This window comes from Mesorhizobium sp. 01N446 (assembly GCF_056399285.1).
On the sequence record NZ_JBFTRA010000002.1, the window covers coordinates 894,494 to 1,006,621 of the forward strand.

109 protein-coding genes (2 of these 109 only partly in view) are annotated in these 112,128 nt (G+C 64.6%); 55 read left to right on the forward strand and 54 right to left on the reverse strand.

Annotated features, from left to right (window positions below; genetic code table 11):
* The 3 genes in view from AC1DPX_RS12660 to AC1DPX_RS12670 are tightly spaced (at most 29 nt apart) and all read left to right on the forward strand, a layout consistent with a single transcriptional unit that may run on beyond the window.
* Positions 1-2,081: the 3' portion of a Pls/PosA family non-ribosomal peptide synthetase gene (locus AC1DPX_RS12660; RefSeq protein WP_477237001.1), read on the forward strand. It extends 2,077 nt beyond the left edge of the window; 2,081 of the gene's 4,158 nt are visible here — the last part of the coding sequence; the start codon falls outside the window, past its left edge; its stop codon occupies positions 2,079-2,081.
* Positions 2,078-2,539, forward strand: coding sequence for a GNAT family N-acetyltransferase (locus AC1DPX_RS12665; RefSeq protein WP_477237003.1), 462 nt, complete (start codon positions 2,078-2,080; stop codon positions 2,537-2,539). The genes AC1DPX_RS12660 and AC1DPX_RS12665 overlap by 4 nt, the downstream gene beginning before the upstream one ends.
* A 29-nt stretch (positions 2,540-2,568) precedes the next feature.
* Positions 2,569-3,174, forward strand: a complete 606-nt coding sequence (locus AC1DPX_RS12670) for a 4'-phosphopantetheinyl transferase family protein (RefSeq protein WP_477237005.1) — start codon at positions 2,569-2,571, stop codon at positions 3,172-3,174.
* Between the two features lie 9 nt (positions 3,175-3,183).
* Here AC1DPX_RS12670 and AC1DPX_RS12675 read toward each other — a convergent pair whose 3' ends face one another.
* From AC1DPX_RS12675 to AC1DPX_RS12685, 3 genes are all read right to left on the reverse strand, one after another.
* Positions 3,184-4,278, reverse strand: coding sequence for a KamA family radical SAM protein (locus tag AC1DPX_RS12675; protein WP_477237007.1), 1,095 nt, complete (start codon positions 4,276-4,278; stop codon positions 3,184-3,186).
* Between the two features lie 142 nt (positions 4,279-4,420).
* Positions 4,421-5,311 (reverse strand): NmrA family NAD(P)-binding protein, encoded by an 891-nt coding sequence (locus tag AC1DPX_RS12680; protein WP_477237009.1) that lies wholly within the window; start codon positions 5,309-5,311, stop codon positions 4,421-4,423.
* Complete coding sequence (locus tag AC1DPX_RS12685) at positions 5,308-5,490, reverse strand: DUF1127 domain-containing protein (RefSeq protein ID WP_477237011.1); 183 nt, start codon at positions 5,488-5,490, stop codon at positions 5,308-5,310. Before AC1DPX_RS12685 ends, AC1DPX_RS12680 begins: the two co-directional genes overlap by 4 nt.
* A 212-nt stretch (positions 5,491-5,702) precedes the next feature.
* On the opposite strand from AC1DPX_RS12685, the gene gcvA reads away from it, so the two are divergent.
* Positions 5,703-6,614 carry a transcriptional regulator GcvA gene (gcvA, locus tag AC1DPX_RS12690; RefSeq protein WP_477237013.1) on the forward strand — a complete coding sequence of 304 codons (912 nt, stop codon included), beginning with the start codon at positions 5,703-5,705 and terminating at the stop codon, positions 6,612-6,614.
* A gap of 228 nt (positions 6,615-6,842) precedes the next feature.
* Here the strand turns inward: gcvA and AC1DPX_RS12695 are convergent, their stop codons facing one another.
* The 3 genes from AC1DPX_RS12695 to AC1DPX_RS12705 are packed head-to-tail and all read right to left on the reverse strand — an operon-like array spanning position 6,843 to position 8,740.
* On the reverse strand, positions 6,843-7,055 hold the full coding sequence (locus tag AC1DPX_RS12695) for a tautomerase family protein (protein WP_477237015.1): 213 nt from the start codon (positions 7,053-7,055) through the stop codon (positions 6,843-6,845).
* A gap of 30 nt (positions 7,056-7,085) precedes the next feature.
* Positions 7,086-7,982, reverse strand: a complete 897-nt coding sequence (locus AC1DPX_RS12700) for an SDR family oxidoreductase (RefSeq protein ID WP_477237017.1) — start codon at positions 7,980-7,982, stop codon at positions 7,086-7,088.
* Between the two features lie 8 nt (positions 7,983-7,990).
* Positions 7,991-8,740 (reverse strand): SDR family oxidoreductase, encoded by a 750-nt coding sequence (locus tag AC1DPX_RS12705; protein WP_477237019.1) that lies wholly within the window; start codon positions 8,738-8,740, stop codon positions 7,991-7,993.
* A gap of 103 nt (positions 8,741-8,843) precedes the next feature.
* Between AC1DPX_RS12705 and AC1DPX_RS12710 the strand changes: the two genes are divergently transcribed.
* The 3 genes from AC1DPX_RS12710 (at position 8,844) to AC1DPX_RS12720 (ending at position 11,832) form a co-directional block, all read left to right on the forward strand.
* Positions 8,844-9,737 carry a LysR family transcriptional regulator gene (locus tag AC1DPX_RS12710; protein WP_477237021.1) on the forward strand — a complete coding sequence of 298 codons (894 nt, stop codon included), beginning with the start codon at positions 8,844-8,846 and terminating at the stop codon, positions 9,735-9,737.
* 187 nt (positions 9,738-9,924) lie between these two features.
* Positions 9,925-10,860, forward strand: coding sequence for a hypothetical protein (locus AC1DPX_RS12715; protein WP_477237023.1), 936 nt, complete (start codon positions 9,925-9,927; stop codon positions 10,858-10,860).
* Between the two features lie 12 nt (positions 10,861-10,872).
* The gene (locus tag AC1DPX_RS12720) at positions 10,873-11,832 is read left to right on the forward strand and encodes a DMT family transporter (protein WP_477237025.1); all 960 of its coding nucleotides are present in this window, start codon (positions 10,873-10,875) and stop codon (positions 11,830-11,832) included.
* 61 nt (positions 11,833-11,893) lie between these two features.
* Here AC1DPX_RS12720 and AC1DPX_RS12725 read toward each other — a convergent pair whose 3' ends face one another.
* Positions 11,894-13,450 (reverse strand): serine hydrolase, encoded by a 1,557-nt coding sequence (locus tag AC1DPX_RS12725; RefSeq protein ID WP_477237027.1) that lies wholly within the window; start codon positions 13,448-13,450, stop codon positions 11,894-11,896.
* Between the two features lie 165 nt (positions 13,451-13,615).
* Here AC1DPX_RS12725 and AC1DPX_RS12730 point away from each other — a divergent pair, with 165 nt between their 5' ends.
* Positions 13,616-15,262, forward strand: coding sequence for an acyl-CoA synthetase (locus AC1DPX_RS12730; RefSeq protein WP_477237029.1), 1,647 nt, complete (start codon positions 13,616-13,618; stop codon positions 15,260-15,262).
* A gap of 66 nt (positions 15,263-15,328) precedes the next feature.
* On the opposite strand, the gene AC1DPX_RS12735 is transcribed toward AC1DPX_RS12730, so the two are convergent.
* Both AC1DPX_RS12735 and AC1DPX_RS12740 read right to left on the reverse strand, forming a co-directional pair.
* Positions 15,329-16,102 (reverse strand): hypothetical protein, encoded by a 774-nt coding sequence (locus AC1DPX_RS12735; protein ID WP_477237031.1) that lies wholly within the window; start codon positions 16,100-16,102, stop codon positions 15,329-15,331.
* 34 nt (positions 16,103-16,136) lie between these two features.
* Entirely contained in the window at positions 16,137-17,288 is a 1,152-nt protein-coding gene (locus AC1DPX_RS12740; protein ID WP_477237033.1) for a hypothetical protein, read from the reverse strand.
* A 446-nt stretch (positions 17,289-17,734) separates the two neighbouring features.
* Here AC1DPX_RS12740 and AC1DPX_RS12745 point away from each other — a divergent pair, with 446 nt between their 5' ends.
* Together AC1DPX_RS12745 and AC1DPX_RS12750 are read left to right on the forward strand one after the other, a co-directional pair.
* Positions 17,735-18,709 (forward strand): nucleoside hydrolase, encoded by a 975-nt coding sequence (locus AC1DPX_RS12745; protein WP_202358717.1) that lies wholly within the window; start codon positions 17,735-17,737, stop codon positions 18,707-18,709.
* A 55-nt stretch (positions 18,710-18,764) separates the two neighbouring features.
* Positions 18,765-20,807 (forward strand): YgiQ family radical SAM protein, encoded by a 2,043-nt coding sequence (locus tag AC1DPX_RS12750; RefSeq protein WP_477237035.1) that lies wholly within the window; start codon positions 18,765-18,767, stop codon positions 20,805-20,807.
* Here the strand turns inward: AC1DPX_RS12750 and AC1DPX_RS12755 are convergent.
* From AC1DPX_RS12755 to AC1DPX_RS12765, 3 genes are all read right to left on the reverse strand, one after another.
* The gene (locus AC1DPX_RS12755; protein ID WP_477237037.1) at positions 20,804-22,096 is read right to left on the reverse strand and encodes an RsmB/NOP family class I SAM-dependent RNA methyltransferase; all 1,293 of its coding nucleotides are present in this window, start codon (positions 22,094-22,096) and stop codon (positions 20,804-20,806) included. The two genes, AC1DPX_RS12750 and AC1DPX_RS12755, sit on opposite strands and share 4 nt — an antisense overlap.
* Before the next feature lie 120 nt (positions 22,097-22,216).
* Positions 22,217-22,495 carry a hypothetical protein gene (locus AC1DPX_RS12760; RefSeq protein ID WP_202358714.1) on the reverse strand — a complete coding sequence of 93 codons (279 nt, stop codon included), beginning with the start codon at positions 22,493-22,495 and terminating at the stop codon, positions 22,217-22,219.
* Positions 22,496-22,725: 230 nt separating this feature from the next.
* On the reverse strand, positions 22,726-23,577 hold the full coding sequence (locus AC1DPX_RS12765) for an MEDS domain-containing protein (protein ID WP_477237039.1): 852 nt from the start codon (positions 23,575-23,577) through the stop codon (positions 22,726-22,728).
* A gap of 184 nt (positions 23,578-23,761) precedes the next feature.
* Between AC1DPX_RS12765 and AC1DPX_RS12770 the strand changes: the two genes are divergently transcribed.
* The 4 genes from AC1DPX_RS12770 to AC1DPX_RS12785 all read left to right on the forward strand — a co-directional run bounded on the left by AC1DPX_RS12770 (position 23,762) and on the right by AC1DPX_RS12785 (position 27,467).
* Positions 23,762-25,480 carry a putative bifunctional diguanylate cyclase/phosphodiesterase gene (locus AC1DPX_RS12770; protein ID WP_477237041.1) on the forward strand — a complete coding sequence of 573 codons (1,719 nt, stop codon included), beginning with the start codon at positions 23,762-23,764 and terminating at the stop codon, positions 25,478-25,480.
* 247 nt (positions 25,481-25,727) lie between these two features.
* Complete coding sequence (locus tag AC1DPX_RS12775) at positions 25,728-26,192, forward strand: Hsp20 family protein (protein WP_202358711.1); 465 nt, start codon at positions 25,728-25,730, stop codon at positions 26,190-26,192.
* 74 nt (positions 26,193-26,266) lie between these two features.
* Positions 26,267-26,746 (forward strand): hypothetical protein, encoded by a 480-nt coding sequence (locus AC1DPX_RS12780; protein WP_477237043.1) that lies wholly within the window; start codon positions 26,267-26,269, stop codon positions 26,744-26,746.
* A 418-nt stretch (positions 26,747-27,164) separates the two neighbouring features.
* Complete coding sequence (locus AC1DPX_RS12785) at positions 27,165-27,467, forward strand: hypothetical protein (RefSeq protein WP_477237045.1); 303 nt, start codon at positions 27,165-27,167, stop codon at positions 27,465-27,467.
* 181 nt (positions 27,468-27,648) lie between these two features.
* Here AC1DPX_RS12785 and AC1DPX_RS12790 read toward each other — a convergent pair whose 3' ends face one another.
* Entirely contained in the window at positions 27,649-27,930 is a 282-nt protein-coding gene (locus tag AC1DPX_RS12790) for a hypothetical protein (RefSeq protein ID WP_244730801.1), read from the reverse strand.
* 357 nt (positions 27,931-28,287) lie between these two features.
* On the opposite strand from AC1DPX_RS12790, the gene AC1DPX_RS12795 reads away from it, so the two are divergent.
* From AC1DPX_RS12795 to AC1DPX_RS12825, 7 genes are all read left to right on the forward strand, one after another.
* Entirely contained in the window at positions 28,288-29,151 is an 864-nt protein-coding gene (locus AC1DPX_RS12795; RefSeq protein ID WP_477237047.1) for a hypothetical protein, read from the forward strand.
* Positions 29,152-29,179: 28 nt separating this feature from the next.
* Positions 29,180-29,470 (forward strand): hypothetical protein, encoded by a 291-nt coding sequence (locus tag AC1DPX_RS12800; protein WP_477237049.1) that lies wholly within the window; start codon positions 29,180-29,182, stop codon positions 29,468-29,470.
* A gap of 215 nt (positions 29,471-29,685) precedes the next feature.
* On the forward strand, positions 29,686-31,572 hold the full coding sequence (gene htpG / locus AC1DPX_RS12805; protein ID WP_477237051.1) for a molecular chaperone HtpG: 1,887 nt from the start codon (positions 29,686-29,688) through the stop codon (positions 31,570-31,572).
* A 180-nt stretch (positions 31,573-31,752) separates the two neighbouring features.
* On the forward strand, positions 31,753-32,631 hold the full coding sequence (locus AC1DPX_RS12810; RefSeq protein WP_202358705.1) for an ABC transporter permease: 879 nt from the start codon (positions 31,753-31,755) through the stop codon (positions 32,629-32,631).
* On the forward strand, positions 32,628-33,467 hold the full coding sequence (locus tag AC1DPX_RS12815) for an ABC transporter permease (protein ID WP_477237053.1): 840 nt from the start codon (positions 32,628-32,630) through the stop codon (positions 33,465-33,467). Before AC1DPX_RS12810 ends, AC1DPX_RS12815 begins: the two co-directional genes overlap by 4 nt.
* Positions 33,464-34,606 (forward strand): ABC transporter substrate-binding protein, encoded by a 1,143-nt coding sequence (locus AC1DPX_RS12820; RefSeq protein ID WP_477237055.1) that lies wholly within the window; start codon positions 33,464-33,466, stop codon positions 34,604-34,606. Before AC1DPX_RS12815 ends, AC1DPX_RS12820 begins: the two co-directional genes overlap by 4 nt.
* Complete coding sequence (locus AC1DPX_RS12825) at positions 34,599-35,768, forward strand: ABC transporter ATP-binding protein (protein ID WP_202358702.1); 1,170 nt, start codon at positions 34,599-34,601, stop codon at positions 35,766-35,768. The genes AC1DPX_RS12820 and AC1DPX_RS12825 overlap by 8 nt, the downstream gene beginning before the upstream one ends.
* Before the next feature lie 62 nt (positions 35,769-35,830).
* On the opposite strand, the gene AC1DPX_RS12830 is transcribed toward AC1DPX_RS12825, so the two are convergent.
* A complete protein-coding gene (locus tag AC1DPX_RS12830) occupies positions 35,831-36,811 on the reverse strand; it encodes a GlxA family transcriptional regulator (protein WP_477237057.1) in 981 nt (326 codons plus the stop codon).
* A gap of 161 nt (positions 36,812-36,972) precedes the next feature.
* Between AC1DPX_RS12830 and AC1DPX_RS12835 the strand changes: the two genes are divergently transcribed.
* Positions 36,973-39,576: a bifunctional diguanylate cyclase/phosphodiesterase gene (locus AC1DPX_RS12835; RefSeq protein WP_477237059.1), complete on the forward strand. Its 2,604-nt coding sequence runs from the start codon at positions 36,973-36,975 to the stop codon at positions 39,574-39,576.
* 86 nt (positions 39,577-39,662) lie between these two features.
* Here AC1DPX_RS12835 and AC1DPX_RS12840 read toward each other — a convergent pair whose 3' ends face one another.
* Positions 39,663-40,223, reverse strand: a complete 561-nt coding sequence (locus tag AC1DPX_RS12840) for a hypothetical protein (protein WP_477237060.1) — start codon at positions 40,221-40,223, stop codon at positions 39,663-39,665.
* A 98-nt stretch (positions 40,224-40,321) separates the two neighbouring features.
* Positions 40,322-40,969: a glycerol-3-phosphate 1-O-acyltransferase PlsY gene (gene plsY / locus AC1DPX_RS12845; protein WP_477237062.1), complete on the reverse strand. Its 648-nt coding sequence runs from the start codon at positions 40,967-40,969 to the stop codon at positions 40,322-40,324.
* Positions 40,970-41,201: 232 nt separating this feature from the next.
* Between plsY and AC1DPX_RS12850 the strand changes: the two genes are divergently transcribed.
* From AC1DPX_RS12850 to AC1DPX_RS12860, 3 genes are all read left to right on the forward strand, one after another.
* Entirely contained in the window at positions 41,202-42,773 is a 1,572-nt protein-coding gene (locus tag AC1DPX_RS12850; RefSeq protein WP_477237064.1) for an FAD-dependent monooxygenase, read from the forward strand.
* A 68-nt stretch (positions 42,774-42,841) separates the two neighbouring features.
* Entirely contained in the window at positions 42,842-43,558 is a 717-nt protein-coding gene (locus AC1DPX_RS12855; RefSeq protein ID WP_477237066.1) for a hypothetical protein, read from the forward strand.
* Between the two features lie 138 nt (positions 43,559-43,696).
* Positions 43,697-44,338 carry a glutathione S-transferase family protein gene (locus tag AC1DPX_RS12860; RefSeq protein WP_477237068.1) on the forward strand — a complete coding sequence of 214 codons (642 nt, stop codon included), beginning with the start codon at positions 43,697-43,699 and terminating at the stop codon, positions 44,336-44,338.
* Between the two features lie 81 nt (positions 44,339-44,419).
* On the opposite strand, the gene AC1DPX_RS12865 is transcribed toward AC1DPX_RS12860, so the two are convergent.
* Both AC1DPX_RS12865 and AC1DPX_RS12870 read right to left on the reverse strand, forming a co-directional pair.
* Positions 44,420-44,590, reverse strand: coding sequence for a hypothetical protein (locus tag AC1DPX_RS12865; RefSeq protein WP_202358695.1), 171 nt, complete (start codon positions 44,588-44,590; stop codon positions 44,420-44,422).
* A gap of 111 nt (positions 44,591-44,701) precedes the next feature.
* Positions 44,702-45,064 carry a hypothetical protein gene (locus AC1DPX_RS12870; RefSeq protein ID WP_477237509.1) on the reverse strand — a complete coding sequence of 121 codons (363 nt, stop codon included), beginning with the start codon at positions 45,062-45,064 and terminating at the stop codon, positions 44,702-44,704.
* Positions 45,065-45,334: 270 nt separating this feature from the next.
* Here AC1DPX_RS12870 and AC1DPX_RS12875 point away from each other — a divergent pair, with 270 nt between their 5' ends.
* From AC1DPX_RS12875 to AC1DPX_RS12885, 3 genes are all read left to right on the forward strand, one after another.
* Complete coding sequence (locus tag AC1DPX_RS12875) at positions 45,335-45,775, forward strand: lipid-binding SYLF domain-containing protein (RefSeq protein WP_202358693.1); 441 nt, start codon at positions 45,335-45,337, stop codon at positions 45,773-45,775.
* Between the two features lie 129 nt (positions 45,776-45,904).
* Complete coding sequence (locus tag AC1DPX_RS12880) at positions 45,905-46,342, forward strand: VOC family protein (RefSeq protein ID WP_477237070.1); 438 nt, start codon at positions 45,905-45,907, stop codon at positions 46,340-46,342.
* Between the two features lie 248 nt (positions 46,343-46,590).
* Positions 46,591-47,418: a class II aldolase/adducin family protein gene (locus AC1DPX_RS12885; RefSeq protein ID WP_477237072.1), complete on the forward strand. Its 828-nt coding sequence runs from the start codon at positions 46,591-46,593 to the stop codon at positions 47,416-47,418.
* A 94-nt stretch (positions 47,419-47,512) separates the two neighbouring features.
* Here the strand turns inward: AC1DPX_RS12885 and AC1DPX_RS12890 are convergent, their stop codons facing one another.
* Positions 47,513-48,151, reverse strand: coding sequence for a TetR/AcrR family transcriptional regulator (locus AC1DPX_RS12890; protein ID WP_477237074.1), 639 nt, complete (start codon positions 48,149-48,151; stop codon positions 47,513-47,515).
* Positions 48,152-48,288: 137 nt separating this feature from the next.
* On the opposite strand from AC1DPX_RS12890, the gene AC1DPX_RS12895 reads away from it, so the two are divergent.
* Both AC1DPX_RS12895 and AC1DPX_RS12900 read left to right on the forward strand, forming a co-directional pair.
* Positions 48,289-49,422, forward strand: coding sequence for an alpha-hydroxy acid oxidase (locus AC1DPX_RS12895; protein WP_477237511.1), 1,134 nt, complete (start codon positions 48,289-48,291; stop codon positions 49,420-49,422).
* A 335-nt stretch (positions 49,423-49,757) separates the two neighbouring features.
* Positions 49,758-51,296, forward strand: a complete 1,539-nt coding sequence (locus tag AC1DPX_RS12900; RefSeq protein WP_477237076.1) for a winged helix-turn-helix domain-containing tetratricopeptide repeat protein — start codon at positions 49,758-49,760, stop codon at positions 51,294-51,296.
* Between the two features lie 39 nt (positions 51,297-51,335).
* On the opposite strand, the gene AC1DPX_RS12905 is transcribed toward AC1DPX_RS12900, so the two are convergent.
* Positions 51,336-52,958, reverse strand: a complete 1,623-nt coding sequence (locus tag AC1DPX_RS12905; RefSeq protein WP_477237078.1) for an ABC-F family ATP-binding cassette domain-containing protein — start codon at positions 52,956-52,958, stop codon at positions 51,336-51,338.
* Positions 52,959-53,315: 357 nt separating this feature from the next.
* On the opposite strand from AC1DPX_RS12905, the gene AC1DPX_RS12910 reads away from it, so the two are divergent.
* Both AC1DPX_RS12910 and AC1DPX_RS12915 read left to right on the forward strand, forming a co-directional pair.
* Complete coding sequence (locus AC1DPX_RS12910; protein ID WP_202358686.1) at positions 53,316-53,627, forward strand: hypothetical protein; 312 nt, start codon at positions 53,316-53,318, stop codon at positions 53,625-53,627.
* 26 nt (positions 53,628-53,653) lie between these two features.
* On the forward strand, positions 53,654-54,007 hold the full coding sequence (locus tag AC1DPX_RS12915; protein ID WP_477237080.1) for a hypothetical protein: 354 nt from the start codon (positions 53,654-53,656) through the stop codon (positions 54,005-54,007).
* A gap of 159 nt (positions 54,008-54,166) precedes the next feature.
* On the opposite strand, the gene AC1DPX_RS12920 is transcribed toward AC1DPX_RS12915, so the two are convergent.
* Positions 54,167-54,796, reverse strand: coding sequence for an NADPH-dependent F420 reductase (locus AC1DPX_RS12920; protein ID WP_477237082.1), 630 nt, complete (start codon positions 54,794-54,796; stop codon positions 54,167-54,169).
* 17 nt (positions 54,797-54,813) lie between these two features.
* Entirely contained in the window at positions 54,814-55,512 is a 699-nt protein-coding gene (locus tag AC1DPX_RS12925; RefSeq protein ID WP_477237083.1) for an SDR family oxidoreductase, read from the reverse strand.
* Between the two features lie 233 nt (positions 55,513-55,745).
* Here AC1DPX_RS12925 and AC1DPX_RS12930 point away from each other — a divergent pair, with 233 nt between their 5' ends.
* The gene (locus AC1DPX_RS12930; RefSeq protein ID WP_202358682.1) at positions 55,746-56,234 is read left to right on the forward strand and encodes an RrF2 family transcriptional regulator; all 489 of its coding nucleotides are present in this window, start codon (positions 55,746-55,748) and stop codon (positions 56,232-56,234) included.
* Positions 56,235-56,336: 102 nt separating this feature from the next.
* Here AC1DPX_RS12930 and AC1DPX_RS12935 read toward each other — a convergent pair whose 3' ends face one another.
* Genes AC1DPX_RS12935 through AC1DPX_RS12945 form a run of 3 tightly spaced genes read right to left on the reverse strand, consistent with a single transcriptional unit; the run spans position 56,337 to position 58,105 of the window.
* The gene (locus AC1DPX_RS12935; RefSeq protein ID WP_477237085.1) at positions 56,337-56,756 is read right to left on the reverse strand and encodes a cupin domain-containing protein; all 420 of its coding nucleotides are present in this window, start codon (positions 56,754-56,756) and stop codon (positions 56,337-56,339) included.
* Between the two features lie 56 nt (positions 56,757-56,812).
* Complete coding sequence (locus AC1DPX_RS12940) at positions 56,813-57,565, reverse strand: SDR family oxidoreductase (protein ID WP_477237087.1); 753 nt, start codon at positions 57,563-57,565, stop codon at positions 56,813-56,815.
* A gap of 60 nt (positions 57,566-57,625) precedes the next feature.
* The gene (locus tag AC1DPX_RS12945) at positions 57,626-58,105 is read right to left on the reverse strand and encodes a carboxymuconolactone decarboxylase family protein (protein WP_096448274.1); all 480 of its coding nucleotides are present in this window, start codon (positions 58,103-58,105) and stop codon (positions 57,626-57,628) included.
* A gap of 126 nt (positions 58,106-58,231) precedes the next feature.
* Here AC1DPX_RS12945 and AC1DPX_RS12950 point away from each other — a divergent pair, with 126 nt between their 5' ends.
* Entirely contained in the window at positions 58,232-59,203 is a 972-nt protein-coding gene (locus tag AC1DPX_RS12950; protein ID WP_477237089.1) for a LysR family transcriptional regulator, read from the forward strand.
* On the opposite strand, the gene AC1DPX_RS12955 is transcribed toward AC1DPX_RS12950, so the two are convergent.
* Positions 59,182-59,781, reverse strand: coding sequence for a YdeI/OmpD-associated family protein (locus tag AC1DPX_RS12955; protein ID WP_202358677.1), 600 nt, complete (start codon positions 59,779-59,781; stop codon positions 59,182-59,184). The genes AC1DPX_RS12950 and AC1DPX_RS12955 overlap by 22 nt on opposite strands.
* Before the next feature lie 234 nt (positions 59,782-60,015).
* On the reverse strand, positions 60,016-60,489 hold the full coding sequence (locus tag AC1DPX_RS12960) for a cupin domain-containing protein (protein WP_202358676.1): 474 nt from the start codon (positions 60,487-60,489) through the stop codon (positions 60,016-60,018).
* Between the two features lie 65 nt (positions 60,490-60,554).
* Between AC1DPX_RS12960 and AC1DPX_RS12965 the strand changes: the two genes are divergently transcribed.
* Complete coding sequence (locus AC1DPX_RS12965; RefSeq protein WP_202358675.1) at positions 60,555-61,010, forward strand: MarR family winged helix-turn-helix transcriptional regulator; 456 nt, start codon at positions 60,555-60,557, stop codon at positions 61,008-61,010.
* Between the two features lie 127 nt (positions 61,011-61,137).
* On the forward strand, positions 61,138-61,866 hold the full coding sequence (locus AC1DPX_RS12970; protein WP_202358674.1) for an SDR family oxidoreductase: 729 nt from the start codon (positions 61,138-61,140) through the stop codon (positions 61,864-61,866).
* Here AC1DPX_RS12970 and AC1DPX_RS12975 read toward each other — a convergent pair.
* Positions 61,863-62,849, reverse strand: a complete 987-nt coding sequence (locus AC1DPX_RS12975) for a LysR family transcriptional regulator (RefSeq protein ID WP_202358673.1) — start codon at positions 62,847-62,849, stop codon at positions 61,863-61,865. The genes AC1DPX_RS12970 and AC1DPX_RS12975 overlap by 4 nt on opposite strands.
* A gap of 19 nt (positions 62,850-62,868) precedes the next feature.
* Complete coding sequence (locus tag AC1DPX_RS12980) at positions 62,869-63,774, reverse strand: S1C family serine protease (RefSeq protein ID WP_202358672.1); 906 nt, start codon at positions 63,772-63,774, stop codon at positions 62,869-62,871.
* 308 nt (positions 63,775-64,082) lie between these two features.
* Here AC1DPX_RS12980 and yghU point away from each other — a divergent pair, with 308 nt between their 5' ends.
* Positions 64,083-64,949: a glutathione-dependent disulfide-bond oxidoreductase gene (gene yghU / locus AC1DPX_RS12985; RefSeq protein WP_477237090.1), complete on the forward strand. Its 867-nt coding sequence runs from the start codon at positions 64,083-64,085 to the stop codon at positions 64,947-64,949.
* 84 nt (positions 64,950-65,033) lie between these two features.
* On the opposite strand, the gene AC1DPX_RS12990 is transcribed toward yghU, so the two are convergent.
* The 3 genes from AC1DPX_RS12990 to AC1DPX_RS13000 form a co-directional block, all read right to left on the reverse strand.
* Complete coding sequence (locus tag AC1DPX_RS12990) at positions 65,034-65,264, reverse strand: hypothetical protein (RefSeq protein WP_477237091.1); 231 nt, start codon at positions 65,262-65,264, stop codon at positions 65,034-65,036.
* Positions 65,265-65,376: 112 nt separating this feature from the next.
* Positions 65,377-65,676, reverse strand: a complete 300-nt coding sequence (locus AC1DPX_RS12995; protein ID WP_202358670.1) for a DUF1236 domain-containing protein — start codon at positions 65,674-65,676, stop codon at positions 65,377-65,379.
* Between the two features lie 628 nt (positions 65,677-66,304).
* Positions 66,305-66,523, reverse strand: a complete 219-nt coding sequence (locus AC1DPX_RS13000) for an exopolysaccharide production repressor protein (RefSeq protein WP_477237093.1) — start codon at positions 66,521-66,523, stop codon at positions 66,305-66,307.
* 164 nt (positions 66,524-66,687) lie between these two features.
* Here AC1DPX_RS13000 and AC1DPX_RS13005 point away from each other — a divergent pair, with 164 nt between their 5' ends.
* The 3 genes from AC1DPX_RS13005 (at position 66,688) to AC1DPX_RS13015 (ending at position 68,552) form a co-directional block, all read left to right on the forward strand.
* Complete coding sequence (locus tag AC1DPX_RS13005; protein ID WP_477237095.1) at positions 66,688-66,867, forward strand: sulfotransferase; 180 nt, start codon at positions 66,688-66,690, stop codon at positions 66,865-66,867.
* 195 nt (positions 66,868-67,062) lie between these two features.
* Entirely contained in the window at positions 67,063-68,055 is a 993-nt protein-coding gene (locus tag AC1DPX_RS13010) for a DUF535 family protein (RefSeq protein ID WP_477237097.1), read from the forward strand.
* 290 nt (positions 68,056-68,345) lie between these two features.
* Entirely contained in the window at positions 68,346-68,552 is a 207-nt protein-coding gene (locus AC1DPX_RS13015; RefSeq protein ID WP_202358667.1) for a hypothetical protein, read from the forward strand.
* Between the two features lie 43 nt (positions 68,553-68,595).
* Here the strand turns inward: AC1DPX_RS13015 and AC1DPX_RS13020 are convergent, their stop codons facing one another.
* The 3 genes from AC1DPX_RS13020 to AC1DPX_RS13030 form a co-directional block, all read right to left on the reverse strand.
* Positions 68,596-69,846: an amidohydrolase family protein gene (locus AC1DPX_RS13020; RefSeq protein ID WP_477237099.1), complete on the reverse strand. Its 1,251-nt coding sequence runs from the start codon at positions 69,844-69,846 to the stop codon at positions 68,596-68,598.
* Between the two features lie 325 nt (positions 69,847-70,171).
* Entirely contained in the window at positions 70,172-70,723 is a 552-nt protein-coding gene (locus AC1DPX_RS13025; protein WP_477237101.1) for an isochorismatase family protein, read from the reverse strand.
* Between the two features lie 151 nt (positions 70,724-70,874).
* A complete protein-coding gene (locus AC1DPX_RS13030; protein WP_477237103.1) occupies positions 70,875-72,464 on the reverse strand; it encodes a WD40 repeat domain-containing protein in 1,590 nt (529 codons plus the stop codon).
* Positions 72,465-72,681: 217 nt separating this feature from the next.
* On the opposite strand from AC1DPX_RS13030, the gene AC1DPX_RS13035 reads away from it, so the two are divergent.
* Positions 72,682-73,239, forward strand: coding sequence for a GNAT family N-acetyltransferase (locus tag AC1DPX_RS13035; protein WP_477237105.1), 558 nt, complete (start codon positions 72,682-72,684; stop codon positions 73,237-73,239).
* A gap of 35 nt (positions 73,240-73,274) precedes the next feature.
* Here AC1DPX_RS13035 and xth read toward each other — a convergent pair whose 3' ends face one another.
* The 7 genes from xth to AC1DPX_RS13070 all read right to left on the reverse strand — a co-directional run bounded on the left by xth (position 73,275) and on the right by AC1DPX_RS13070 (position 80,518).
* Positions 73,275-74,045 (reverse strand): exodeoxyribonuclease III, encoded by a 771-nt coding sequence (xth, locus tag AC1DPX_RS13040; RefSeq protein ID WP_202358662.1) that lies wholly within the window; start codon positions 74,043-74,045, stop codon positions 73,275-73,277.
* A 297-nt stretch (positions 74,046-74,342) separates the two neighbouring features.
* Positions 74,343-74,984 (reverse strand): alpha/beta hydrolase family protein, encoded by a 642-nt coding sequence (locus AC1DPX_RS13045; RefSeq protein ID WP_477237107.1) that lies wholly within the window; start codon positions 74,982-74,984, stop codon positions 74,343-74,345.
* Positions 74,974-75,336, reverse strand: a complete 363-nt coding sequence (locus AC1DPX_RS13050) for a hypothetical protein (RefSeq protein ID WP_477237109.1) — start codon at positions 75,334-75,336, stop codon at positions 74,974-74,976. The genes AC1DPX_RS13045 and AC1DPX_RS13050 overlap by 11 nt, the downstream gene beginning before the upstream one ends.
* An 86-nt stretch (positions 75,337-75,422) precedes the next feature.
* Positions 75,423-76,550, reverse strand: coding sequence for a tetratricopeptide repeat protein (locus tag AC1DPX_RS13055; protein ID WP_477237111.1), 1,128 nt, complete (start codon positions 76,548-76,550; stop codon positions 75,423-75,425).
* A complete protein-coding gene (ku, locus tag AC1DPX_RS13060) occupies positions 76,547-77,455 on the reverse strand; it encodes a non-homologous end joining protein Ku (protein WP_096448322.1) in 909 nt (302 codons plus the stop codon). The genes AC1DPX_RS13055 and ku overlap by 4 nt, the downstream gene beginning before the upstream one ends.
* A 266-nt stretch (positions 77,456-77,721) precedes the next feature.
* Positions 77,722-80,223 carry a DNA ligase D gene (gene ligD / locus AC1DPX_RS13065; protein WP_477237113.1) on the reverse strand — a complete coding sequence of 834 codons (2,502 nt, stop codon included), beginning with the start codon at positions 80,221-80,223 and terminating at the stop codon, positions 77,722-77,724.
* A gap of 70 nt (positions 80,224-80,293) precedes the next feature.
* Positions 80,294-80,518, reverse strand: coding sequence for a hypothetical protein (locus AC1DPX_RS13070; protein ID WP_202358657.1), 225 nt, complete (start codon positions 80,516-80,518; stop codon positions 80,294-80,296).
* 412 nt (positions 80,519-80,930) lie between these two features.
* Between AC1DPX_RS13070 and AC1DPX_RS13075 the strand changes: the two genes are divergently transcribed.
* Entirely contained in the window at positions 80,931-81,245 is a 315-nt protein-coding gene (locus AC1DPX_RS13075; RefSeq protein ID WP_477237115.1) for an EthD family reductase, read from the forward strand.
* An 85-nt stretch (positions 81,246-81,330) separates the two neighbouring features.
* Here AC1DPX_RS13075 and AC1DPX_RS13080 read toward each other — a convergent pair whose 3' ends face one another.
* Genes AC1DPX_RS13080 through AC1DPX_RS13095 form a run of 4 tightly spaced genes read right to left on the reverse strand, consistent with a single transcriptional unit; the run spans position 81,331 to position 86,301 of the window.
* Positions 81,331-82,554, reverse strand: a complete 1,224-nt coding sequence (locus AC1DPX_RS13080) for a GNAT family N-acetyltransferase (protein ID WP_477237117.1) — start codon at positions 82,552-82,554, stop codon at positions 81,331-81,333.
* A 28-nt stretch (positions 82,555-82,582) separates the two neighbouring features.
* Complete coding sequence (locus tag AC1DPX_RS13085) at positions 82,583-83,818, reverse strand: GNAT family N-acetyltransferase (protein WP_477237119.1); 1,236 nt, start codon at positions 83,816-83,818, stop codon at positions 82,583-82,585.
* A 3-nt stretch (positions 83,819-83,821) separates the two neighbouring features.
* Positions 83,822-85,123, reverse strand: coding sequence for an MATE family efflux transporter (locus AC1DPX_RS13090; RefSeq protein ID WP_477237121.1), 1,302 nt, complete (start codon positions 85,121-85,123; stop codon positions 83,822-83,824).
* On the reverse strand, positions 85,120-86,301 hold the full coding sequence (locus AC1DPX_RS13095; protein WP_477237123.1) for a glycosyltransferase family 4 protein: 1,182 nt from the start codon (positions 86,299-86,301) through the stop codon (positions 85,120-85,122). Before AC1DPX_RS13095 ends, AC1DPX_RS13090 begins: the two co-directional genes overlap by 4 nt.
* 427 nt (positions 86,302-86,728) lie before the next feature.
* Here AC1DPX_RS13095 and AC1DPX_RS13100 point away from each other — a divergent pair, with 427 nt between their 5' ends.
* Together AC1DPX_RS13100 and AC1DPX_RS13105 are read left to right on the forward strand one after the other, a co-directional pair.
* Positions 86,729-87,901: a DUF1972 domain-containing protein gene (locus tag AC1DPX_RS13100; RefSeq protein WP_477237125.1), complete on the forward strand. Its 1,173-nt coding sequence runs from the start codon at positions 86,729-86,731 to the stop codon at positions 87,899-87,901.
* Complete coding sequence (locus AC1DPX_RS13105; protein WP_477237127.1) at positions 87,898-89,163, forward strand: glycoside hydrolase family 5 protein; 1,266 nt, start codon at positions 87,898-87,900, stop codon at positions 89,161-89,163. The genes AC1DPX_RS13100 and AC1DPX_RS13105 overlap by 4 nt, the downstream gene beginning before the upstream one ends.
* A 16-nt stretch (positions 89,164-89,179) precedes the next feature.
* Here the strand turns inward: AC1DPX_RS13105 and AC1DPX_RS13110 are convergent, their stop codons facing one another.
* From AC1DPX_RS13110 to AC1DPX_RS13120, 3 genes are all read right to left on the reverse strand, one after another.
* On the reverse strand, positions 89,180-92,434 hold the full coding sequence (locus AC1DPX_RS13110) for an autotransporter domain-containing protein (protein ID WP_477237129.1): 3,255 nt from the start codon (positions 92,432-92,434) through the stop codon (positions 89,180-89,182).
* 343 nt (positions 92,435-92,777) lie between these two features.
* Positions 92,778-94,106, reverse strand: coding sequence for a VpsF family polysaccharide biosynthesis protein (locus AC1DPX_RS13115; RefSeq protein ID WP_477237131.1), 1,329 nt, complete (start codon positions 94,104-94,106; stop codon positions 92,778-92,780).
* A 1-nt stretch (position 94,107) separates the two neighbouring features.
* Complete coding sequence (locus tag AC1DPX_RS13120; protein WP_477237133.1) at positions 94,108-96,240, reverse strand: GumC family protein; 2,133 nt, start codon at positions 96,238-96,240, stop codon at positions 94,108-94,110.
* A 305-nt stretch (positions 96,241-96,545) separates the two neighbouring features.
* Here AC1DPX_RS13120 and AC1DPX_RS13125 point away from each other — a divergent pair, with 305 nt between their 5' ends.
* Together AC1DPX_RS13125 and AC1DPX_RS13130 are read left to right on the forward strand one after the other, a co-directional pair.
* Entirely contained in the window at positions 96,546-98,045 is a 1,500-nt protein-coding gene (locus AC1DPX_RS13125) for a glucosamine inositolphosphorylceramide transferase family protein (RefSeq protein WP_477237135.1), read from the forward strand.
* Positions 98,046-98,140: 95 nt separating this feature from the next.
* Complete coding sequence (locus tag AC1DPX_RS13130; RefSeq protein ID WP_202358647.1) at positions 98,141-99,349, forward strand: FAD-dependent oxidoreductase; 1,209 nt, start codon at positions 98,141-98,143, stop codon at positions 99,347-99,349.
* A gap of 318 nt (positions 99,350-99,667) precedes the next feature.
* On the opposite strand, the gene AC1DPX_RS13135 is transcribed toward AC1DPX_RS13130, so the two are convergent.
* Positions 99,668-100,723, reverse strand: coding sequence for a LacI family DNA-binding transcriptional regulator (locus tag AC1DPX_RS13135; protein WP_477237137.1), 1,056 nt, complete (start codon positions 100,721-100,723; stop codon positions 99,668-99,670).
* A gap of 199 nt (positions 100,724-100,922) precedes the next feature.
* On the opposite strand from AC1DPX_RS13135, the gene AC1DPX_RS13140 reads away from it, so the two are divergent.
* The 3 genes from AC1DPX_RS13140 to katE all read left to right on the forward strand — a co-directional run bounded on the left by AC1DPX_RS13140 (position 100,923) and on the right by katE (position 104,655).
* Positions 100,923-101,954 (forward strand): hydroxyacid dehydrogenase, encoded by a 1,032-nt coding sequence (locus tag AC1DPX_RS13140; protein ID WP_477237513.1) that lies wholly within the window; start codon positions 100,923-100,925, stop codon positions 101,952-101,954.
* Positions 101,955-102,181: 227 nt separating this feature from the next.
* Complete coding sequence (locus AC1DPX_RS13145; protein WP_019859538.1) at positions 102,182-102,397, forward strand: CsbD family protein; 216 nt, start codon at positions 102,182-102,184, stop codon at positions 102,395-102,397.
* Positions 102,398-102,546: 149 nt separating this feature from the next.
* A complete protein-coding gene (katE, locus tag AC1DPX_RS13150; protein ID WP_477237139.1) occupies positions 102,547-104,655 on the forward strand; it encodes a catalase in 2,109 nt (702 codons plus the stop codon).
* Between the two features lie 97 nt (positions 104,656-104,752).
* Here katE and AC1DPX_RS13155 read toward each other — a convergent pair whose 3' ends face one another.
* Positions 104,753-105,046 carry a hypothetical protein gene (locus AC1DPX_RS13155; protein ID WP_477237141.1) on the reverse strand — a complete coding sequence of 98 codons (294 nt, stop codon included), beginning with the start codon at positions 105,044-105,046 and terminating at the stop codon, positions 104,753-104,755.
* A 271-nt stretch (positions 105,047-105,317) separates the two neighbouring features.
* On the opposite strand from AC1DPX_RS13155, the gene AC1DPX_RS13160 reads away from it, so the two are divergent.
* The 3 genes from AC1DPX_RS13160 to AC1DPX_RS13170 all read left to right on the forward strand — a co-directional run bounded on the left by AC1DPX_RS13160 (position 105,318) and on the right by AC1DPX_RS13170 (position 107,042).
* Complete coding sequence (locus tag AC1DPX_RS13160) at positions 105,318-105,563, forward strand: hypothetical protein (protein ID WP_202358643.1); 246 nt, start codon at positions 105,318-105,320, stop codon at positions 105,561-105,563.
* A gap of 454 nt (positions 105,564-106,017) precedes the next feature.
* Positions 106,018-106,413, forward strand: a complete 396-nt coding sequence (locus AC1DPX_RS13165) for a hypothetical protein (protein ID WP_477237143.1) — start codon at positions 106,018-106,020, stop codon at positions 106,411-106,413.
* Between the two features lie 437 nt (positions 106,414-106,850).
* Positions 106,851-107,042, forward strand: a complete 192-nt coding sequence (locus AC1DPX_RS13170) for a hypothetical protein (protein ID WP_244730794.1) — start codon at positions 106,851-106,853, stop codon at positions 107,040-107,042.
* On the opposite strand, the gene AC1DPX_RS13175 is transcribed toward AC1DPX_RS13170, so the two are convergent.
* Complete coding sequence (locus tag AC1DPX_RS13175) at positions 107,029-107,211, reverse strand: hypothetical protein (RefSeq protein ID WP_477237145.1); 183 nt, start codon at positions 107,209-107,211, stop codon at positions 107,029-107,031. The genes AC1DPX_RS13170 and AC1DPX_RS13175 overlap by 14 nt on opposite strands.
* 201 nt (positions 107,212-107,412) lie before the next feature.
* On the opposite strand from AC1DPX_RS13175, the gene AC1DPX_RS13180 reads away from it, so the two are divergent.
* Positions 107,413-108,171 (forward strand): helix-turn-helix domain-containing protein, encoded by a 759-nt coding sequence (locus AC1DPX_RS13180; RefSeq protein ID WP_477237147.1) that lies wholly within the window; start codon positions 107,413-107,415, stop codon positions 108,169-108,171.
* A 157-nt stretch (positions 108,172-108,328) separates the two neighbouring features.
* Entirely contained in the window at positions 108,329-108,991 is a 663-nt protein-coding gene (locus AC1DPX_RS13185) for a GntR family transcriptional regulator (RefSeq protein ID WP_477237149.1), read from the forward strand.
* Positions 108,992-109,072: 81 nt separating this feature from the next.
* Here AC1DPX_RS13185 and AC1DPX_RS13190 read toward each other — a convergent pair whose 3' ends face one another.
* Together AC1DPX_RS13190 and AC1DPX_RS13195 are read right to left on the reverse strand one after the other, a co-directional pair.
* Positions 109,073-110,320 carry an NAD(P)/FAD-dependent oxidoreductase gene (locus tag AC1DPX_RS13190; RefSeq protein WP_477237150.1) on the reverse strand — a complete coding sequence of 416 codons (1,248 nt, stop codon included), beginning with the start codon at positions 110,318-110,320 and terminating at the stop codon, positions 109,073-109,075.
* Positions 110,321-110,381: 61 nt separating this feature from the next.
* A complete protein-coding gene (locus AC1DPX_RS13195; protein WP_477237152.1) occupies positions 110,382-111,770 on the reverse strand; it encodes an aminotransferase-like domain-containing protein in 1,389 nt (462 codons plus the stop codon).
* Positions 111,771-112,057: 287 nt separating this feature from the next.
* Between AC1DPX_RS13195 and AC1DPX_RS13200 the strand changes: the two genes are divergently transcribed.
* Positions 112,058-112,128: the start of an ABC transporter ATP-binding protein gene (locus AC1DPX_RS13200; protein WP_477237154.1), read on the forward strand. Its footprint extends 1,063 nt past the window's final position; the window shows 71 of its 1,134 coding nt (coding positions 1-71); the start codon lies at positions 112,058-112,060; the stop codon falls past the right edge of the window.

Consider the following 112,128-nt stretch of genomic DNA (forward strand, 5'->3'; position numbering starts at 1 on the left):
CGGGCCTGTGGGCGATCAACATCGGCCTCAACTGGATGTATGAGGCGCTCGACGATCCGCTGCAGCTCTATGTCAGATGCGTGGCGCTCTCGGCCGGCGTGTTCTTCGGCATGACGGGCTTTGCCGTCCTGGCGAAATGGGTTCTCATCGGCCGATGGAAGGCCGAAGCCTTCCCCATCTGGGGCCTGCGCTACTACCGCTTCTGGGTGGTCAAGACCTTGATCCGCACCGCCCCCGTCGTGCTGTTCCGCGGAAGCCCGCTCTACAGCTTCTATCTGCAGCTTCTCGGCACCAAACTCGGGCACAATGCCGTCATCGAATCCAAGTCCGTGCCCGTCTGCACGGACCTCATCTCGATCGGCGACAACACCATCCTGCGCAAGGAATCGATGATCCTCGGCTATCGGGCGCAGTCAGGCTATATCCACACCGGGCCGCTGACCATCGGCCGCGATGCCTTCATCGGTGTGGGCTCCACGCTCGACATCGACACCTCGATTGGCGACGGCGGCCAGCTCGGCCATTCGTCCTCGCTGCAGCGCGGGCAAAGCATCCCGGATGGCGAACACTGGCATGGGTCGCCGGCCGTGCCGACCACGGCGGACTATTGCAAGGTGCGTAATGTAAATCCTTACCAGGTCCGGCGCTTCCTCTATGAGGCCGTTCAGCTGGTGGGGCTGTTTTTCATCGTCACCCCGTTGCCATTCCTGTTCCAGAGCTATTGGGAGAACGTCGGCGACGACTACCAGGAGACGATCGGCCTGGTCGCGGTCGGCACCACGGTCACGCTTTTCGGCTATATCGCCGTGGCCTTTCTCGTGGCGACGCTGGTGCCCCGCTTGACAAATCTGGTTCTGAAGCCCGGCCGCACCTACACGCTTTACGGCTTCCGCTACTGGCTGCAGACCGTCGCCGAATTCACCAGCAACTCCCGCGTGCTGGGGCTGCTGTTCGGCGACAGCTCGGCGATCGTGCACTACATGCGGGCCATCGGCTGGAACCTCAACAAGGTGGTGCAGACCGGCTCCAACTTCGGCTCCAACCAGCAGCACGAAAACCCGCTTTTGTGTGAGATTGGCACCGAGACCATGGTGTCGGACGGCCTGTTCATGATCAACATGCACAAATCCGCCTCCGCATTCCGGCTCGAGCGGACGCGCATTGGCGAGCGCAACTATCTCGGCAACAACATCTACTATCCGCCGGATGGACGCACGGGCGACAACGTCCTGCTCGGCACCAAGGTGATGATCCCCATCGACGGGCCGGTGCGCGAGAATGTCGGGCTCCTGGGCTCGCCGGCCTTTGAAATCCCGCGCATGGTCAACCGCGACAAGGAACTCATCGCCGGCGTCGACGAGGCCGACCGACGCCAGCGCATCCCGCACAAGAACCGCCACAATCTGGTGACCATCCTTCTGTTCTTGGCAACGCAATGGGTCATGTTGTTCGCCACGATCGCGATCTGGGACCGGGCGCTGAACTACTACACCGAATGGGCTGAGGTCGCGCTGTTCGTCGCCGTGCTCCTGACCTCGGCGATCACCATTCCGTTCTACATCTTTGTCGAGCGGGCAAGCCTTGGTTTTCGCAGGCTGAAGCCGCGGATCACGACGATCTACGACGTCGACTTCTGGCGTCACGAACGGCACTGGAAGCTGGCGGATTCGCCGATCGTGCGCCTGTTCGCCGGCACGCCGTTCCGGCCGATGATCCTGCGCCTGCTGGGCGTCAAGGTCGGCAGCAGAGTCTATGATGGCGGCGCCAACCTCACCGAGCGATCGCTGGTCGAGATCGGCGACGACGTGACGCTCAACGAAGGCTGCGTCATCCAGGCTCACTCGCTGGAGGAAGGCGCGTTCAAGTCCGACTACATCCGCATCGGCAAGGGCTGCACGCTCGGACCGTCCGCCTTTGTCCATTACGGCGTCGTGATGGGCGAAGGATCGGTGGCCGACACCGATTCCTTCGTGATGAAGGGTGAGGAGCTGGAGCCCTACTCCATCTGGCGCGGCAATCCGGCCAAGCTGCATCGCTTCGTGACTCCGGTCACGGACGACGGCGCCAAGGCGCCGGCTTGACGGCCACAGAAATCCGTCTCGCCCCGGTGACCAGGGTCAATCGGGCCCTGGTCACGGCGCTGGAACTGGCGCCGGAGCAGATGGATTTCGTCGCTGGCAACGCTGCGTCGCTGGAGGAGGCGCAATCCGACGAGGATGCGCGGCCGCGTGTCATCATGGCCGGCGATCGCATCGTCGGCTTCCTCATGTACGACGCGCCGCTGGATGACGAAGAGGCGCGCATCTACCGTTTCATGATCGACCGCGCCAGCCAGGGCAAAGGCTATGGCAAGGCCGCGTTGCGCGAGGTGCTGCGCGAGATCGGCGGGCTCGGCCACATCAGGCACGTCTCCATTTGCTACGAGCCGGAGAATGAAGCGGCGCGCCAGCTCTATCGCAGCGCCGGTTTCGTGGAAGAAGGGCTCGACGAGGATGGCGAAATGATCGCCGACCTCGTCCTGCCGAGGCATGACCCTTGACGCTTCCACCCTCCCCTGAAGCCGCGTTGATGGAAGCGATGGCGGCAATCGCGCCTGCGAGCGTGCGGACCGGATGCCGGGCAATCAGCGACACGGACGAGGCCCATCTGCTGCCCGAGGAAGCGCGTTCCATCTCCGCGCGCCAGCCGGCCATGCGGCGCGCCAGCGGGGCTGCCCGCTGGATCGCGCACCGGCTGCTGGCCGATATCGGCGTCAAGGACGTCGCCATCCCGCGCGCGCCATCCGGGGCCCCGCTCTGGCCGGACAGGACAATTGGCTCGCTTGCCCATGACGACGACATGGCCGTGGCGGCGGTCGCGCCTGTAGGCAGTATCGTCTCTCTTGGCATTGACGTCGAGCCCGCCCAGCCTCTGCCAGACGACATCTTCGCGATCGTTGCAACCGGCGCGGATCGCACAGGCGCCGCGGACCAGCGGCTTGCCGGCCGCATCCTCTTTGCCGCCAAGGAAGCGGTCTACAAGGCAGCCTATCCGCTCGATCGCGAGGTGCTGGGCTACGAGGATATCGCCGTCGACCTCGACGCGGGCCGCGCGACGACGAAGACCGGCCGCAAGGTCAGCCTCGCCTACTGCGTCGCCCCGCGCGTGGTGGTGTTGGCGTTTGCCGGGAAATAGCGCACCGCCCTATTCCCCAACGATCTCCCGATAGTCCCTCACCGCGCCATCCAGCCCGCGTATCCGCCAGTTATCCCCATCGTGGGCCTCGACAGGACACGGCCCGAGCGGCACCTTGCCGCCGCCTTCCGGCAGGTCGAGCACATAGACGGGATTGCAGATGCCCGACAGGCGTGCCCTCAGCGCTTCCACCAGCGCCTGACCCTGCGCGATCGTGGTGCGCCGGTGCGCCATGCCGCGCGCGAGGTCGCCATGGTGCAGGTAATAGGGTTTTGCCCCGAGCCGGTACATCAGCTCGCGGCAGAGCTCTTCCAGCACCTCGACGGTATCGTTGACACCTTTCAGCAGAACGCTCTGATTGAGCAGCACGAAGCCCGCCTGCCGCATCGTCCGGCATGCCGCTTCCGCCGCGTCGGTGATCTCGCGGGGATGGTTGAAGTGGGTGACGACGGTGACCATCAGCCGCCCCTGCAGCGCTTCGACCAGCCCGGATGTGATGCGCGACGGCAGCACGACAGGCACGCGCGTGTGGATGCGTAAGAGCCGCACATGCGCAATGGCCTCGATGCGCGCGCGGATTTCGGCCAGTGCTGTGTCCGGCAGCGACAGGGGATCGCCACCGGTGAGGATCACTTCGCGGATTTCGGGATGATCCGCGATATAGGTCAGCGCCGGCTCCAGCGCCTCGCGCGTGTAGCCGCGGCCGATCGAGGTCAGCGATTCCTTGCGGAAGCAGAACCGGCAATAGACCGCGCATTGATAGGTCGGGAACAACAGCACCCGGTCGGCATGGCGATGCGTCAGTCGCGGCACCGGACTGAACTCATGGTCGGCGATCGGATCGCCAAGCTCGCCCTCCACCTCGTCCAGTTCGCCCAGTGACGGGATCACCTGCGCGCGGATCGGATCGGCCGGGTCGGTCCAGTCGATCAGGTCGAGATAGGCTTTTGGCGCGCGCACCTTGTGGAGGGCCGCGGCAGCTTGAGCGGCCGCGCGCTCGGCAGGCGACAGCGGCAGCCGGTCGAGATCGCGCACATGGCGCACGCCCTGGCGGACATCGTCCTGCCAGTCGGGGGCGCGCGTTGCATCTTTGAGGTCGGTCATAACAGGTCTCGGAGTTGTCGCGCGGACCTATCGGCCGGATGAGCAGCGCGGTCAACCGTCACTGGAAGCCAACGACGCAAGCCGCACTCTACGGCGCCCCCAGTACAGAGGGGGGCGTCGTATGGCACTAGCCTTCCCCAGGTCAGCGCCCACCCCTCTCGGCCATCGCCACAAAAGCACTCTCAATCGTCTCAAACTTCAACTCCGGATAAAGCACACTCGCCTCCGGCGTGTCCGTCTCCTGCGCGGTCTCGCCACGGATCCAGAACGCCCGCAGCAATCCAAGGCCGGGGACTGCCGCGATCAACCCTTCCAGTTGCTCCGCACTCATATTCACGACACGCGGCGAGCGGCCGCTGACCCGGCGCCAGAGATCGATCATCGCGCCCTGCGTGATCCTGTTCTGCGCGATCCTGATTTCGCGGCGGACGGCATTGGGATCCTCCAGCGCGCGCATGGTGACGGCGGCGATGTCCTTCTCGCTGACGAAGGTCGCCGGCACATTGCCCTGGCCATAGAGCGTCACCTCGTCCGGCGGCAGCACGGCCGAGCCGAAGCGCGTCAGGTCGCCCAGCGTTGCCACCCAGGTCGAGAAGAAACCGTTGGTGTAGATCAACGTATAGGGCAGGTCGGCCTCCCTCACCGCATCGAACACGGCCCTCTTGATGTCGAGCGGCGCGATCGTGCCGGGTGCGGCGGCGGCAAAGTCGAGCCCGAAGCCGGCGGACGGCACGAAGTGGGAGACGCCGACATCTTTCACGGCGCGCACCAGTTCCATCTCGCTGGCCGAACCGACATGCACCGAGCTGACGACGCGATCGGCCTTGCCGACGGCGCGCACGAGGCTGTCATAGTCGTCGAGGTCGCCGACATGAACCGTGGCGCCCAATTCCTTGAGCGGACGCATCCGCTCTTCATTGGCCGACGTTGCCGGTCGAACCAGGACGTGGACGCTGTCGCCCTTGCGCGCGCTGGCCTTCGCCATTTCGCTGCCCAGAAGCCCCGTCGCGCCGATGATCAAGGTGCTGGTCATATCGCCCTCCCATTGTGCAGGATGGAACCGTCCCAGTCGCGCTCCAGGCCGATGTCCTGCAAACGACGGTCGGAGAGCCGGGAAATCCGGCGCAGCACGCGGCGGCGCTCGAATGCTGCGGTGCTGCGCACGGCAAGGCCGGTCATCGCGGCACCGATAGGTCCAAGGGTCAAAGTCATGTCAGTCTCCTGTTCGCTGGGCGCAAGCCGGCCGGTGCCGCCCCAACGGGGCGAGCATGACGATCGCTCACACTATGTCTGGTCATCAGGCGCTTCGACGGAAGGAAACTTGATGTCTGTGCGCCGGTACACCCTGATATTGGGCATTTCCGGGCTGGACGACAAACGACTCTTTGTTCAGGATTTGTGAGCAACGCTCACAGGTCGAGATCATGCCGCGCAGACTGCCGCCACTCACCGCCTTGCCCGCCTTCGACGCCGCCGCCAGGCATCTGAGCTTCTCCAGGGCGGCGGAGGAGCTCAACCTCACCCATGGCGCGGTCAGCCGGGCCATCCGCAACATCGAGGACAGGCTCGGCATCCAGCTCTTCGACCGGGGAACGCGATCCGTGCGCCTGACCGCCGTCGGTGCGGCCTACGCGGTGGAGGTCGGCAAGGCGCTGGACCAGATCGCCGCCGCCACCATCGCCGCCACGCCCGACCGCTCGACGCGCATCCTGAACGTCTCCACATCGGATGGTTTCGCCGGCCGCTGGCTGGTGCCGAGGCTGCATCGCTTCCACCGCGCCAATGCCGATATCGACGTGCGGCTGGCGACCTCGGGCGTGCTGGCCGATTTCGTTAGCGACGGCATCGACATCGCCATCCGCTACGGCAAGGGCGGCTATACCGGCGTGACGGCGGAATTTCTCGCCGACGAGGAGGTCTTCCCGGTCTGCAGCCCGGAGCTGCTGGCCGGCGAACATCCGCTGCGCGTGCCCGGGGACCTCAGGCACCACAAATTGATCCACGATGCCTTTCGCATCGACTGGGCGACATGGCTGCGAGAGGCCGGCGTCGAGGGCATCGACCCCAAACGCGGCGTGCGCTTCGATTCCGCCACCTTCGCCGTCGAGGCTGCCGTGCATGGTGAAGGCGTGCTGCTCGGCCGCAGCGCGCTGGTCTCGGCCGACCTGGCATCGGGGCGGCTGGTGCGTCCCTTCGAGCTGGCGCTGAGATCGGCGGCCAGCTACCACCTCGTCTATCCCGACGGCGCGCTGCGCCAGAAGAAGGTCCGGGCCTTCCGCGACTGGCTGTTTGCCGAGGTCGCGGCTGACTGGGTGGGGATGGCCAGGAGGGAGTGAGCAGCGCCGCGCTGCCCCCCACCCCGCTGCTGCGCAGCGACCCTCCCCACAAGGGGGAGGGTGAGGAAGTGCCCACCCGTCCGCACTAATAGAGACGTGGAAAGGCAGGCTCCCTACCTCCCCCTTGTGGGGAGGTCGGACCGAAGGTCCGGGTGGGGGTCCTGGCGCAGACCTATCTGGATCTGGGTTCCTCGCTCCCCGTCGCCCGCGTCAAGGGATCGCTCCCACCTACCCCTTCGCGCGATAGGCTTCAGGTATGACGAACACCTCGTCGGCCCGGCCATAGCCGCCGTCGGCGATCTCCTCCACCAGCACCATTGTGGTGGGCCGCACGCCTTCGCCGAAAAAGTCGACGAACATGGCTGTGGTCCGATGGATGAGGTCTTCCTTCTGCGCCTTGGAGAGAGCGGCCTGCGGCAGCTTGATGTTGGCGAATGGCATGATCGTTTCCTTTTCTGTTGAGGTTGGGTTTCAGGCTTTGGGATGGAGCAGGTCGGCAAGGCCGATCCGTTCCAGGAGTTGTGCGCGCACGCGGTCGGCAACGCCGTTGACGATTGCAGCACCATCGTCAGAGGGGTCGATATGGACACGCAGCGGACGGCTGCCGTGCGGCATCGCCACGAGCTCGACGATGGCCTCGGCGACCGCGGCGGGATCGGCATCCGCCGGCTCCAGGGACGCAAGCCCCTTCAGCGCCTGCTGGTCGGCACCGGCATAGGGGCCGGACCAATAGGCGCCGGCGCGCCCGGCATCGGCGGGCGCCGCCGCGTGGTGGAAATGCTCTGTGCCCTTGGTGAAGGCGCCCGGCACGACGATGGTCGTTTCGATGCCGAAGCGGGCGAGTTCCAGCGCATAGCTCTGCGCCAGCGCATCCATGCCGGCCTTGGCGGCGAAATAGGGCGCGAGGAAGGGAGGCGTGCCGCCGCGCGTGCTGCTCGAACCGACCCAGATCATCTGGCCTCGGCCGAGGGAGCGCATATGCGGCAGGGCCGCGCGGTTGACGCGCTGTGGGCCGACGACATTGACGTCATAGAGCTGCGCCAGCTGCTCTGGCGAGAACGCCTCGGCCGGCCCGAACCCCATATGCCCGGCATTGTGGATGAGCACGTCGAGCCGGCCGGCTTCGCCGAGGATCTGCTGGATCGCCGCTTCGGCAGAGGCGTCCGAGGTGACGTCGAGCGCGATCGGCCTGAGCGCAACGTTCTCGTCCCGCGCAAGCGTCTCCATCTCGGCCGCAGCCACGCCGCCACGCGCCGAGGGGTCGCGCATCGAGGCATAGACCGTGTGGCCAGCTCTCGCCAGCGCCCGCGCCGTCATGGCGCCAAAGCCGCTGGAGGCGCCGGTGATCAGGATTGTCTGCTTCATCATTGCCTCCCTCAGATCACGCCGCCATTGGCGCGGATGATCTGTCCGTTGACCCAGCCGCTGTCCGGCCCGGCCAGGAACGCGACCACGCCGGCAATGTCGTCGGGCTGGCCGAGCCGGCCGAGCGGGATCATCTTGGCCGTAGCCTCGATCTGCGCCGCGCTCTTGCCGTCCATGAACAGCGCGGTCTCGACCGGGCCAGGCGCCACAGCGTTGACGGTGATCCGGCGCGCGCCAAGCTCCTTGGCCAGGATATGCGTCATCGCCTCGACAGCCCCCTTGGTGGCGGCATAGACGCCGTAACCCGGCTGGTAGAGGCCGACGACGCTCGAGGAGAAATTGACGATGCGGCCACCGTCGCGAAGCCGTTTTGCGCCTTCGCGCATGCCCCGGAACACGCCGCCGAGATTGACCGCGATCTGCGTGTCGAACGAAGCATCATCGGTCTGCGCGATCGGCGACAGCTTCATGATGCCGGCATTGTTGACCAATATGTCGACGCCGCCGAGCGCCTTCTCGCCGGCATCGAACAGTGTGGCGATGCCTGCGGGGTCGGCGATGTCGGCCTGCACGGCGATCGCCTTGCCGCCTTCGGCCTCGATCGCGCCGACCACCGCCTCGGCCTCGGCCTGGCCCCGCGCATAGTTGACGACGACGGCGATGCCGTCGCGGGCAAGCCGCTGCGCGATCGCAGCACCGATGCCCTTGGAGGCGCCGGTCACGATCGCGGTTCTGGTTGGGTCTGTCTGCCGGTCTGTCATGGAAGTCGCTCCGTTTTGCTGGTGACACGGATATAGATGCAGCCATCCGCCGGATAATCGGCCGCCTCTTGACATCACTATTCGGAAACTGCGAACAAAGAGCATGGATCGCCTGGATACGATGCGGCTCTTCGTTCGCGTGCTGGAGCGGCGCAGTTTCACCGCTGCCGCCGCCGATCTCGGCCTTCCCAGGTCAACCGCAACGGAAGCGATCCGCCGGCTCGAAGAACATCTCGGCGCGCGGCTTTTGGAGCGCACGACGCGGCAGGTGAACGCCACGCAGGACGGCGAGGCCTATTACCGGCGCTGCCTGTCGATCCTGGCCGAGATCGAGGATGCCGAGGCCGCCTTCCGCAACGCCGAGCCCTTCGGCCTGCTGCGCATCGACGCCAGCACGCTGCTCACCCGCACCTTCCTGCTGCCGCGCCTGCCGGAATTCCTCGCCCGCTTTCCCCGCATTGACCTGCAGATCGGCCAGAGCGACCGGCTGGTCGACCTGGTGCGCGAGGGCGTCGATTGCGTCATCCGCGTCGGCGAGCCGCCCGACAGCGGCATGATCATGCGCCGGCTGGGGATGATCCGCGAGATGACATGCGCCAGCCCTGCCTATCTCTCTGGCCACGGCATACCAGCCTCCCCCGACGCGCTTGACGGCCACCAAGCGGTCGGCTTCGTCTCGTCGCGCACCGGCGAGGTGCTGCCCTTCGAATTCACCGTCGGCGGCAAGACCCGCGAGATCAGGCTGCCGGCCCGCGTCGCCGCCAACAATTCCGACACCGCCGCGGACCTCGCCCGGCTCGGCCTCGGCCTCATCCAGGCGCCGCGCTATCGCTTCGAGAAGGACCTTGCTCAGGGTACGCTGGTCGAGGTGCTGGCCGGCTATCCGCCCTCGCCGACACCTTTGTCGGCGCTCTACCCGCAGAATCGCCAGCTCTCGCCGCGCCTGCGCGTCTTCCTCGACTGGGCCGCGCGCATCTTCGCCGAGGCGAACCTTTAGAGCAATTCCAGGAAAAGCGTGAAACGGTTTTCCGTCCGGAATTGCGTCAAACAAAGAGAGGGATGCGGCCATCGATCCGTTGCTCACAATGGGCACCTCGCCGCCATCGACCCCATCAGCAACGAAACCGTAGGTATTGAAGCAAAATGGCTCTATTCTGCGCAGTCTGGGGTCTTGGGATACGCGGATGGATTTCAGCACGGGCCACGGCTACCTCCTCATCGGCGGCCTCATCCTGGTCGGCGCCGGGCTGCTCATCCTGTCGCTGATCGTTAATCTTCGCGTCGCCCACAGCGTGCGCACCGACGTGCGCCATCGCGAAAAGCTGCTCGAATATTATCGCAACATCTTTTCACAGCTGGGCGTGATCCTGATCGGCATCGGCGTGTCGCTGTTCATCTTCTTCTTCCAGCAGAACTATCAGGACCAGCGCAGGCGCGAGACGGAGCTGCAGCAGGTCCTGGCCAAGCTCGCCGCGCGCATCGCCCGCGGCGCGCCTATAATGCAGTCGCTGGAAGAATTCGACGAGCTCTTGGATGAAGGCGGGCCCTATCTTGATCCCCATCTCGGCGGCAAGAACACCGCCGTCAGCCTCCAGGGAACAGAGCTCGGCAAACAGGCGGCCAGGATCCTGCTGGTCGAGCGCGACGTCGATCTCGCGGACTTCGAGGTGCTGAACTTGTCGCGCGATTTCGAATCCTCTTTCGTCGTCAACGAGCTCGATTCCAGGCTGTGGTTCGACATCGTGCGCGACGAGAGCGAGATCAAATACGCCACGACCCAGCTCGCCCTCGACTACAAGGACCTGCGCGACACGATCGGCGGCGATCCGGCGGAGACAGCGGTCGCCGCCCCTGAAAAGGAGCGCCGGGTCAAGCAGGAGGTGCTCGACATCTTCTACGATGCCGACCTGCTGCGCCAGYGCTCCAGGCGGCATCTGGCCCGCGCCTGCTGGCTGTTCAGCCAAGGCCGCGGCTTCGTCGGCGCGGCCCCGGTCACTGCGATCGAGGCCGATGCCAGGTCGCAGCAGGAATGGATCGAGCGGTCGAAACCGGTGTTGTCGCAGGCGAAGTCGGGCAGCGGCGACTGCTTCAAGCTGCTCCAGTTCAACCCCGCGTCCTGAGGAGGACATGACATGCAGGCAGTGCCGATAGCGCATGAAGCCGCGCAACCCGCAGTCGGCCCCGTATCCTCCGTGACCGGCTATCCCGCCGCCGTCCTGTGCTGGCTGCTTTCGGCTGGTGTCTATATCGCGGCCAAATGGGTGGCGCCTGAAATGCCGCCCTGGGGCCTCTGCTTTTGGCGGCTGACGCTTGCTTGCGCCATCCTGCTGCCGATTGTGCACCGCCATCACGACGCGATGATCGGGCTTTTGCGAACGCGCGCCGTGGAGGTCGTCGCCGTGGGGGCGATCGGCCTCACACTATGCCAGGGTATGATCTACCATGGCCTCAACGACACCGACGCCACCACGGCCGGCATCATCATGGCGCTGTCGCCGGTCATGACGATGGTGCTCGCCCGTCTCGTGCTTGGCGAACCGCTCGGGCTGTGGAAGTCGCTTGGCGCGCTGGTTGCGCTCGCCGGGATGATTTTCATCGTTGCCCACGGGAACCTGACGGCCCTGCTGCAACTCAAGTTCAACGCCGGCGAGCTCTGGATTGTCGGCAGCGCGTTCTGCTGGGGCCTCTACACCGTGCTTTTGCGCCGTGCCAAATTCGGCATCGAACTCCTGCCGATGGTCGTGCTGCTGCTCGGCGCCGGTGCGCTGGTCGCCTTGCCTTTCCATATGTGGGAATTGTTCAACGACGAACGCTCCGCCATGAACGTCCACAGCATTCTCGCGCTCACCTATCTGGCAGGTCCGGGCGGTGCCTTGATGTACTATCTCTACAACAAGAGCGTGGAAACGCTCGGCGCGAGCCGGGCGAGCATGCTGCTCTACCTGCAGACGGTGTTCGTCGCCATGCTCGCCTATCTGCTGCTCGGCGAGGACTTGCACGATTACGATCTGGTCGGTGCGGCCTTCATTGTCGTCGGCATCATACTCGCCACCGTGGTCAAACCCAGATCAGCTCAACCACGCGTGGCGTAGAAATCTTGCAAGTGCGGCACAAGACGTGCGGCCGGCCGCCGCTTGTTGCCCCCGTCAGCCCCTAGTCACCCACCCGCCGCAGCGTGCCGAGATGATTGTCGTCGAGGAAGCCTATGGTCATGGCCGATGCCTTGCCGTCGGGGCCGACGACGAAGCTCACGCCGGTTGGCCTGTCCGGTGTCTCGGCATCGGGGAAGGTCAGGAAAAGGTCGCCGTCGAAATGCGCCAGGGAATAGGACCGGGCGCCGGTCGGGCCGACCTTGAGCACAAGCCCCTCTCCCGCATTCGCCACGGTAGCATTGCCGAAGAAGTCGTTGGTGTAGCGGCCGGCATAGGCGTTTGCCGGACGGGCCGGCCTTGCCGGAGATGGCGGCGCGGCATAGGTGGCCTTGGCCGCGTCGACCGCCGGGCCGAACATTCCGGCATAGATGCCGTTCCATGCCTTGACCCAGTCTTTCTGGACCGTCCCCTCGAAAACGAGGTCGGCAAAACTGTCGGACAGCCCTTCCGGCACGCCTGTCGGGAAGGCGTTGGCGATGATGACGATGCCAAGCTTCTCCCGCGGGAAGATCGTCACCAGCGTGCGTGCGCCGACGCTGAAGGCGCCGGCATGGCCCCAGCTCAGCCCATGCCTGCCGAATTCGACATTCCAGCCGAGGCCGTAGAAGGATTCGCCGCCGGAGACAGGGTTCTTGCCGCGTGTCATCAGCGGCACATGCGTCTGATCCAACGCATCGGCTGATATCAGCGTCCTGCCGGCATAGACCCCGTTGCCGAGGATGAGGCGCACCCATTGCGAGAGATCGCGCGCGGTGGAGCTGACGCCGCCGGCGGGCGCCTGCGCGTCCGGATTGCGCTCTATCCTGGCGGCCCAGGCGCCATCGACCATGATGTGCAGCGCGGCACGATCGGCGCGCTTGACGAAGTCCGAATGACGCGAACTGGTCGAGGCCATGCCAAGCGGACGGTAGAGCTTCTCCTCGGCGACCTCCTCCCAGGGCTTGCCAGTCGGCATGGCGGCCGCGACGGCGCCCTCGGTCAGTCCGAAATTGCTGTAGGAGTAGCCGGCACGGAAGCTCGACGATGGCTGCACGAAGCGCAGGCGATGCAGGATCTCGGCGCGGTCGTAGCCTATGTCCTCGAGGTCGTCTCCGGCGGTGCCGGGCAGTCCGCTGCGGTGCGAAAACAGGTCGCGGATGGTGAGTTGGCTGGTCGGATAGGGGTCGGCCAGCCGGAAGGCCGGATCGAGGTCGGCGATCTTCGAATCCCAGGACACGATCCCGTCGCTGACCAGCGCCGCCACGACGGTGGCGGAGACCGGCTTGGAAAGCGAGGCGATCTGGAACACCGTGTCGGCGTCGACCGCCTCCGGCTTGCCGGCCTCGCGATGGCCGAAACCTCTGAGGAAGACCACGTCATCGCCATGCACCACCGCGATGGCGAGACCGGGAACGCCACCGTCCTTGACCACGGCTTCGGCGAGCGCTTCGAGCTTCGGCAGGGCAGCGGCGATGCGCTCGGGCGTGATGGTGTCGGCAGGCGCCGCCTGCGGCCAAAGCGCCAGGACGGCGATGAAGGTCCAGAGTCGCCAATGGCAGAGGTTCCGATCCAGCCGCATGCCCGAGCCTCCTGTCCTGCATTCACCCGGCCATGATACAGGCCGGTGCGGACGAGGCCAATGCCTGCCCCCACCTTCGTCGCAATCGACCATCACAACGATTTCAGGCAATCTGACGGATGATGGCGCTCCATGGGGAGATGGGCGCCGCCAGGGAGGACTGACATGACCGGCTTGCCGCGCTATGAGGACGCCGTTGCGGCCTTTCGCATCGAGGATGAGATCGCCAGGCTCGACGGCGACCCGGCGACCGGCATCAACGCCTATGTCGAATGCTGCGGCCGTTACACCGGTCAGAACCGGCTGGCGCTGCGCGCGATCTCCGCCGGCGGCGCGTTACGCGAATTCAGCTTCGACGACCTGGCTGATATGTCGGGCCGCGTCGCCAACCTGCTCAGGGATGTTGGCGTCGGCCCCGGCGATGTCGTCGCCGGCATGCTGCCGCGCATTCCCGAGCTCATAGCGCTTATCCTCGGCACATGGCGCATCGGCGCCGTCTACCAGCCGCTGTTCACCGCCTTCGGCCCGAAGGCGATCGAACACCGCCTCGGCTACAGCGGCGCCAGGCTGGTGGTGACCAATCCGGCCAATCGCGGCAAGCTCGACGAGATCGAGAACTGCCCGCGCGTGGCGACTATTCTCGGCCCCGGCGATGCCTTGCCCCAAGGCGACATCGACTTCCGCGCCGCCCTTGCCTCTGCCTCGCCCGATTGCGAACCCGTCATGCGCAAGGGCGACGACCTGTTCATGATGATGTCGACATCGGGCACGACGGGCCTGCCCAAAGGCGTGCCGGTGCCGCTCAGCGCGCTGCTCGCCTTCGGCGCCTATATGCGTGACGCCATCGGGCTGCGCCCCGACGACGTCTTCTGGAACATCGCCGATCCCGGCTGGGCCTACGGCCTCTATTACGCCATCACGGGGCCCCTGATGCTCGGCATCGCCACCACCTTCAACGAGGGTGCCTTCACGGCGAGAAGCACCTACGAAATCATCGAGCGGCTCGGCGTCACCAGCCTTGCCGGCTCGCCCACCGCCTTCCGCCTGCTGCTCGCCGAAGGGCCCGAGGCCGCCGCCCGCATCAAGGGCCGGCTGCGTGTTGTGAGCAGCGCCGGCGAGCCGCTCAACCCGGAAGTCATCCGCTGGTTCGACGCTCACCTCAATGCGCCCATCCACGATCATTACGGCCAGACCGAAAACGGCATGATGGTCAACAACCATCATGGGCTTTCACATACTGTGCGCGCGGGCTCCGCCGGCTTTGCCATGCCGGGCTACCGCATGGTGGTGCTGGACGACGAAGGCAACGAACTCGGCCCCAACCAGCCCGGCATCCTTGCCGTCGACATCGCCAATTCACCGCTGCGCTGGTTCGACGGCTATCACCAGGCCGAGACGCCGGCGATCGCGGGCGGCTATTACCGCACCGGCGACACGGTGGAATACGAGCCCGACGGCTCGGTCTCCTTCATCGGCCGCGCCGACGATGTCATCACCTCGTCCGGCTACCGCATCGGCCCGTTCGATGTCGAAAGCGCGCTCATCGAACACCCCGCGGTCAACGAGGCGGCCGTGGTCGGCGTGCCCGACCCGCAGCGCACCGAAATCGTCAAGGCCTTCGTCATCCTGGGCTCCGCCTACCAGGGCAGCCCGGAACTCGCCGAGGAGTTGGCGCAGCACGTCCGCAAACGGCTCTCCGCCCACGCCTATCCGCGCGAGATCGATTTCGTCGCCGAATTGCCGAAGACGCCGAGCGGCAAGATCCAGCGGTTCCTGCTGAGGAAGGCGGAGGTGGAGAAGCGCAAGGGGTAGCGGTCGGCTCATACCGGACCGGCTCGGGCAGCGGTGGAGCGCCGTGCGGCCTGTTGCAGGTTCCTACTATATGACCGCAATGACCCTGCCCGCCGCATTAAGCCGGCAGCCGACTTGCGCTTGCCGGACCTCGACGCCGCTGCGTCCTGCATAGTCTATTCGCACCTTGATCGGGGCCGTCAGCGCACCTCCGCGTTGACGCAGGACGCCCGCGCTGACCGCGCGGACACGGACGGCGCCAAGCGGCTTGGCAGCGGATAGGATCGCCGCGCGGCAGGCTTGCACGACCGCGGGCGGCGTACCGGGTTTCGCTTTCAGTGCTTCCAGGGGTGCAAAAGGATATCCCCTGGTGAGGTCGCCCTGACCGGCTTTGGAGGGCCTGAGGACGGCCGGGAGGACAATCGATTGCCTGGCGGTCCTGGCAGAGGCGGTTGCTGCCGGGGCAGCGGCTGTCGTTGCGGAGCCAGTGCCTGTCGTGGCAGAACCACTGGCTGCCGTGGCGGCCGAACCACCAGGAGCGGCAGCCGATCCGGTTTCGGCGGACGGGTCGGCGCCCAGGCCGACACCTGTCGAAAGGCCTCCGCCCGTGGTGCCGACGTTGCCGCCGGCACTGACGCCCGCGCTGACTGATCCATTGCCCGCGCCGACCGAAGCGCCGACATTGGCGCCGCCGACACCGCCGACGCTCGCGCCCACGCCCACGGATGCGCCTTGCGAACCGGCGCTCACTCCAGCACCGAGCCCGAGACCGCCGACCTTGCCGCCTACATCGAGAGCCGAGGCAGGCCCGATCGCGATACCGATCGTCAACGCGGCAGCGACATATTTTTTCACCGTCATCCTCCGTGCGCCATGCCTTTCGCTCACCTGTCTTTCACTGCGAAAGTGGTCGGACCGGCAGCAATGCGGGGGGAAGAGTGATGGTTGCCAGCATGACTGGTTGCGGCGACTTTGGACCCTTCACCTTCCGTTTTTTCGGCAAGCCCGGGTTTTGGGCTGCGGCCGAACGCGGCAGCGAACGCGCGAGTGCGCTCCTGGGGCCTTTGGATGGGCGAACCACGGCCGCGGTCCGACGTTTTTCCCTGGCGCTGTATATCTGTTCGCGAGCGGCACTGAGGCTGCGTGCCAGGCCGTTGGCTCTTTCACGCTCCTGGTCCAGCGCCGCGCTCAAATCCATCGAGCTCCGCTTCAAGGCGTCGCTTTCCCTACGAGCACTGTCGAGGTCACGCATGGCTGAATCGGCTCGTCGGCGTTCCAGTTCGAGCGCATTGCGAGCCTGGTTCGAAACGGCGTCGGCCGCTTGCCGGTCCTTCATCGTCTTGGCCTGCTCCGCTGCGGCCAGATTTGCGCCTGTCTTTAGCACATCGATCGCCTGACGGGCCGTGGCGAGTTCCTGTTCCAGGAGTTCGACCTTATGGCGCTCCTCATCAAGCGCCTGCGTCGAAGCGGCGTCGGCCGCTTGCCGGTCCCTCACGGCCTTGGCCTGCTCCGCGATAGCCAGATTTGCGCCTGTCTTGAGCGTATCGATCGTCTGGCGGGCCGTGGCGAGTTCCCGTTCCAGGCGCTCCACCTTATGGCGCTCCTCATCCAGTGCCTGCGTCGCCGCAGGCTGGGATGCATCCGTGGCGGGAGGCGCTTCAGGCATCGTGCCTTTGCTGTCCAGGAGGCTGGCTTCCGCCCTGAAATTTTCGATGGCGCGCTGCGCCGTCTCCAGATTGAGCGTGAGCGCTTCGTCCGTCTGCTGCTGCTCTTTCAAGGCCTGCGCCTGCCTGGCCAACTCGGCCCGTGCCGCGGCCAATTCGCGGCGCAAGGCCTGCTCATCCTCGCCGGGCGCCGGATTGGAAGTGCCGGATCCGGCCGCGCCTGGCTGCATCTTGTCCGGTTCTTTCGCGAGATCGGCGCGCTCCGAAACTGCGATCGGCGAATGGCCATTGGCCGCGGCAGTCGCGGTCGCGTCCGGCGCCAGCTGGCTATTTGCTGGAAATGCCGACAGCAGGATGAGGATTGACGAAACGGCCGGCAGCATGGCGTTTCGCCCGCCGCCAGGTGTCCCCTGAAGAAAAAGCGAAGGCCGTCGCTTGGTAAAGGTGAAGTCAAGGCGCGGACATTTGGACCTGGTACCCTGCAAATGATTCATCACCTGACCTCACCTGGCGCGACCCTCACCGCGATCGTATTCTCCACTTAGTTCGAGCCACGGCGCTGGATGCCGCGTCACCCGGACGCTACCTCCTATTTCCCTGCTTGTTGTCATTCGAACGAACGAATGAAGCTTCCCCTGCTTGATACGGCAAGGACGGCTCGGTTTGAATCGGCAACGGTCGGCATCATCAAGCGGTCTCCACGCAAGACATCCTGCCCCGGCGCAGGGAGCAGGTTCGCCCCTGGAGTGGTCGAGCACCAAAACCTTGACTGCTCGGGCGCGCCAGCCTCTTGTGCCAGGAGGTTCGGCCGGCAAGGGAGGTGCCCAACATGGAAAAGATCATCCTGGACTGCGACCCAGGGCATGATGACGCCATCGCCATCCTGCTCGCGGCCGGCAACCCGAAGATCGATCTCCTCGGCATCACGACGGTTTCGGGCAACCACAATGTCGAGAACACCACGCGCAATGCGTTGTCCGTCTGCACCGCCTATGGCATCAAGGTGCCGGTGGCCAAGGGCTCTCCCGGGCCGCTGATCATCGATCAGGTGCTGGCCGTCGAGATCCACGGCGAAACAGGGCTCGACGGCCCCGTTCTGCCGCCAGCCTCGTTCGAGCTCGACGGGCGGCATGCCGTCGACTTCATCATCGACACCGTCATGGCGCATGAGCCGAAGACGGTGACGCTTGTGCCGGTCGGCCCTTACACCAACATCGCGCTTGCCGTGCGCAAGGACCCGCGCATCGTCGGGCGGGTGAAGAAGGTCGTCGCCATGGGTGGTGCCTACACGCGCGGCAACATCACGCCGGCGGCGGAGTTCAATATCTATGGCGACCCGGAAGCCGCCGACGTGGTGTTCCGCGCCAATTGGGACGTCACCATGGTGGGGCTCGACCTCACCCACCAGGCGCTGGCCACCCCCGACCTGCAGGACAGGGTGCGCGCCGTCGGCGGCCCGATGGCCAAGTTCATCCTCGATATCTGGGAATTCATCGCCACCACCCATGGCGGCCTGCTGCAGATCGAATATCCGGCCATCCATGACGCATGCTGCGTCGCCGCGATGATCGATCCAACCGTCTTCACCACGGAAAAGGCCGACATCCGCGTCGAAATCGCCGGCCGCTGGACCAAGGGCATGACCGTCTGCAATTTCGAGAAAATGGGCGGCATGCGCCATTTCGGCGGCACGGCGAGCGAGCAGACCGATTTCCGCCACACCGTGGCGATGAAGCTCGATCATGCGAAGTTCTGCGATCTGATCGTGGACGCATTGGAGCGGCTAACGCGCGGGTTGGGGTGAAGAGCCCTGGTCAAGGTTCATTGAATTCGAGCTGGCGGCGGCCTATACGTCGCCAATGGAAACCATAGCCAGCGCCCAAAGAGACATCATTCCGCTATCCGTCCACCGGCCCCATGCCGGACGGACGGCGCCGTTCCTGCCGATGAGCCGCGCCGAGATGACGGCGCTCGGTTGGGACGAATGCGATATCGTGCTGGTCACGGGCGACGCCTATGTCGATCATCCGAGCTTCGGCATGGCGATCATCGGCCGCCTGCTCGAATCCCAGGGTTTTCGCGTCGGCATCATCTCGCAGCCCGACTGGCAGTCGGCGGAGCCGTTCAAGGCGCTGGGCAGGCCGAGGCTGTTCTTCGGCATCACCGGGGGCAACCTCGATTCCATGGTCAACCGCTACACCTCGGACCGCAAGCTGCGCCATGACGACGCCTATACGGCGGGCGGTGACGGCGGCAAGCGGCCGGACCGCTGCACGATCGTCTATACGCAGCGCTGCCGCGAGGCCTACAAGGACGTGCCGCTGGTGCTGGGCGGCATCGAAGCCTCGCTGCGCCGCATCGCCCATTACGACTACTGGTCCGACAAGGTGCGCCGCTCGATCCTGGCCGATGCCAAGGCCGACCTCTTGATCTACGGCAATGCCGAGCGCGCCGTCGTCGAGGTGGCGAACCGGCTCGCCGCAGGCGACACGCCACGTCAGCTCGACTCCATCAGGGGCGTCGCCCTGTTCCGCCGCGTGCCCGAGCACTTCACCGAACTCCATGCCGACGATCTCGATTCCGCCGACGAGGGCGCGACCCGCAAGCCCGGCGACACCGTGATCCGGCTGCCCTCCTTCGAGCAGGTCGAGGGCGATCGCGATGCCTATGCCCGCGCCTCGCGCGTGCTGCATCGCGAGGCCAACCCCGGCAATGCCCGCCCGCTCGTCCAGCGCCATGGCGACCGCGACCTGTGGCTCAACCCGCCGCCCATCCCGCTGACATCAGACGAGATGGACGCCGTCTACGACCTGCCCTACGCGCGTGCGCCGCACCCGTCCTATGGCGATGCGAAGATCCCCGCCTGGGACATGATCAAGTTCTCGGTGACGGTGATGCGCGGCTGCTTCGGCGGCTGCACGTTCTGCTCGATCACCGAGCACGAAGGCCGCATCATCCAGAACCGCTCCGAGGGCTCGATCCTGCGCGAGATCGAGAAGATCCGCGACAAGACGCCGGGCTTCACCGGCGTGATCTCCGATATTGGCGGGCCGACCGCCAACATGTACCGGATGGCCTGCAAGGACCCCAAGATCGAGGCGGCCTGCCGCCTGCCGTCCTGCGTGTTTCCCGACATCTGCCCCAACCTCAACACCTCGCATGACGACCTGATCCGGCTCTACCGAAAGGTCCGCGAGGTCAAGGGCGTCAAGAAGGTGATGGTCGCCTCCGGCGTGCGTTATGACCTGGCCGTCACGAGCCCCGAATATGTCAAGGAACTGGTGACCCACCACGTCGGCGGCTACCTCAAGATCGCGCCCGAGCACACCGAGCGTGGGCCGCTCGACAAGATGATGAAGCCCGGCATCGGCACCTATGACCGCTTCAAGGAGATGTTCGACGCCGCGGCCAAGGAAGCCGGCAAGAAATACTACCTCATTCCGTATTTCATCGCCGCCCATCCCGGCACGACCGACGAGGACATGCTGCAGCTGGCCATCTGGCTGAAGAAGAACCGCTACCGCGCCGACCAGGTGCAGACCTTCCTGCCCTCGCCCATGGCCACCGCGACGGCCATGTACCATACCGGCGTCAACACGCTGAAGGGCGTGCGGCGCGGCGCGACCGACAAGGTCGAGACCGTTCGCGGCGGCCGGCAGCGCCGGCTGCACAAGGCATTCCTGCGCTACCACGATCCCGACAATTGGCCGCTGCTGCGCGAAGCCCTGAAGGAGATGGGCCGCGCCGACCTTATCGGCCCTCGCCCCGACCAGCTCGTGCCTGCCCACCAGCCACCCGGAACCGGCAAGGCTGCCGGCACGAAGCGCCCCATGCGCCCCATCGGCAAAGGGCAGAGCTTCACCACCAAGGGCGTGCCCTTCCCAAAGAAGCTGAGCCGCTAGCGCGCTATCGGCGCGCGCTCGGCCGGGAGCGTGCCTTCTCGCTGCATCACGGCGGCGAAAAAACCGTCGGTATCATGGCGTGCGGGCGTCAGCGACAGATAGTCGGCATGGGCTGAATTCGTCAGCTGTGGCGCGGCCTCGCGCAGCGGCACTGCACGAAAAGCCGGGTGTGCGCCAAGGAAAGCGGCCACCTGCTCCTCATTCTCCTCGGAAAGCATGGAGCATGTCGCGTAGACCAGCCGCCCGCCGGGCTTCACCAGACGCGCCGCGCTCGCCAGGATCCGGGCTTGCAACGACACGAGATTGTCCAGCCCCTGCTGCTCGGCCGCGCGCCAGCGCGCATCAGGATTGCGTCGCCACGTGCCGGTGCCGCTGCATGGCGCGTCCACCAGCACGCGATCGAAACCAGCCTTGCGTCGCTTGATCCACCGATCCGTTTCGCTGGCCAGAAGCCGCGTCTCGATATTGTGCAGCCCTGCCCGCCGAAAGCGCTCGGCGCCGCGCTTCAAGCGGCCTTCCATGACGTCGCAGGCGACGACATGGCCCTTGTTGTTCATCTGCGCGGCGATAGCCAATGTCTTGCCGCCGGCCCCGGCGCAGAAATCGACCACGCGCTCGCCCGGCCGGGCATCGACCAGCATGGCGACAAGCTGCGAGCCCTCATCCTGGATCTCGACCTCGCCGCTTTTCAGCATCGGCAGGCGCGCCAAAGAGGGGCGCTCATGCACGCGAATGCCGTGAGGAGCCAGCACCGACGGCTGCGCCGGCAAGCCGAAATCCTTCAACGCGCGAAGCATCGCCTCGCGCGTCGACTTGATCGGATTGACGCGCAGGTCAAGCGGCGCCGGCATCAGAAGCGCGGCCATCTCCTGCCCGAACGCTTCCTTGAAACGACGCCGCAGCGGATCGGCCGCCCAGGACGGACATTCAAGGCGCACCTCCTCCGGCATGCCGGGATGGTCGATCGTGCATCCCTGCAATTTGACCAGCAGCGCGTGCTCGTGATCCATCAGGACGGCAGGCGCGTATTTCGCGCCGTCGAACAAGCGTTCGATCTGATCGGGCGTCTTGCCTTCCTTCAGCGTGAGCCATGCGAGCAGCCGGTTGCGAGGCATGTCCTCGCGTCCATGCTTGACCAGCCACCAGCCAAGCCGCGCATGATGTCGCAGAAGCGCGTAGAGCAGCTCCAGGATCCGACCGCGGTCCTTGTCGCCGATATAGCGACGGGCGCGAAACCAGGCCGAGACGACAGCATCCGCGGGACGCGGAACACTATCGACTTCATGCATTAGTTCGAGGATGGCTTGTAGACGAGTGGCAGGGGTCACGGAACGGCGATCAGGCTGAAAAAACGCCTATATAGTCGACAGAACGGCTCCTGACTATTGGTCGCGCGTGGCCGCCTGCCATCAGGCTATCGGCGGCCCGATGGCCAGTTCATCCTCGATATCAGGGCGTCCAGAGCGATCACGCGCTTCGAGAAAACGGGCAGCATGCGCCATATCGGCGGCACGGCAAGCGAGCAGGCGGACTTCCGCCACACCCCTGGCGTTGAAGCTCGACCATGCGATGTTCTGCGACCTGATCATGGATGCGCTGGAGCGGTTGGTCAGGCAGAAGGGGTGATTCAAGTTTTGTTCGTGGCGGATCGATTTCATAACGGAATTGCCGAAGATGCCGAGCGGCAAGATCGACGGGCACTCAGTCTCCATCCGATCCCAGAGTGACCGCTATGGGCCGGAAGCGGATTGGCGACTTGTGGCTGCCGAGAAGTGATAGCGGGCGTTAAACCCGCAAAGGCTGCCCGGAAACGCATCGCATGGCGCCGTTTTCATCATCGGCAAAACAGCACTCGCAGGCCGCGCTGGAGCGCAGGCTCCGGTCCAGCTTCCATCGCAGAAGCAACCCCGGACTTGTGCTACTCGCCAAGAACCATGTGCAAGAGTTGGACCGTGCTCCGCGCGTTGGTCTTCTTGAGAAGGTTGGCCCTATGGAACTCGACCGTCCGTGGGGCAATTTTCAAGGTGCGAGCAATCTCCTTACTCGAATAGCCCCTGACGATTTGGGCGAGCACGATACGCTCGCGAGCCGTGAAAGTGGCGTGGCTGGTGTCCGCCAGGATATTCAATGCGCCATTCAGCTTCCTGATTTCCTGCTTGGCGGCCTGGAGCTCCGGCGTCTCGAGAAACTCCCATTCTCCGTTTCGCCGGGTGATGGTGAATTGATGTGCTCGCGCGACATCGAGCAGGTCCACGGCCCTGCTTTCCGACAGCGAATAAGTGCACAAAACGAGCATCTTCTGACCCGCCAGCGAGTGATCGAGTTCATGCTCGTACTGGCAAAACTCTCTCCAGTGGCTGGTCCCGATCCAGAAGGCGTTACCGCTGATTCTGATCCCGGCATAGCCCCGTTCCAACGCTGCGCGCAGCTTCTCATTCCAGCCGCCGGTGATGCGCTGTATGTCAAACTCGCCGCCCGGAAGGTACCAGTCCCTAGCAGCAATGATCTCCATCTGGCCAGCCATCAGGCGTGCATCGATGTCGGGGATCAACTGCCGTAGCGCATCCTTCGCCGTCTCTGCGCCGATCGGATCGGAGACCGCCCAGATGCAGAACTCGTTGTTCTCCAGCCCAGCCGCGAAATAGGAAGCGTTGGTGGCAAGCAGGTCCTGTTCCGCTTCGTAGAAGACGCAGATGTGTGTGCCCCAGGACATCTCGCCCATGACGCGGATGCCGGACTTGCGGAGCGCGTGGGCAGGCTCATCGGTCATGTCGATGCCGCTTTCCGGGGCACGAGTACGTCACTGAGCCACTAAATCAGTCGCAGCCGACGGCGGCCCACGCCACGTCGGCCATTCCGTTACGGAACCTGTTGATCGTGCCAGTAGAATATGCGCGATAGCTGGCCATCTATGGGGGCATGCATCTGCGGACGGTATCAGCTGTGGCCCCAACATGACAGAGATTTTCAAGGCCGGGTTCGGTAATCTGATCCGCGGTACCGCGGTCGCCAACCCGCGCCGCTATGGCGTGCCGGAAGGGATCGCGGCCCGGCTGCCCGATCTGTCGAGGGATGGGTTGGCCATCAGCGATCTGCGTGAAAAGGGTACGGCGCTCGTCTACGTCAACCGCGCGTTCCAGGACATCACCGGCTATTCCAGCGACGAACTGACCGGCAGAAACTGCCGCTTCCTGCAAGGCAGCGATCGTCTTCAACCCGAAATTCAGTCCATTCGCGAAGCCATCGCCCGGCGTGAGGATGTTGCCGTCACGCTGAAGAACTATCGCAAGGACGGCAGTTGGTTCTGGAACGAACTCCGCCTCTCACCTATGAGCATCGCTGGTGGCGAGCCGACGCACTATATCGGACTGATGCGGGACGTGACGGCGAGCAGGGTCGCCGCCGCTCAAATTGCCCAGAGCACCCGCGCCGACATGCTCACCGGTGTGCTCAACAGGTACGCCTTCGTCGAGGACGTCGACATCCTGTTGCGTCAGGGGGAACGGCCGATGCTGCTTGTCAAGATCGACATGGCTCGTTTCCATGACATCAACGAAGGGTACGGATATGACGTTGGCGACCAGGTGCTGATGCAGATTGCCCGACGCCTGACCAACACAGGCGCTGCACTGGTCTGCCGCACGGGATCCAATGAGTTTGCGCTCGCCCAACCGCTTGGCCATGCCGACGAGGCCCAAACGGCAATCGAAATGATCCGGCAGTCCCTGGCGCCGCGGTACCTCGTTGCGGGCGCAACGATCGGGATACGTTTTGCTATGGGCTATGTCGTTGGCACCCAGACGACGGATGCCATCACGCTGGTTCGTCGTGCCGGTGCCGCTTTGCATCGGTCGAAGTCGTCGGCGTTCCTCGATATCTGCGCATTCAGCGCCGAGGACGACAGGCGTGCCCGGAACCGACTGCGCATGACCAGCGAAATGCAGCAGGCCCTGGAACATGACGAGTTCGATTTTCACTACCAGCCGCAGGTCGACCTCGCCACGGGAACGATTGTCGGTGCTGAAGCCCTGTTGCGATGGCACCATGGCCTGTTTGGGATACAGTCGCCGGACAAGTTCATCGGCCATGCCGAAGACACGGGCCTCATACTCGACATCAGCGCCCGGGGTCTTCGCACCGTCGCCGACTTTGCCGCGCGCGTGAACCCGGGCCGACAAGTGCCGATAGCCTTCTCGTTCAATGTTTCACCGCTGGAGTTCAAGCTTCGAGACATGCCGAAATTTGTCTCCGACGTGCTCACGGCCAGCGGCGCCGATGCTGCATGGATCAAGCTTGAACTCACCGAGAGCTTGATGGTCGAGAGTTCCGCGGAAATGCTATCGATCATGAGGCATCTGCGCGAACTGGGCGTCGGCCTGTCCATCGATGACTTCGGAACCGGCTACGCCAATCTGCGCTACCTCGAAGATTTCCCCCTCACGGAGATCAAGATAGATCGCGGTTTTGTCAAAGGCCTGGCGCAAAGCCGTTCCAAGCGGGTCATCGTCGAGTCCATCATCAGGATTTCCAGAGAACTCGGCCTTCATGTCGTCGCCGAGGGAATAGAGACAGAGGTCGAACGCAAGCTGTTGCGCGACATGGATTGTGATTTCGGGCAAGGATTTCTGTTCGGTCGGCCGGTCGACGCTGCAAGATTTGAATCGCTGGTCTGAGGGCTCGCGTGACGACATGAGGGCTGCACCCTCGCGTGGATCACGCTGGCGATGTCGTGACGCTGCTCTCCTTCCGGCAGCGGGTTTGTTCGTGTCATCAAGAGGCTCGAATTTTTTTACGCAGGGGTCTTGAAGCTGTTTTCGACGCTGCCCAAATCGTTCGCCGTCGAGGCCGTATGGCTCGAAAACGGGCGCTGCCGCTGGGCGGCGCACCTTGTACCCATGTTGCTTCAAGGAGAATGTGGCTATGAGAACCTTTGACTCGCTTTATCGAACCACCGTCGGATTCGATCGTCTTTTCGACATGCTCGAAAACAGCGCCAGGACCGACTGGCCGCCTTACAATATCGAGAAGACGGGTGAAAACGACTACCGTATCGCCATGGCTATCGCCGGCTTCAGTTCCGACGAGGTGGAGTTGACGCAGAACGGCCCGGAACTTGTGGTTGTCGGCCAGAAATCCACCGACACGGAGGGGCGTCAAGTGCTGCACCAGGGCCTTGCCCTGCGCAACTTCAGACACGTGTTCAAGCTGGCCGACCACATGAAGGTGGTGGCTGCGTCGCTTGAGAATGGCTTGCTCAGCGTCGAGATCGTGCGGGAGATCCCCGAGGAACTGAAGCCTCGCCGCATCAACATCGGCTCGGGCGACGCTGTAGCGGTCAGCAAGCAGATCGTCCAGGATGTCGAGAAACCGCGCAAGGTTGCCTGACGCCGATCTTTCAACGCGAACACTGCGGTCGCCTCCCGGCTTCGGCCGGGGGGCCTTGATTGCGGAGATTGGAGATGAATCAGCAGACTGAAACATTCCGCGCCGCAACCCGGCGCACCGGACGTTTCGAGGGTCTTCTTTGTCTTCTCGACAGTCCGAGCGATGTGCTCAAGCATCCACGCATGGCCTTGGACGAAAAGCGCGCCTTGCTCGCATCATGGGCGTCTGACGCGCATGCCGTCGAAAATCGCCCCACCCTACGCAAACTGGACAATGGCAAGATCGTCCCCCTCGACGATATCTTGCGATGCCTGAAGGCGCTGGATCAGGCCGGCCCCGCCGGCAAGGGTCTTTCGCGTTGGGCAATGCCGTGGACCGTGGCGTTCGACCGCCGCGGCCGGCGCATCAATGGATCGCCGCGCAGACGTCGCTTTACCGGCAGGGACGATGATGATGATCCGCCGCCTTGCCCGGCCGCCGTCGCGCCGCGCGTACCGGTTGGGGGGCAAGGTGGCGCGTATGTGATGGCCAATCACGAGCCGGCTTATGCCTGAGTGAGCGCTCGCTGGCGAAAAGGCACATAGCAACCCGCTGCGCCGGTTCGCAGCGGGTTCGCAAAGCCTGGCGTTCCGCCCTGCTTTTGAAGATGACCCTGCAAACGCCGCCCATTTCCTGAAGCGCCCGGCGTGCTGGGCTGCAATGCACGGCCGTGTGTCTTCATCATCGTCCGGCATCTCCACCGGGACCGTCCCAGTCTTTGCGATCCGGTTTTGGTCGAGGCGCTTGCTGGCCATGGAAGCTCGAACATGCGGTGAAGCGTTGTCTGAACGGTCGCCTACAGTCCGGCCGCTCACGGCCGTCGGGGCGCGACCGGCCGCGTCTGTGTCGTTGACTCAGGCCATGCCGAAAGCGTAAGTCGCGGTGCGCGTCTCACGTCCAAGGCGCAGCGCTTCACCCATAAAGGTATCAAAAATGGACGACAAATATGCCAACGCGCGCGAGCACTTTTTCGCGGCGATCAGGACGCTAGCAGCCTCTTCCGACAGTGTTCAAACGCGCCTGATCGACGCAAATACGAACATTCTGGACGTTACGATCGATGAGTTCGATGGTGACCCGGAACTCAAGTTCAAGTTTGCGAAAATACTGGATCTGCTTGCTGTCGATCAAGACGATATGGAAACGGTCGCTGATGAGACCGCCGCACACATGACGGACTTCGAGGCCGTCAAGGTCGCGGACCTGATTTGTGATTTCTACTATGAACTGACGTAATCTGGCGTGACGGGCGGAGCGACCCCGCTTCGTCCGCGGCCAGTTAGCGATTGGCACGCCCCATCTTATGGCAGCGCTCGACGCGATACATGCATGCGCCCGTTTCGCTTTCACATGACGGCATGAGACGCATTGCGGCCCGCAGGCGATCAAAGCTCGATCGCGTCCCGTCCGCCCAAGATCAATGCGCCACGCCATCCACAACGTGCAGCAGCCTCCATGCCAAGCCGAGACGGCCATGGAACTGCGCCGCAAAACGCTCCGCGGCGACATCCTCCAGCCCGTCATCGACCAGCGCCTCGATGCTTCGCCGCATCAGGGCAAGCTGCATCTGTCTGGCGTGTTCGAGGTCGGCCTCCCGCATGATTTCCGTCACGTGGTAGGCGACGACGGGTTGGCCGAGGCACGACATGAGCGCGTTGGCGTCGGCTGTTACTGCAATAATCGCGTCTTCGATGTTCATTCTGGCGATCCTCATCAAAAAAATGATGCTGACGCCTCCCCGCAAGGCGACGGTGGTCCGTCGCTTCTTTTTTGATTTCCGCGCGCGGCCGAAAGCGGCGCGCCAGGCTTGCAATTGCTGTCTTCTCCGGCCCCTCGGGCAGCCTCGTTTGGCCTGAAAACAGTATCCGTCAAATTTGATTCAAAGGCGACCGGATAGTTAATCGATGGTTAATGGCAGCACTTGCAATGCCTCCCGATCAGGATGTTTCGCCTCGGCCTTTCCTGCCGCGCAATAGCCGCAAAGCTGCCCGATGGCTGCCGGACCTGTTGATCCGCCACGAAGAAAGGTTCTGTCATGCGGTTGGTCTGGACGGTCATGTTTGCACTTGCGAGCAGTGCGGCTTTCGCCGCCACACCCGAGGACGATTATATCGCCGCGCGCGACAAGGCGGTTGCCGACATCGCGGCGATGGAGAGCACGAACGCATCGGTGGAGACGCTCGATGCGGCCAATGAAAAGGCCCGCACCGACCTCGAAAAGCGTCTGACCGCTCTGCTCGGACCCTTCACGGTCAAGGACTTTCCGGCCGCCGGCACGATCAACATCGAAAGCCTCTCCTCCTCCGACGTCGGCTTCGGCATGCTGGACGGGTTGCGCCACGGCACCGGGGACGGTCCCAGCATCGTGGCCTCGACACGCGGACTGGTCGAGCGCTGGCTGCAGTCGCGCGCCGCCGAAACGGACGCCGATCTCAAACTGCCCACCAGCTTCGACGCAGCCATAAAGCTCGATGCCTTCTACACCCAGGCCATCGGCAGCGACGCCGCCTTCACCGGCACGCTCGACTTCGCGCTGAAGAAGCCCGATGGCGCCGACATGGCGATCGCCCGCCTCGGCGGCTGGGCACAGGACGTCGGACCCAACTCCGACCAGGAGGTCGTCGTCACGGTCGTCAAGGGCAACAGTGTGCTGATCGCCGAAGCGCCCGCGGCGCCGCCCGTCCCCAAGATCGCGGCCTGCGACGCCGCGTGGACCGCCGCCGACGCCGCCGCCCAGAAACTGGCCAAGCAGGCCACCGACGAGAGCGACGAAAACACGTCCGATGCCGCCAACGCCGCCTGGACCAAAGGCGACAACGACTTCCGCGCCTGCATGGGCAAGAGCCTGCCGGACACCCCGGCCTATCCAGCCCTTCTCGCCCAGGCGCAGGCGCTGGCGGATCACATGGCGGGGAAGTAGGACGCCTTGCGGACCGAGGGCTGGGCCGATGAACGATAGGCTGCAATGTGCCTCGTGTGGATCGGACGGAACCGAGGTGATCGTCCAGTTCGGGTCGTACTGTATTCGATGCGCCACTTGCGGCGACGGCATCGTCGCCACATCCTTCTTGGCGGTTTCCGACACGGATCGTGAAATCTCGGCCTTTGTCGACCCCGGCCATGGAAAACAACCCGCACCGGGAAGCTTGATCGCCTGTGGGTCATTCCGGCAAATTGCCAAGGCAATCCGCGATGTTGCGGATGCCGGGATATTGGTGCGGCTGGTAGCCAAACCATAACCGCAAAAGACCCCGACCCCTTCGCTGTCAATGCGGACATTCGTCACGCGGAAAGCCTGGCAATTGGCTCACCCCTTGTCGCCTTCGCATCGCGCTACGATATTGTCGGTCGCGCCGGCATCTGCCGAGTTGCCGGCGCAATTGAAAATGGTTGAAGGATGAGCCCGGAACGTGCATGGCGCGGCGGGCAGAACGACTACGTGGGAAAAATCGGAATGACGACGGATACGAAAGCGACGGAAACCAGGGCGTTCGAGGCCGATGTCTCGCGGCTGCTGCACATGATGGTGCACTCGGTCTACTCCGACAAGGACGTGTTCCTGCGCGAGTTGATCTCCAACGCCGCCGATGCTTGCGAAAAACTGCGCTTCGAGGCCGTCAGCCGCCCCGAATTGCTGGGCGACGACCCCAAGCCGCGCATCTCGATTTCGGCCGATCCGGACAACAAGCAGATCACCGTCGAGGACAACGGCATCGGCATGAGCCGCGACGACATGGCCGAGGCGCTGGGCACGATCGCCCGCTCGGGCACGCGCGCCTTCATCGAGCGTGTCGGTACAGGCACGGAGGACACGCAGCTTATCGGCCAGTTCGGCGTCGGCTTTTACTCCGCCTTCATGGTGGCCGACCGCGTCGACGTCATCAGCCGCCTGGCCGGAAGCGAAGAGGCCTGGCGCTGGTCGTCCGACGGCAAGGGGTCCTACGAAATCGCGCCCGCCCCGCTTGAAGCCGCGCCGAAGCGCGGCACCCGCGTCGTGCTGCATCTGATGGATGACGCCGTCTCCTACACCGGTTCATACCGGCTGGAGCAACTGGCCAAGTCGCAGTCCGGCCACGTGCCGGTGCCGATCACGCTCGTCGAAAAACCCGGCGCCGAGGCGCGCGACATCGCCGACGGCACCGCCCTCTGGGTCCGGCCGAAGAGCGAGGTCAAGCCCGAGGAATACACCGACTTCTACCGCAGCGTCGCCGGCCAGTATGACGAGCCGGCCGCCACCATCCATTTCCGCGCCGAGGGCCGGCAGGAATACTCCGTGCTGGCCTTCGTGCCGGGATCGCGCCCGTTCGACCTGTTCGACCAGGACCGCAAAGGCCGCATGAAGCTCTATGTGCGCCGCGTCTTCATCACCGACGATGCAGACCTTCTGCCGCGCTATCTGCGCTTCGTGCGCGGGCTGGTCGATTCCTCCGACCTGCCGCTCAACGTCTCGCGCGAAATGATCCAGGAAAGCCCGCTGCTGGCCTCGATCCGCAAGGGCCTGACCAACCGCGTGCTCGGCGACCTCGCCAAGCTGGCGGAGAACGAGGCCGAGGCCTACGCCAAGATCTGGGAGAATTTCGGCGTTGTGCTGAAGGAAGGGCTCTACGAGGACTACGAACGCCGCGAGCAATTGCTGAAGCTCGCCCGCTTCCACTCGACCGCCTCGGGCGAAGGCTGGCGCGGCCTGGCCGACTATGTCGCGGCGATGAAGGAAGGCCAGAAGGCGATATTCTTCATGGCCGGCGACGACCGCGCCCGGCTCGAAGCCTCGCCGCAGCTCGAAGGGTTCAAGGCGCGTGGCATCGAGGCGCTGCTGCTCACCGATCCCGTCGACAGTTTCTGGGTGACGATGGCGCCCGACTTCGACGGCAAATCGTTCAAATCGGTGACGCAAGGCGTGGCCGAATTGTCCGACATCCCGCTGCTCGACGAAGCCAAGCAGCCCGATGCGGCGGCAACGCCTGAGGTCGACGGCTTCCTGGCCTTCGTCAAGTCGGCGCTTGGCGACGCCGTCTCGGATGTGAAGGCGTCCGACCGCCTGACCGAGAGCGCCGTCTGCCTGGTCGCGCCCGAGCACGGTCCCGACCGGCAGTTCGAGCGGCTGATGAACGCCGCCGGCCGCCTTGACAAGGCGGCCAAGCCGATCCTGGAGATCAATCCGCGCCATGAGCGCGTGCTGGCGCTGGCCGGCCTCGGCGACGAGGAGCAGGCCTTCAAGGACGACGCCGCCCACCTGCTCTACGACGAGGCGCGCGTGCTCGACGGCGACAAGCCGGCCGATGCCAGGGCGTTCTCCGAGCGTCTGGCGCGGCTGATCGCACGCGGCATCTCGAAGGGCTGAGCTTCGCCAACGATCGCCTGAGCCGCTGCGATGCCGGCCGCCGACACGGCGTCCATCGCGGCCGGCGACGCGCCCGATGTCCGCTGGCTCAATCGCCTGGTGTAGACATCGGGCCATCAATCACCCAATCTTGGCCCCGGGAACAAAACACGCGCTTCAAAGAAGGCGCACCGGGTGCTCATGAAACGACGATGGACATTGTATGATCCACGGCTGGCATGGCTGCTGGTCGCGCCGGTGCTCCTGCTGCTGATCTTCTTCCTGGTGCTGCCGATCGCCGTGATGGCGGCCTACACCTTCTTCACCTTCGTCACCGCCGGCGTGGAAACCAGCGTGCTGACGACGGCGAACTGGCACGAATTCCTGACCGACAGCTATTATGCCGGCTTCCTTTTGAAGACGCTGCGGGTCGGCGCCATCACCGCGCTGCTCTGCGGGGTGCTCGGTTATTTTCCGGCGTATTTCATCTGGGCCACGACCTTCAAGCACAAATGGCTGCTGCTTCTCCTGCTCATCGTGCCGTTCTGGATCAGCTTCACCATCCGAACCTTTTCCTGGATCAACATCCTGGGCGAACAGGGCGTCATCAATGTCGCGCTGCTGAGGATGGGCATCATCAGCGAGCCGCTGCCGATGCTCTACAATGAGGGCGCGGTCATCCTGGGTATGCTGCACTTCCTGCTGCCCTACATGATCCTCAACGTCTATGTCAGCCTCGAGGGCATCGACCGCACGCTGATTTCGGCCGCCCGCTCGATGGGCTGCACGAGCGCGCAGGCGTTCCGCGAGGTCACGCTGCCGCTTTCGCTGCCGGGGCTGGCGGCGGGCCTGCTGCTCTGCTTCGTGCTGGCCGCCGGCAGCTATGTCACGCCGCAGCTGCTCGGCTCCGGCCGCGACGCGCTGTTCGGCAATCTGATCTACGACACCATCATGGGCGAGCTGAACTGGCCGATGGGCGCCACGCTTTCGATCGTGCTGTTCGTCGTGCTCGGCTTCTTCGCCGCCATCTACACGCGCTTCATGGGCATGTCGCAGATCGTCAAGGGATTGGGCGGATGAAGGCGCGGCGAAAAGAGGAAGGCAGATGGGCCTGGCGGCTGACCGGCCTCGTCACGGTCTGCGTCTACATCTTCATGTTCGCGCCGATCGTGGCGACGGTGATCCTGTCGTTCAACGCCTCGATGTTCGGCGGCTTCCCGATGACCGGCTTCAGCCTGCAATGGTACGGCAAGCTGATGGCCAATGAGCAGGTGCTGACCGCCTTCCGCACCTCGCTGTGGATCGCGCTGGTCACCGCCGCCGTCACCACGGCCATAGGCGTCGTCACCTCGTTTGCGCTGGTGCGCTTCGAATTCCGCGGCAAGCAGGCGCTGAGCACGCTGGTGATCCTGCCGGCGCTGGTGCCCGAGACCATCCTCGGCGTCGGCCTTCTGGTGCTGATCAAGGCGGTCGACCAGCCGCGCACCATGCTTCTCCTGGTGCTCGGCCACATCCTGCTCGCCGTGCCCTATGTCGTGCTGATCACCCAGGCGCGCATGGTCGGCATCCGGCGCGTCTATGAGGAGGCGGCGCTCTCGCTCGGCGCCTCGCGCTTCTCGGCCTTCCGCGAGATCACGCTGCCGCTGCTTATCCCTGCCGTCGTCGGCGGCGCGCTGCTCGCCTTCACCATCTCCTTTGACAACACGTCGGCCAGCCTGTTCTGGCGCCCGGCGGGCGTCGAGACCATGCCCACCCAAATCCTTTCCATGCTCAAGATTTCGATCAGCCCGGAGATCAACGCGCTCGGCACCGTGATGATCCTGGTGACCGTCGGCATCCCGCTCATCGGCGGCCTGATCCTGCAAAGCCTGACCAGATTGAAACGACGCGATGAACCAAAGGAGGAAGCACGATGAAACTGTCCAACGGCAAGCGGCTCGAGCGGCTGCATGATCGGTATCAAAACGGCGATCTCAGCCGCCGCACTTTCCTGACGCTGACTGCCGCCGCCGCGGCCGCGGTCGGTCTCGACATGCCCTGGATGCGGCAGGCGCTCGCCGCGGTCGAGGAGGTTCGTTTCGACGGCTGGGGCGGCACCGTGCAGGACGCGATCGACAAATACGCCTTCCAGCCCTACACGGCCAAGACCAAGATCAAGGTGGTTCAGGGCACGTTCGGCGACGAGGACGAGATCATCACCAAGATCAAGACCGCCAAGCCCGGCGACTACCAGGTCATCCATTCCTCCGGCGTCAACTACTACATCAAATACGTCAATGGCGGCCTGACCTCGGAGATCAACGAGGCCAACATTCCCAATATGGCCAATGTGCTGCAGCCGATGATCGATCCGTTCCGCAAGCTGACGCCGAAACTCTCGGCCGTGCCTTACGACTACGGCACGACAGGCATCGCCTACAACACCAAGGTGATCTCGCCGGAGGAAGCCAAGGAAAAGGGCGCGGCACTCCTGCTCGACAAGAAATATGCCGGCAAGGTCGGCGGCTATTCCGACATGACGACGCGCGTCTGGTACGCCGCGCTCGCCACCGGACAAGACCCCAACAACCTCAAGGACATGGACACCATCTGGGCCAAGGTGCGCGAGACGCGCGACCTCGCCAAGAAGTTCTGGAGTTCCGGCGCCGAGCTGATGGACCTGCTTTCCAAGGGCGAGATCGTGGTGACCGACGCATGGTCGGGCCGCGTCGCCGCCTTGCAGGACCAGGGCCATCCGATCGGCTATCTCGATCCCGCCGGCTCCTACGCCTGGATGGAGGACATGCTGATCCTGAAAGGCTCGCCGATGGCCGAGTGCGAGGAGCTGATCAACTTCATGCTCGACCCTGCGACCTCCATCGCGGTGGCCGAGGGCCAGAGCTATCCGCCGTCGCTCGACCCGACAAAGGTCAAGCTCACCGAGAAGATCGAGAAGCTGCCCGCCTTCGACAAGACCGGCACGATGAAGGCGCTGACCTTCGCCGACCCGGTCTACTGGGCGACCAACGAGGACGCCTGGACCAAGCAGTGGAACAGGATCTCGAAAGGTGCCTGACGGAAACGAGCTTTCAGAGGCACCCCGGCCGGCAGCGGCCGGGGTGGCAAGGCCCGGCGCGGGCGGACCCGGTCCGGGCGGCGCCGGCCAGCCGGCGGTCGAGTTCCGCGACATCGACATTGCCTATGGCAAGTTCGTCGCCGTGCGCGATTTCTCGCTCTCCATCGCCAAGGGCAGCTTCGTCACCTTGCTCGGGCCTTCGGGCTGCGGCAAGACCACGATCCTGCGCTCCATCGCCGGTCTGGTCGACATTTCGGGCGGCCAGATCATGATCGACGGGCGCCGGGTCGATGACGTGCCGATCTACAAGCGCAATATCGGGCTGGTCTTCCAGAGCTATGCGCTGTTCCCGCACAAGACCGTGTTCGACAATGTCGCCTTCGGCCTGAAGTACCGCAACGTGCCGAAGCCCGAGATCGCGCGCAAGGTCGGCCAGGCGCTCGAAATGGTGCGGCTGCCGGGCAGCGAGAAGAAGCTGCCCTCGCAGCTGTCGGGCGGGCAGCAGCAGCGCATCGCGCTCGCCCGCGCCATCGTCTTCGAGCCGCAGGTGCTGCTGCTCGACGAACCGCTGTCGGCGCTGGACGCCAACATGCGCGAGGAGATGCGCGTCGAGATCAAGAAGATCCAGAGAGAAACCGGCATCACCGCCATCTTCGTCACCCACGACCAGGAGGAAGCGCTCTCCATGTCGGATCGCATCGTGGTGATGAATGCCGGCGCGGTCGAGCAGATCGGAACCCCGCAGGAGGTCTACGAGACGCCCGCCACGGCCTTCGTCGCCGACTTCCTCGGCAAGGCCAACATGCTGGCCGGCACCGTGAGCCGGTCCGGCCAGGCGACAGCGGTGGCGCTTGCCACCGGCCAGACGGTCGAGGTCGCCTGTCCAAGGCCGCTGGCGCAGGGCAGCAAGGTCACCGTCGTGGTGCGGCCGCAGAAACTGTCGGTCGGCGCGGTAGGCGCCAACAGGCTGACCGGCCGTGTCGTCTCGGCCTCCTATCTCGGCGGCAGCGCGATCTACGAGATCGACATCGGTGGCAAGACCCTCATCCGCGCCAACGCGCCGATCACCGGCCGCGTCCTGCGCGAAGGCGAGGCGATCGACCTCGGCTTCGATGCCGAAGGCTGCGTTCTGCTCGACGAGGACGGCCAGCGCATTTCGTGATGTAAGTCACCAAAGAGCCGGCTCGACGCGGGTGCTGCTGAGGCAACGCTGCGCGGCCGGCCTCATTGCCCCGCGACACCGGCCGCCATGCGGTTGGGATGCCGGAGATGGGTTGGCGTGATGCCGGTCTGCTGGCGGAAGACGCGGCTGAAATGGCCGGCATTGGTGAAGCCGCAGCGATAGGCGATGTCGCCGATCTGCAAGTCGCTGCCTTCCAGCAGCGACTTGGCATGGTGGACCCGCAGCGCGAGATACGCCGCCATCGGTCCGATGCCTAACTCGGTGCCGAAGAGACGTTCGAGCTGGCGCCGCGAGCAATTGAGCCGGGCCGCGATCTCGCCGACCGACAGCGTCTCCTGCAGGTTACTCTCCATCAAGAGCAGCGCGCGCTTCACCGCACGGCTCGACGCCGCCGGAAACAGGTCGCCGACGGGCTGCACGTCCCGGCTGCTCCGGATGCGGTCGAGCACCAGGATCTTGGCGGCCTTTTCCGCCGCCTTCTGGCCGATGAACTGGGACACGAAATAGCCGGCGAGGTCGGCCGCCCCCGTGCCGCCGGCGCATGTCGAGCGGCCCCGGTCGACCGAAAACAGGCTGTCGGCATGGGCGTTGACATCGGGGAACTGGTTGCGGAAATCCTTGATGTGGAACCAGCTGACGGCGGCGCTATAGCCGTCAAGCAGGCCGTAGCGCGCCAGCACGAAGCTTCCGGTGCACAGCGCCGTCAGCGGCACCCCCTTCTCGGCGGCCCGCAACAGGAAGGCCTCCTTGTCGGAACTCAGGCTGCGATTGGTGTCGAGCAGGCCGCCGACCACCACGACATTGTCGAAATCCTCGGGATTGCCGATCCCCTTGGTCGGCAGCAATTCAACGCCGCAGCTGGCCCGGATCGGCAGGCCGCGTTCGCCGACGATCTCCCAGTCGAACTCGATCCTGCGGCTGCGGTCGCCCTCGTCACCCGCCAGACGCAGCGTGTCGATGAACAGCGACAGCGGCGACAGCGTGAAGTCGCGAACCAGGAGAAACGCAAATCGCCTTGCCATTGTACTTCCGCAACCCTTCCGCCCGCCTTAGCTGATGCCGAAACTTGCCACCAGCCTGGAAGGGCAAATTTAAGCGTTTTCTACTACAGTCGGTCGATGAGCTATAGTTCAGGAAAGGTATCCGGGTCGAATTGGCCATCATTGGATTAAGCCTCGGCCGCGTGAGACGGGCCATCTTTTCTTCCGCCAACTTGCCGGCGGCGATCGCCTTTGTCGTGCTTTTGGTCTGCTCCATCGTTGCCGACCAGCAGAACAAAAGGGTTTCCGACCAACTGGCGCGCGCCGACGTGCTGGCCAAGGTCAACATCATCCGCGCCAAGCTCGAAGGCAACATAAACGGCAATCTTCAGCTTGTTCAGGGGTTGGTCTCGGCCATCGATACGGAACCCTATATGGGCCAGCAGAGATTTGCCTCGCTTGCCGGAAATCTGTTCGAGCAGAAATCGCAATTGCGCAACATTGCCGCGGCACCCGACCTGGTCATCTCGCTGATGTACCCGATGGAAGGCAACGAGAAAGCCATCGGGCTCGATTACCGCAAGAACGAAGCGCAGCGCATGGCGGCGCTGAGGGCGCGCGACCAGCGCGTGCTGGTGTTTGCCGGCCCGGTAGACCTTGCCCAAGGCGGCCGCGGCTTCATCGGCCGCATTCCGGTGTTCGTGCCGACGGCGGGCGGCGGCGACCGCTTCTGGGGCATCGTCTCCGCGGTGGTCGATGTCGACCGGCTCTACGCGGCAAGCGGGCTGACCGACCCGGATCTCGACATCGATGTCGCGCTCACCGGCAAGGATGCGCTCGGCGGCGGCGGCGAACGCTTCTTCGGCGGCGGCAATGTCATAGAAGGAAATCCCGTCTCGACCGATGTGCAGCTGCCGTCGGGTTCCTGGCAGATTTCGGCAATACCGAAGGCCGGCTGGGCGGCGGCTCCGAACAACGAGTGGACCTTGCGGTCGCTCATGTTGCTCGCCGGAGCGCTCGTGGTGGTGCCGATCATGGTGGCCGGTCGGCTGTTCGGCGAAAGGCAGAAAAACTACGCGGAGCTGAGACGCCTGTCCGGGCGCCTGGAGCTGGCGCTCGAAGCCTCCGGTATCGGCGTTTGGGAGCACGACCTCACCACCAACGAAATGGTGTGGGATGACCGCGTCAACGAAATCTACGGCAAATCAGCCGACGGCAAGCCGCGCGGCTATGATGACTGGGCGCACGCGATCCATCCTGAGGATCTTGCAAGGGCGAGACAGGACTTCGATCTCGCCGCGGCCAAAAAAGGCCCCTACTCGTCACAATATCGGCTCCTGCACCCTGACGGCACCGTCCGCCATGTGCGCACGCGCGCGACCTACTTCCAGGACATTGGCGGAACCCCCAAGCTGATCGGCGCCGAGTGGGACGTCACCAGCGACGTGCTGCTCAACGAAAATCTCATTGGCGAGCGCCAGCTGACGGAATCGAAGAATGCCGAGCTCAATCTCGCCAAGGCCCATATCGAGTATGTGGCGCTGCACGATTCGCTGACCGGCCTGCCCAACCGCCGCTATCTCGACGAGCTGCTGGTCGAAAACGGCGAACCGAACCGGCGCACGGCACTGCTGCACCTCGACCTCGATCGCTTCAAGCAGATCAACGACACGCTCGGCCACGCGGCGGGCGATGCGATGCTGGTGCATGCCTCCAAGGTTATCCAGGCCAATGCGGGCCGTGACGATTTCGTTGCGCGCATCGGCGGCGATGAGTTCGTCGTGGTCAGCCGTGGGCTTGACGACGACGAACTGTCGGCACTTGCCGACCGCATCATCGAGGACATGCGCCAGCCTGTCGATTATCGCGGTCATCCCTGCCGTTTCGGGGTCAGCATCGGCATCGCCGCCAACAACGGCATCGACATCAAGCAGTTGCTGGTCAACGCCGATCTCGCGCTCTATCGGGCCAAAGGCCGTGGCCGCAACCGCTACGAGTTCTTCAACGAGGAGCTGCAGAGCGAGATCGTGCGGACCAAGCAGATCGCCGACGAGATCCTGGGCGGGCTGGAGCGGAACGAATTCGTCGCCTACTATCAGCCGCAGTTCGACGCAAACACGCTCGAGATCGTCGGCGTCGAGGCGTTGTCGCGCTGGAAGCATCCCCGACGCGGCATCCTGGCCCCCGACGCCTATCTCAAAGTGGCCGAAGAACTCAATGTCGTGGCGCTGATCGACCGCATCGTCCTCAAACACGCGCTGGAGAATTTCGAGCGTTGGTCGCGCAGCCATCTCAACATCCCGCGCGTGTCGGTCAACGTCTCGGCCAGGCGGCTGGAGGACAGGGACCTGATCGAGGGTCTGCGCAAGCTCGCCATCAAGGCGGGAACGGTGTCGTTCGAGCTGGTGGAGTCGATTTTCCTCGATGAAAACGATGATCTGGTCACCTGGAACATCGACCATATCAAGGAGCTCGGCATAGACATCGAGATCGACGATTTCGGCACCGGCCACGCCTCCATCGTCTCGCTGCTCAAACTGCGGCCGCGCCGCCTCAAGATCGACCGCCAACTGATTACACCCATCACCGGCTCGATGGCGCAACGGCAACTGGTGGCGTCGATCATCGAGATCGGCAAATCGCTCGGCATCGAAGTGGTTGCCGAGGGCGTCGAGACGATGGAGCACGCGCGCATCCTCAAGGAACTTGGCTGCGATATCCTGCAGGGTTACCTTTTTGGCCGCCCGATGGAGGCCAGGGCCTTCAAGGCCTTCGCCCTGTCGCGCAAATGGCTGGCCGTGGGGTAGTGGCGCTACGGCGTTGCCCTTGGCCGCCGTCCCACCCTGTGCGCGGTTTCCTCACAACCAGACTCGAACATGTCACCGCTTACATGTCATTCGGCTTCCCGATCCAACATCCGGCGTAGCTCGGCCGCTTCCTTGCTCGAACTCTCGAATATGAACGGAGCCGCGCAAGGCGCCTGCAGCACTGTCAGCGTCGCCGGCGCCGGATTGGGCGCAACCGTGGCGCTTGGACCGCGCAGCGGCGGCATCGGAGACTTCGGATCGCGCAGCGCGATCAGAAACGCATCCGACCCCAAATCGTCGGCCTCGCCGAATGTGGAATTGTCCCAGGTCACAGCCAACCTGTCCGACGCCTTGCCGCGCAGAATCTCGCCAACCACGATGTCGAAGCGCGCATAGTCCGTCATGAAGCTGCGAGGCTCCTTCGGCATAGTCTCCCGCAACTCGGGAGAACGGGCGAGCATGTCGCGATATCGTTGTCGAGCCACCGGGTCGCGGACAATCCGATAATCGACAATCCGGCCAACGACGACAACGTCGGCGTATTTGATGTCATGCAGATCCCGCTCGGCTGGCATCATGCAGGCAACGGAGGGCATCGCGGCCACCATCGTCACCAAGTTCAGTGCTGCAAACCAGAAGCCACGCATCCCCATCCTCCGCGATCTCGGCGTCTGCCTCCGTCAGCTTTGACCGCGTGACGGTGTCGAATGTAAGGATGTGAACCGATGATCTAGATCCGCGGTTCCTAGCTACCTTGCCCCAGGCTCGGCTCCGTCCCCGCCAGCAGCCGCCGGATGTTGGCGCGATGACGCGCGATCACGTAGAGGCCGCCGGCGATCACCAGCAGCCGGTAGGGCAGCGGTTGCTCGAGGGCGCAGACGAGGACGATTGCGGTCAACGCCGCCAGCATCGAGCTCAGCGAAACAATCCTGGAGATTGCCAGCACGACACAGAAAACCACCCCGGCCCCCATGCCGATCGACCAGGACAGCGCCAGCAGTACGCCGAGCCCCGTCGCGGCGGATTTGCCGCCGGTGAAATTCAGCCAGACCGAACGGCCATGCCCCAGCAACACGGCAAGTCCGGCGAGACACACGGCCCAGGGCACGAAGCCTTGCGGATCAAGCCTTGCCGGCGGCGCGAGAAACGGCAACGCATAAAGCCAGCGGATAAAGACGATCGCCGCCGCGCCCTTCAGCACATCGACCAGCAGCACCGCCAAGGCAGGCCCTTTGCCAAGCGTCCGCAAGACGTTGGTTGCGCCGGTGGATCTGGAGCCATGCTCCCGGATATCGATCCCCTTGATCAGTTTCCCCGCCAGATAGCCCGTAGGGATGGAACCGAAGAGATAGGCGATCGCCAGTCCAGCCACGCCCATTATCCAGAAAACCATGGCTCACCCTGTTGCGGATTTATTGCCGCGACCTTATATCGGCGCTGTCGGAAAAGGCAGGGTTGGTTTGGTAAGCCCAACTCCTTCTGGTAACAGAAGCTCTGGTCTTTGGCTTCGTGCACGAGATCCCCGCGACGAACATCGGACGCTGATCAAGCGTCCAATCGTTCGTCCGTGTGGCTCTCAAACTCGAGGAACGCTCCGGTCGAACACATCGACCAAGGAGTAGTTCATGCACAGCCACCACCCAATTTCAAACGACGTCATCATTGCCGGCGCCGGTCCGGTCGGCCTGTTTCTCGCTCGCGAATTGCGGCTGGCAGGCCTCTGCGTGCTGGTGCTGGAAAAGTCCGAGGATCCCGGCTCGCCGCTGAAGCGGCTGCCCTTCGGCATGCGCGGCCTCAACGTGCCCACAATCGAGGCCCTCCACCGTCGCGGCCTGCTGGACGCCGTTGCGCCGCCGCCCGCGAAAGATGGCGCTGGCGACAACAAATTGGCTGCCGCGCACTGGATGCGGCAGCCGCCCCGCCCGGGCGGCCATTTCGCCGGCATCCAGTTCCACCTCGACGCCATCGACAGCTCGCAATGGCCTTATCGCCTGCCCGGCCCGGCCGGCACCAGCATGGCGGTCGCGATGGAGCATCTGGAAACCATGCTCGCCACCCGTGCGACCGCCATGGGTGTCGAGATCAGGCGCGGCCTTGGTGTCGACGGCTTCGACCAGTCGGACGAGGACGTGACCGTCCGCGCCGGCGGCGAGACTTTCCACACAAGCTGGCTCGTCGGTTGCGATGGCGGCCGCAGCACGGTCCGCAAGCTTGGCGGCTTTGCCTTCACCGGCACCGATGCTGAGTTCACCGGTTATTCCGTTGAAGTCGAACTGGCCGATCCGGACACACTCAGCCTCGGCCGCCACTATACGCCGACGGGCATGTACACCTACTCACGGCCAGGCACCATCGCGATGGTCGAGTTCGACGGCGCCGCTTTCCACCGGACAGAGCCGATCACGCTGGAACATGTGCAGACGGTGCTGCGCCGCGTGTCCGGCACGGACGTCATCCTGACGGCGCTCAACCTCGCCACGACCTGGACCGATCGCGCCTACCAGGCGACCGCCTATCGCAATGGGCGGGTGCTGCTTGCCGGCGACGCCGCGCACATCCATTCGCCGCTCGGCGGCCAGGGGCTCAATCTCGGGCTTGGCGACGCGATGAACCTTGGCTGGAAGCTTGCAGCCACCATCCGCGGCAACGCGCCGGCCGGCCTGCTCGACAGCTATTTCGATGAGCGGCATCCAGTCGGCGCGCAAATCCTTGACTGGTCGCGCGCCCAGGTCGCGCTGATGCGGCCGAGCCCCAGTTCCCGCGCGCTCGAAGCCATCATCCGCGACCTCATCGACACAGGCGACGGCGCGACCTATTTCGCCGAGCGCGTCTGGGGCGTGTCCCTGCGCTACGATCTCGGCGGCAGCCACCCGCTGGTCGGCCGCAGCGCACCCGATTTCGAGCTGGTCGACGGGACGAGGCTCGGCGAACGCTTGAGGAGCGGGCAAGGCCTGCTGCTGGACTTCGATGCCCACCCTCCCCTGCAAGCGCTTGCCAGCCGCTGGAACGGACGGATCAGCTATGTCGCGCAGGATGCCAGGGAGCGGCTGGGCCTGAGCGCCCTGCTCGTGCGCCCCGATGGCTTCGTCGCCTGGGCTGCTGATGCTGAGCCTGACGTGAAGGAGACTGCCCAGGCGGCGGCGCGGTGGTTTGGCGAAGCTGAATTGCCGCCTGTGCGTGCTAAAGGAACTGTTTGAGCCTGGTTTCGGTTGTCTGCTGTGCGAACTGTCGTTCCACAAAGGCACCTGATGAGCGAACATGAAACATGGCAGCGAAGAAGCGAAATTCCCTGCGGAAGATCCTGAGCGGCATCGTTGCGACAATTGCCGCCGCGCCCGATCGCACATCCGAGCAAGGCGTGGGCACCGCTAAAGCGTCAGTGGTTGCGGAATGGCCGCTGCCGCCATCGGCAACACTTGGCTCCGCCTTGCGCCTGAAGGGGATCGAACGCGAAATTCGAGCCCGTCTGCCGTGGGCAGTGAGGAAGTTTGCCAAGGCTGAGACGGGTAGGATCGTATTGCGCATGTTGCGAACCGACGCGGAGGCGTTCCAGGCCGCCTCTGAGATCATCTTCAGGACGCTGGAGGGCATCGAAACGCTGGCTGTTCTGCCGCGCGAGGCGGAGGACATTCTCACCATCTCCGCCCGCGAGCGCCACAAATGGCTGAAGGACGGTCGACTGAAGAGCATCGGCACCCGCACAGTCAAGATGCGCGGGCGATCCAAGGCGGTGACCTTCCATGTCTTCGATCCGCGCCACATCGAGGACATTCTCGATCGCGACCTGGCGAGCGCCTGGCGCGAGGAGGACGCGCAGGAGGTATCCGAAAACAGACGACGCGGTGCCGGCAAGGCCGCTCTGACGCGAGCGGGAAAACGAGAGCGCAAGGCGCGCAGCGCCAGGAATTCCGGAAGGGATGGCGCTCCAGCGCCAAAGCTGGAAGGCTGGGACACATTCGAGGCGGAAGGCCTGCTGCGCTAGAACCGGACACGCGCCTTCGGTTCGGGTCGCAAAATCAAATGGCCGAAAACCGAGGTAGGGTGTCGGAAGTCCCGCCTGCCGTTCGTCCTTGGAGTGCCACCAAGCACCGACACCCGACCAACCACCCGGAGCCTGCCAATGATCCCCACCATCACGGCCTTTGAACGATCGCCCGATGGCGGCAAGGGACTGGCGCGCGATACGCGCGTGCGCTGGGCGCTCGAAGAGGTGGGGCAGCCCTATGAGGTTCGTCTTGTTTCCTTCGCCGGGATGAAGGCGCCTGACCATCTGGCCATCCATCCCTTCGGCCAGATCCCCACCTATGAGGATGGATCCCTGTGCCTGTTCGAGACCGGCTCCATCGTCTTTCATCTTGCCGAACGGCATTCGGGGCTGCTGCCCAGGGATGGCGATGCCCGCGCACGGGCCATCACCTGGATGTTTGCCGCACTCAACACCATCGAGCCGCCGATCCTCGACTTGACGACGGCAAGGATATTCGAAGCCGACAGGCCCTGGAGCGAGGAGCGGCTGCCGCTGGTCAAGGATCGTGTTCGCGCGCGGCTGGACCAGCTCTCGGTCTATCTCGGCGCCGCCGACTGGCTCGATGGCGCGTTCAGCGCGGGCGATCTGCTGATGGTATCGGTGCTGCTGCGACTGCGCATGTCGGGCATTCTGGACGAATACCAGAACCTGGCCGCCTATGTGGCGCGCGGGGAAGCACGGCCCGCTTACGCCAGGGCCTTCGCCGCGCAATTTGCGGTCAACGCCGCCTCATAAGGCCCGAGCGAAAGCAAGTTTGAAATATGCCAGGCCTGCCAGCCGAGGCGATGCGGTCCGCCCTCTGCGTGGCAAAACCAATCAGCGGTCCTGCGACCAAGCGCCCAGGCCGGCCATGTCAGTCAGGCGGATAGCGGCCAGGGTCTCGAGTTCCTTGGAAATCGGCGTCTGCCGGGCGCCCTGCGCTTCGGGTTCGCTCTTCGCGGTGATGAAGCGGGCTTGGCCAATCATGGCTCGAACGGCAGTCAGCATGTATGATGTCCCTTCGCTTGTCCTGACGCTAAGAACTTGGCGAATGGATTTACGTTCCAAAGGCTGGTGACATAAAAGCTGGCGGCCAGTGCTTTCGAGGGCTCACCACCGCTACGGATATTTCGCCTTTGCGCCCGCCGGGCTCAGATCGCCCTGCAACTCCTTCGGCAAAGGCAGGCTAGAGCATTGCAGGTGCACGTCGCGGGCGAACAGCTTTCGCTGCTTCTGCTCGGCCTCCTTGGTGGCCGCGATGATGCCTAGCCCGTACGGGCCAAGGGCCGCGAATTCCCAGCCCGGGTGCTGTTTTTCGCGAACCGCGTAGGCCGCGGCCGCAGCGCGGGCCTGCTGGCATTGCGGCGACGCCCATTTCGGGTCTTGCGGCGAAAGCGACGCGCCATAATCGACGGGAGAGGTAGCGCATCCAGCCAAAGTCGCGGCCAATGCGGACATTGCAATTTCCATCGCAATTCTCATCCCCAAGCCCTTCCCGTGGGTTGCATCATCCTGGATTCCGCGCGCGTAGCAAAAATGGCGCCCTGTACCTGGCGGAGCCCGCCAGCCAATCACGTATACGCGATATCCCACCCTTGCACTTGCCATAGGCTTCGCCTCGTGTCGATTTTCTCTGCGCCATATTCAGGCCGCGTGCCGGGAACCAAATGACGGGCGAGACTGTTCAGTTGGAACTTTGACACGACGCTGACATCCCAGCCGGCAAAGCGGCGACCTCAAGGAGCTCTCATCATGAATATTTCGTCCGGATTTCGTAGAATCGCGGTTGCCGCCATCGCCACGGCGGGCATCGGCTTTGCCAGCGCCGCGCATGCCGACAGCGGCACGATCCGCTTTGCCGTCTACAAGGCGGCTTTCTTCGTCGGCGGCTCCGGCGGCGAAGGCACGTTCACCTTCCACGGCAAAACCTATCCCATCTCGATCGGCGGCGTCTCGGGCGGCCTCGCCTTCGGCGTTTCCAAGACCTACTTTCGCGGCACCGTGCGCCATGTCAAGCGCGCCCGCGATGTGACGGGGGTCTACGGTGCGGCGGGCGGCGGCGGCACGCTGGGCAAGGGTGCCCAGGTGATCGTCATGACCAATGACAAGGGCGCCCAGCTCGAATTGTCCGGCAAGCAGGTCGGCCTTCAGGTCAACGCCGATCTCAGCGGCCTGGCCATCTCGCTCAGGTAAGGGGCCCTCTCCCATTCCTTCGACGGCAAGAGGCCGGACGGAAACTCGAGAAGGCGGCGTCGGCTCGACAGCCGCCTTTTCCAGGGTGGAAGACTGATAAGCTTTTGATCCAGGCACGAGGTTGGATGCATGGCGCTCAAACGGATGGACAATGTCGGAATCGTCGTCGATGACCTCGCGGAGACGATCGATTTCTTTCACGAGCTCGGCCTTGAACTCGAAGGCCGGGCCACGATCGAAGGCGAATGGGCCGGACGCGTCACGGGACTCGGCAACCAGCACGTCGAGATTGCCATGATGCGCACGCCGGACGGCCACAGCCGGCTCGAACTGTCCCGCTTCCTCACGCCGCCGGTCGTCGCGGATCACCGCAATGCTCCGGTCAACGCCCTGGGCTACCTCCGCGTCATGTTCACCGTGGACGACATAGACGACACGCTTGAAAGGCTCCGCAATCGCGGCGCGCAACTTGTCGGCGACGTCGTCGACTACCAGGACGTGTACCGGCTCTGCTACATTCGTGGACCCGGAGGCCTTCTCATCGGCCTCGCCCAGGAACTCGGCTGAGCGCAAACGACGACAATGGCGAAGGGCGGCCAATATCGGCGAGCGCGTCCGACAAAGCGTGCGTGTCGGGTGGTTGGTCGGCTCGTCCAGCACCGGGAGGTTGGACTGATCATGGCCACGCCATGCAACAGTTCGCACCTATTCGGAAGAATTCGGAACAATTTGCGGAGACCTTGATACGCCGCTCCCAAGCTCCCCCAATCTGGGGCCAGCCGTCATGCCGGCGGTGCAGCCCTAGGGAGAGCGTCATGGACATCGTCACAGCAATTCCGGACACCGAAAGCGATCTGGCCGCAAGCAAGCGGGCAGCTTATGGGCCGCTGTTCAAGCTGCGCGGGCCACCCATCTTCGACAACCTCGAACAGGAGCGACAGCACCGAAAGGAAAGGCTTGCCGCAGGCTTCCGCATATTCGCGGCGCTGGGCTTCAGCGAGGGCGTCGCCGGGCATATCACCGCCCGTGACCCGGAATTCACCGATACATTCTGGGTCAATCCGTTCGGCATGCATTTCGCGCACGTTACCGTCTCGGATCTAATTCGGGTCGACGGCGCGGGCGCCGTGGTCGAGGGCACGATGCCCGTCAATGTCGCCGCATTCGCCATTCATCACCAGATCCACGCGGCGCGGCCGGATGTGGTGGCGGCCGCGCACGCTCATTCCATCTATGGCAAGGCCTGGTCGGCGGTCGGCCGGTTGCTCGATCCCATCACGCAGGACGCCTGCGCTTTCTATGAGGATCACGTCTTCTTCGATGACACGCGGGTGCTGGTCACCGACGCGAGCGAGGCAGCGCGGATCGCCGAGAGCCTCGGTGGCCACAAGGCGGCGATCCTGCGCAATCATGGCCTGCTGACGGTTGGCCAGACCGTCGACGAGGCCGTCTGGTGGTTCATCTCGATGGAACGGTGTTGCCAGGCGCAATTCCTCGCCGAAAGTGTTGGGACGCCCCTGCAGGTCGACCCGGAAAACGCCAAAGCCACCCGGGCGGTGAACGGCACGCCCCACGCCGGCTGGTTTCAGTGCCAGCCGCTCCACGACCGCATCCTCAGGCAGCAGCCCGACCTGCTTGGCTAGAGCAAAAGCGCGTAGCGCTTTCCCTTGGGAATTGCGTCGAAACAAAGGGTTAGAGCCCGCGGTGGTACTGCCCGACGAAGGCTGAACATCCGCTTCAAACGGCCGGTCTGTCCACGACCAGCCGTTTGGCAGCCTCGGCCGCGGCGTCGCAATAGTCTTGGTCGCCATGGATCAGCAGCATGACCATCGCCCCCTCCACCAGCAGGAACAGCTCGCGTGCCCGCTCGCGCGGCGACGCCACTTTTGCCTCGGCGAGAAGGGTTGCCAGTTGCTGCTCCATCAGGCCTTTGTGCTGGCGTGCCATCGAGCGTGCGGGATGCCCCGAGAGGTCGGCAAGTTCGATTGCCAGCCGGGTAAATCCCGATCCCGCCCAGCGCGGTTTGGCCGACCACCGCGCCAGTCCGCCGAACAGCTTGTCGATCAGCTGCTCCGGACCGCCCGACAGGTCGATGCCATAGGTCTGGAACTCGCCGAACGCCCGCTCGTGCTGTGATGCCAGCACCGCGGTCAGCAACGCGTCCTTGCTGTCGAAATGATAGTAGAGCGTACGCTTGGTGACGCCGGCGGCGCGCGCGATCTCGTCCATGCCGACGCGAAAGAATCCCCGGCGGCGAAAGAGCTTGTACGCCGCCTGCAATATGTCTGGTCGGGTCCGGTCGGAGGATCTGGGCACGGGGCTGACGCCGATGAATGTATACTCGCTAGTGAGTTTACATCCGCGCGTACCCGACATTCAATGTATAAGCCATATCTAATATTAAATGGGAGGCGACGATGGACAGGCTGATCACCGCAGTACCTGACCTTGGACAACTCAGTGAAGCCGCGGCAGTTCGCGACCGGTCCAAGACGCGACCGGCCCTCTTGCCGCTGAAGACCATGACCTGCATCGAGGATCTGCGGCAGGCTGCCCGCCGCCGCGTCCCCCGGGCCTTTTTCGACTATGTCGAGGCAGGCGCCTACTCGGAACAAACCTTGCGCGCCAACAGGGCCGACCTGGAGCGCCTCACCCTGCGCCAGCGCGTGCTGGTCGACGTTTCGCAACGGGAAACCGCGACAACGATCCTTGGCGAGACGGTTTCGCTGCCGATCGCGCTGGCGCCGATCGGCCTTGGCGGGATGCAATGGGCCAACGGTGAGATCCATGCCTGTCGCGCCGCGCAGGCGGCCGGCGTCCCCTATACGCTCGCAACGATGGCGATCTGCTCGATCGAGGACGTTGCCGAGGCGGTCGGCAAGCCGTTCTGGTTCCAGCTCTATGTGATGAAGGACCGTGGCTTCGTGCGCTCGCTCGTCGAGCGGGCGCTCGCTGCCCGCTGCAGCGCGCTGGTGCTCACCGTGGACCTGCAGGTGCTGGGACAGCGGCACGCCGACGTCAAGAACGGGCTTTCGGTTCCGCCGTCGCTGAAACTGCGAAATCTGCTCAACATGGCGACCAAGCCCGGCTGGACCCGGCGGATGCTGGCTGCCAGGCGCTGGACGTTCGGCAACCTGGCCGGCCGTGTAAAAGGCGAGCAAGGCATCAAGGAAGTCGCGGACTGGGTGTCGCATCAGTTCGATCCCTCGCTGAACTGGAATGACGTCGAGTGGATCAGGAGCATCTGGCCGGGCAAGCTGATCATCAAGGGCATTCTCGACGTGGACGATGCGCGCATCGCCGGCAAGGTCGGCGCCGATGCGATCGTCGTGTCCAATCATGGCGGCCGTCAGCTGGATGGCGCGCCATCGACGATCTCCCGGCTGCCGAACATTGTTGAAGCGGTGGGTTCCCAAACCGAGGTGCTGTTCGATGGCGGAGTGCGGTCAGGCCAGGATGTCATGCGCGCGCTCGCTCTTGGCGCCAGGGGCTGCCTGGTCGGCCGAGCCTATATTTACGGCCTCGGCGCCGGCGGAGAGGCCGGTGTGGCGACCGCCATCGAGATCCTCCGCAAGGAACTGTCCGTCACCATGGCGCTGACAGGCATGACAAGCATCGACCAAGTCGACGAGCGGGTGCTGAACTAGCCTGGTCTGCCCGGGCGGCACCGCCACTCGCGCGCCGTCCCTGTGGCATTCGGCATCGCCGTGGCGCCCGATGTCGCGGCGTTTCTGGCAGGCGATGTAGTCCGCCATATAGCGGTCGAGGGCGGCGCGGAATTCTTCCTCGCGCGGACACCGGCTGCTCTTTGGAACCGCTTGGCTGGCCTCGGTCTCGAACCTGATACGGTCAAAGGCAACTGCGGACATTGGGGTTCTCCTGTCTCCAAACACAGGGACAGGATGAGCCCGGTGGGCGGATTTCGTCCCGGGTGCACGACCGAATAGTTCCGAAAAGCTGCGAAAAGATGCTATTTTGCGCCATGGTGGGGAAACGGTTCGCATTCGGTCCGTTCGAGCTTAACCCGGAGGCGGGAACGCTGCTTCGGCAGGGCGTCCCCGTTCCGGTCGGCTATCGCGGCGTGCGGCTGCTGGCGGCACTGGTGGACCGACCGGGCGAAGTCCTGTCAAAGGCGACGCTGATGGACGCGGCATGGCCGCACGCGGCGGTCGAGGAAAGCAACCTGTCCGTCCAGATTGCCTTGCTGCGCAAACTGCTTGGGCCGGGGCCCGACGATGCCGAATGGATCGCGACCATCCCCCGGATCGGCTATCGCTTCGGTGGCGCGGTGGATTGCCTCGACGCGGCCGCGGTCGCGACCGATAGCGCCGAGGCCGGGCCCTCGATCGCCGTGCTGCCCTTTGCCAACCTCAGCGACGACGCCGAGCAGCAATATTTCGGCGATGGCCTTGCCGAAGACATCATCACTCGCCTGGCGCGGCTGCGCTGGCTCTTCGTCTCGGCCCGCAACTCGTCTTTCACCTATGGTGGCAAGGCGGTCGACGTGAAGCAGATCGGCCGCGAGCTCGGCGTGCGCTATGTGCTCGACGGGAGCGTGCGCCGATCCGGACAGCGTCTGCGGATCAACGCCAGGCTGAGCGACGCCGACGCCGCGCGCCAGATCTGGGCCGAGCGCTACGATGCGGAGATCGCCGATTTCTTCTCGTTGCAGGACGAGATCGCCCAAAGCGTCATCGGCGCCATCGAGCCCAGGCTCTACGTCGCCGAACAGGAGCGTTTCCAGAGCCGGTCGCCCGGCAGCCTCGACGCCTGGGGCTTCGTGATGAAGGCAATGCCCTATGTCTGGACCTGGGCCTCCCTGCCGGATTTCGAGATCGCCGAGCCGCTGCTCCAAAAAGCCATCGACATCGACCCCGATTATCCGCGCGCCAATTGCCTGATCGCCTGGGGCCTGGCGGCAAAGGCGATGCTTGGACTGGCTGATGCCCAGGCCGCCTTGCCGACCGCCCACGACATGGCGCAGCGGGCGATCCGCAGCGACCCGGAGGACCCGTGGACGCACTTCGCGACGGGCTTCGTGCATATGGCCTCGCGCCGTTTCGATCCGGCCGTGAGGGCTCTGTCCGAGGCGATTACCCTCAATCCAAGCCTCGCCTACGCGCATATGATCCTTGGATCGACCTATGCCTATGCCGGCATGCCCGACGACGGCCTGCACCATGTCGCATTGGCCGACCGCCTCAGCCCGCGCGACTTCACGCAGGCGGGCAGCCTTTCCGTCACCGGGCTCTGTCATTTCATGGCCGGGCGTTATGCCGAGGCTGCCGAGTTCGAACGGCGGGCGGTTGATCTCAGGCAGAATTTCGGGACGGCCTGGCGCACATACGCCGCCTCGGCCGGCATGGCGGGCGATCGCGCCGCCGCCGCCCACGCGCTGGCGCAGACGCGGCGCCTGCATCCAACCGTGTCCGTGGACTGGGTCGAGAAATACCACCCCATCGTCCACGAGAAGGACCGGGCGCGCTATATCGAGGGGTTGCGCGTCGCCGGTCTCGACTGATCGACGAGACCGGGGCTATCCGTGTACCGGATCCGCCGCTCAGCTCCGCAGCCCCGGCGCCTCCTGCCCGGTGCGCTCGACATATTCGGTATAGCCCCCGCCATAGGTGTGGATGCCTTCCGGCGTCAGCTCCAGTACGCGGTTCGACAGCGCGGCCAGGAAATGCCGGTCGTGCGAGACGAACAGCATGGTGCCCTCATACTGCGACAGCGCCTCGATCAGCATCTGCTTGGTGGCGATGTCGAGGTGGTTGGTCGGCTCGTCCAGCACCAGGAGATTGGGCGGATCGAACAGCATCAGCGCCATCACCAGCCGCGCCTTCTCGCCGCCTGACAGGACGCGGCACTTCTTCTCGATCTCGTCGCCGGAAAAGCCGAAACAGCCGGCGAGCGCGCGAAGCGGCGCCTGGCCGGCCTGCGGGAAATTGTCTTCCAGCGTCTGGAACACGGTGCGCTCGCCTTCGAGCAACTCCATGGCGTGCTGGGCGAAATAGCCCATCTTCACGCTCGGCCCCCGCGCCACCGTGCCGGTGTCGGGATCGGAGGCGCCGGCCACCAGCTTGAGCAGCGTCGACTTGCCGGCGCCGTTGACGCCCATGATGCACCAGCGCTCGCGGCGGCGGACCTGGAAGTCCAGCCCCTCATAGATGGTGCGGCTGCCATAGGCCTTGTGGACATTCTTCAAGGTGACGACGTCCTCGCCGCAACGCGGCGCCGGCTGGAATTCGAAATTCACCACCTGGCGGCGTTTGGGCGGCTCGACGCGGTCGATCTTGTCGAGCTTCTTCACGCGGCTCTGCACCTGTGCGGCATGGGAAGCGCGCGCCTTGAAGCGCTCGATGAAGGCGATCTCTTTGGCCAGCATCGCCTGCTGGCGCTCGAACTGCGCCTGCTGCTGCTTGTCGGCGATCGCCCGCTGCTGCTGGTAGAATTCGTAATTGCCGGAGTAGGCGGTGAGCGAACCGGCATCGATCTCGACGATCTTGTTGACGATGCGGTTCATGAACTCGCGGTCGTGCGATGTCATCAAGAGCGCGCCTTCATAGCCTTTCAAAAATTGCTCCAGCCAGATCAGGCTTTCCAAGTCCAGATGGTTGGACGGTTCGTCGAGCAGCATGACGTCGGGCCGCATCAGAAGGATGCGGGCCAGTGCCACGCGCATCTTCCACCCGCCCGACAGCTTGCCGACATCGCCGTCCATCATCTCCTGGGAAAAGCCCAGACCATCCAGCACCTCACGCGCCCGGCCATCCAGAGCATAGCCGTCGAGTTCCTCGAAGCGATGCTGCGCCTCGCCATATTTCTCGATGATCTCGTCCATCCGGTCGGCCTGGTCGGGATCGGCCATGGCCGCTTCCAGTTCGGCCATCTCGGCCGCCACATCGCTCACCGGCCCGGCGCCGTTCATCACTTCGGCGACAGCGCTGTGGCCCGCCATGTCGCCGACATCCTGGCTGAAATAGCCGATGGTCACGCCGCGATCGACCTGCACCTGGCCCTCGTCGGGCTGCTCCTGGCCGGTGATCATGCGGAACAAGGTCGTCTTGCCGGCGCCGTTCGGCCCGACAAGGCCGACCTTCTCGCCCTTCTGCAGGGAAGCCGACGCCTCGATGAAGACAAGCTGGCGGCCGTTCTGCTTGCTGATGCTTTCAAGTCTGATCATGCGATTTCCGGACTATGCCTGCGCTGAAAGGATTTGCCCGGCGCCTTACGCGAAGGACGGCGCCAAAGGAAGAGGCGCAAGCAGCGCTTCACCCTCCCCCTTGTGGGGAGGGTCGGCACACTGGCGTTGCGAAGCAAGGTCGGTGGGACGGGGTGGGGGGGCGGCGCTGAAAAAGACCCCCACCCCGCTCCGCTGCGCGGAGCGACCCTCCCCACGAGGGGGAGGGTGAGAGCCAGACACACTTCAGAAACAAGATTCAACATGCGGGAAAAACTGGCGAAAAGATCGTCAGGCATAACCATCCTCGTGGCCCCCGGACAGCGGTCGCCACATGAACGCAAAGGGATGGTCCCGACAATGCAACGACGTTCGACCGGATGGATGGGTGCCCTCGCAGGCATTTCGCTCGCCATGCTTGCGGTCGCGCATTCGGGTGCGGAGGCGGCGGTTACCCGGAGCGAATATTGCAGCCGGCTCGGTTCTCAACTCGACGGAGCCATTCGCACCAAAGCCGAACCCGGTGCCAGCGCCAGCCAGATCGCCACGGCAACGGCACTGCAGGACAAGGCGAACCGGTTCTGTGCCGAGCGCAAGGAAGCGCAAGGCATCCGGACCTACGCCAACGCCCTGAAACTTCTTGGAGTGACACCGGTCGACCTCGACCAGTGACAGCAGCCATCAAAGGAAAGCCCATCATGAACAAGCCCTTCCTCTCCGCCCTCGGTTTCGCCATTGCGCTCGGTCTGGCCATGCCGGTTGTAGGCACCGCCAATGCGGCGGCCACGACGACGACCGCTCCGGCGACAACCACCGCTCCGACGACGACGCCCGCACCCGCGACTGCTCCGGCGCCGGCGGCTCCCGCTGCCGTGGACGCGGCGAAGACGCCGGTCAAGGCGGCCGCACACAAGCGTCACCGGCACCACAAGAAGCACCACCGGCATGGGCGCAAGCACGCCCACCGGCACGCGGGCAAGAAGCATCACCACCGGCCCGTCGCCAGGAAGCACACCCACAAGCGTACCCACAAGCACGCCAAGGCGGCATGATCGCCAATCTTTCTTTCTGACATCCTCCCGGGAAAAGGCCGCCATTCGCTGAAAAGCGAGGGCGGCTTTTTCTTGTGCGCGACAAGGCAAGTGAGATTCGCTGAAAGTTCGTCAAAACAGGCGCTTACGGCGATTCCACGATTCAGATCGTGAAGCGCTTCACATAAGGCCAAGCGCCGCCCGAACCTGTGGCCCGCTCATGCCGCTGTCGAAGACTGATGTGCCGGGATCGAAGCGGCGAGCTTGCGACAGCGGTCCGACCACGACCGGATCGAAGCCGGCATCGCTCACCAGCCGCGCGGCCAGGGCGACGGCCCCTTCGTCATCGCCGGCGAGCGGAATGCCGATCCTGTCGCCGGCGCGATGCGCCTGCGATTGCAGCGTCGTCCACATCACGGTGCTGAAGGCGCGAACCAGCTTTGCACGCGGCAAGAGCGGCGCGACGGCAAAAGCCACGCCGTCCTTGCGGGCAAGTGCGGCGTCGCCGAAGGCGCCGTCGCGCGGCGGATCGGGCACCGTGGCGTCGAGCAACACCTTGTCGCCGAGCGCTGCCGCGATCTCGGCCGCGACACCGGGCCAGGCCCGAAACGGGATCGCGGCCAGAACGACATCCGCGCCGGCAACGGCATCGAGGGCCGAACCGGCCCTGGCCTTGCCGCCAAGGCCGGAAAGCATCGAGCGCAGCCGCTCGGGATGCCGCACGCCGAAGGTCACATCATGGCCGGCCTCAGCCCACAGCCGACCGACCGTGCCGCCGATCATGCCGGCGCCCAGAATTCCTATTCTCATCTTCGCCTCCTGTTCGCTCACCACGGCAGTCTTTTGCCGTCGCGAAAAAAGCCACCGGTCGGGCCGTCATCCGGCAAGGTCGCGGCCCAGACGATGCCGGCCGCCCCTTGCGCCACCGGGCGTCCGCCCGCCCCGCCCATGTCGGTGGCGACCCAGCCCGGGCAGATGGCATTGACCAGCACGCCGGAGCCGCGCAATTCCGCCGCCAGCACGCAGGTCAGCGCATTGAGCGTCGCCTTCGATGTCGAATAGGCCGGCGCGCCCGCCCCCATCGAAGCCAGAGAGCCACCTTCGGAAGACACATTGACCAGCCTTCCGTGACCGCCGGCCTTGAGCAGAGGCGCGAAGGCAGCCGCCACCCGCCAGGCGCCGAAGACATTGGTCTCGAACGCCTCGCGGATGACAGTCCAGTCGGGCCGCAAGGCGCGCGAGCCGGTGTCGTAATGGATGGCGGCATTGTTGATCAGCACGTCGAGCCGGCCGAACCGGCGCTGCACGTCTTCGGCAGCCCTTGCAGCCGCATCAGGTGTAGCGACATCKAGCGCGATAGCCTCGGCATGGCCGTCGAGCCCTTTGGCCGCCGCTTCGCCCTTGGCCGGATCGCGCACGCCGAGCAGCACCGTGAAGCCGAGCTTCGCCAGCTGGCGGCCGGTCTCCAGCCCGATGCCGCGATTGGCGCCGGTGATGAGGGCGACTTTGTTGGGGTGTGTGGTCATGGGGATGCCTCGTATGTCGTCTCGGGGAAAGATGGCACAGGCGGAATTGGTTTATTAGGCGGTGGAGATCGCAGTCATTGTGCGATGGAGTGCATGAGTTGGATTGCGCGGGAATCGGGCCGCGACCAATGAACCACGCTGATTCCCGCCCCGCCAGCACCTGTCTGTTTACACAGGGGCAGAATAGGGATATTTCATATCCTTAATAGAATGCGGTCGGCTGGAATCCCTGGATGATCCTGAAAAGCCAAGTCGAATGGGCACTGCACTGCTGCGCCATTCTCGCCGGCCTGCCTGAAGGGCGTTATCTCTCCACCAAGGCGCTTGCCGAATTCCACGGCCTTCCCAAGGAATATCTCTCCAAGGCGCTGCAAAGCCTGTCGCAGGCGGGTCTGGTCGATACGACGCTGGGTCCGTCGGGCGGATACCGGCTGGCGCGGCCGCCGGCCGAGCTGACCTTCCTCGACATAGTGGAGGCGGTGGAGGGCAAGGCGCGGACATTTGTGTGCAACAACATCCGCGAGAACAATCCGTGTCGTCCCCAGGGTTATTGCGAAAGGGGCCCTTGCCCGGTGGCGCGCATCATGTGGGAAGCCGACGAGGCCTGGCGTGCAAAATTGCGCAGCGTCCGGCTTTCCGACCTCACTGAAGCGCTGGCCCTGGACATCCCGGCGGACCTTTGGAAAAGTAGCTTCGAATGGGTGCTTGAGCGCGCCGGGTGATCAGGACCGCATGATCGCGGCGGCTGGTCACTCTCATCGCGGATCGAACGTCGCATGATTTGAATGCGGCCGGGCGCCGGCGAGGCGCCCGGCCCTTTGCGCCTACTTCTTGACCGGATAGGTCAGTTCCTTCTGGGCGGTATCGACCACGAACACCGCCAGCAGCTTCGCTGGCTCCGTCTCGCTGCCGTTCTCGCTCACGCTGTGGCGATCGCCCGGCATCTCCGAAAAGCTTTCGCCGGCCTTGTAGACCTTGACCGGGTCATCATTGACCTGGCTGCGGATGGAGCCTTCCAGGACCGTCGCATAGATGAAGGCGGAGGTCGGATGGGTGTGTGCCGGCGAGGTGCCGCCGGGGCCGTACTCGACCAGAATACCCTTGATGCTCTTGCCCGGAACATTCGGCAGTTCATGCTCGTAGACGACGGTGACCTTGGCCGCCTTCTCGCCGGCATCGTGGGCTTTGGCCGTACCTGCAAGGGCCGACGTCATGACGAGGGCGGTGATGATTGACCTGATCATTTGAAAACTCCTTTGTGTGTCGAGTGCTGTGCCTGAGCCACGGAGCATCCCGGCGGTCATTTCCGCGCCGAGGTGGCGAACCATTGTTCGAAGGTGATCCGGCCAAGGCGGGGATTGTTGTCTGAGACCAACGAAGTGTCGTTGAGCCGCGCGCCGAAATAGAGCGCCTCCGGATCGGCCAGGACCTCGCGGGGATCGCCTACAGCCTTGAGATAGCGGGCGACGAGTTCGCTCATCCGCACCCGCTCGGGACCGGAAATCTCGATCGTGCCGTTGATCGGCGCGGCGAGCGCGACCCCGGCCATCACTTCGGCGACGTCGTCGGATGCGATGGGCTGCACATAGGCCGGCGACAGGCGCACCGCATCGCCAACCGTGCCCGATTTGGCGATGCCCGCCAGGAATTCCATGAACTGCGTGGAATGAACGATGGTGTAGCGAATGCCGGAAGCCTTGATCAGATTCTCCTGGACGAGCTTGGCGCGGAAATAGCCGGCGTCCTGCAGCCGTTCGGTGCCGACGACCGAGAGCGCGATATGGTGCCTGACGCCGGCGACCTTGTCCGCGGCGAGCAGGTTGCGGCCCGACGTCTCGAAGAAGTCCATCGCCGCCTTGTCCTCGAAGGAGGGTGAGTTCGCGAGGTCGATCACCACCTCAGCGCCTGCGAGCGCTTCCGGCAAGCCGTCGCCGGTGATGGTATTGACGCCGGTGTTCGGCGCGGCCGCGATCACCTCGTGGCCTTGCCTGCGCAGGCGTTCGGCGGTCTTGGAACCGATGAGGCCGGTGCCGCCGATGATGACGATTTTCATAGGATGTCTCCGTTTGCTGGCGCCCCGCCGCGCCGCTTCGATTGATTGCCAGGGAAAGGTTTAGTTCAGGCCGGCCTTGTCGAGGCCGTAGGCCTTATCCGCGGAGCCGGGCACGGTCCTGAAGGCGACGTTGACGCGGTTCCAGGCGTTGATGGCCATGACCGAGAAGGTGAGGTCGGAAATTTCCTTTTCCGAAAGCTGCCCGCGCACGCGCTCATAGAGCTCGTCCGGGATACCGCCTTCCGGGAGCTTCGTGACGGCTTCGGTCCAGGCAAGGGCGGCGCGTTCACGGGGAATGAAAAGGGTCGATTCCCGCCAGACGGCGACATGATGGAGCCGCAGCTCGCTCTCACCATGGATCTTGGCTTCCTTGACATGCATGTCGAGACAGAAGGCGCAGCCATTGATCTGGGAGGCCCGGATGTGGACCAGATCCCGGATTTTCTCTTCGATGGCGCCGCGTGTCTCGGCCATGCTGAGATCGATGAGCTTCTTGAACAATTCGGGCGATTGTTGCGCGGCGTTGAGGCGCTGTGTCATGGCTCTTCCTTATTTGAGGATATCTTGTGTCCTTAAGGATATTTAATATCCATAATAGCTGGACAGTAAAGCGCCACCCGCCTAGGATGCGGACATAAGGCTTATGTCGAAAAGTATGAGGCGAGGATGGATGTCGTATCGGCGTTGCGAACGTTCCTGCGCGTGGCGCAGACGAAATCCTTCTCGGCGGCCGCCATCGACCTCGATCTGACGCAGCCGGCGGTATCCCGGCAGGTTTCGGCGCTGGAGGCGCATCTGAAGACCCGCCTTCTGCATCGAACGACCAGCGCGCTCGCCCTGACGGCGGAGGGTGAACGGATGTTGCCGATGGCGCTGCGTGTCATCGAAGCGGTCGAAGCGCTCGGCGAGGCCGGCGGCGCGGAAGCCGCGGCCGTATCCGGAAAGGTGAGGCTCAGCCTGCCGACGCCGCTCGGCTTCTTCATCAGCGACCGCCTGGCAAGCCTGCTGCAACGCCATCCCGACCTGCAACTCGAGCTCGTCCTTCGCGACGGGCCGTCGGATCTGGTCGCCAACGCAATCGATCTCGAGGTGCGCCTCGGGCCGGTCGGCGACAGCAGCCTGATGTGCCGCCGGATCGGCTGGACAACCGCCTTTCTCGTGGCCTCGCCCGCCTATCTCGAGGGACGCGACAAACCGCGAGTGCCGCAGGACATCAGGGATCACGCCTGCATCTGTTACAGCCGTGGCGGCGACGGCCGGTCATGGTCGTTCTCCAGCGGAGCTGATGAGGTTGTTCTGCGTATCGAGCCCCGCCTTGTCGCCAACAATTCAATGGCCGTCCATCGCGCGGCATTGGCAGGAGCCGGGCTTGCGGTGCTCTCCCACATTCTGGCCGGGCCGGACATCGAGGCCGGCAGGCTGGTGAAACTGATGCCGGATTTTCCGCCGACGCGCCTGCCGATCAACCTCGTCTACCCATCGCGCCGGAATATGCCGCTGCGGGTGACAACGGTTCTCGACTTTCTTGTCCAGGCCGTACGCGGCGATATCTTAATGGCGTCGTCAGCCCCCTCGCGGACTGAACCATCGCCCCTCCTTCCCGCGTCCGAAGGCTCCTACTTCTTGCCCTGCGGATAGATCGTCTCGCCACGTTTCAGCATCGCCACGAAGGTCTCGATCTTCTTCTTGCGGCCGGCTTCGGTCTTCATGTTGTGAGTGCGGAAAGCGAGCGAGAAGCGGTTCTGCGCGCTGAGCTTTTCCAGCATCGCCTTGGCCGCCGGCTCGGCATCGATGGCTGCCTGCAGATCGTCGGGGATTTTCATCTCCTTGCCGCTGCCATAGGCGCGCGTCCAGCGTCCGTCGGCCTTGGCGGCCTCCACCTCTCTGAGCCCATGCCCGGTCATGCGGCCCTCCTCGACCAGCCGCGCGACATTGTCGACATTGATCTTGCTCCAGATGCTCTTCCTGCCGCGCGGCGTGTAGCGCTGGAGAAAACTGTTCTCGTCCAGCCCTTTGCGCACCGCGTCGATCCAGCCGAAGCACAGCACGACGTCGATAGCCTCCTTCGGCGTGATCGACTTCAGCCCTGACCCGACCTTGTGCACCTTGATCCACACTTCGGTTTCCGTGGCGTGGTGCTGGCCGAGCCAGGTATAGAAACTCGCCGCGTCGGCAAATTCCCGGACCTTGTCGGGATCGACCTTGACCGGCGCCATCAGCGGGCCTGCCGGTTCAGAATTGTTGTCGCTGAAGTCCCTGTCATCTCGGCCTCCGTCATCCTGCGATTCCGCGCATCATGGCACGGCCCCACTGCCAGTTTCCGTCAGCAGTGGCGAAGCAGGGACACACGATTCATTGCCGTGCTGCCGCAAGAGTGCAACCGCCCGACGGAGGGACCACGACACTTCCTTTCACCCTGCTATAAGGCGCGCACTGCCCCTGCAGCCGCGTCAGGCCGGAGGCGGGGCTGCCGGCGTCAGGCCGTGACGGCGCATGATCTCCATCATCGCAGCCTTGTCCGGCGGCCCGCCGGCGGCGGCGTTGAGCAAGCCGAAGGCCTCGCGAAAATAGTGCGGACCGATCGCCGCCGGCGTGATGACGCACAGCGCCTTGGCATCCCTGGTGCCATTATTGTCGAAGCGATGGACGGCGCCGCGTGGAATGCACAGCGCCTCCCCCGGCCCAACCTCGATCGCCTTGTCGTCCACGGTCCAGGTCAAAACCCCATCGATGCCGTAGATCGTTTCCTCGTAGTGATCGTGGCTGTGCGCCGGAGCGGGCAAGCGCTGGGCGCTTGGCACCATCAGTTCGAAGGTGGCGACACTGCCGTTCGAATTTTCGCCCGACACCAGGAAGCGGACCGACAGCCCCTTGGTGCCGATGGTCTCATGGGCTGGGTTGACCTGAAGATCCATGGCCGACATTGCGCAAACCCCTCCGGTAAATTACATTTACTACCTACCAGTAAACTCAATTTACCGGATCGTCAATGGCCACCTCCACCGAAGTTCTCCAGACCAAGACCGAAGACCTCTTGATCGGCGCCCTCCTGCGCGTGCCGGCGCAGGCCATCCAGCGCCGGCTGATCAAGGAGCTCAACGCCGCCGGTTTCGACGAATTGCGTCTGCCGCATATGGCCGTGCTGCAGTTTCCCGGCCCGGACGGCGCGCGCCCCGGCACCATCGCCGAGCGTGCCGGCATGAGCAAACAGGCGATCAACCAGTTGCTCAGCAGCCTCGAAGGCTACGGCTACATCGTCCGCTCCGACGGCGAAGGCAGCGCGCGCGTGGTCCACGCCACCGAACGCGGCCACGCCGCTTTCTGGAAGATGGTCGACATATTGCGCGACATCGAGGAGGAGTGGCGCACCGAACTCGGGCCGGAGCGCTTTGCCCAGCTGAAAGCGCTGCTGTTTGCCGTCTGGGATAGTCCGCTGGTGCGCTGACCGAAAACGGTTTTCGTGCGCGGCATCATCGGCATTTCCGATGGCGCCATCGGTTTCTTCCGTTTCCTCCAGGCGCACCGAGCTGCCATTCCCCTGCCCTTGTCCAATCCAGAAAAGGCAGAGCGACATGAACCTTTCGAACCAGAAGATCCTGATCGTCGGTGGCGGCTCCGGCATGGGCCTGGCGCTGGCCACACGTTGCGTCGAGGCTGGTGCCACGGTGATCATTGCCGGGCGCGGCGAGCAGAGGCTGCGACAGGCGCGTGAGGGGCTTGGCAATCCCGCGGGCCTCGACGTTGCTGTCGTCGACATCGCCAGGGAAGACCAGGTCGCGGCGCTGTTCGCCGAGATCGGTGGCCTCGATCACATCGTCAGCACGGCGGCCGACATAGAAGGCGCTTACAGGCTGCTGCCGGAGCTTGACCTCAAGGCGGCGCAGCGCATGGTCGACAGCAAGCTCTTCGGCCCGCTGCTGCTTGCCAAGCACGGCGCGCCACGCCTTGCCGCGAGCGGCTCGCTGACATTCGTCTCCGGCATCGCAGCCTACCGGCCGGCCGCGCGCGGCACGGTCGTCGCCGCCGTCAACGCCGCGCTCGAAGGGCTGGTGCGGGCGCTGGCCGTCGAACTCGCGCCGATCCGCGCCAACGCCGTCTCGCCCGGCTGGGTCGACACCGAGATCTGGGCGCAGGTCGCCGGCGACAGGAAGGCCGAGATGCTCACCGCGATGGCCGAACGGCTGCCGGTCGGCCGGGTCGGCCAGCCCGAAGACATCGCCGACGCTATTTTCTTCCTGATCGGCAATGGTTTTACCACCGGGACGACGCTGCATGTCGAAGGCGGACACCGGCTGGTTTAACCAGCCGCAGCCTTCGCCAGGGAATTGTTTGGAAACAAGGCTTTGGAGCTGTCAGCCGAATCGAGACCTGAACCCGCCTCCTGGCGTTCCGGCATCAGCGTGTTGCGCGCGGCGGCGAGCAAGTGCCGCAATGCCGGCGGCTGGATGCGCCGGCGTCGCCAGATCATCGTCAGCGGTGCCGCCTGTGCCGGGGCGGGCCACGGCAGTTCGACGAGATCGCCGCGCGCCAGCGCATCGCTGACGGCGAGACGGGGAATGAGGCCGAGCCCGGCACCCGCCGCCACCAGCCGGGCAATGGCGCCGATGCTGCCGACTTCGGCCGCAGGCTTGGGCGGAGCCATATCCGCCTCGGCAAAAGCGGTGTCGAACATGTGCCGGTAGATGCAACCGGGCTCCGTCACCACGAAACGCAGCGCGGCAAGGTCTGCGAGGTCACGCGGCGCGGTGGATTGCCCCGGAGCCGCGACCAGAACCAGGGGTTCGGTCCCTATCGTGCGCCTGGCCAGGCGTTCATCGTTGTCCTTCGCACCGTCGCGACGCTCGAAGCAGAAGGCGACGTCGATGTCGCCGTCCTCCAGCAGGCGCCGCAGCGTGCCGCTGTCGGTCACCTTGATGCGCACGGTGATGTCGGGATGACTGGCCTGGAACCCCGCCAGCCAGGGCGCCAGCCGGGCCGAGGCGATCGTTTCCAGCGCACCGATGGTCAGCGCCCCGCTGGTCTGGCCGCCAGCTGCCAGCACCGCCGCGCGCGCCTCGCCGTCGAGCCGCAGCAGCTCTTCTGCGATCGGCTTCAGCGCCAGTCCCGCCGGCGTCAGTTCAAGGCCGTACTTCGAGCGTGTGAACAAGGCAGCGCCAAGCTCAGCCTCCAGCGCCTGAATCTGGTCGCTGACACTCGACTGCGCGAGATGAACCGCCTCGGCGGCACGCGTGACGTTGCGGCTGCGCGCCACCGCGAGGAAGGTTTTGAGCAGTCTTGGATGCATCGTCTGGCCGACATCAGGCCTATTGCAGCTGCGGCTTCTTCAAGAAACTGCCCCGGTCAGCGGATTTCACCCGCAGCCAGGTCTCGCGGCCGTCGCGCACCACCCGCATCGGGATTTCGGCGCCGGCCGAGCCGCTGTCCCACAGCTTGCGATAGAAATCGGCGAGCCCGTCGACCGCGCCGTCGCGGACCTCGGAAATGACATCGCCCTGGCGCAGGCCGGCCTTGGCCGCCGGGCCGCCCTCGGTCACGCTCATCACCACCACCTTGCCGTCGCTTTCGGCCGACAGGGCGCCGAGCCACGGACGCGGCGGCTTGGCCACCTGGCCGCGCGTCAGGAGATCGTCGAGGATCGGCGGCAGCAGATCGATCGGCACCACCATGTTGATATCGGCGACCTCGCCGGCGCGGCTCATCTGCAGTCGCAGCGAGCCGATGCCGAGCAGCGCGCCGTCGGCGCTAAAAAGCGGCGCACCGCCCCAGGACGGATGCGCGGGCGCGATGAAGATCGCCTCGTCGAGCAGATACTCCCAGTAGCCTGCGAATTCCTGCTTGGTTACGATCTTGGCCTCGACCGCCCGGCCAATGCCGTCGGCGAGCACCACCGCGTCGCCGATCCGGGCCTTGCCGGCATCGCCCAGCGCCACGGCCGGCAGCCCGGTCGGCGCCAGCGCCTGGACCAGACCAAAGCCCGATTCCTGGTCATAGGCCAGCGCGTGCGCCGGGATGACCCGGCCGTCATGCGCGGTCAGCCAGACCTCCTCGGCCTCGGTGATGAGATAACCGATGGTCAGCACCAGCCCGTCATCCCGGATGACGACGCCGCTGCCTTCCCGGAGCGTGCCAAGCGCACCGGCCGTGAAGGCATCGTCCGGAACGGTCGCCCGCACGGCAACGACGGAACGCGGATTGGGATTGATGGCCATGATTTTGTCCTGCGATGCAAATGCTTGGCGGCTTCACCTATAGGTATGCCTCGGCGGGGATGGTGCAAGGGGTGAGAGGCGGTCCGCGCAGCGGACGAAAAGCCAATTGCTTGGCTTTTCGAGCCTCGAACGCCCTGAGCTTTGCGAAGGGCCGTGCGCCGCCTTCCCTTCTCTCGCAAGGGAAGAAGGGAAGAGGCGGCAGCACCCACATAAAACAATAGTTCAACGCAAGTTGAACTTCCGCCTCCGCAGCCCTAGGTGTAGGGGACCCGCCCATTCCCGCCCTTCCCTTCCCCACGAGGCCCGACATGACAGACTACACCCCGCCGAAAGTATGGACCTGGAACAAGGCAAATGGCGGCACCTTTGCCAGCATCAACCGGCCGATCGCCGGACCGACGCATGACAAGGAATTACCAGTCGGCAAGCACCCGCTGCAGCTCTATTCGCTGGCGACGCCGAATGGCGTCAAGGTCACCGTCATGCTGGAGGAGCTTCTGGCGCGCGGCCACAAAGGCGCCGAATACGATGCCTGGCTCATCAGGATCAACGACGGCGACCAGTTCGGCAGCGGTTTCGTCGAGGTCAACCCCAACTCCAAGATCCCGGCCCTGATGGACCGCAGCGGCGCCACCCCGGTGCGCATTTTCGAATCCGGCTCGATCCTGGTCTATCTMGCCGAGAAATTCGGCGAATTCCTGCCCACCGACCAGCCTGCCCGCGCGGAAGTCCTGTCCTGGCTGTTCTGGCAGATGGGCTCGGCGCCCTATCTGGGCGGCGGCTTCGGCCATTTCTATGCCTATGCGCCCCAGAAATTCGAATACGCCATCGACCGTTTCGCCATGGAAACCAAGCGGCAGCTCGACGTGCTCGACCGCCGGCTGGCGGAAACGGAATATCTCGGCGGCAAGGATTACACGATCGCCGACATGGCGGTGTGGCCCTGGTATGGCGGGCTGGTGCTCGGGCGCATGTACAATGATTCCGGCGAGTTCCTGTCCGTACAGGAATACAAGCACGTTCAGCGCTGGGCGAAGGCGATCGACGCCCGCCCCGCGGTCAAGCGCGGCCGCATGGTCAACCGCGCCTTCGGCGAGCCGGCCATGCAGCTGCACGAGCGCCACGACGCCAGCGATTTCGACACGAACACGCAGGACAAGCTGGCCGCCGAGTGACACCCTTCAACACGGTGTGGCCGGGAACAATTCCGGCCGCGCCGCCATCTTTGCCGGCGCCCTCGGCGCCAAGGCCCCCTTCTGTCAGGGATTGTCGCTGTAGGGGTCGTAGCCGGCGTCGGGATACCAGGTCCCGCTGAACAGCTGCGACTGGCGCCAAAGCGTACAGCGCTGGACATGGTCATCGTCGATGAAGCTATGCTTGCTGCCTGGCTCTCCCCAGTCGCCACCCCAGATCAAGCCATTCTTCTTGGCAAAGACACCGAGGAACGAAAAATCCCCCTTCCAGGAGGGCTGCCCGGCAACGCTCTTCACGATGCCAGCCCGTAATGATGGCTGGACAGCGCCGAGATGATGCCATGCTAAAGCCCGCCACCAACCTGATGCTGGTGACGGGCTTTCGCCAGCCGAGCCTGGCTCGGCAAACTTAGTGCAGGACCTCGACGATCTGACGGGTCTCGGGGTCGACCAGGACCGTCTGGTCGTTAATCACGGCGACGCGGTACTTCACGTTGGGCACTTCGCGCAGTTCGACCTTGTCGGGCACCGGCGAGCCGAGCTTGAGTTCGAGGCCCAGCAGATTGACCGAAGCGAGCGGCTGCTTCTTGACGTATTCGCGAACCACCGTTTCCTGCTCGGGCTGGACGACGATTGTGTCCGCCATGGCAATACCCATGCCACCCATCAGAACGATCGCGGCCGCAGCACTCGAAAGATAATGTTTCATAACAACCTCCATATCAATTGTCTGGTTTTCCGCCCTTAGGAGAACTCGTCCACTGCCACGAGGTTCCATTCTGGTTTATGGAATAAATGTGGCGCGCCTTACGAAGGCCTAGTTTGGCATATGAGCACGGTAATCTACCCCTATGCTTCGAAAATTCACGATCAATTATTCTATTTCGGGCATAGGTATAAAATACACTTTCCCCGAAAGAGGCATACAAGGAGCTTCGTCCAAGGGAACGCGATCCAACGACTGCTTGTAGCGATAGCTAACGTAGAGCGAACTGCGTCGTTCCAGATGCCGTTGTCGAAGGCTCAAACAGCGCCGGCGGAGGTGGCAGCCTCACCGGTCGCATCGGGAAAACGCCGGCGCCGGCATCCGGTTCCGGCGCGGGTGGCCCCCCTTCAGATGCAACTATGTGACCGTCATGGCGTTGTCCGACGCATTGCCAAATGAATCTCCGGCCCAGATGAATCTCCAGCAAGGAATGATCGCGCATGGCTCCCCGTCCCTCCGTGACCAGGCATCCCATCACGCTGATGTTTGTCGTTTTCGTGCTGATGGTGCCTTTTGCAGGCCTTGCCTGGCGCACGCGTGAATGGATGGGCTGGTAGCCCCCACCGCTGATCTATCCCAGGTGCCCACCGTCACGATGCATCGGCGGAACAGCGTCGACCTCACCCTGACGTGCCGCCTTGCGCGCGCGACGATAGATCAGCCGCATGACGAGCACGAAATAGCCGACCTGGAGGATGACCAGCACCGCTAGCGTCCAGGACAGCGCCTTCCACAAAGAACCGGTGGCCATATAGGTCCAGACCGCGACAATGATGGTCGTGGCTGACATTCCTACGAGAAACTGCCCTATATACATCTATACCCAAGCCGCCGAAACTGCCCGTTTCGAACGACTCTCCCGCTTGGAGTCCCACTGCCCGCCCACAACGTTCCATTATTTTAGCAACTGCGCAACTATGTGATCGTCTGGCCCATGACCACCCTCGAAATTTGTTGCGCGTTGACCTGGCGCTGGACGGCGCGATGAGCGACCGCGCCAAGGCGGCGGCGCGCTACAACACCTATGCCGAGAAGGTGAAGGCCGCGGAGCCGCCGCACAGGCTGCTGATCCACAACGGGACCGAAGGCTGGGCGCCGCTTTGCGATTTCCTCGGCGTGGCGCTGCCCGACTAGCCCCTCTCCAACCTCGACGACCGCGAGACGATCAAGAAGATCATCCGCGACATCATCAAGGGCTCCTACATCATGCTGGGTCTGGCGATTGCCGCTGTTGCCGCTGTGGTTGCGGGGACATAACGCACGTTTCGCAATGTCCGCGTAATCCGTCCGGGCTAACCCCGCCCCCACAATAGCCGTGTGGGATGTATCTTGAGTTTCGAAACGAGCGAGCGCGCCTGGTTGCGGGAAACGACCGGCGTCCTCAGCCAGATCCTTGGTCTCTGCTGGCGGCTGGGGCTGCGGCAGTCCAGGATTTTCCTCACCCGCTTCGCCTGCAAGCCGGTGAGCTTCTTCAAATGGTTCCACTTCCTCGCGGGCTTCCGGCGGCGGCATGGCCTGGGCTGCCCGCATGACGATCTGCTGCGCAAGAAGCCCTACAAATTCTTCGCGCTTGACCTGCCAGGGCATCGCGGCCTCGACCTTCTGGTCGGCCATTTCAATCTGGCCGCGGCGGGCCTGCCGCGGGACCTGCTCGAGGCGGCCTGGCGCGGGCGCACGATGGCTATCGGCCAGGTGACCGGGCGACGCGATGCCTATGCGCTGACCATGCGTCTGTCCGTTCATTCGGGCGCCAGCCACGAAGGCGCCTTCTCGATCGGGTTGACGCGGCAGAGCGACCGGCTGGACCTGGTCAGGCTGAGCTTCATCCTTTATCCCCAAGGCGCCGGCCCCCTGGGCGCCGGCGCCTTGGGGAACGGCCGCTACACCGTGGCCATTGGCGGGCTCCAGGGCAGCCGGGAGCCGGCGGCCAAGCGCGCGGTCATAGAGGCCACGCGCGACCTGTGCGGAGTGAGGCCCAAGGATGCGGCACTGCTGGTGGTGGAAGGCATCGCGATCAGCGGCGGCGCCGATCATTTCCTCGGCGTCTGCGATGCCAGGCACACCATCAATTTCCGCACGCTCGACAAACGCGCGGGCAAGCGCGCCGACATGGACCAGTACTGGATCGATCGCCGCGGACGGCAAGGCGGCGAATTCGGCTTCGCCATGCCGGTGCGCAACCCTGACATCGCAGCGCCGCTCAGCCGGCGCGAGGTCTACAAGTTCGAATTCCTGAACATCGGCAAGAGCCTGTTTGCCTCGCCGTCCAGATTGAACGAGGTTCCACATGATCAGCCTGTGGGAAGGCCTTCTGTCCGATGAATGTGGAAGATAACACACTGCCGCCAGGTGGCCGGCAGCCGGTGCCCGAAGCTCGCTTTTACTCCCCGGAGGGATAAAACCATTATATCTCAATTGGCTAAAATATTAGAACATCCAATGGACATTGCCGGAACCGAACAAGACTCATCGGACCTTTGCTTGAGCCACCTAAGACCTTGGTCCCAAAAGGAAACGCAAAAGGCCGATGGGTCCTCCCATCGGGAACATACCGCCTCTGCCGTCGTTTGTCGCATGGTCTGCGGACCCGACTGGATTTCGGAGGAAGAGCGATGCACCATCGGTCCATCATCACCAGGACAGGTCACGGCCCGGGCACGGCGGTCGCCGTGTTGATGGTCGGACTGGCAGTGGTGGGGATTGTATTCCTTGTCCTGGGCGGCTTGCTCTATTTCGGCGAGCAGCCGCCGGATCAGCGCGCGCTGTCTTCCATGCCGGCCCGATCGGCCCAGGCGGCCGACCAAAGGGCAGTCGATTGATATACATGCAATACGCGACCCTGTGCCCCGCCGGCGGCTCGTGTCAGCGCACCAGCACCTTGCCGTTTTTCGCCACCGTCCTGCCCCGTCGATAGACCGTGCGGTCCTTCGGCACGGCCACCACCGCCTCGGGCACGTGCTGCGCCGGCATGGCGACGAAGTCGGCGCTGGCGCCGACGGCAATGCCGTAGTCCGCCAGTCCCAGCGCCGTGGCGCCGGCACGGGTCACCACATCGCAGGCAGCCTCGAGCTCGCGGTCCTCGTAGAAGCCGGAGCGGTAGCCGATCATGTTGGCCCGGCTCAGCATGTCGCCATCGCCATAGGGCCACCAGGAATCGCGGATGTTGTCGGAACCGCTGAACACTGTGACGCCGGCCTGACGCAGGGCCGCCACCGGCGGGAAAGCATGGTTGCCGGGCGCGTTGGTCATGATCGCCACGCCGGCTGCCGCCAGGATGGCGCCGGCCTTCGCAACGGCGTCGGCCGGGATGTCGCCAAGGCCATAGGCGTGGCTGACGGCGACATGGCCCGCCATGCCGAGCGCCTTTGTCCGCGCGGCAATCTCCTCGACCTGGAACAGGCCGAGCGCGCCGCCATCATGCAGGTGGATGTCGATGCCGGCGCCATGCTTCTGCGCCAATGCGAACACCACATCGAGATGGCCGTTCACGTCGCGGTCGAAGCTGGCGGGGTCGAGCCCGCCGACAAGGTCGCAGCCGAGCTTCAGCGCCTCGTCGAGCAATTCCGCCGTGCCGGGCGAGGACAGGATGCCGCTTTGCGGGAAGGCGACGAGCTGGATGTCGATGAGGTCGCGGTATTTTTCGCGCACGGCAAGGATGGTCTCGACATGGCTGAGCCCGACCGCGGCGTCGACCATGACATGGCTGCGCATGGCCATGCTGCCATTGCCGACACAGAGCTCGAGCTGGTTCCTGGCGCGCTCCGCCATCGGCGCGGCGGCGGCAAGGTTTCGCGCCTGGAAGGCCACACGCTCGCGCACGTCGAACCCGTTGGTGCAGGGAATGTGCGGGCGCCAGGCATCGCCGTAAAACGAGGTGTCGAGATGGATATGCCCCTCGACGAAGGCCGGCACGACAAGCTGGCTGTCAAGGTCGATGACAGCGGGGTCGATGATGGCTGGGTCGACGGCAGCGAAATCGGCCGGCGGCGCCTTGCCGGCCGGCGCGATGGCGCTGAAGCGGCCGCCGGTGACGAAAAGATCCGTCAGCGACCCGTCGGCCAGTTTCGCGTTGCGGAAAATCGCCTGTTCGCTCAAGATCGTCTGCTCGTCCATGGGCGCCATCCCTGCTGAAAGCGCCAGTCCTCGCCGCCCGCCCGCCGTGGGTCAATGCGGCAGCGACGAAAAACTGTTTCGCGCAATTGTCCCTGGTTCCGGCAAGGCAGGGCGCGAATCCGCACCGCGGCCCTTGCCTATTACGCTTTCGCGGAAGTTTCGGCGGCGCCGCAATGTGCCATTGTGTTATCGCGGCGGTACGAGCCGCCCTGGTTGACGCGGGCGCCCAGCCATCCCAACAATGCGCCCCCCCGCCCGCGTCGGCCATGGCAAAAGCTTGGCATTGTGATCCGTCCGGCAGGCCGGGCTGTCATGGCCTGGCGCTTCAGCCGCCAACCAGCGCCTTTGTCGTCACCAGACTGACGCCGGCTTCGGCGAAGTCTTCATTGTGCCGGGCGATGATCTGCTCAGCGCTCTCGCTGGCGCTGTCCAGCGTGCTGTGGGCATCGGAAACCACGGTGACGCCGAGCCCTCTGGCGATCGCGGCCTCGACGGTTGCCGCGACGCAAAAATCGGTCTGCGCGCCGACGATTACAATCCCACCGGCTCCCTGCCCTTCCACCCAGTCGCCAAAGGCGGGATTGCTGAAGGCGTCGCGCACGGATTTGGCGAAGGTCGGCTCGTCCTCCGCTTGGCCAAGGGCGGGCCATACCGGCCAACCCGGCTCGCCCGGCGCCAGCGGGTCGCCTTCGGGTCCATCATGCCTGACGAAAGCGACCTTGCGCCCGCCGCGCCTTGCCCAGTCGATCACCGCCCGGGCACGCTCCGCAATGGCAGGCGCTTCATGGATCGGCGGCTCATGGACGCCGTCGAACATGCCGGTCTGGAGATCGATGACGATGAGCGGCGCGTTGGCCATGAGGCTGGGAGCTGACATGGCGCGAACATAGCTTGGGCGGCGAGACGGTCAAGGTCGGCCAGGCTCTCGAATCGGAAAACGGATGAACTCTTGCGTCAGTTCCGCAGCTCCCCGAAGCTCCGGGAATTCGATTCATCACGCCGCCTCGTCCATGGCGGCGCACGCTCCCTCACCCCGGCGCTCCCGCAAACAGCACCACGCCATCCCCGCCCGCCGCCGGCCAGTCCCTGATGGTGCGGTCGTAGCCGCCGGTCAGCACCGTCCCGTCGGGGGCGAAGGCCACGGCGTAGATCGGGCCGGTCTGGCTGTCGAATAGGGCGATCTGGTTGCCGGTTTCCATGTCCCACAGCCGCGCCGTGCCGTCGAGCGAGCCCGACAGCAGGCGCTTGCCGTCGGCCGACAGCGCCAGCGTGTAGACCGTGCCTTCATGGCCCTCGAAGCGCTTCACCTCGCGGCCGCTGTCGAGATCCCAGACCTTGATCGTCAGGTCGCCGCTGCCGGTGATCAGATGGTGTCCGTCGGCGGTGAATACTGCACCATAGGCGCCCTGTTCGTGACCGTGCCAGCTGCGCAACTGCTTGCCGCTTTCGATGTCCCAGAGTTTCAGCGTGCCGTCGATGCTGCCGCTAAGCGCCTGTTTGCCGTCAGGCGAGACGGCGACCGCGCTGATCGACCAGTCGTGCCCGGTCAGCACATGCAGCACGGAATTGTTGACGAGGTCCCAGACGATGACATTGCCGGTGTCGTGCCCGCTGACGGCGCGCTTGCCGTCCGGGCTGATGGCGAGCTTGTTGACGCCGCCATTCTGGCCGGCCTGGAAGACATGCAGCACCGCGCCGTCGGCAAGTTTTCGCAGCACGATTTCGCCGTCGTCGCCGCCCGTCAGCGCGCTGACGCCATCGGGCATATAGAGCGCGGTGCGCGCCATGTCCTTGTGGACGCCGAGGTTGCGGATCAGGTGCTTGCCGCCAATGTCCCACAGCTTGATCACATGGTCGGTGCTGGCGCTCATGATCGACCGGCCGTCCGGCGCCACCGAAAGCCAGACGACCGCGTCGCGATGGCCGTCGGGCTGCGTCGGCGCCGCCGGCGGCGGTGGCGGCAATGGCGCCACGGTCGGCGGCGGGATGACCGCGACCTCCGGCGGCGCCGGGGTGACAGGCGCCGGCACGGCCACGGGCGGCGTCGGCGGTGCCGATACTGGCGGCGGGTTGGCGGCTATCGGTGGCGGAGCTGGTTGCGGGGCTGGCGCGGGTGCCGGCTCCGGCGGCGCGCTGGCGACGTCCTGGCCCTTCGGCTCGGCGGGTTTGGGTTCGGCCAGTTTGGGTTCGTCGGGCTTGGGTTCACTGGGCTTGGGTTCGGCCGTCTTCGGCGGTTCATTCGGCTGGCTGGCCACGTCGCCGCCATCATGCCACGGGCCGAACCGGTCGACGGCAAAAGCCGCCAGCACGATCAACGGCAAGGCGAGGAAGACCTTACGTAGGCCGGGCCTGCCCGTCTCCTGCACCTCGGCCGCGCGGCCGAAGAGCGGCGTTCCGGCCATGTGCGCCGGCCGTCCCGGCAGCAGCCCGGCCCAGAACAGCACGGCGCCGACGAGGCAGGCGAACGCCAGCAGCGAGAAGGCCGCCAGCTGCGCCGCCCACGGCTCATGCATGGCTGCAGGATCCTTGCTGCCCGGCAAGAGATAGAGATGTGCAAGGCAAGCCGCGGCCAGCGCCATCAACAGCACCGCCAGCAATCTGTCGGCAGGCCTGGTCATGGCGCAAGGCTCATGCCGGTGGCGCCGCCGACGGCATCGGCGTCGGTATTGGCAGGCTGTGGTCGCATCGAATTCCCTCGCCGGGGCCGATCTTACGCAAGGCCGTGGCGGAGTCGAGTGGCCGCCGGTGCGAATGCCGCGTGGGTGCGAACGCATGGAAATGGCTGGACATTCCTTGCTTCGTTCGAAAGAAGGCTGGCCAATCAAGGGAGTGTCCATGACACAGGTGACAAAGCCGGTGCTGATCGGCGGGACGGTAACGCTGAGGCCGCTCACCCGGCTTGACGCGCCGGCGATCCACGCGGCGTTGGAAGAACCAGAATCCAAGCGGCTGACGGGCACGCACGCCAGGCACACGCTGGCGGAGGTGGAGGCTCATTACGCACGGGCCGAAACGGCAAGCGACCGCTGCGACTATGGCATCGTCGCCGGCGGCGCCTTGATCGGCGAAGCCGTGCTGAACGGCATCGATTGGCCGAACAAGGCGGCATCGTTTCGCATCGTCATCTGGCAGGCAACCGGCCGCGACAAGGGCCATGGCACCGAGGCCGCCGCGCTGCTGCTGCGCCATGGCTTCGAGGGCCTTGGGCTGAACCGTATCGAACTGGAGGTCTACGCGTTCAACCCGCGCGCCAGGCGGGTGTACGAAAAGCTCGGCTTCCGGCTCGAAGGCACGCGGCGCGAGGCCTTGATCTGGGATGGCGAACCCGTCGACGCCCACACTATGAGCATGCTCAAGCGCGACTACTCCGAGGCACCGCCAAGGGTGGGATGACTGCTGTCGTCGCCGCTAGCCGGGCGGGGCGCGACCTACTTCAATTCGACCCAGACCGGCGCATGGTCGCTGGCGCCGTCCTCACCGCGCACGTCGCGGTCGATGCCGGCCCCTTTCAGCCGGCGGGCGAGCGTCTTCGACAGCAAGATGTGGTCGAGCCGCAGGCCCGCATCGCGCGGCCAGCGGTTCCGCCGGTAGTCCCAGAACGTGTAGAGCGTCTCTTTCGGATGGATCTTTCGCAGCGCGTCGACCCACCCCTGCTCGATGAGGGCGGCGAAGGCGGCGCGGCTTTCCGGCTGCACCAGCGCGTTGTCGTCATAGGAGCGCGTGGCATAGATGTCGCGCGGCTCGGGCACGATGTTGTAGTCGCCGGCCAGCACCACAGGCAGGCCGGTGTCGAGAAGCTGTTCGGCATGCGCCTCCAGCCGCTTGTGCCAGGCCAGCTTGTACTGGAATTTCGGCCCCGGCTGCGGATTGCCGTTCGGCGCATAAAGACAAGCGACGACGATGCCGTTCACCGCCGCCTCGATATAGCGGCTCTGCCGGTCGGCATTGTCGCCGGGCAAGGCATCGCGGGTCAGCACCGGCTCCGCGCCACGCGCCAGTATGGCAACGCCGTTCCAGGTCGGCTCGCCCTTCCACACCGCGCCATAGCCGGCATCAGCCAGCGCGGTGCGCGGAAACTGCATGTCGCGCGCCTTCAATTCCTGCAGGCAGACGACATCGGGTTTGGCGGCCGCCAGCCAGGCCAGCAGATTGCCCAGCCGGCTGTTGATGTTGTTGATGTTGAAGGTGGCGAGTTTCATGGCGGCATGAAGCAGGAAGGCGAAGCTGGGGGCAAGAGGAGGATGCGGCGCGTTGTATTGGGCGAATGGCCAATGGCGGCGCTGCCCCTCATCCGCCTGCCGGCACCTTCTCCCCGTCTAGTGACGGGGAGAAGGGAATTGGTCGCAACGCCGCCGCCCTTTCTGCGACGTAGGCGATTAGCGAAAGCAACGATGACAGCGTCTTTCTCCCCGTCACTATACGGGGAGAAATGTCCGGCAGGACAATGAGGGGCGGCGCCGACGCCGAAAGGAAACGATCGAGCTAACGTGACCGCCCTAAATCCTGTCCGCCCACACCCTCACCGTCTCCGCCAGCGTCTTCAGATGATCGGCGGTCGAGAAGCCCGAAACACTCTTGCGCGGCTTAAGATCATGGTCGCCATCCTCGAGCCAGACCACCTCGATGCTGTCCGACAGCCCGTACCCCGCCACCTCGTCGGGCGTACCGAACTCGTCGCGCGTGCCCTGAAAAATCAGCGTCGGCGTCTTCAGCCCTATCAGATGCTTCGTGCGCAGCTGGTCAGGTTTGCCGGGCGGATGGAAGGGATAGCCGAGGCACAGCAGGCCCGAAATCTCACCCTTGGCAAACATCTCGTCCGCAACCATCGAGGCGACGCGCCCGCCCATCGACTTGCCGCCGATGATGAGTTTCCCGGTCACGCCCCTGGCCCTGAGATCGGCGATCGCCTTGATATATTCCGGGTTCACCGTCTCGGCGCGCGGCGGCGGCTTGCGGTGGCCATAGCGGCGGGCCGCCATATAGTGGAATTCGAAGCGCGCGACCTGGAAGCCGGCGGCGGCCAGCGCCTTGGCGGTGGCGGTCATCGAGGGCGAATCCATCGAAGCGCCGGCGCCATGCGCGAGCAGGATGGTGACGGGAGCGGTGTCGAAGCCGTCGAAGAGGAAGCTAGTGGGCATCAGTTTGCGGGCTCCCGAGAGAAAGATAGGAGAGTTCGGCCCCACCCCTTCTCCAATGCTCCGGTTGAAAGACGATGGAAGCGAAAGCAATCGAGAAAATTGCTGCTACGAAAATGAGGATCGGTCGACCTAATAGAATCCTCTCCTTGTTGGACATCAGATCCTCATCAGAGCTCTCTCCACGATAATATCTGCTCAAACTGATGTTGTTGTCCTGCGAAAAATCCCAATGATTTCTCCAGTAGAAGCACAGATCGCGAATCTGCTGCACCATCAAAAAAAGAAAAGATGCGGTAGATACCGCGAGTAACAAACATAAGAAGGGAAATTCCCCGCCTTTCCAGTCAGTCACCAGATCCTCCGCCTGCAGAACCCATACAGCCCTTCCGCCTCCTATCCGATTTGATCAGGATAGGGAGTGGAGCAAAAGAGGGTCGCTCAGGAAACGGACTTCCGTGTCAGCTGCATATCCACGAACTGCACGCCCTTGGCCGCCACGTCAGCCCATTCGCTATCCGCGTCGAGTTCCAGATACCGCACCCACAGCCGCCGCGCTTCCGGCAGATTGCCGGCGTCGAATTCCAGCCGCGCCAGGTTGAACACCGGATCGGCGTAGCTCTTGTCGAGCGCGATCGCCTTCTGCAGGTGCCGTCGCGCCGAGGCGTCGCGGCCCTGCTCGCTCATCAGACCGGCGAGATTGAACCAGGCTTCGACAAAGGCCGGGTCGAGTTTTATCGCCCTGATATAATCACGCGCGGCATCCGCCGCGTGGCCGCCGGTGCGCAGGCAGTTGGCGCGGTTGAAGGCGGCAATCGCATCGCTCGGGTCGATGGCGAGGCAGCGCTGGTAAAGTGCCGCAGCACCTTCATGATCGCCCTGCTCTTCCGCCGCTTCCGCCTCGGCGAACAGCTCTTCCAGCGTGTCGTCGCCTTGTGCCGCGGCACCCAGATCGAACAGCAACTGCCCGTCGAGCTCGCTCTGGCCGCCTTCGAGATAGATCGCGTTGGGGCGGCCGTGCTGCGAGCCGACATTGAGCGACTTGGCGGTGAGCGAGGCAACCGGGCCGGAGCGATGCACGGAGCGCGCGATCGCGCCCCAGGTCGCGCCGCCGGCCACCAGCCCGGCATATTTGCGCGCCAGGATCAGGTCGCGGAAGGAATAGGGTTCGCAGTCATGCTCGAACGCATCGAACAGCGACAGCAGGTCGAGGTCGGCGCCCGGCAGCCGCGATTGCTCGATCAGCGATTGCCGCGACAGGGACGATGCCTCCGGCGCTTTCATCAGGCCGAGCAGGCGCAAAAAACCGTTCTCGCTGATCAGCACGCGCCCCGCCGCGCGTTCGGCGGCGACACGGCGCTCGATCCCGGCATCGCCGTTTTTCGTCGGTCCTGCCTTGGCCAGCAACGTCCGGCCGAACACGACATGTGTCGTGCGCCTTGTGATGCCGCGCCTCAGCTGGCCGTGCTGGCGCTCGACCTCGCGTGCGGCGAGCCGCAAGGGAAACGCCGCCAGCGCACCGATGGTACCGAAAACGGCCCCTGCGACCGAGACCGCCGGTGCCGTCATTTCTTGCTCTTGCCGACCGCCTTGAGCAGACTGGCCTTCAACGGATTCTCAGGGGCGCCGCCCGCTGCCGCCTTCTTGGCGGCGGGCTTTGCCGCCACCTCGTCGGCCTTGGTCTTCGACTTGGCCGGCGGCTTCGACTGCGACAGGCTCGCCTTCAGCGCATCCATCAGGTTGATGACATTGCCGCGCTCGGGTGCCGCCGCGATGATCGGCTTGTGGCCCTTCAGCTTCTCGCGGATCATCGCCATCAGCGCGATCTCGTAGCGGTCCTCGTAGTTCTTCGGGTCGAAGGTGGTTTCCTTCTGCTTGATCAGCGCTTCCGCCAATTCGAGCATTTCCGGGTCGGGCTTGCCGGCCGGGATGTTGCCGAAATATTCAGCCGTGCCACGCACTTCGTTCGGGTTCCTCAAAGTGCACACGAACATGCCGTTCTCGCGCGCGCCGATCGTCACCACCCGCTCGCGGCTGGACAGGACCAGCCGGGCGATCGCCAGCTTGCCGGATTTGCGCATGGCTTCGCGCAGCACGGCAAAGGTTTCCTCGGCCATCGCCCCGTCCGGCGCCAGGTAATAGGGCGCGTCCTGGTAGATGACATCCACCTCGCCCTCGTCGACGAAGGCCTCGATGTTCATCGTGTGGTTGGATTCGATACGCACCGCGTCGAGGTCGGCATCATCGATGATGATGTACTGCTTGTCCTCGTACTCGTAACCCTTGACCAGATCCGAGCGCTCGACAAGCCCGAGTTCGGGATCGACCGGCTTCATGTTGATGCGGTTGTGGGTCTTCTTGTGCAGCTGATTGAACGAGATGCGTTCGCTGGTGGTCGTTGCGGGGTATAGCCGCACCGGACAGCTGACGAGGCTGAGCTTGAGATAACCCTTCCAACTTGCCCTGGGCGCCATGATAAACTCCTACGCGGCCATGCACCGATACTGCTCAGCGCTTTTCGTCCGAAGGACGAACGAGGCTGCGCAAATCCTACACCAGCGCCGAAAGATACAGGCAAATCCCTGACGAAATCTTCCGGTACGCCTTTGAGGTCGTTGGGGAGAGAATAATTCAAATTGTCGGAAGCGTCGATGGCGAGCGAGCCACCGGTGATTGGCCGAATGCCTCGAAGCTTTGTCATCCTAGGGCGAAGCAAGGAGCGAAGCGACGCGCGCAGACCCTAGGATGACGAAAGAAGGGTAGGCAAATCCCGCGCAAACTCCTCGATATCCGCCCACGGATCGCCCGACGTCTCCAGCAGCCCCGGCAGCGACGAATAATTCAGGTCCTGCGGCGCATCGATCGCCTCCAGATCGCTCCAGCTTACCGGTGTCGAGGCGGGCAAGTTGGTCCGCGCCCGCAGCGAATAAGGCGCCGCCGAGGTGTGGCCGCGGGCGTTGCGGTGAAAGTCGATGAAGATGCGCTTCTTGCGGTTTTCCTTGCCCATGGTGGTGGTGAAGGTGTCGGGCGCGGTCGCCGCCAGATGGGTGGAGATAGCGCTGGTCGCCTGGTGCAGCTTCTTCCAGTTCTGCTTCTTCGTCACCGGCACGGTGATGTGGATGCCGTTGCCGCCGGACGTCTTGGCGAACGGCACCAGCCCCAGCCCTTCCAGTTCGCCCTTGATGTGGACGGCGGCTTCCACCACCTCGCGCCAGGAAATCCCCTCGCCCGGATCGAGGTCGAAGACGATCTGGTCGGGCTTGTCGAGGCTCAAGCGGTGCGTGCCCCAGGTGTGGAACTCGACGACGCCGAACTGCGCCAGCGCCAGATAGCCTTTTGCCCCTTCGACCGAGAGGTAGGATTTGGTCTCGCCCTCGGAATTGGTCGCCTGGAACGTCACCACGGAGGGCGGCATGCCGGTGAAGGCGTGGCGCTGGAAGAAACAATCCTTGGGCAGGCCGGTCGGGCAGCGCACCAGCGACACCGGGCGGCCGAGGATGTGCGGCAGCATGAAGTCGCCGACCAGCGCGTAGTAGACGGCGATGTCGAGCTTGGTCGGCCCGGTCTTGCCGAACAGCCGCCGCTCAGGATTGGTCACCCAGATGGTGGCGAGATCGGCCTCCGAGATCAGCCGCTTGCGCTTGGCCGAGACCGGCGTCGACAGGCCGACATCCCGCAGACCGCGAAACACGCCATGGCGCAACGAATTGTCCGCCGTGCGGTTGGCATAGTGGATGCGCGCCGAAAACAGCGGCTTCACCCAGCGCATCTCGCGCATGATCTCGCGCGGCACGCCTTCAGGCGCCGTGGCGCCCGCCGTCAGCGGCTCCAGCCGGGCGAGCAGGTCGGCCGCCGTCCCGGCGTCGAAGCCGGTGCCGACCTTGCCGCGATAGTGCAGCTCGCCGTCCTGCCACTCGGCCATGCCGAGTGCAGCCAGCCCTTCCGCCGCGTCCGAAACCGTGTAACCCGCTATGACGAAATCGTCCTTCTGCAGCGCCTTGCACTTGGTCCAGCTCTTGGTGCGGCCGCTCTGGTAGATCGCGCTGGCGCGCTTGGAGACGATGCCTTCGAGGCCGAGCTCCGTCGCCTGGTCGTACAGCCCCTGCCCTGAGCCCTCGACATGGTCGGAGAACTGGATGGCGGAATTCGCCCCGAGCCCGCCAAGCAGTTCGGCCAGCAGCGCCTTGCGCCGGATGAGCGGCGTCTTCATCAGGTCCCAGCCGTCGAGATGCAGGAGGTCGAAGGCATAGAAATGCAGCTTGCTGCCGGCGCCCTCCGCCAGCGCATCCTGCAGCAGCGCGAAGCGGCTGATGCCCTTGGCGTCGAGCACGACGATCTCGCCGTCGATGATCGCCTCGCGGCACGGCAGTTTGGCGAAGGCGTGCGGCAGGTCGCCATAGCGCTTCGTCCAGTCGATGCCGCCGCGGGTGATCAGCCGCACCTGCCCGTCGGACCGATGCGCCATGGTGCGGTAGCCGTCGAATTTGATCTCGTGCAGCCAGAGCTCATTGGTATTCTCCGCAGGGCTCTCGCCGCCCGGCGGCTTCAGTGCCTGCGTCGCCAGCTGCGGCTCGATACGGCTGAGCGCCGGCGCCTTCACCGCGCCCGGCAGCGTGCCGGGTTTCAGCGAGCCCGGCTTCGGCGCGGACTTCCCCGCCGGCTTCGCGGCGGCCGCCAGTTCCTCGATGCGCAGGCCGGATTTCACGCTTTCCGGCCGTGCTTCCAGGATGTTCAGCGCCTTGTCGGCGGCGAGGTCGCGCTCCTTGAACAGCAGCCAGTTCTTCTTGTTCTCCTCCTCGCCGGGCTTGGGCTTCAGCCGCGTCAGCATCCAGCCGCCATTGAGCTTTTCGCCGGCGAGGCGAAACTTGAAAGCGCCGGTGCGCAGGCTTTTGTCGACATCGTCCATAGGCGCCCAGGTGCCGGTGTCCCAGACGATCATCGGCCCGCCGCCATACTCGCCCTCGGGAATGACGCCCTCGAAATCGATATATTCGAGCGGATGGTCTTCGGTCTCGACCGCCAGCCGCTTGTCGGCCGGATTGAGCGAAGGGCCGCGCGGCACCGCCCAGCTCTTCAGCACGTCGCCGACCTGCAGGCGCAGATCGTAATGATCCGCCGTGGCGTGGTGCTTGTGGACGACGAAGCGGTTGCCGTCGCCGCTGACCGGCCCGCCGGCCGGTTCCGGCGTCTTGGAGAATTCGCGCTTGGCGCGATAGGTTTTGAGCTTGACGGGAGCAGGCATGGGTCAGCGCCCGAAGCGCTTGGCAAGCAGGAGCAACCGCCGCGTTCCGGAACGGATGGAAGTCACGCTCTCAATCGTCGGCAGCCGGCGTCAGCTCGAGCTCGGCCGGCGACAGGCCCTGCTGCAGCTGGCTCAGCCGGAACTCATCCACCCAGTAGGCCTCGCCGTCGACCAGCACGCGTGCGCGGTAGGCGCCGTCCGAAAAGCTCTGCGCGGTGATGTAGACCTTGTGGGCGTCGAGCGCCTTGCGCACCGCGGCGCGCTTGGCATTCTGGCCGGTGACGGGACTGAACATGACGCTGCCCTCGGTCGCCCTGACACATCAGGCGACTGGGCTCAAGGATGACGGAGACAAGCAGTCCTGTCAATTTCGGCGCGAGCACGGCGCATGGCCGGCAAAACTTGCAGGCAGTCCAGACCGGAGCTGTTTTCAGCTTGCCGGCCTGGAACCACCCACCGCCTTGTGTCCTTCCCAAGACAGTGGCCCAGGTAAAAGCATCGACGCCGATCCGCTTTGACATGGATCAAGTGCGCCGTCATGCAGGCACTGGCCTGCGGCCAGTATGGCGATGCGCGGAATGTTTTCTGGCGCCGGGCCATGCCGTTGGTCTTGCCAAAATCCCGCCCCCCTGTCGAAATCCGCTCCGGGTGAACGACATTGGTACGGCGCCGACGAGGCGCGATCACATCAAGCTGGGAGCACCATCATGGCCAAGATGCTTGTCATCTACAAAACCCCCGCCGATCCGGCGGCCTTCGAGCGCCATTACCACGACATTCACATTCCGCTGGCCAAGCAATTGCCCGGACTGCTGCGCTACGAGATCAGCCGGCAGCCGATCATGAACGTCCTGCCGGGCGAGACGCCCTTCAGGGTCGCGACGCTTTATTTCAACAGTCTGGAGGACATTCGCACGGCCTTTGCCAGCGAGATCGGACGGGCCTGCGCGGCGGACCGGCGCAAGCTCGCCCGGGACGACGATCTGGTGACGATGCTGCTCTTCGACACCGAGACACTGTGAGCCGTCATGTCGCCGCGCGGCCACAAACTCCCGCTCCCGAAGCCGCTTCGGGAGCCGTTCTTCAATTCTTCAATTCATCGATTCTTCAGTTCTTCAATCGTCTAAGCCGCCGCATCACGCCCTGCACGGCCTTGTACAGCCCGGGCTTGGAGCGCACGAAAAGCTCGGTCTTGCCGCGCAGCTTGATGTAGGCGGTCGAGCCCCTGCCCTTCAGCGTTACCGCCTCGCACAGCTCGGCCAGCACCGCGCCCGAAGCACCGATATGCTGCTTGTAGCCCTGGCTGCCGACCGACAGGTCGAAACAGTCGAGCCCTTGCCCGCGTGCCCACATCATCAGCTTGCCGATCGTCGTCAGGCCCGGCGACACGTTGGGCACCGCTTCCTGGTCAATGCCGAGCAGCAGCGCGTGCAAGGTGCCCTTCATGATCACCACGTAGATGACGGCGAGATAGGCTTCACCGGCACGCAGCCCGAACAGCCGCACCGATCCGTCGGACAGGCCCCGCAGTGCCGCGTCGCGGTAGAACTCGACGACCGGCGCCTGCGTCAGGAGGTCGAAGCGCCCGAGCTCGCGGAAGCGGTTGAGCCTGAGTTCCAGCAGCGTCGCGAAATGCGCGTCCACCATCTCAGCTGTCGCGGCTTCGACCAGATCGAGCTTGCCCAGCTGTTCGAAGCGGCGGCAGTGCTTGTGGAAATTCTTGGCGAAGGAGGATTTGCAGATGCGCTTGATCAGCGTCTCCGGATCGCCATGCAGGGCCAGGCTCGAAGCGATCTGGATGGAATCGCGCGCTCCCGAAAGCAGCGCAAGCGGATTGGCGACGCCGTGAATCTGCTGCGGAATCCCCGCGAAATGGAAGCGGTCCGTCGGCGGCAGCACGGCGCGCACAGCCGCCCAGGCTGCGTCGGCGCTCTGCCGGGTCCAGGGCCTCGCATCGGCCAGCAGCGGCGCCGAATAGTCGCACACGCCGCAGCTCAGCCATTCGATCACATAGTGGCCAAGCGCCCGGCGCCGCATCAGCGGCAGCAGCATGGCCGGTGCGCCCGTATCGGCGTCGCTGACCTCGACGATAAGCAGATCCGAGCCTTCGGGCATCAGCCGTCTAGCGATCCCTTCCACCCAGGCAAGGCGCTGGTGGCCGGTACACAGGCCGTGCGCCTCAATGAGCAGCCATAGCAGCCTTACGGTATCGAAACTGGTGTGCAGCCGGGCCGCAAACCGCGCGGTTGCGGCAGCACTGGCAACAGGTGGGGACAACGGCCCGTCGGGCACATCCGGTGTCGGAGCCGTTCGCGTCGCATGCCTTGCCACATACTTCTCCTGCTAATCCCGCCCGCCATCAGGATCCCCCACGCAAACGCCGCAACCCCCGCATCAGCCCCTGGACCGCCTTGAGCAGCCCCGGCTTGGAGCGCACGAACGCCTCGGCCCGGTTGCGCAGCTCGATGGCCGTGATTGCGGCACGGCCCCGTACCGTCAACCCCTGGCGAAGCTCGGCCAGCACCGAGGCCTTGGCGCCCATATGCTCCTTGTAGCTCTGGTTTCCGACCGACAGGTCGAAATAGTCGAACCGCCGCTCGCGCGCCCAGCCTATCAGCCTGCCCATGATCAAGAGGCCTGGTGAGACGTTGGGCACGACGCTCTGGTCCATAGCTATCAGGAGAGCATGAACAGTCCCTTGATGGACGACCAGATATTGGACCGCGATCAAAGCCTCGCCAACGCGCAGCCCGAAGAGCCGCACCGATCCGTCCGACAGGCCCTGCAGGGCGGCGTTGCGGTAGAAATCGACAACCGCCTCCTGCGTCAGCAGGTCGAAGCGGCCAAGCTCGCGAAAACGGCTGAGCCGCATGCGGATCAGTTCGCCGAAGATCTGCTCCACTTCGGCTGGCGTAGCGGCCTCGACCAGTTCCACGCCGCCGAGCCGTTCGAGGCGGCGCCAATCCTTGCCGAATTCCTTGACGAAGGATGGCCGGCAAAGGCGTTTAAGGATAGTTTCCGGGTCACCGTCGATGGCCAGGCCGAAGGTGGTCTGGATGGAATCGCGCGTGGCCGGGAGCAAGGCCAGCGGATTGGCGACACCGTTGATCCGCCTCGGAATTCCCAGGATGTTGACGCGATCCGCCGGCGGCAACACGGAACGCACCGCCGCCCACGCGGCATGCGCGGATTGTGCGGTCCACGCGCTCGCATCAGCCAGCAGCGGCGCCGAATAGTCGCAGACGCCGCAGCTCAGCCATTCGATCACCCGATGGCGGAAGGCTGGCCGCAGCATCAGCGGCACCAGCATCAGGGGCGCGCCCGTCACCGCGTTGTTCACTTCGACGATGAGCGGCTCGGCGCCTGCCGGCATCAACCGCGCCACGATCCCCTCCACCCATGCAAAATGCTGGTGGGCGGTGCAGACACCGTCCATCTGGAAGCGCAGCCAGAGCGGCCTGACCGCTTCAAGGCTTGTGTGCAATCGCGCCGTGTACGCATCGTTCGCTGGGACCGCCACCACGCGGGAGGCTTCCCCACCCGGCAAGCCGTCATCCGCCGTGGCAATTCGTACCGCCTGGCCAGTCACATCCATCTCCTATCGCCTTACCGCGGCGAACGTGACCGCCCGCCGCCAGGAGCCCAGGCGGCTGTTACGCTGCTGGTCCGGATGCTCGATGTTCCACATGCGGTGATGCACGAAATACCATGATGCCGCGAGCACGAAGGTTTCCGAGACCGCGGAGCCCAGCAGCGCCCATGGCGGCGAGGCCACGGCCAGCAGGACGGCGATCAGCGCCAGCCCGACGATCGCCCCGCCCATGGTGATGAAGGCGACGATGCGGAAATCACCGAAGATCTCCAGGACGATGCGGGGCATGATGTAGAGCATGATCGGGATGAAATTCACTGTCACCAGAAGCCCGATGAACCCGACCGAGGCATCCTGCAGGGCCTGGGATTTGATCATCGGCAGGACGAGCAGGATGGCGCAGCCATAGGCCAGGCCGCCGAGCCCCATCACGACCGACCAGATCTTCGCCTGCGACCAGACGCGGCGCGTTTCGCCCAGCCGCATCAGCTTGGCGAGCTCCGGCTGCGTCATGTTGACGAAGGCAAGGCTGATGATGCGCAGCGGCGCGAACAGCACGATCACCGCCGCCAGCGGCGCGTAGGCCGCGGGCCCGGCAATGCCGGCGACCAGCAGCGCCAGGCACTGGCCCTGGATGTTGGTGGTGGTCGCGCTGAAGGCCGACCAGCACAGCTGGCGCCAGAGTCTGGTGTAGCGCCGCCGCGTCGGCATGCGGAAGCTGATGCGAAGCGTGCGGCGCGCCAGCCGGACCAGGACGAGGATGCCGATCACATTGGCCGCCGCAAGGGCATAGAAGACGGTCTGCAGCGCGGCCCCGGCGAACCAGATCGCCAGCCCGGCGAACACGGTGCCGGCGATTGTGAAAGCCGCGTCGCTGACGGACACGATCACCTGCTGGCGGCGGGCGAAGAATGCCGTGCGCATATGGCTGCGCAGCGACCATGCGCCGACGAAGCAGCCGGCCGCAATGCCGCTCGGGTCGCCCAGGAGATGCATCAGAACGGCCGTGCCGACGGCCATCACCAATGCCACCACCAGCGCCGCCGTGCCAAAGGCCACGTCATGGGCGTCGACGCCGGCGCTGTTGGTGCTCTTGCCCATCCATATCGAGGCCGGAACCGCGGTGAGCGACCTGATGTAGGACAGGCCGACGCCGCCCATCACCATGGCGATGGCGAAAAGGCCGTAGCCTTGCGCCGACAGCATGTGCAGCAGCGCGATGTTGAGGGCAAAGTGAAAGCCGCTCTGCATCGCCTCGCCGCCGATCATCAGCACGAGACGCCGCACCAGATGGAGGGGGAACTTCACGGCCGTGTCTCCGCCTGGCGGGTGCTCGCCGTCCGGCCCGGCCTTGCGATGGCCGTCTTCAGCTTGTCGGCGGCGATCGCCGCGATCGCGGCGGCGGCGACCGGTTCGCTGAACATCGTCTCGTAGCGCTTGCGCCCGGCGGCGACGAAACCGCGCCAGGCCTCGGGGGCGAGCATGATCTCCTGCAATTTCGCGGCCAGCGCCGCTGCATCGCCCGGCGGAACATGCCAGCCGGTCTCGCCGTCGGCCACCACTTCGACCAGCCCGCCGATCGCCGACACCAGCGGCGGCCGGCCATAGGCCATCGCCTCGATGGCGACGCGGCCGAGCGATTCCGGACGCCGCGACGGCACGGTGACGATGTCGGCCCAGCGGTAATGCTCCGAAGGATCCGGGATGAAGGGCAAGGCGCTGACCTGTCCGGCCAGCCCCATGGCCTCGACCAGTTCGGCCAGGGCGCGCTCGCGCTCTACGCTTTCGAAGGCGCCGCCGACCAGCCGCACCTCGACCCTCGACTTGAGTTCGGCCGGCAGCGAGGCGATCGCTTCGAGGAGCACTTCCTGGCCCTTGATCCGGTTGATGCGGCCAAGCAGCAGCACCCGCAGCGGGCGCTTGCCGTCATAGGTCATCGCTTCCGCCGCCGCCGGACCGGCAACGCCGTTGTAGACGACGTAGGAGCGCGCGGATCTGGGCTCGCCGAACGTGTCGCGCGTCGCTTTCGAGTTGAAGATGAGATCGGCGTGGCTCCAGTGCATCAGGCCGACGAGGATGCGGCGCAGCACGCCTTCGGGAATTTCATGGATGTGCAGCAGCGCCTTGGCAGGCAGCAGGCGCGAGGCCAGCGCATAGTCGGCGACGATCGATGTGTTGACATAGACGAGGTCGCAATCTCGCAGGCGCCGCCATGCCCGCCACAGCGCCACCGGCAGCCGCGCCATCTCGATAGTCGCCAGCCGCAGCATCGCCTGGCGCCTGAGCACCCAGAGCGGCTCGAAGACGATGCGGCTGGCATGAGGCTCGAGGATTTCGACGATCGGTCCGCTGCGCGGCAAGACCACTTCGATGTCGGCTAATGGAAACGCGGCGCGCAGCGCCGCCACGCTCTCCGCGAAACTGCGGTCGGAACCGTAGAGTTCGTAGCCCTGATGGATGCAAGCAATCCGCATCTTCACATGCATCTTTCTGTCAGGGTGGTGAGACGATTCCGCCGCCTGACGCTATCGGCGGCCGGAAACTTCAAGCCAACACCCTTTTGGACTTCCCTCGTTGTCAGTGTGGTCATGAAACGGATGTTGAACCCGGATCACCACACCAATGCTGCACGCCCTCCGCCGATTCTGGCGCACAGAAGTCCATTTGCAAGGATCATGCCTAGCTAATATATCCATTTGCGGGTCAGCTAGCCCCGGCATCGCCTCGTTTCGATACACATACGTTGGGAAGGTTGACCGATAATGAAACAACCACGGCGGTTGGAACAAATATTTTACAACCCCGGTGCGACAATGGCCGGAATCGCGCCTGGCAGCGATATTGCAGGGTCGCGGTTTTAAGATGAGACAGCCTTCCTCAGCGGACCGAGCGGACTTGAAAGCGCCAGCAGCCATGAAATCGGAACAGCCTGCCATCCTGATCCTGGGAACGCGCGGCATCCCAGCCGCCCATGGCGGCTTCGAGACCTTCGCCGAGAAACTGGCGCTTTTTCTGGTCGTGCGCGGCTGGAAGGTCGGCGTCTACTGCCAGGAAGAGGTTGAGCGGGTCGACCAGAGGGTGCGCCTCGACAGCTGGCGCGGCATCGACCTCATCCACGTCCAGGTCGCCTCGAAAGGCCCGCGCGCCACGCTGGAATTCGATTGGCAATGCGTGCTTGACGCCGCACGCCGGCCCGGCGTCTGCCTGGTGCTCGGCTATAATGGCGCGGTCTTCCTGACCTGGCTCAGGCTGATGCGGCGCAAGGTCATCACCAACATGGACGGCATCGAGTGGCGCCGCCCCAAATGGGGGCGTGCCGCGCGCACCTGGTTCTGGCTCAACGAGTGGATCGGCGCCTGGGCCTCGCACCGCCTCGTCGCCGACCATCCCGTCATTGCCGATCACCTGGCGACACGCCGGCCGCGCAGCGCCATCGCCACCATCACCTATGGCGCCGACCCGGTGACTGCGGCGCCCGAGGCGCCGGTGCGCGCGCTCGGCCTCGAGCCTGGAAAATACCTGATCTCGATCGCGCGCATCGAGCCCGACAACAACATCCTGCCCATCGTCGAAGCCTTCTGCAGCCAGAAGCGCGGCGACATGAAGCTTGTGGTGCTGGGCACGCTGTCCGATGAGATCCCCTACCATGTCGCGGTGCGCAAGGCGGCGAACGGCTCGGTGGTTTTGCCCGGCGCCATCTACGACCAGGCGGCGGTGAAGGCGCTGCGCTATCATGCGCGCGCGTACATGCATGGCCACACGGTGGGCGGCACCAACCCGTCGCTGGTCGAGGCGCTGGCCGCCGGCAACATGGTGATCGCGCACGACAATCCCTACAACAGGTGGGTCGCGGGTGCGGCCGCCATCCATTTCACCGATACGCAGAGCTGCGCCGAGCGGATGCAGCAGGCGATGGAGGACGATGCGCTGGTCAAGGCCTGCGGCGAGGCCGCCAGAGCGCGCGCCCGCGAGGCCTTCCGCTGGGACGATGTGCTGCTGGCCTACGAGAATGAAGCCTACCGGCTTCTCGGCGTCACATCGGCAAGAACGGCCGTGATCGACCGTCCCTCGCCCGGCGCGGTATGACGGGCTGGTCGCGCCGGCGGCTTCTCGCCACCGCGCTGTCGACGGCGCTGGTGCCCGCCGCGCTGGCGCCGCTTTCCGCTCCATCACAAGCCGCCACCGGCGCATGGCGCTTCCGGCGCGGCGTCAACGCATGGCCCTGGTTTGCGCTGACACGCGAATTTCCCGCACCGCGCACCGACTATAACTGGCCGCCCTTCCAGTCGCAGCGCCCGGTGCCGACCCCAGACGACCTAGGTCGGCTCCGTGCCACCGGCCTTGATTTCATCCGCCTGCCCGTCGATCCCGGCCCGTTCCTGGCGGGAGACGCCGCCACGCGCGGCAAGCTGCTGGACATGCTGGACGCCGCCGTCAGCGCCACGCTCGCCGCCGGCCTCGGCATCATCGTCAACGCCCAGGCCAATGGCGCCACCCATTACTGGAATCCCGACCGCATGGTCTCCAGCACCGCCGCGCCCGAATTCGCGGCCTATCGCGGGCTGGTGGGCGAGCTGGCCGGCAGGCTGGCGCGGTTCACCCCGGGCATGGTGGCGCTGGAGCCGGTCAACGAGCCGGCTCAATCCTGCGATTCCAACGTCTGGTCGCAGGTCCAGGCATCCCTGCTGACGGCGGCCAGGGTGTCATCCCAAACCTTGCCGCTGGTCGTCACCGGCGGCTGCGGCTCGATGGTCAGCGGGCTCGCGGCACTCGATCCGGCGCCGCTGGCGGCCTTCGAGCCGATCCTGTTCACCTTCCACTTCTACGAGCCCTATCTGTTCAGCCACCAGGGCGCGCCCTGGATGCGCGAACCGGTCTATCGCGCGCTGAACAATGTGCCCTGGCCGGCCTCGGCCGGTTCGCTCGACGCGACTCTGGCCTCCGTCAGGGCGCGCATGGCTGGGGATACCGAAACCTCCGAAGCGGACAAACAGGCCGCCTATGCGGAGACCGAGCGCGTGCTGAAGGTCTATTTCGACGCCCGGCCGGACCGTTGGTTCATCGACAAATATCTGAGCCAGGCGCGCGCCTGGGCCGACAGAAACGGCATCGCCCCGGAGCGCGTCATCATGGGCGAATTCGGCGCGCTGCGCACCGACGCCCGCTACACCGCCGCCCCCAACGCCGACCGCGCCCGCTACATATCCGATGTCCGGCAGAGCGCCGAAGCGGCCGGCTTCCCCTGGGCCTTCTGGGACCTCTTCGACGGCATGGGCATGATGGACGACACCACGCGCGCGCTCGACCCTGCGATGGTCGAGGCGCTGGGGTTGAGGATGGCAGAATAGCGCCGACTGTCGCCCCTCAAAACACCATCTTCACCCCGACATTGGTGTCGATGCTGGCATTGTTGTTCAAGGCCGTGCCGTTGACGGCGCCGTAGAGCGAGACGCTGTCGGTCATCTTCCAGTTGCCGCCGAGACCAAAGCTGACGCCGAAGAGATTGGTGTCGCCTTCCGGCACGGTCGAGGCGATGCCGAGAAGGCTGACGTCGGTGCCCGAGCCCTGGACGCGCTGCAGGGCGACAACGCCGAGCGTGGTGAAGAGGCCCCAGCGCTCATTATCGAATTGAAGCTTGGCCAGCGCCCGCTCCTCCAGGAACCCGGTGTAGTGCGAGGACACCGTCATGTCGGCGCTGGAACCGGTTTCGCCGTATCCCTCGGCGTCGACGCCGAGATAGCGGACGCGCAGTTGCGGCGTCAGGCTGACGCCGGGTTGCAGGGCGACACGATAGCCAAGGGCGAGCTCAGGCGAGACGAAAGTCGAGCCATACTCGCCGATGGCCGTTTCCGTGGCGAGGCCGTTGGTGACCATGCGCTCGGAACGGTTCTTGGCATAGCCGCCAGTAACATTCCCCTCGACAAAGGCCGCACCGGGCGACCAGCTGCCATAGAGCCCTGCATAGTACCATTTGGACTTGAGCGAGGAATCGCCGTCGGTATCGGTGCGGCTGTCCGCAAGGCCGAAGAAGCCGCCGAGGCGCAACGTGTCCGAGAAGCGATGATCGCCGCCGAAGGCAGCGCCGACGAAATTCATCCTGGAGGCTGCACTGGCCGCGTCCTGCGAAGCGACGCTGCGCCCGGCCAGGACGCGCGACCAGACGATGTTGCCGGCGGCGTCGCCGACGGCGCCGTTCGAGAAGCCCGAGAAAGCGTTTTCCTGGCCTGAGCCGGTCAACGCCGCCGAGGTAAATGCCCGGTCGACGGTATTGTCGCCAGAATAGGCGAGTGCGCCACCGGAAGAACTGGCGACGGGCAAGGACGACGATGACAGCGAGAGGGCGTCGCTGGCGAGGCCCGAGAGCGAGCGGGTGATGTCGAGCGCGCCGCGCGCGCCGGCCTGCACCGCGGAACCATCAGCGACGATGATCTGGTTTCCCTTAACGACATAGGCGCTGCCGGCGGTGACGATCGTGTTGTCCGCGGCATCGTAATTGGCGACGTCGAGGATCCAGCTGCCATGGCCGAAGCGGGTGGTGTTGCCGGTGGTGCCGGCATAGTCGATGACACCATCGAACCGCGCGCCCTTGTCCAGGCCAAGGCTGTTGCCGTCCTTGTTCAGCAGGACCGCGGCAGTGCCGCCGGAGATCAGGCCCGTATTGGTCAGAGTGAGGACGCTGTCGGCGTAGATGCCGTATTGCCTGCCGGCGATGGTGCCTGAATTGTCGATCGTCGTCGTTGCGACCTGCGAAGAGACGCCGCTGACCGAGCCGCTGATCGTGCCGCTATTGGTCAACGCCAGAGCAGCGTCGGCCGCCGTGCCTTGCGCAGAGACGCCAGCGCCAATCCTGCCGGCAATTTCTCCCGAATTGTCGATCGTGGTCCTGGCATTCAGCGAAAGGACGCCGTAGTAGCCGAGAATCCAGCCGCTGTTGGTCAACGCCAGGGAGGCGTTGGCGGCGGTGTTCTGCGCGTAGACGCCTTGGCCGTTGTCGCCGTCGATGAAGCCCGAATTGCCGATCGTCGTCGTGGCGACCTGCGAATTGACGCCAAACCGGCCGGTGATCTTGCCGCTGTTGGTCAATGCCAGAAACGCATTGGTGGCCGTGCTGTCGGCATAGATGCCATACCCGGCGAGGTACTTGCCTGCGATCGTCCCGGAATTGTCGATCGTTGTCGTGGTGACCTGCGAATGGACGCCGTAAATGCCGCCGATCGTGCCACTGTTGGTCAGCGCGAGCGATGCATCGGCGAGAGTGCCGAACGCGAAGACGCCAGCGCCGCCCTTGGGCACAACGTCGATGATCCCCGAATTGTCGATCTTTGTCGTGGCTACTCGCGAAGAGACGCCTCCGCGGCCGGTGATGGTGCCGCGGTTGACCAACGCCAGAGACGTGCCGGCGGCCGTATCCTCGGCATAGACGGCAGCGCCGTTCAGCCCGGTGATGGTTCCCGAATTGTCGATCGTCGTCGTGGCGAGCAGCGAATCGACACCGTACTCGCCAGTGATCCTGCCGCCGCTGCGGTTGGTCAACGTCAGAGACGCGTTGGCGGCCGGGCCGTTCGCGTAGACGCCAGCGCCCCCCGTACCGGTGATGCTTCCCGAATTGTCGATCGTCGTCGTGACGACCTGCGAGGAGACGCCGAACGTGGCGTTGATCCGGCCGCTGTTGGTCAACGCCAGGGACGCGTTGGCGTCGGTGCTGTCGGCAACGATGCCCGTGCCATAGACGCCGAAATTGTCGATGTTGCCCGAATTGGTGATCTTCGTGGTGACGCCATGGGCCGCGACACCATCCCAATCGCCCGAATTGCCGACGGACTTGATCCAGCCTGAATTATCGAGGGTCAGATCTCCATCGGTTGAAATGGCCGCCGAAGAGCCAGAAATCGTACCGGAATTGACAATAGTCGCACTGACGGTGCTGAGACTATTGGAGGCCGTATAGACTCCTATGTCGCCGCCGATCGTGCCGGTGTTGGTCAAGCTGAAAGAGCCGACGGAAACGTTTTTTACGTAGACCTCCGCGTGGATGCCATAGCCGCTGTCGCTCCAGATGAGCCCCGAATTGGTGATCACGGTGGTGCCACCCCAAGCCCTGACAGCCGTGCTGTTGGTCGATGGGTCGGTATCCGTGACGATGTCGCCCGAATTGTCGAGGGTCAGGTCGCCGATGGCCCTGAGCGCGAAGTAGCCACCCGAAATCGTGCCGGAATTGGTCGCCTTCACCGTGTAGCCGTCGATGCCGAATGACTGCCCCGCCATGACCCCGGTGTTCGTCAGGTCAAGGTAGTGGTCCCCATCGAGGGCGTAGATGCCTTCGATCCTGCCATCGTTGACGATCGTGGTGAGGCCACTGGGGCCTACATTTATGGCTCCTCTCGATCCAAAGATGGTGGCGCCCAAGCGATTGGTCAGGGTCAGCGTTCCTTGCAACCTGATTGCCGAGAAGGAGCTGCTGATCGAGCCGGCATTGTCGATCGTGGTGGTGTCGGTGCTCGCCGTATCCCCAACGCCGCCTATCATGCCCGTATTGGTGTTGGTCAGGTCGACAACGCCGCTCGTGGTGACGAAGCAGATCGCCGTCGCATTGGTGTAGGCCTGGTTGYCGAGGGACAACTGAGGGCAGCTGGCTCGCGCCACCGCTGGCGCTGCGAGGATTGCGAGGGTCGATGCGGAGGCGAGGAGAAACGGCTTCATCTGCACGGGTCGGGTCTCGTAGGCTGGGTCCAAATTGCCCCACCCTTGCCACGAATCTCCTGCGTAATCTTCTCGTTCCAGGCAACCGCACGCGACTTTTTTTGGGAGCAGTTTTGCGACTAAGTGCCTGGAATCCATGCCGCTACGAAGATCGAATGGGGTAACGGTCCAACCGGCGTGTTGCGCGCTGGCCGGCGTGTATCCGATCTCCCCCCTCGTGGGGGAGATGTCCGGCAGGACAGACGGGGGGCGCCTTAGAGCGCTACCTTCGCACCCCTTGTGCGCCCGGTCTCACCACCGCCCGCGCCGGCCGGTACAGCACCAGCGCGATCACCACGAATTTGGTCATCAGCGTCGTCTTCGACGCCAGGCTTTCGGAGGTGTTGAGCAGGATCAGCCAGCCCAGCATCGTCAGCCAGATGCCGGGATGGCAGCGGCGCGCCACTTCGTGCATGAACAGCGTGAAGCCGACAAACAGCAGCAAGGTGAAGAAGGCGCCTTGATAGAGGATCAGGCGGATGATCGGGTTCTCGATGCCTTGCTCGAGGCCGCTGATGCGGCGCAGGCTTTCGATGAGATCGATATCGGGCCCCATGATCAGGTCGCGCAGTTCGAAATGCTGGAAGAGCTCGAACATCTCGACGCGGGCATTGGCGCTGCCGGAGTCCGACACGAAGCGCTCCAGCAGCGCATCGAAAAAGCCGTAGGACGCCGCGATCGCGATGACCACCGGCACCAGCGCGGCAAGGATGAGGCCGAGTGCCGCGCCAAGCAGGTTGACGCGCCCCGTGCGCAAACCGCGCATCCCCTGGATGAGCAGGTAGCAACCGCCGAGCACGATCGTCAGCACCATCGCCGAGCGGCCGCCGAAGGCAACGAGTGCCGCGAATTGCAGGCCGATCAGTCCGAGCCGCATTGGCATGGACAGCGATCTCGAACCGGAGAGCAGCGCCAGCACATAGACCGAGGTGACCGTGGCATTGGACAGCGGATGCCCCTGAAGCGCAGTCGAGCGCAGGTCGGCCATGAACACTTCGCCGTCGAGGCGATAGGGAAAGATCAGCGTCTTGCTGGCGAACTCGAACAGAGCGAGCAGTGCGTTCACGGTCATGATGGCGTGAACGACGGTCTGCATCCGGGCGAATGTCTTGTCGTCGCCCTCGGCCAGCATCATCACCAGCAGGGCCGGCGCCACGAAAGTGTCGATCATGCCGGCCATGCCGGGGCGTTGGCGCAAGATGACGACGATCAGGAGCACGATCGACATGACCGCCATCAGCGCGCTGGCCGGGCGCCGATCGGCGACGGCAACCATATAGCCGACCGGATTGCCGAAGGTGCAGGCGCGCCAGGCAAACACCAGCACGAGCAGATAGGTCGACGGATGGATCTTGGTCGCCGGATTGCCGGTCAGGCCGTCGTAATTGTAGCCCACCAGCCACAGCATGCCGCCAGAGATGCTGAACAGCAGTGCCACCGTTGCGACCAGGCCGAAGCTGGTCAGCCAGTCGACGGAGCTGCCGGGGCGGGCTGCAACTTGACCCGAACCGGCCCAGCCGGCTGCCGGGTTGGTGACCCGGACGGCAGCCATGTCAGGCCGCCTCGTCGACCAGCAAGGCGCCGGTCGGCAACCGCCCCATGACGGAAATGGCCTGCGAGGCCGCCGTGACGTCGCGCATCGGCGTCGAGTTCAGCGTCGCGACCATGACGATCTCGTCGACCATGGCGACCAGCGGCGAGGCGTTGAGATTGTCGGCCAGCGCGCCGCCGTCGATGACGACAAGGTCGAAATTGCGGCCCGCCTGGGCCAGCATGTGCTGCGTGAAATAGACGCCCTGCGCCTCGGAGAAGACGGCCGTTTGCCGGCCCCTGCCCAGCACCGCGACATTGCTGCCGGCCGTGCGCTGGCTCACCGCCTCGAAGGCATATTCGCCGCGCAGCACGTCGAGGAGACCGGGTTGCGGCTCCTTCTTGCCGCCGCTGGCGTTGTTGGTGTCGATGAACAGGACGCGGCTGCCCCTGGCGGCCGCGGCATTGGCGAGCAGCCGCGCCACCCTGCCCCGATGCGCGGCATCTTCCGGCGGCGACGTCAGCAGGACGGATGGCACCAGCGGCCAGTTCGGCGGACGCCGGCTGGACGCGAACAGGCGCCTCAGCGCCAGGCCCGCGACGGCATCTGTCTTCTGCCCGGCTGCGGCGCTACCGCCGAAAGGCCACCAGCGGCGACGGGATGATTTTGCCGGCAGCACGCCGAACACCGGCGCGTCGATGGCCGATTGCATCTGCGCGCTGGAAAGCACGGTCGGCGAGGAATATTCCAAGATCAGCGCGAGCGCGGTGCCTAGCCCCAGCCCGCCGAAGAGGGCGCCGAAAAGCAGCAGCGGCAAAGGCGGCCAGCTCTTCTTCAGGGCGGGCATGGCGTTGGAGATGATGCGCGCATTGGTGCTGTCGACATTGATCTGCTCGCGCGTTTCCTGCGCCCGCTGCAGATAGGTGGCGTAGACGGAGCGCACCGCCTCGAGATCGCGCTGCAATTCGCGCAGCTTGACCGAAGCCTGATCGGTGTCGAGCGACTTGCTCTTCATGCCGGCGACCTTGGCCTCCAGCGCCTGCTGGTTGGCCAGCGCCCGTTCATAGTCGGTTTCGGCGGCGGCGCCGATGCGGCCGAGCTCGCGTGCGATGAGGGCGCGCGTGTCGCGCAGCTGCTGCTGGGCGGCGATCATAGAGGGGTGGCGCGGTCCGAGTTCGGTGCCAAGCTGCGAGACCTGGTCGACAAGCGTCGCCTCCTGTGCCCGCAGGCTCGAAATCACCGACGAGCGCATGGCTTCCGAGGTTGCGTCCGGCGCGCCGCCGGAGCGGCGCAGCTGGTCGACCTGTGCCTTCAGCGCCGCGGTGCGGCTCTGCGCAGCCGAAAGCTGCGTGTTGATCTCGGTCAGTTCCTGGTCGCTGACCAGATTGCCCGCCGCCATCACCATGTTGTGGGCGGATTTGTAAGCCTCGACGGCGTTTTCGGCCTGCTGCACGCGCTTGCGCTGTTCGTCCAGCCGCGCGGTGATGGAATCGGAAGCATCCGTGGCCATCTTCGCGCGCGCGCTCGCCTGGTCGGCCAGGTAGGCCTGCGCGATGGCATTGGCGAGCTTCGCCGCCTTGTCTGCGCTCTTGGCGTTGACGATCACGTCGAGCACCAGCACCTTGTCGGCCCGCTTCACCGCCAGCCGCCGGCGCAGCGCATCGAGCGTCTTGCCCGTCCTGTCGGTATCGGCCGACCCCGAGCCCAGCACGCCGCCAAGCAAACGGCTCAACAAACCGCCCTGCCCGTTGAATTCCGGATCCTCGGTCAGCTTGGTCGCCTCGATGGCCTTGAGCAGCACGCCCGTCGACTGAACGACACTGACCTGGCTTTCCACCATGGTGATGCCGCCATCGGGCGGAACGCGGCTCGGATTGACGTCGTTGGTGACCACCTGCAGGTCTTGCGGATCGATGAGGATTTCCGACACGGAACTGTAAAGCGCCGGCGTGAGCAACCCATAGGCCAGCGCCCCGAGAGTCAGCAGCGCGGCGGTCAACAAGATCAGGAAACGGCGGCGCACCAATATGCGCTTCAGGTCACCCAGTTCGACGGTCGAGGATGCATAGGACGCCGTCGGCACGGGCTCCGGGGCAGCATATTGCATGGCCTCGGGAGCATATTGTTGCGGCAACGAGAGCAGGGATGATTGCAAAGGTCGCTCCGACAACACTCCATGTGCCCCAAAAGATTAGATTGCGGCCTAAGCCTAGCTATTCCTTCAACTGTTAAAACACTGTTAATTATGTTGAGAGCTCTTCTGATTTTTGGCAGGGCGTTTACGCATTTTTGGCATGGAGTTTGCGTAATATTAGCACAGGCGCTGATACGGGCGCGAGCGAGCAGGAGACGAATGGAAATGGGGCAGCACTTAAGTCAAGCCCAACCGTGCCGCCGTCTCCCCTGCCCTGAAATCGAACACCGGCCACATACAAGACATCACAACGCCAAGGGTGCGACATGCAAGTGAGCCTGCGCCTGGACAGCGAATGCGTCCGTGCTTTTCACCTGCTGCTGCTGCAGCGCCTGGCGGCACTGGCGCAGGTCGAGGTGTCCGTCGACGCCAGGCCGGCTGGAAGCGGCATTCCAGGCAGCGTCGCGGCATTGTTCCAGCTTGAAACGGTCCTCCACGGCCTGCCGGCGGACGGGCTGGCCAAGCGCCTGCCGCCGTCGGCGCTGGCGCCCTACCACACGCAGCCGCCCGCCTCCCCCGATCTGGTGCTCGACCTCTGCGGCGACGTGAGCCTGGAAGGAACGCGCGTCTGGCGCATCACCTATGACGGCGCCGCCGGCGAAGCGGCGCTGCTGGCGCTGATCCTCGACGGCCGCACGCCGATTGCCCGTATCGAGGAGAATGGCGCCACCGTCGCCGAGGGACGCCTGGGCACCGAATATGGCGGCATCGCGCTTTCTTCCTTCCAGGACATGCTGGCGCGCACGGCAAGCCTGATCCTCGCGGCCATGAATGGCACCGCGCGGGCCGTGCCCGTGCTGCCCGAACCGGCGCAGGTCGGTGCCTCGCCGCGGATACCCTCGACCACCAAGCTTGGCATCCGGGCGGGCAAGGCGCTGGCGCGGCGCATCGTCCAGAAGATCTACCACCTCTGCTACAACGCCCCGCACTGGAAGGTCGGCTGGCGCCAGACCAATGGCCGCGACCTCTACGACCTGCGCGCCCATCCGGCATCCGGCTGGCAGGTGTTGCCCGACGATGGCAGCCGCTTCTACGCCGATCCGTTCCCGATCCTCCACCAGGGACAGGTCACCCTGTTCGTCGAGGACTATATCCACCGTCTGGGGCGGGCCATCATCTCCGCCGTGCCCTTCGGCCCGACCGGACCGATCGGCCGTCCGGAGCCGGTGCTCGACCTGCCCTACCATCTCTCATACCCCTTCGTCTTCGAACGCGACGGCGAGGTCTGGATGGTGCCGGAAAGCTGCGCCAACCGCACCGTCGATCTCTACCGCGCCACCGCCTTCCCCGGCGGATGGGTCAAGGAAGCGACGCTCCTGTCCGACGTCGTCGCCAGCGACGCCACCCTGGTCGAGCACGGCGGGCGCTGGTGGCTGTTCGCCACCGTCCGCGACGGCGGCGGCGCCTTCTCCGATGCGCTGCATCTGTGGTCGGCACCCGACTTCCGCGGACCCTGGACGCAGCATCCCAAAAATCCCGTGCTGGTCGACATCGCCTCGGCGCGGCCGGCAGGCCGCATGGTCAGGCGCGGCAACGACCTGCTGCGCCCGGTGCAGGATTGCCGCAGGAGCTATGGCGCGGCCCTTGGCATCGCACGCGTCGCTCACCTTGATTTGAACGGCATGGAGCAGGTCGTCGAGACGATCTTAACTCCTGGCGCGCTATGGAGTGGGCGCAAGCTGCACACGCTCAACGAGGCGGGCGGACTGGAATTCATCGATGGCTCGGCGATCGCGCCGCGCTGGAAACAACAGGCCCGGCGTTAAGGTAAACAAGTGTTACTACCGGCCACGCGTGTGGGTTGCTTGAGGTTGATTAAGGGCTGGAAGATATTTTCCACCACAGATTGTGGAGTGAATCAATGACCAGCAGAAAGGGCAGCGACATGACCCCCGCTGAGGTTGCCCCGGGCGAAGTCGACGTGGCGATCATTGGCGCCGGAATGGCTGGCACCACCCTGGCAACGGTGTTGGGAAACGCCGGCCGCAAGGTGGCGCTGATCGACCCGCACCGCGTCCATCACGACGAGTTCCGGGCCGAGAAGATCGGCGCGAACCAGATGCAACTGTTCGAGAAGCTCGGTCTCGACAAGATGGTCATGCCTCTCGTCACCCCGTTTACCGACGTCGATGTCTTCCGCCTCGGTCAATTCTTCGCGCGTGAAAAAAAGTGGGAATACGCATTTTCCTACGGCGCGCTGATCAATGGCCTGCGCGATGCCTTGCCGTCGCAGGTACCGCTGACGGTCGGCAAGGTAACCGAGGTCTCGACCGGACCGGACCGGCAACGTGTCGTGCTGGCCGACGGCACCGTCATCAATGCCCGCCTGCTGGTGGTGGCCACCGGCTACAGCGAATTGGTGCGGCGCGCCATCGGCGTCGAGCGCATCGAACTGTCGAAGGCGCATTCGCTGTCCATGGGCTTCGACCTCGCCATTGCGCCGCGTGACTGCGCCTTTCGGGCCGTCACCTGCTACGGCAAACGGGCCTCGGACCGCATCGCCTATCTCACCGTCTTTCCCATCGGCGACAGGATGCGGGCGAACATGTTCGTCTATCGCACCGTCGCCGAACAGTGGACGCGGGATTTCCGCGCCGATCCGCAAAAGATGCTTTGCGAACTGATGCCCGAAATATCAGCGCAGTGCGGCAATTTCGAAGTGGCGAGTCCCGTCGAGGTCAGGCAGGTCAATCTGACCACGACGCAAGGCCATCGTCGCGACGGGGTCGTCTTCATCGGCGATGCATTCGTGACGACATGCCCGACTCCGGGCGTCGGCATCGGACGGGTCATGATCGATGTCGATCAGCTCCATTCGGTCCACATCCCGCGCTGGCTGGCAACGCCAGGCATGGCGGCTGACAAGATCGGCGCTTTCTACGACGACCCGGTCAAGGTGGCCTCGGATGCGGAAGGCATGCGCGTCAGCGTCTACGCCAAGCAGATCACCACCGAAACCGGACTGGAATGGCGCGTGCGGCGCCTGCGCAACAACACGGCGCGCCAGCTGATGATCATCGGCCGCAAGATGCGCCATCTGGGACCGCGGCGGCAGCCCGGTATGGCCTGAGGGTCCTCCCACTCTCTCCCGCCATCGAAGGCAGAGGCGTGTTCCCTTCTCCTTCCACAGAGGAGAAGGGACGCGCGCCAGCCTTGGGGTTGGGAGAGCATCTGGCATCCTCTGGGATTAGCCGGCGCACCTACGATTGAAAACCGTTCCGTCGCGATCCTTCACACCCCCTCTGTCCCGCCAGCCTTAAGGCCTTTTACACCTTGACGTGGCGGCACCTGCCGCAGAAATGAGGACACCCCCAACTGCAGCCCCGCCTTCCGAGGCCGCCGGCGATGTCGACATCGACATGGTTCATGCTTTCAAGCGTGATGGCGGCTATTGCGGGTTTGCGGAATGCGGGCCGCTGCCTGGCGAGCCAACGGATTCCCGCATCAAAACCTTGCAAGGCTCGAGCCGCGCGGTCGGCGGCCCCTCCTCGCCTTCAATCCTGGCAAACAGTGCTTCCATGGCGTGGCCGGCGATCTGGCGCACCGGCTGCACCACGGCGGCGATGGCCGGCCATGTCACCTGCATCCATTCGGCGTCGTCGAAGCCGACCAGCGAAATGTCGTTGGGGCAGTGCCAGCCACGCCGCCGGAACTCCGACAGCGCCACCAGCGTGCCCTTGAGGAACAGCGAATAGACGGCCGTCGGGCGCTCGCCTTTTGCAAAATAGTCGCGCAGCTGTGCCCTGAGCGGCTCGACATCGCTTTCGGCCAGCACGACATCGATGCGCACATCCGGCGCCAGTTGCAGTGCGGTGGTGCGAAACCCGTCGAGGCGGGCGCGCACCGTCGCCGCCTGCTCGCCAAGGCCGACGACAAGGATGTGACGATGGCCCTTGCCGATCAGTTCGCGCGCCACTTCGGCGCTGGCGGCGGCACTGTCGGCCGACACCGTGTCGAAGGCGTCGTCGGAGAGCACGCGGTCGATCAGCACGCCGGTCATGCCATTGACCTTCATGAAGGCGGCCGCCGGGCCATGCTCGTTGCGCACCGGCGCCAGCACCACGCCGGCCACGCGCCAATCATGCATGCGGGCGAGGATTTCGGTCTCGCGCGTTTCGGATTCGCGGCTCGACGCCGCCACCAGCGTATAGCCGCGCTGTTCGGCGAGGCTCTCGAGCTGGGTGACCATCTGGCCGAAGAACTCGCTTTCGAATTCCGGCATGATGGCGCCGATGATGCGGCGCTTGGCCCGGCGCATGTCGGAGGCCAGCGGATCGACTCGATAGCCCAGTTGTTCGATGGCGTCGAAGACGCGCTGCGCATTCTCGGGCTTGACCGTGGCGACGCCGGCCATGACCTTGGAGACGGTGGCGGCCGACACGCCCGCGCGGCTTGCCACATCGTGGATCGACGCACGCCGCTGCTGGTCCCGCCTATGCGCCATTGCTCCTCCTCCCGAGGCGCGGACAGAGGTATTTTCTGCCCGCCGGAGAAACGAGTAAATCGATTTTTCGCAGTTGTAAATCGGTTCATCGGCGGTATTTTAGCCACCGATCCCATGTCGCCCGAAACGCACGGCGTTTTGGGACAACGGCTTGGGTAAAGCAAAAATGCGCGACAGCATCGCGCCGGGAGGAATCGTCGTGCCAAACAAGGATTTGCCGCTGGTGATCAGCGCGCCGGAACCGCGCTCGCTGGAACTGATCTTCACGCCGCCGCAGCTGGCGCGTTTCAAGGCGAAATACCGCGTCGTCGAGACCACGGCCGATGGCGTCGCCGAACTGCCGGCCGATGTGGTGGCGCAGGCCCGCTATATCGTCGGCCAGCCGCCGCTTTCGTCCGAGACGCTGGGTCGGATGACTGCGCTGCGTTGCGTCTTCAATGTCGAGACCAACCTCCTCAACAACATGCCTTACGAGACGCTGTTCGCGCGCGGGATTCATGTCGTCACCACCGGACTGGTCTTCGCCGAGCCGGTGGCCGAGCTTGGCCTTGCCATGGCGCTGAACCTTGCGCGCGGCATCGTCGATGCCGATCTCGCCTTCCGCAAGGGCGAAGAGCTGTGGGGCGGCGACGGCAACCAGACGGCGCGGCTCCTGTCCGGCGCCGATGTCGGCATCATCGGCTTCGGCGATCTCGGCCGCGCGCTGAACCGGCTGCTGACGGGTTTCCGCGTCAGCACCAAGGTGTTCGATCCCTGGCTGCCGCCGTCGATCCTGATCGACAATGGCGTCGAGCCGGCATCGCTTGACGACGTGCTGACATCGAGCGACTTCGTTTTCGTCGTCGCCTCGGTGACCTCCGAGAACCAGGGTTTTCTCGGCGCGGATGCCTTCGCCTCGATGCGCAGGGGCGCCGCCTTCATCCTGCTCAGCCGCGCCGGCGTGGTCGATTTCCCGGCCTTGATGGCGGCGGTGAAGAGCGGCCACATCGTCGCCGCCAGCGATGTCTTTCCAGAGGAGCCGTTGTCACAGGATCATCCCGTGCGTGCCCTGCCCGGCTTCCTGCGCTCGGCCCACCGCGCCGGCGCGCTCGACATTGCCTTCAAGCGCATGGGCGACATGGTGCTGGAAGACATGGACCTGATCGACCGCGGCCTGCCGCCGCTGCGCTCCAAGCGGGCGGAACGCGAGACGGTGTCGAGGATGCGTTCCAAGCCGGTGGACAGGAACTGAGGGGAGGCCCGCGGGTTTCTTGTTGTGATGGAACGATCGTCCGGCTGACAGGTTTTGCAATAGGTCGGGCGGTGGGACGCCTGGCCTACTCCAGAAGGCCCGTCACGATTCGCGTCGGTGGCGGGCCTTTTCGTTTGCGGCGCTCTCCAGGGCGTGCGGAACCTTCCCAACAAAGCGACGTTGGTCCTTGCCGGTCAGGCAGACAATTCGCAAAAAAGGAACATTCCATGGGAAGCACCAGTGACAAGGCCTCGGGTCTCGCCAATCAGGCCGTAGGCAAGGCCAAGGAAGGCGTCGGCAAGGCCGTCGGCAATGACCGCCTGCGCGCCGAAGGCGCGGCGCAGGAAGCCAAGGGCAAGGTCCAGAAGGCCGTCGGCGACGCCAAGTCCGCCGTCAAGGACGCGACCAACAAGACAGCGGCCGCGATCAACAAGAACCTCTGAACATTCCTCGCTTCAAAAGACAGGTGAAGGCCGCCGTCGAACCGGCGGCCTTCTTCATTCGCGGATTTGAAATCGGCAGGGAACACATCGCCTTCCCAGAGATTGAGGAACCAGCGCAGCCCGCGCATTGACCCCAGGGATTTTCAGTCATGGCGAAGCAAGCATCCAAATTGGCCGGGACGGCCGCGACCATCCACGATCAGAAACTGCAACGCGGCGAAGGGGGCGAACTGCACCAGACCGCGTCCGGTTCGACCAAACTGCTGACCACCGCACAGGGCGGCCCTGTGTCCGACGACCAGAACTCGTTGAAGATCGGTGCCCGTGGGCCAACCGTGCTCGAGGACTTCCACTTCCGCGAAAAGATCTTCCATTTCGATCACGAGCGCATTCCCGAGCGCGTCGTCCATGCGCGCGGCTATGGCGCGCACGGCTATTTCGAAACCTATAAATCGCTGGCCAAATACACCCGCGCCGACATCTTCCAGCGCGCCGGCGAAAAGACACCGGCTTTCGTGCGCTTCTCCACCGTTGCCGGCAACAAGGGCTCCGCCGATCTTGCCCGCGACGTGCGCGGCTTCGCCGTCAAGCTTTACACGCAGGAAGGCAATTGGGACATTGTCGGCAACAACATGCCGGTGTTCTTCATCCAGGATGCGATCAAGTTTCCCGACCTGATCCATGCCGCGAAGGCCGAGCCGAACAGCGACTTCCCGCAGGCGCAGACCGCGCACGACAATTTCTGGGATTTCATCTCGCTCACGCCGGAAAGCATGCACATGATCATGTGGGCGATGTCCGACCGCGCCATCCCGCGCTCGCTGCGTTTCATGGAGGGTTTTGGCGTCCACACCTTCCGGCTGCTCAACGCCAAGGATGAATCGACCTTCGTCAAATTCCTCTGGAAGCCCAAGCTCGGCCTCCAGTCGGTCGCCTGGAACGAGGCGGTCAAGATCAACGGCGCTGACCCCGACTTCCATCGCCGCGACCTCTGGGACGCGATCCACGCCGGGAATTTTCCCGAATGGGAACTGCAGCTGCAGCTCTTCGACCAGGCGTTCGCCGACAGCTTCGACTTCGACATCCTCGACCCGACCAAACTCATCCCCGAGGAGGTGCTGCCGCCGATCGCGGTCGGCCGGCTGGTCCTCGATCGCATGCCCGACAATTTCTTCGCAGAGACCGAGCAGGTGGCGTTCATGACTCAGAACGTGCCGCCCGGCGTCGACTTCTCCAACGACCCGCTGCTGCAGGGCCGCAATTTTTCCTATCTCGACACGCAGATCAAACGGCTGGGCAGCACCAACTTCACCCACATCCCGATCAACGCGCCGAAATGCCCCTTCCACACTTTCCAGCAGGACGGGCACATGGCGATGCGCAATCCGGCCGGCCGGGCCAACTACCAGCCCAATTCATGGAATGAAGGCCCGCGCGAATCCCCGCAAAAGGGTTTTCGCTCCTTTGCCGAAGCCGAAGCCGGGCCGAAGGCCCGCCTGCGACCGGAAAGCTTTGCCGATCACTACAGCCAGGCACGCCAATTCTACATCAGCCAGCACCCTGTGGAGCAAGGCCACATCGCCTCGGCGCTGACCTTCGAATTGAGCAAGGTGCAAACACCTGTTATTCGCGAGCGTATCGTTTCCCACCTTCTCAACATCGATGATGCGTTGGCTCGCAAGGTGGCCGACGCGCTTGGCTTGAAGGCGATGCCGAAGCCCGCCGATGCGGCGGTGCCCACGCGCCGCGATCTCCCGGCGTCGGACGCGCTCAGCATCCTCAAGAACGGCCCCGGCCGCTTCGAGGGCCGCAAGCTCGGCATCCTGGTGACCGACGGCACCGACGCCGCTTTGCTGAATACGCTGAAGCAGGCGCTGACCAAGGCCGGCGCCAAGTTCGAAATCATCGCGCCGAAGGTCAGCGGCGCCAAGGCGAGCGACGGCAGCTGGATCGACGGACAGCAGATGATATCAGGCGCGCCGTCGGTGCTCTACGACGCCATTGCGCTGTTGCCGGCAAAGCCTGCAATGGCCGACCTCTTGAAGGAATCGACCGCCCGCGACTTCGTCGCCGATGCCTTTGCGCACTGCAAATTCATCGGCTTCGTCGAGGCGGCGGCCCCGCTGCTTGACAAGGCCGGCGTTGCCGAGGACGAGGCGGTGATCCCGCTTGCATCCGCTGGGGATGTCGCGGGCTTCATCACCAGGCTCGGCGACCTGCGCCTCTGGGCACGCGAGCCGAAGGTGAAGCTGGGCTGAGCGACGGACTGAACCTGGCTGCGACCGCGCCTCCGTAGCGTAGGCGCAGCCGGATCCAGCCGCGCGTGCAGCCGATCAGCAACCTGGCGAGTGAGTGTCAGGCGGCACGGCCGAACTCGTTCTCGACGATATCGAGCAGCAGGCCATTGTTGTCGGCGCCGACAGGCGCTCTCGACCGCCAATCGCAGGCTGAGCGGTCGAATTCGATCGGTGCCGCATAGAACTGGGCGAAGCCAAGCACCAGCCGTTCGGCGTCCGCAATCGACAGGTCGCAATGGCGTGCGGCCAGTCCATCGGCCAGAACCGGAACGTTGACGATTCCAAAATCGTAGATGGTCTTGATAAGCGTGCGATTCAGGTCGTCACGCAATTCGATCGGGTAGTTGTGCATGGCAAACTCCTGTCCAATGGACTGGGTTTTCCCTCACTTTCACCATGCGCCCCGCCATTCGTTAACGCAAGACAATTGTCAAGAAATTGTTAATAAAATCAATTAGTTAGTATGTTTAGTCGGTGACGTAACCCAAGCACTTTGAGCCGATGATGCAACAAATGTGTTTGACTATCTCGGAACCAAACGGGCCATTGGCAGATTGTGAGGCACATAAGTCACTTACTCATTCGGCTCACCGGCCGCATCGCCGGAAGAAGGGACCTTCGCAATGGCTGACAATCTCGAGCGTCCTGAACGCCTGCAGGTCATGCTGAACGAGGAAGAATTCGCGGCCCTCGACACATGGCGTTTCGACAAGCGCATGCCGAGCCGCGCGGCCGCCGTGCGTGAACTGCTGCGTCGTGGCCTGGCCGCCGAGGGCTTTCTGCATGCCAACATCGGCACGCGTTCGGGCGATTTCGGCCTTCTGAATGGCGAACAGGAAGCCCGCAAGACGAAGCCTTCGGATGCGTGAGGAGCACGCCTCGGCTGGCGCGAAGCGATCCTTCGCCGGCCGGGCATGCTGCTGATCCACTACAACAGCCGACAGGCGTGCACGCCGGCCTGGACGTGGCGCCAGGTGATCTGCGCGAATGGCACACATTGCCGGCTTGGTGCACCAACTGCTCGCATCACGCCGAGCCAGCCGGACTGATCCGGCGATACGGCAAGGGAGCGCTGTTCAGCAGCGTTGAGCGGGCGCTTCTTTGCACGAGTTGCAAACAAGGGCGGCCCGGTACGTCTGGAGATCCATAAGCTGCCGAGAAATTGAGTGTTTAAGGCAGACTTGATGGAACATTAGCTCTTCCTAAAGATTGATGCGAGCGACAGGTGGTGCCCTCCATCTCCTGCCGAAGATCGGGCCTCCGATCGGCCCGCGCTTTTTCTCCGCCAGAGGGGCGCGGGCTTCAATTCTGCAAGGGGTAGAGATGGCCGCCACAAGCTATGTCGTCAGCGTCTTCGACAAGCAGCATTGGCGCACCATCCTGACGACTGGGGACAAGGGAGAGGCCGAGGCGCTAGAGCAGGCGATGAGCCAAGATAGCGTAAGGTGCGTGTCGAAGAGATCACGCCGAAGGCGAAGAAGCGCTCTAGATGTAGTCAGGTTTCGACCGCCTGAAAATCCGATATCGGTGGCGAAATCACCGTTTTCTCATGTGGCGTTCAAACATCGCCAGCTTATGTTCGTAGCCAATGCGCACCTTTGCCTTGCAGCCATCGCATTTGAAACTGCCGATGGTCCTCACCCACGAACCCATTTTCACCGTTGGGTGAGCACAGGCCGGACATTGAAACTCTATCGCCACATCGCGCAGTTCATTTGATAGGGGCATCTGCATCTCTCTCGGATTGACGAACCCGTCGCCCCATTCACGGCAGCGACGGGGCCCCTAGGGATTGCGGGACTTGCTGGAGCGTTGGAACCCCTGCCGCTCTAGCAACCTGCACTGACGTCTAATGTTCCCTCATATATTGCGTCAGACCTTTGCCTATCACGCCCAAGACTTTAGTCCGTCGGTTTTGGCAGCTACCCCACGCGCTCATATTGCTCATTGCGCTTCGCACACGCCCAAGTCGTGCCTTCCGAGAAAGTCATCTTCTAGAGCGAAGTCCGACATTGAAACCACCTTCAATGGCATCAAAGACCGGCTTGGAATGATACCGAAATTTGCCCGGCCACCTCTAACATTTGATATTGAGAACGGCTTCGGACGAGCGTTATAAAAATGGACGTTTCCCATTGCTTTCCAGGGAGCTTGCGATGGATAACGTGATGCCGAACGGCAAGGTTTGCCCTTGCGTGGAAGTGGTCGAGGCTTGCGGCGAATGGTTCGTCCGCGTGGTTGAGGAAGACCAGGAACTCACTCGATCTTTTGAGATCGAACCCTTTGCTCTGGCCTTCGCCGAAAGCCAGAGGATGCGTCTGGGGCTTGCCGACTTCAAACGGCTTTAGGGCCCTTGGGCTTCAATATCCGGGCCTCTCGCAAAAGCGAGGTCCAGCTATGCGGCCCAAGGAAAGCGACAAGCTCGCGGGCCTGCGCCGTGGTGACGCCGGTTTCATTGACCAGACGGCGAACGGTGTCGTTCGTCACAGCCGTTGGCTTCTCTTGCTCGTCAACCATGTTTCGGATGTCCCTTCCGTGCGACCCAACGATCGGCCGCACGCAATGGTTCCTGGCCTGAGCAAGGATTATCCCCCGGCCCCTCGCCTGCCACGCTATTGTCCAAAGGTCCCATTCGCGACGGCGCGATCTTGTGCGAGATTGGCGCAATATAAGCAATTGCTTAAAAATGGTTCGGACGGCTGTCGAGGGGGCGGTGTCGTGCCAATTCGCAGGAATCTTGCCGCGAATCTGCGACGGCTGGTCTCCGGCCATCCGTCGGTGGCCGCCGTATGCCGCGGACTGAACATGAACCGCTCGCAGTTCGAACGCTACCTGCAAGGCAAGAGCGTGCCCAACCGGGCGACCGCCAAGCTGATCTGCGACTATTTCGGCATCGACGAGGATGAATTGTACCGTGCGCCGGAAGTCTCCGCGCCCGAACGCAAGGCCCTGTTGCCGACCCACCAGGCGCTCTACGAGAACATGGTGCGCGGCCCGGCTCCCGCCATCGCCGGCGGCGCCTACTTCACCTACTTCACCGTTCCGGACCGTCCCGACCTTGTCATGCGGTCGGTCACCTTCGTGCGGCGCGAGGCCGAGCTGGTGACTTTCAGGCGCGTGACCCGCTGGGCCGACGGCTATCGTCAAGGCAGGCCGCAGGCGTTGGGCTGGCACTATGGCGTCGCCATCTCGCGGCTGAACTGGATCTATTTCGTCGGCGTCAACCGCCGCCAGACCAGGGAGCCGTCGCTCATGACCGTGCAATGGGCACCCTTCTCGGATCCGGTCCTGGTCGGCAAGGCCTTCGTCCTGACCGGCTCCGGACCGGCCTGCGTGTCGGTCATCATGCGCCAGGCAGTCGGCAGGATCAGCCTCCGGCAGATGCTGGGGATGTGCCGGCCCGTCAGCCTCGACGACCCGCTCCTCGACCAACTCGTCGCCAGCCTTGTGCGCGAAGGCCAAGCCATCCCAGCGTAAGGTGTGAAACGGTCTTCCCGGTAAAGCGCATGGCACTCCTCCCCTTGGGAATCGCGCCGAACATGGAAATGCGGCGGCTAGGCATTTCCGAGAAACGATGAACCGCTTTAGACTGGCATCCCCGGCGGACAGAAGCCGGGAGCAGCAGGGGTACGCGATGCTCAACAGCTTCGACTATGGCGGCAAGGAAGCCGAAACGGTGCACGCGCTGGAGGAGGACATCATCTTCGGCCGGCTGGCGCCCGGTACGCGCCTGGTCGAGGATGTGCTATTGGCCCGCTTCCCGGTCTCGCGCCACATCATCCGCCAGGCGCTGTACCAATTGGAGAGGCTGGGCATCGTCACCCGCGAGCGCAACAAGGGCGCCATGGTGCGCCGGCTCTCGCCCGAGGAAGTGCGGCAGATCTACGAAGTGCGCGAAATGCTGCAACGCCAGGCGGCGCTCATGATCCCGCTGCCGGTCGGCGAGGCGCTGATCGCGCAACTGGAAGAGATCCACCGCATCTATAGCGGCCATGTCGACAATGGCTATCTCAGGGGCATCCACGAGGCCAATGACCGCTTCCACCTGACCATGTTCTCGGCGTGCGGCAATGCCTATCTCGTCTCCTCGATCGAACATTACATGCGCCTCAGCCTGCCGGTGCGGGCCAATTCGCTGGCCGACAGGGAGAAGCTCGACGTCTCGCGCCAGCACCACGCGATGATGATCGAGGCGCTGAAGCGCCGGGACAATTGGGTACTGGCGCAGCTCTGCGTCGACCATCTGCAGCCGAGCAAGGTGTTTTATCTCCAGGAGATCGGGACGGCGGCTGGCTAGGGCCAGGTTGGCGCTGCCCCTCACCTGCCTGCCGGCAGGGCAATGAGGGGCGGCGCTAGCGGTAAAGATCGGCGAAAACAGCTAAAACCGCCCAGCTGAAAACGGCGCAAGTCTTTCGCTGTTGGGCCGGCGGCCGGCGATGAGGTCGCCCACCAGCCGCGCGGTGATGGCCGAAAGCGTCAGCCCGAGATGGCCATGGCCGAAGGCGTAGATGACGTTGGCATTGCCGGGCGACGGGCCGATGACCGGCCTCGAATCCGGCAGCGATGGCCGGAAGCCCAGCCATTTTGACGATGGCTGGCCCAGCGCGGGGAAGAACTGGCGCACGCCGCGATCGAGCAGCGCCAGGCGGCGCGGATTGATTGGCGAGGCCAGCCGGCCGAGCTCGACCGTGCCGGCGACGCGCAGCCGGCCGGCCATAGGTGTCATGTAGAAGCCGAGATCGACCGGGCACACCGGCCGCGTCAGCAACGGCGCCGGCGTGGCGAATTCCAGGTGATAGCCGCGCTCGGTTTCGAGCGGGATGCGGTCGCCGGCCTGTGCCGCCAGCGGCCGCGAGAAGGCGCCGGCGGCGATCACCACCTTGCTGGCGCGGAGCCGCAGGGCGGGACCGCTGAGCTCGACGCCACCGGCATCGGCCCGCAACGCTGTCACCTCGCCCCGCAGCAAGGTTGCGCCCCGGTCAGTGGCCGCTTTCAACAACCGCGCCATCATGGTCTGCGGATCGGTCAGGTTCATTGATTGCGGAAAGAACAGCCCGCCGCCTTGCACCGCCGGCAGGTTCGGTTCGAGTGCTGCCACTTCGCCGGGGCTCAGCACCGCCTGGTCCACGCCGAATTCGGCGCGCAGCGCCCGGCTCGACGCGCCGTCGGCAAGATCGCCCGGGCGACGATAGAGATAGAGGCAGCCATTGCGGCGCAGCAGATCCCGGGCATCGGCCTCGACAACCATCTCCTCCCAGGCCGGCAGGGAATCGGCCAGCAGGCCGGCCATCGCCACGGCGTTGGCACGGGTGGCGGCCGGCAGCGATTGCCTGACGAAGCGAGTGAGCCACGGCGCCAGATGCAGAAGTGCTGTCCAGCGCAGCGAGAAAGGGCTGTCGGCGTCGAGAAGCAGCTTTGGCAGCGCGCGCAGCACCGCCGGATTGCCGACCGGCATACAGGCATATTCGGCCAGCGTGCCGGCATTGCCATACGAGGCGCCGGAACCGGGCTCGTTGGGATCGACGAGCACGACTTCGCGGCCGTCGCTGGCCAGCCGCAGCGCCGTCGCCAGCCCGACCACGCCGGCGCCGATGACGGCGATCTCGACACTCTTCGAAGCTGTCACTTGTTGTTCCCTCAAGCCTGTCCTTGTCCCAAAACCGCGGCGCACTTTTGGGCGGCCGGCATCAGACAAAACCCGGCAATTGCAGATGCCCGGCCGACAACAACTCGGCCATGGTGGTCAGCGCGGTGCGCAGATCGTCCTGCGAGCGCGCCGCACCGACATTGATGCGCACGCCATGCTGCACCGGCTCGCGGCCGACGGCGAAGGCATCGCCCGGCAGAAGGGCCACGCCGCGCTCCAGGCAAGTGCGGGCAAAGCCGGCGCCGCGCCAGGGCTCGGGCAGGCGCAGCCAGGCATGGGTCGCGCTCGGCTGGCTCTGCACATCGTAGCGGCCGAGGATTTCGCTCAAGATTGCCTGGCGCTGGCGCAGCTCTTGTTTCTGCACCTCGATGATGCGCGCCGCCGCCCCGTCCTCGATCATGCGCGCGCCGATCAGCGCCGTCAGCGGGCTGATGCTCCAGCAATTAATGCGCAAAGCCGCCGCGACCTGGCCGGCAATGGCGCGCGGCGCGATGACGAAGCCGAGCCGCAACCCCGGCGCCAGGCATTTCGACAGCGCGCCGATATGCACCGTCAGTTCCGGCTCCAGGCTGGCAAAGGAAGGCAAGGCCTCGTCGGCCAGCGGCCGGTAGACGTCGTCCTCGATGATCAAGACATTGTGGCGGCGCGCGACAGCCGCAAGCTCATGGCGGCGCGCTTCGCTTAGCGTAATGGTCGTCGGATTGTGCAGCGTCGGCACCAGGAATACCGCGCGGGGGCGGAGCTGCGCGCAGGCGGCGTCGAAAGCATCCGGCCGCATGCCGCCGCGATCCATGGCGACGCCCCTGAGATCGAGCCCATGCACCCGGCAGAGCGCGTTGATGCCCTGATAGGTCACCTCGTCGGCAAGCACCACCTCGCCCTGCCTTGTCACCGCGCCAAGCAGACAGTCGAGCCCGTGCTGGGCGCCCGCCGCCAGTACCACGCGGCCGGGGTCGCCGTCGCCGGCAACGGGCTTCAACCAATCGGCGATCGCCGCGCGCGCCCAGAGCGGCCCTTCCGGCGGATGGTAATCCTGCAGCGAGGCATAGTGCGGATCCCTGGGCAGGCGCGGCAAAAGCGCCGCCAGCGCGTCGAGATAGGCCGAGGTGGCGGGCCGGTTGACCGAGAGGTCGATGATGCCGCTCTCGTCGCTCGGCGCCGAGACGAAGCCGGGCCGCTCGCCGGCCTGGCGGGCCGCCACCGTCGTGCCCCGCCCCGGCCGCGCCTCGAGCAGGCCGCGCTGCTGCAACGTCGCCAGCGCCCGCGTCACCGTGGTGACGTTGATGCCGAGCGCCCGCGCAATGTCGCGCTGCGGTGGCAGCCGGTCGCCGACCGCCAGCGTGCCGGCGGCAATACGCTCGGCGATCGCGTCGGCGAGACGGCGGTAGACCGGACTTTCATCCTCGGTAAGGCGGAGATCACTTAGCATGCGGACAGGATTCGGGGCTTCGGATTTGTCGTGGGCTTAGCATAAGACAAATCGCCGGACAATAGCGCTTGTGTGACGTCAATTAGGCTTTGTCAGGCAGAAATATCACACAATCGCGATAAATATCGGCTTGACGCCCAAAGTTGTCTGCATCTATGCTCGAATTCAGATAGATTGTGTGAGCATACAAGTTTGGACGGCCCACGAGACGCGGGCTTCCGATGGGATGGAAACATGCATCACAAGCCGCATAGTGTTTCAGCCTGCACGTTTCGGGATCGCGCACGATGAGCGCCGCCCGTCAGGCCGTTTTGCCGTCATCTCCGGCCTCGGCGCCAGGGCCGGCCTTCGTCGACTT

Bases quoted from the DNA above. Each gene is read 5' to 3' on its own strand.
- AC1DPX_RS13145 (WP_019859538.1), top strand. From the start codon at position 102,182: ATGGGAAGCACCAGTGACAAGGCCTCGGGTCTCGCCAATCAGGCCGTA.
- AC1DPX_RS13165 (WP_477237143.1), top strand. From the start codon at position 106,018: ATGGCCGCCACAAGCTATGTCGTCAGCGTCTTCGACAAGCAGCATTGG.
- AC1DPX_RS12910 (WP_202358686.1), top strand. From the start codon at position 53,316: ATGCAACGACGTTCGACCGGATGGATGGGTGCCCTCGCAGGCATTTCG.
- AC1DPX_RS12685 (WP_477237011.1), bottom strand. From the start codon at position 5,490: ATGACTTTGACCCTTGGACCTATCGGTGCCGCGATGACCGGCCTTGCC.
- AC1DPX_RS12870 (WP_477237509.1), bottom strand. From the start codon at position 45,064: ATGAGAATTGCGATGGAAATTGCAATGTCCGCATTGGCCGCGACTTTG.
- AC1DPX_RS13085 (WP_477237119.1), bottom strand. From the start codon at position 83,818: ATGGATGTGACTGGCCAGGCGGTACGAATTGCCACGGCGGATGACGGC.
- ku (WP_096448322.1), bottom strand. From the start codon at position 77,455: ATGGCGCCCAGGGCAAGTTGGAAGGGTTATCTCAAGCTCAGCCTCGTC.
- AC1DPX_RS12935 (WP_477237085.1), bottom strand. From the start codon at position 56,756: ATGATCAGGTCAATCATCACCGCCCTCGTCATGACGTCGGCCCTTGCA.
- htpG (WP_477237051.1), top strand. From the start codon at position 29,686: ATGACGACGGATACGAAAGCGACGGAAACCAGGGCGTTCGAGGCCGAT.
- AC1DPX_RS12700 (WP_477237017.1), bottom strand. From the start codon at position 7,982: ATGATGAAGCAGACAATCCTGATCACCGGCGCCTCCAGCGGCTTTGGC.
- AC1DPX_RS12975 (WP_202358673.1), bottom strand. From the start codon at position 62,849: ATGCATCCAAGACTGCTCAAAACCTTCCTCGCGGTGGCGCGCAGCCGC.
- AC1DPX_RS12705 (WP_477237019.1), bottom strand. From the start codon at position 8,740: ATGACAGACCGGCAGACAGACCCAACCAGAACCGCGATCGTGACCGGC.
- AC1DPX_RS12855 (WP_477237066.1), top strand. From the start codon at position 42,842: ATGGCAGCGAAGAAGCGAAATTCCCTGCGGAAGATCCTGAGCGGCATC.
- AC1DPX_RS13135 (WP_477237137.1), bottom strand. From the start codon at position 100,723: ATGGCGCATAGGCGGGACCAGCAGCGGCGTGCGTCGATCCACGATGTG.
- AC1DPX_RS12945 (WP_096448274.1), bottom strand. From the start codon at position 58,105: ATGACACAGCGCCTCAACGCCGCGCAACAATCGCCCGAATTGTTCAAG.
- AC1DPX_RS12920 (WP_477237082.1), bottom strand. From the start codon at position 54,796: ATGAGAATAGGAATTCTGGGCGCCGGCATGATCGGCGGCACGGTCGGT.
- AC1DPX_RS13075 (WP_477237115.1), top strand. From the start codon at position 80,931: ATGGCCAAGATGCTTGTCATCTACAAAACCCCCGCCGATCCGGCGGCC.
- katE (WP_477237139.1), top strand. From the start codon at position 102,547: ATGGCGAAGCAAGCATCCAAATTGGCCGGGACGGCCGCGACCATCCAC.
- AC1DPX_RS12800 (WP_477237049.1), top strand. From the start codon at position 29,180: ATGAACGATAGGCTGCAATGTGCCTCGTGTGGATCGGACGGAACCGAG.
- AC1DPX_RS12850 (WP_477237064.1), top strand. From the start codon at position 41,202: ATGCACAGCCACCACCCAATTTCAAACGACGTCATCATTGCCGGCGCC.
- AC1DPX_RS12820 (WP_477237055.1), top strand. From the start codon at position 33,464: ATGAAACTGTCCAACGGCAAGCGGCTCGAGCGGCTGCATGATCGGTAT.
- AC1DPX_RS12710 (WP_477237021.1), top strand. From the start codon at position 8,844: ATGGATCGCCTGGATACGATGCGGCTCTTCGTTCGCGTGCTGGAGCGG.
- xth (WP_202358662.1), bottom strand. From the start codon at position 74,045: ATGAAACTCGCCACCTTCAACATCAACAACATCAACAGCCGGCTGGGC.
- AC1DPX_RS13125 (WP_477237135.1), top strand. From the start codon at position 96,546: ATGCAAGTGAGCCTGCGCCTGGACAGCGAATGCGTCCGTGCTTTTCAC.
- AC1DPX_RS12890 (WP_477237074.1), bottom strand. From the start codon at position 48,151: ATGTCGGGTACGCGCGGATGTAAACTCACTAGCGAGTATACATTCATC.
- AC1DPX_RS12960 (WP_202358676.1), bottom strand. From the start codon at position 60,489: ATGTCGGCCATGGATCTTCAGGTCAACCCAGCCCATGAGACCATCGGC.
- AC1DPX_RS13000 (WP_477237093.1), bottom strand. From the start codon at position 66,523: ATGTCAGCCACGACCATCATTGTCGCGGTCTGGACCTATATGGCCACC.
- AC1DPX_RS13155 (WP_477237141.1), bottom strand. From the start codon at position 105,046: ATGCACAACTACCCGATCGAATTGCGTGACGACCTGAATCGCACGCTT.
- AC1DPX_RS13070 (WP_202358657.1), bottom strand. From the start codon at position 80,518: ATGTTCAGTCCCGTCACCGGCCAGAATGCCAAGCGCGCCGCGGTGCGC.
- AC1DPX_RS12955 (WP_202358677.1), bottom strand. From the start codon at position 59,781: ATGGCGCCGGTCAAGGTCGATCCCGACAAGGTCCGGGAATTTGCCGAC.
- AC1DPX_RS12865 (WP_202358695.1), bottom strand. From the start codon at position 44,590: ATGCTGACTGCCGTTCGAGCCATGATTGGCCAAGCCCGCTTCATCACC.
- AC1DPX_RS12980 (WP_202358672.1), bottom strand. From the start codon at position 63,774: ATGGCCATCAATCCCAATCCGCGTTCCGTCGTTGCCGTGCGGGCGACC.
- AC1DPX_RS13045 (WP_477237107.1), bottom strand. From the start codon at position 74,984: ATGCCCACTAGCTTCCTCTTCGACGGCTTCGACACCGCTCCCGTCACC.
- AC1DPX_RS13105 (WP_477237127.1), top strand. From the start codon at position 87,898: ATGACGGGCTGGTCGCGCCGGCGGCTTCTCGCCACCGCGCTGTCGACG.
- AC1DPX_RS13115 (WP_477237131.1), bottom strand. From the start codon at position 94,106: ATGGCTGCCGTCCGGGTCACCAACCCGGCAGCCGGCTGGGCCGGTTCG.
- AC1DPX_RS12675 (WP_477237007.1), bottom strand. From the start codon at position 4,278: ATGACCGACCTCAAAGATGCAACGCGCGCCCCCGACTGGCAGGACGAT.
- AC1DPX_RS13100 (WP_477237125.1), top strand. From the start codon at position 86,729: ATGAAATCGGAACAGCCTGCCATCCTGATCCTGGGAACGCGCGGCATC.
- AC1DPX_RS12905 (WP_477237078.1), bottom strand. From the start codon at position 52,958: ATGATCAGACTTGAAAGCATCAGCAAGCAGAACGGCCGCCAGCTTGTC.
- AC1DPX_RS12880 (WP_477237070.1), top strand. From the start codon at position 45,905: ATGGCGCTCAAACGGATGGACAATGTCGGAATCGTCGTCGATGACCTC.
- plsY (WP_477237062.1), bottom strand. From the start codon at position 40,969: ATGGTTTTCTGGATAATGGGCGTGGCTGGACTGGCGATCGCCTATCTC.
- AC1DPX_RS13170 (WP_244730794.1), top strand. From the start codon at position 106,851: ATGGATAACGTGATGCCGAACGGCAAGGTTTGCCCTTGCGTGGAAGTG.
- AC1DPX_RS12815 (WP_477237053.1), top strand. From the start codon at position 32,628: ATGAAGGCGCGGCGAAAAGAGGAAGGCAGATGGGCCTGGCGGCTGACC.
- ligD (WP_477237113.1), bottom strand. From the start codon at position 80,223: ATGCCTGCTCCCGTCAAGCTCAAAACCTATCGCGCCAAGCGCGAATTC.
- AC1DPX_RS12830 (WP_477237057.1), bottom strand. From the start codon at position 36,811: ATGGCAAGGCGATTTGCGTTTCTCCTGGTTCGCGACTTCACGCTGTCG.
- AC1DPX_RS13095 (WP_477237123.1), bottom strand. From the start codon at position 86,301: ATGCATGTGAAGATGCGGATTGCTTGCATCCATCAGGGCTACGAACTC.
- AC1DPX_RS12950 (WP_477237089.1), top strand. From the start codon at position 58,232: ATGGATGTCGTATCGGCGTTGCGAACGTTCCTGCGCGTGGCGCAGACG.
- AC1DPX_RS12740 (WP_477237033.1), bottom strand. From the start codon at position 17,288: ATGCTGCCGGCCGTTTCGTCAATCCTCATCCTGCTGTCGGCATTTCCA.
- AC1DPX_RS12795 (WP_477237047.1), top strand. From the start codon at position 28,288: ATGTTTGCACTTGCGAGCAGTGCGGCTTTCGCCGCCACACCCGAGGAC.
- AC1DPX_RS12885 (WP_477237072.1), top strand. From the start codon at position 46,591: ATGGACATCGTCACAGCAATTCCGGACACCGAAAGCGATCTGGCCGCA.
- AC1DPX_RS13195 (WP_477237152.1), bottom strand. From the start codon at position 111,770: ATGCTAAGTGATCTCCGCCTTACCGAGGATGAAAGTCCGGTCTACCGC.
- AC1DPX_RS12770 (WP_477237041.1), top strand. From the start codon at position 23,762: ATGACAGAGATTTTCAAGGCCGGGTTCGGTAATCTGATCCGCGGTACC.
- AC1DPX_RS13030 (WP_477237103.1), bottom strand. From the start codon at position 72,464: ATGACCAGGCCTGCCGACAGATTGCTGGCGGTGCTGTTGATGGCGCTG.
- AC1DPX_RS12930 (WP_202358682.1), top strand. From the start codon at position 55,746: ATGATCCTGAAAAGCCAAGTCGAATGGGCACTGCACTGCTGCGCCATT.
- AC1DPX_RS12730 (WP_477237029.1), top strand. From the start codon at position 13,616: ATGACCGGCTTGCCGCGCTATGAGGACGCCGTTGCGGCCTTTCGCATC.
- AC1DPX_RS13035 (WP_477237105.1), top strand. From the start codon at position 72,682: ATGACACAGGTGACAAAGCCGGTGCTGATCGGCGGGACGGTAACGCTG.
- AC1DPX_RS12775 (WP_202358711.1), top strand. From the start codon at position 25,728: ATGAGAACCTTTGACTCGCTTTATCGAACCACCGTCGGATTCGATCGT.
- AC1DPX_RS12745 (WP_202358717.1), top strand. From the start codon at position 17,735: ATGGAAAAGATCATCCTGGACTGCGACCCAGGGCATGATGACGCCATC.
- AC1DPX_RS12900 (WP_477237076.1), top strand. From the start codon at position 49,758: ATGGTGGGGAAACGGTTCGCATTCGGTCCGTTCGAGCTTAACCCGGAG.
- AC1DPX_RS12695 (WP_477237015.1), bottom strand. From the start codon at position 7,055: ATGCCATTCGCCAACATCAAGCTGCCGCAGGCCGCTCTCTCCAAGGCG.
- AC1DPX_RS13160 (WP_202358643.1), top strand. From the start codon at position 105,318: ATGGCTGACAATCTCGAGCGTCCTGAACGCCTGCAGGTCATGCTGAAC.
- AC1DPX_RS13055 (WP_477237111.1), bottom strand. From the start codon at position 76,550: ATGACGGCACCGGCGGTCTCGGTCGCAGGGGCCGTTTTCGGTACCATC.
- AC1DPX_RS12995 (WP_202358670.1), bottom strand. From the start codon at position 65,676: ATGAAACATTATCTTTCGAGTGCTGCGGCCGCGATCGTTCTGATGGGT.
- AC1DPX_RS12720 (WP_477237025.1), top strand. From the start codon at position 10,873: ATGCAGGCAGTGCCGATAGCGCATGAAGCCGCGCAACCCGCAGTCGGC.
- AC1DPX_RS12750 (WP_477237035.1), top strand. From the start codon at position 18,765: ATGGAAACCATAGCCAGCGCCCAAAGAGACATCATTCCGCTATCCGTC.
- AC1DPX_RS12670 (WP_477237005.1), top strand. From the start codon at position 2,569: ATGGAAGCGATGGCGGCAATCGCGCCTGCGAGCGTGCGGACCGGATGC.
- AC1DPX_RS13025 (WP_477237101.1), bottom strand. From the start codon at position 70,723: ATGTCAGCTCCCAGCCTCATGGCCAACGCGCCGCTCATCGTCATCGAT.
- AC1DPX_RS13175 (WP_477237145.1), bottom strand. From the start codon at position 107,211: ATGGTTGACGAGCAAGAGAAGCCAACGGCTGTGACGAACGACACCGTT.
- gcvA (WP_477237013.1), top strand. From the start codon at position 5,703: ATGCCGCGCAGACTGCCGCCACTCACCGCCTTGCCCGCCTTCGACGCC.
- AC1DPX_RS12970 (WP_202358674.1), top strand. From the start codon at position 61,138: ATGAACCTTTCGAACCAGAAGATCCTGATCGTCGGTGGCGGCTCCGGC.
- AC1DPX_RS12940 (WP_477237087.1), bottom strand. From the start codon at position 57,565: ATGAAAATCGTCATCATCGGCGGCACCGGCCTCATCGGTTCCAAGACC.
- AC1DPX_RS12965 (WP_202358675.1), top strand. From the start codon at position 60,555: ATGGCCACCTCCACCGAAGTTCTCCAGACCAAGACCGAAGACCTCTTG.
- AC1DPX_RS12680 (WP_477237009.1), bottom strand. From the start codon at position 5,311: ATGACCAGCACCTTGATCATCGGCGCGACGGGGCTTCTGGGCAGCGAA.
- AC1DPX_RS12780 (WP_477237043.1), top strand. From the start codon at position 26,267: ATGAATCAGCAGACTGAAACATTCCGCGCCGCAACCCGGCGCACCGGA.
- AC1DPX_RS12860 (WP_477237068.1), top strand. From the start codon at position 43,697: ATGATCCCCACCATCACGGCCTTTGAACGATCGCCCGATGGCGGCAAG.
- AC1DPX_RS13130 (WP_202358647.1), top strand. From the start codon at position 98,141: ATGACCAGCAGAAAGGGCAGCGACATGACCCCCGCTGAGGTTGCCCCG.
- AC1DPX_RS12875 (WP_202358693.1), top strand. From the start codon at position 45,335: ATGAATATTTCGTCCGGATTTCGTAGAATCGCGGTTGCCGCCATCGCC.
- AC1DPX_RS12765 (WP_477237039.1), bottom strand. From the start codon at position 23,577: ATGACCGATGAGCCTGCCCACGCGCTCCGCAAGTCCGGCATCCGCGTC.
- AC1DPX_RS12735 (WP_477237031.1), bottom strand. From the start codon at position 16,102: ATGACGGTGAAAAAATATGTCGCTGCCGCGTTGACGATCGGTATCGCG.
- AC1DPX_RS12790 (WP_244730801.1), bottom strand. From the start codon at position 27,930: ATGAACATCGAAGACGCGATTATTGCAGTAACAGCCGACGCCAACGCG.
- AC1DPX_RS12755 (WP_477237037.1), bottom strand. From the start codon at position 22,096: ATGCATGAAGTCGATAGTGTTCCGCGTCCCGCGGATGCTGTCGTCTCG.
- AC1DPX_RS12810 (WP_202358705.1), top strand. From the start codon at position 31,753: ATGAAACGACGATGGACATTGTATGATCCACGGCTGGCATGGCTGCTG.
- AC1DPX_RS13185 (WP_477237149.1), top strand. From the start codon at position 108,329: ATGCTCAACAGCTTCGACTATGGCGGCAAGGAAGCCGAAACGGTGCAC.
- AC1DPX_RS12840 (WP_477237060.1), bottom strand. From the start codon at position 40,223: ATGCGTGGCTTCTGGTTTGCAGCACTGAACTTGGTGACGATGGTGGCC.
- AC1DPX_RS12725 (WP_477237027.1), bottom strand. From the start codon at position 13,450: ATGCGGCTGGATCGGAACCTCTGCCATTGGCGACTCTGGACCTTCATC.
- AC1DPX_RS13015 (WP_202358667.1), top strand. From the start codon at position 68,346: ATGCACCATCGGTCCATCATCACCAGGACAGGTCACGGCCCGGGCACG.
- AC1DPX_RS12785 (WP_477237045.1), top strand. From the start codon at position 27,165: ATGGACGACAAATATGCCAACGCGCGCGAGCACTTTTTCGCGGCGATC.
- AC1DPX_RS12915 (WP_477237080.1), top strand. From the start codon at position 53,654: ATGAACAAGCCCTTCCTCTCCGCCCTCGGTTTCGCCATTGCGCTCGGT.
- AC1DPX_RS13020 (WP_477237099.1), bottom strand. From the start codon at position 69,846: ATGGACGAGCAGACGATCTTGAGCGAACAGGCGATTTTCCGCAACGCG.